A 110,966-nucleotide genomic window follows, 5' to 3' on the forward strand; every position below is an offset into this window, starting at 1 on the left:
CTCGCGCTCCCATGCCTCATCATTTTCTTCTAATGTACCCACTGGGAACCTCCCATTTTACATATATTATCAATTTTTGTATTTATTATGTTTGTTTTGTTTCTTCGTTATTCTACCAGAATTTTTTTTCGGTTTCAATATACAAACCATAGAATATAAGGTATACTAAAAAGCAAGAATAAAAAGGGAGACTACAACCATGATCCACTTTATGAATCTGATCCATCTTGTTTACAATTTTCTCTGGGGCGATCTGATCACCATTCCGCTGCCCGGCGGCAGTTCCCTGGGGCTTTCCCTCCTGGTACTGCTTCTGGTTCCCACGGCGATTTATTTCACTCTGCGCACCCGCTTCCTTCCCTTCCGGCTTTTCCCGGAAATGCTGCGTGTCTCTATTGAAAAGCGTAATCCCGAGCATCGGGACGGTATCTCCGGCCTGCAGGCCCTGATCGTCTCCACAGCCACCCGGGTGGGCATGGGCAATCTTATCGGTGTGGTTGCTGCCATCTCTGCCGGCGGCCCGGGAGCCATCTTCTGGATGTGGGTGATGGCGCTTCTTGGTTCTGCTACTGCCTTTGCGGAGGCGACGCTGGCACAGATTTATAAGCAGCGTGATCCGCTCTACGGCGGCTTCCGGGGCGGTCCGGCTTACTATATCCACGCACTCTTTGTGAAACCGGGCAGCAGGAAAAAGCGTTCCATTATTGCGATACTCTTTGCCCTCTCTGGTCTTCTCTGCTGGTGCGGCATCAGCCAGGTTATCGGTAATTCCGTATCTTCGGCTTTCCGGAACGCCTTTCATATTCCGCCGCTGTACACTACCATCATATTGGTACTGGTGGCAGCCTTCATCGTTCTTCGGAAAAATGCCACGGTGAAGGTGCTTGATGTGGTTGTTCCGGTTATGGCAGGCCTGTATTTCTTCCTGACCCTTTTTATTATTTTCAAACATATCGGACAGGTTCCGGCTGTGTTCGCGCGGATTTTCCAGGAAGCCTTTGGCCTTCGCCAGGCGGCTGCCGGCGGTATGGGTGCGGTCATTATGAACGGAATCAAGCGCGGTCTTTTCTCTAATGAGGCCGGAAGCGGTTCCGCTCCCTGTGCGGCTGCGGCTGCGGACATCAGTCATCCGGCCAAGGAAGGCCTTCTGCAGGCGCTGGGCGTTTTTATCGACACCCTTCTTATTTGTAGCTGCTCAGCTTTGATTATGCTGCTGACTCCCGCATCTCTGACCGATGGGCTCCAGGGCATGGATCTTTTACAGACAGCCATGCGGTACCACATCGGTGAGGCAGGCGTGATCTTTGTTGCCGTAATCCTGTGGCTGTTCAGCTTCTCCACTTTTATCGGCATCCTCTTTTATGCCCGTTCCAATGTGGCCTATCTGTTCGGCGACAACTGGAGCGCCCAGACGCTCTACAAGGTTCTGGCTCTGGTAATGCTTTTTATCGGCGGCCTGGCCGCCTACACCTTCGTCTGGGATTTGGGCGATATCGGCATTGGTCTCATGACCATCTTCAATATGATGGCGCTGATTCCGCTGTCTCCGAAGGTCATTGAAAGCCTGAAGGATTATGAGCAAAATCATCGGCATGATAAGACACTGTAAATAATATGTCTCTGAAATACAAAGGACTGACATATGAATAAGCTTTATGTTTACTCATATGTCAGTCCTTTTTCTGCCTCTTATTTGTGATAGGGTTCATTTTTCAGAATCCGATAGCTTCGGTAGAGCTGTTCAAGCAATACCACCCGCATCAGCTGATGCGGAAATGTCATACGGGAAAAGCTGAGTGCATAGTCCGCCCGCTTCATGACCGCAGGGGCCAGGCCCAGAGATCCGCCGATGACAAAGGCGATGTGGCTGGTGCCACTTACGCCCAGACGATCAATCTTTTGGGACAGCTCCACGGAATCCAGCATCTTTCCCTCGATAGCCAGGGCAATCACGTAGGCATCGTCCTTCAGGGCTTTTAAGATCCTCTCGCCTTCTTTTTCCCGGATGGCCACCTCTTCCGCCTCGCTGGCTCCATCCGGCGTCTTTTCATCGGCCAGTTCCACAATTTCCAGCTTGCAGTAGCGGCTCAGGCGCTTAGAATATTCCCTGATGGCGTCCGTAAAATATTTCTCTTTTATTTTGCCCACTACGACACAGGTTATTTTCATAATTCAATCACATCCATATCCTCCGGAATCAGAAGGTTTCCGGTAAAATAGGTTTCTCCCTCCGCCCGGTACAGCTCCTGGCGACGGGCGATATTCTTATCCTCCGTATGGTACAACACCAGATTTTTCACATGCAGGCGCTCTGCCAGCTCGCAGGCGTCCTTTACCGTAGAATGATGCTTTTCATAGGGCCGGAAGATGTCAGCCTGCCCATCCAGACAGAAGGCCTCATGGAGAAGCCAGTCGCTTCCGGCGGCATACTGCTCCTCTTTCTCATTGTAGGGCTCGTCACCGCAGCAGGTCAGTTTTCGACCGTCCCCCAGATCACACATGTAACCGTACTGCTTTGCCTTGGTGGATCCGATATCAAAGAAAGTGTAGGTGTGTCCCAGAATCTTCTTCTGCTCACCGTCGGACACGGGAACCAGATGTACCCGGTCGCCGATGAGCTTCGTCTCTTTTTGGTTCAGCAGCATCTCCGCCAGGGTCCGAAGCATTTCCGTCAGTTCCTGATGGGCGTAGATATAAGCCTCTCCCTGATACTTTCCGGCGTTCATATTCTGACAGATGACGCGCAGCATCCAGATAATTCCCATCACATGATCGATATGCTTGTGGGTTACAAAAATATGGTGAATGTCGTTGACGTCAATCCCTGCCCGCTTCAGTCTTGCCAGGATTTCACTGCCGCCTCCTCCGTCCACCAGAAAATGGCCTTCTTCACTGGTTAAAACATAACAGGTATTGTAACATTCCGTCACCAGCGCACTGCCGGTTCCGAGAATTGTAAGTTTCATAGGGAATTCCTCTCTTTTCTGTAAAATGTTCTTTCATAAAATCTTTTTTATCTTACCAGAGCTACCCGGGGTTGGCAAGAAGCTTCCCAAAAAAAGTCGTACCACAGAGATTTTCTGTGATACGACTTTGGATTCACATGATGTGCGATTTATTTCTGGCTCAGGTACTCGTGGATGCCCTTTGCAGCCTCTTTTCCTGCGCCCATTGCCAGGATAACGGTAGCAGCGCCTGTTACAGCGTCTCCGCCTGCGAATACGCCGGCCTTGGAGGTAGCTCCTGTATCCTCTGCAGCAACGATACATTTTCTCTTATTGATTTCCAGACCCTTGGTCGTAGAGGAAATCAGCGGGTTCGGGGAGGTTCCCAGAGACATGATAACGGTATCGACGTCGATATCGAATTCAGATCCCTCTACCTCTACCGGGCGTCTTCTTCCGGAAGCATCCGGCTCGCCAAGCTCCATGCGAACGCAGCGGATACCCTTTACCCAGTCATTCTCATCCTCGAGAATCTCTACCGGGTTGGTCAGCAGATCGAAGATGATGCCCTCTTCTTTTGCGTGATGTACTTCTTCCTTACGTGCCGGGAGCTCTTCCTCGGAACGACGGTAGATGATATGTACCTCAGCGCCCAGACGCAGTGCCGTACGGGCAGCGTCCATGGCCACGTTACCGCCGCCGACTACAGCAACCTTCTTGCCATGGAAGATCGGGGTATCATAATTCTCGTCAAAAGCCTTCATCAGGTTATTTCTGGTCAGGAACTCGTTTGCGGAGAATACGCCGCAGGCTGTCTCGCCCGGGATACCCATAAACTTCGGAAGTCCTGCGCCGGATCCGATAAATACAGCGTCAAAGCCTTCATTCTCCATCAGCTCGTCGATGGTTACAGACTTTCCGATGATAACGTCAGTCTCGATCTTAACGCCGAGAGATTTTACATTCTCTACCTCCGGAAGTACGACGCCGTCCTTCGGAAGACGGAACTCCGGAATACCGTATACCAGAACGCCGCCTGCTTTATGCAGCGCCTCAAAAATAGTTACGTCATAACCCAGCTTTGCCAGGTCGCCAGCGCAGGTCAGACCTGCAGGACCGGAACCGATGACCGCAACCTTCTTGCCATTCTTCTCTGCGGGAGCTGCCGGCTTGATGCCCTGCTCTCTCGCCCAGTCGGCTACAAAACGCTCCAGCTTACCGATGGAAACTGCCTCGCCCTTGATACCGCGGATGCAGCGTCCCTCACACTGGCTCTCCTGGGGACATACACGTCCGCAGATAGCCGGAAGTGCGGAAGACTCGCTGATTACGCTGTATGCTTTTGCAAAGTCGCCTTCCTTTACTGCGCCGATGAAATCCGGAATATGAATCTGTACCGGGCAGCCTTCCATACATTTTGCTTTCTTACATCCGAGACATCTCTGTGCCTCTTCTACTGCCTCGTCCTTATTGTAACCAAGGCAGACCTCATCGAAATTCGTAGCACGAACCTTCGGATCCTGCTCTCTTACCGGAACCTTCTTTAATACGTCAGCCATTACTTGTCACCTCCGCAATTTCCACATCCGCCGTGATGTGTCTTTCCTTCCTTGTATGCAAGCATGCGGCGGCCTTCTTCTGTCTTGTACATAGCTGCACGCTTCATCGCCTGATCGAAATCAATCTTGTGGCCGTCGAACTCCGGTCCGTCTACACAGGCGAACTTGACCTCGTCGCCTACTACCACACGACAGGCTCCGCACATACCGGTTCCGTCTACCATGATCGGGTTCATGCTGACGATAGTCGGGATGCCCAGCTTCTTCGTGGTCAGACAGGCGAATTTCATCATGATCATCGGTCCGATGGCTACACAAAGATCGTAGTGATGGCCCTCGCTTACCAGCTTCTCCAGCATAGCGGTACCTACGCCCTTGAAGCCGTAGCTTCCGTCGTCGGTACACAGATACAGGTTGCCGACCTTGCTCATTTCCTCTTCCATGATCAGGATGTCTTTGGAACGGGCGCCGATGATGATATCGCACTCTATGCCATGCTCATGCAGCCATTTTGCCTGCGGGTATACCGGAGCGGTACCTACGCCGCCTGCAATGAAGATAACCTTCTTCTTCTTTACTTCTTCTAAGTCGTCGGTAACCAGCTCGGACGGACGTCCCAGCGGTCCTACGAAGTCAAGGAAATAATCTCCCTCTTTCAGGTCTACCATCTTGCTGGTAGATACGCCGATGGGCTGGAATACGATGGTAACAGTTCCGGCTTCTCTGTCATAATCACAGATGGTCAGCGGAATACGCTCCCCCGTCTCATCCAGTCTTACGATAATGAACTGTCCCGGCTGACAAGAAGCTGCCACTCTCGGAGCGAGGACAACTTTCTTGTAAACATTTGCAGAGAGCTGCTCTGCTTTTACAATCTTGAACATACGTTTCCTCCTGGAGTATAATCTTGCGAATTTTAAAACCCGCTTAAGGGCCGTCGGAATCGCTTCCCACGGCCAAATCTAACTCATCTTTAATATAATAATGCAATTTCCCGAAGATTTCAACTGTTAATTCATTTTCTGCGCATGTAATCCGGAAGTTTTACACTTCATAATCAAAGCATGCCCGATCACAGGTAGCCGGTTTGATAATCTCGGTCGCTACCGCCACGTGAAGCGGATGTACCTGATAGGCCGCCAGGTCCTCCGCGGTCTCCACATCGGATATCAACAGCAGTTCCCGGTTGCTTCCTGGAAGCCTGTTCAGTTTCATTTCCGCGAAGGTCAGGCCTTTAATCTGTCCCACCAGCGCTTTCAGACGCGCGTCCGCCTCTTTTGCCAGGGCCTCTTTCTTCTCCTCCGGAAAATCCTCTTTAAAATTCCACATAACCAGATGCTTTACCATAATGTTTCCTCCTCTTTAATTATCATCGTCCGTATCAGCACCAGCTGCCGGGAAATCCAGCTTATAGGCCAGTACCAACGGTTCGCTTATCATACCTTTTTTATTGATGGCAACGGCGCAGAGTAAAACTTCCCCTTCTTCCATCAGTTCAATGGGGCCTTCATACCGGGTGCTCTCACTGGTTGGGATGCTGCCGTCCAGTGTATAATAAATGCTTCCATATTCTGCTGACAGGTTTAGCCGCAGATAATAATTGTAAATGCCCTCCGGCGTATCACAGGCAGGCTTTTCAATCCGATAAGGCAGGAGCGCGTCCCGGATATCCGGATACGGACATTCCGCTATCACGTCTCCTACCAGCTCCGTCTGCCCGGTCTCATTTAAAAGCTCCATCAAATCCAGATACAGCTCCTGCAATGCCTGACTGTCTCCCCGGGCCAGACTTTCTGTTTCTACAGCCTGTTTCATATAAGTCAGAGCCGGGGCTTTGGCTCCTGTCTTCGCATAGACCTCTGCCAGCAGACGCAAAGCTTCCGTATCACTGCCGTTCTTCTCATTCTGAATCTCCTGCGCCCGACGCAGATACATGATAGCCTTTTCATATTCTCCTTTTTTCTCGTACTGTCTGCCTTTTCGAAGTTGATAGGAATAATTATTATCGCTGGTCATTACAGAATAAGACAGTGTAAAAGCGCATCCGCAAATCAGCAGCACCATCAGAAAGAGCAGACTCTTATAGCGAAAGCGCAACGAAGTCCGCTTTCCTTCACCGGACGTTTTTCTGCCCTTTCCCGCTGTCGTCCCGGATTCTTCCGAAACCGGAAAGCTATCCGGTTTCATTTCTTCCGGTTCTTCCTGCCCAATCAGCACCTCGTCCAGCGGATCATAGTCCGGAACAATCTGAATTTCATGTCCACAATGTTCACAGTATATTTTTCCGGGTTCCAGCTCACTCCCGCAATTTGGACATTTCATAAGCTTCCTCTCTTTTGCAATCAGACGTATTCTTCCAGATAACGTTCAAATTCTTCCAGGGTCATCAAAATTTCCCGGGGCTTGGTTCCGGCTTCTTCGCCCACTACCCCAGCTTCAGACAGCTGATCCATGATACGGGCGGCCCGGTTAAAGCCCACTTTAAACCAGCGCTGCAGCATACCGATGGATGCCTTGTCTTTTTCGATAATGAATTTTCCGGCTTCCGCAAACAGTGCGTCCCTCTCCGGGCCGTCGCCCGACCCGTTGCTATTGCTTTCCTGCTCTGCAGTCTGCGCTGTATTGATGTGCTCTTCGACAGCTGCATTATAACCGTTTCCGCTGTTATTCTCCTTCAGGAACTCTACAACCGCGCTCACCTCTTCGTCAGAGACAAACGCGCCCTGCACACGGACCGGCTTGGGATAACCGTAAGGATAAAACAGCATGTCGCCCTTACCCAGCAGTTTTTCCGCTCCATTCATATCGAGAATGGTTCTCGAATCCACACCGGAAGATACCGCAAACGCGATACGGGACGGCATGTTGGCCTTAATAAGACCTGTGATAACATTCACAGACGGTCTCTGGGTCGCGATAATCAGATGAATCCCCGCCGCGCGGGCCAGCTGTGCCAGACGACAGATGGCGTCCTCCACTTCACCCGGAGCCACCATCATCAGATCTGCCAGCTCGTCCACCACAATGACAATCTGGGGCAGCTTCTGGGGTTTGGTGTCATCTTCAATGTGTTCAATATTCTTAATTTTCTCATTGTAACCGGCCAGGTTCCGGACATTGTAATCCGCAAAGAGCTTGTAGCGATGGGTCATCTCCGCCACCGCCCAGTTCAGGGCTCCGGCCGCTTTTTTCGGATCCGTTACCACCGGAATCAGCAAATGGGGAATGCCGTTATATGTACTCAGCTCTACCACCTTCGGATCGATCATGATAAGCTTCACCTCATCCGGAGACGCCTTATACAAAAGACTCATGATCAGCGTGTTGATACAGACAGATTTACCGGAACCGGTAGCTCCGGCAATCAGAAGATGGGGCATCTTGGCAATATCCGTCACCATGATTTTACCTGCAATATCTTTGCCTACCGCAAAGGCCAGCTTCGACTTATGGCTCTTGAATTCCTGGGAGGAAACCAGCTCCCGGAAAGATACGATGGAATTCTCCGCATTGGGAACCTCAATACCCACGGCTGCTTTTCCCGGAATCGGCGCTTCAATTCGCACATCGGTTACGGCCAGATTCAGCTTGATATCATCGGCCAGGCTTACGATCTTATTGACCTTGACGCCCTGATCCGGCTGAAGCTCATAGCGGGTCACGGCCGGACCCTGGCTTACATCCGTGACCGTTACGCCCACGCCGAAATCCCGGAGAATCTGCTGCAAATGAAGAGCCGTCTCATGCAGAATCCGATCCGTGTCTTTATTCTCTGTATGCTTCACCTGATTCAGCAGACGAAGAGGCGGATAAACGTATTCCTGCGGAAGCGCTGTCGGCGTATCCGCTTTCTCCGGCACCGTCTTCGGCTGTTGTGCCGGTTCCACTGTCGGCACATGGGGCGGTTCCGCCTTTCTGACCGGCTTCTCCGGCCGGGATTCCGATGCCGAAGCTTCCGGCTGAACCTGCTCCCGTACTTCAGGCTCCGGCCAGACAAATGGATCTGCTTCCACTTTCTGCTCCTCCGGCTCTGACGTCGGACGCTCCCGGTGAATCGGAATCCGGAACATCTCATCCAGATCCTTCAGGTCCGGTTCTTCTGTATATTCAAAAGCTTCCGGCTGTTCTGCCTGCTCCGGCAATCCGGCCGCGTCTGTGCCATCCATATCAGGCAGGGTAATCTCCCGCATTTCATCCGTATAAGCTTCTTTATTCACACAGGGCTTTTGCCCGGCTGCTTCATTTTCCGGGGTATTTTTTCCGGCTGTCTCTTTTATCGCGGTTTCCTCCAGCGCTATCCCGGACACCTTGTGCTCCACTCTGGGTCTGCGTGGCTCCCGGAACTTCTTCGGCGGTTTTTCCGCTTCTGCCGGTTCTTCATTCTCCAGTTCTTCCGTCTCCATGGCTGCCCGTTCTTCCATGGCCTTCCTTCTGGCCTCCCGGCGCTCCTCAGCCTGAATCCGGTATCGCTTCGCGTCCTCTTTCGCTGAATCGTATACCTTTTTGCTTCCGCTTTTTACGCCGCCGATAAAAGAACGTTCGGTGATTACCACAGCGCAGATAATAAACAGTACCAATATGATAATCCAGGCACCCACCGCGCCAAAAGCTCCGGTCAGCGCCTTGCAGATCAGGCCGCCAACCGCGCCGCCGCCTGTCTTATGCACTGACGCATAGGTATAGAAAGCCGTTACAGTTCCGGCTCCGTCCTTTTCTCCGAATATCAGTTCGAATGCCGCGCACAAAAGAATGCCTGCTATCACCATGGCTGTCGCTTTCACAACCGCAATGGTATTATCCCGGTTTGAGATCGAAAACGCCGTAACCAGGAACAGAACCACTGGCAAAATATATGCAAATATTCCAAAAATACCGAACATAACACCGCTGACAAAACTGCCCGCAGCTCCGCCGACTCCAAAATTACTGATTAGAAGCAGAACGGAAACCGCAAAAAGAATCAGAACCGTCACCTCATCCCGGATAAACGCGTTTTCTTCTTTCCGCTTCGCTGTTGTCTTTCTGGAGGCCGTTGTCTTTTTTCGTGTGGTTGTCCGGCGTTTGCCGGAGTTCCCTGCTGCCATCGCTTATGTCCTCCCCTTTTACTCGCATAATTATTTTTATTATATCATTTCTGGGCCTCGCTGTCCACGCATCATTTTTCCTCTATAAGCGTCCGCAGCTTTTTAAAAGCTTGAGCGATTCCCCCTATCTCATTGATGAGTCCTTCCTTCACAGCCTGGCCGCCTACCAGGACAGAACCCACATCTTTTGTCAGCTCTCCCGTTTCCAGCATAAGCTTCGAAAGCCGTTCTCTCGAAATAGTACTGTGAGTGGTGATGAAACCGGAAATCCGGGCCTGAATTTTCTGGAAATAATCAAAGGTCTGAGGAACGCCGATAATCAATCCGGTCATCCGCACCGGATGAATCATCATGGTTCCGGTGGGAACAATAAAAGAATAATCCGCTGAAACTGCCAATGGCACACCAATGGAATGGCTGCCCCCCAAAACCAGTGACACCGTAGGCTTGCTTAAAGACGCGATCATTTCCGCTATGGCAAGTCCCGATTCCACATCGCCGCCCACTGTGTTGATGAGAACCAGGAGACCCTCCTCGCTCGGGCTGCCCTCAAGGGCCGCAAGCTGTGGAATCACATGTTCATACTTGGTAGTTTTCGCGTTAGACGCCAGACACTCATGCCCCTCGATTTCGCCGATGATATTCAAAAGGCGGATTCTATGTTCGCCTTCCTCAAGCGTCACCTGACCATAATCCTCGATTTCCTGGTTCTGTTCTTTCTGAACTTCTGTCTTCTGCTGTTTTTCCTTTTCCATAAAAAATACCCTGACCTTTCTCACATACTTTTTCTTTAGTATGCTTTCCGGTCAGGGCATTTATACCTGTTCGAAGGCTTAAGCCATGTAGCGGTTCTTCAGATCATATACCATCTCTGTATAGCGCTCCCGGCATGCTTCATTCTCACCGTTTTCGATCTTGTGGATACAATCCATAAGATAATCATTCCAGATCTCTTCGTATACAGCGTCTGCGTCTTCCTGTCGTCCGATACGGTTCACGATAGTGGGGGCGATATTGTAATATTCCTTTACCATCGCTTCGCCGTCCTTACGCTTCAGAAGATACTCATCGCGATAAGAACGTAAAAGTTCCAGCTCATAGCAGTCGTCAGCTTTGCCCTGGCGCTCACAGGCCGCGGTCGTAATATAACAGAACTTTCGATGGAAACCCTGCTCTATTTTCTCATAATCCGCCTTGCCTACCGATGTCTTAAACGCTTCGTTCCATTTCGCTACCAACACATCCGTCAGCGGCTCTGCGGAATCATTCTTCTGCTTCTGCTCCAGAATCGCCGGAAATACGTAAACAGCCAGGATCATATTGTAATTGATCTGCTGTTCATTTTTCTTTCCTTTCTTGGGAATGCCCTCAAGCTCCGCCCGGGCGCAATCCACCAGATGCTCTGCCAGCTTATTAAGCCAGGCAGCCGGATTTTCCTCCTGCTGGTATACAGCCTCAATGGCGTTTATCGTGTCCAGATGCTTACGCAGGTAGGCCTGAAATGCTTCCGGATACACGCTTTTCTTAAAGAAAGTCATGGGATTGCCCTCTGTCAGAAGCATATCCTCGATGCCCTGCATGGCCTGATTATAACTCTCTCCGTATGCTACCAGATCCATATGTACTCCTCCCGATTACTCGTCCCAGTTATGATATACATTCTGCACGTCGTCATCCTCATCCAGAAGATCCAGTGTTCTCTGCAGATTCTTAACCGCGTCCTCGTCAGTCAGAGTTACGTAAGTCTGCGGAATCATGGTAACCTCTGCCTCTGCCATGGGGATTCCCTTTTCCTCCAGCGCAGCACGTACTTCACTGAAAGAATCCGGATCGGTCAAAATCTCGAAGCTGTCTTCTTCCTCGGAGAAATCCTCTGCCCCTGCGTCCAGCGCCAGCATCATCAGATCGTCCGGATCCATATCGCACTCCTCGCGGTCTACGATGATCTGTCCCTTCTTATCAAACATATAGGATACACAGCCCTGGTTGCCGATGGAGCCGTTGCCCTTGGTAAAGGCGCTTCTTACATTGGCCGCAGTACGGTTCTTGTTGTCGGTCAGCGCATCTACAATGATAGCGATGCCGTTGGGTCCATAGCCTTCATAAGATACATACTCATAATTAACAGCATTGGCGTTTCCTGCCGCTTTCTTGATACCGCGGTCAATGGTATCGTTGGGCATATTGGCCGCCTTTGCCTTGGCAATGACGTCACGCAGCTTGCTGTTGTTGTTCGGGTCAGCGCCGCCCTCCTTTACAGCTACAGCCAACTCACGGCCAATGATGGTAAAAATCTTTCCCTTTGCTGCGTCATTCTTCTCTTTTTTATGCTTAATGTTCGCAAATTTTGAATGTCCTGACATATCTAAACACTCCTATTCTTCCTGTTCTGTACTTTTTGCCGCCGGTTCTGTCAGCTCCCGACAGACGGTTCTCTCTATTTTAGCACTAATTTTTTTGAATGGCAAGTCTTATGTATCCAATTCGAGACTTACCCGCAATGCTTCATCCACCCGATGAAGGGATTTTTCATCCAGATGACAGATTTTATCCCGGAGTCGCTGCTTGTCAATGGTCCGCAGCTGCTCCAGCAGAATCACGGAATCCCGTACAATCTGACACTGTCTGGTGCTCAGTTCCACATGGGTCGGCAGCTTCGCTTTATTCATCTTCGAGGTAATGGCCGCCACGATGACTGTGGGACTGTGCCGGTTGCCGGTATCATTCTGAATCACAAGCACCGGGCGCACACCGCCCTGCTCGGAACCAATCACCGGTCTTAAATCCGCGTAATATACATCGCCCCGTTTGATTATCACATTTTTCACACTCCAATTTAAAAAATACATAAGGTCTTTCCTCTCGAGTATTTCCAAAATTTTCGTGTCTATACGCCGGCTTTTTCAGGCGTAAAAATCGTGAATCTCAGACACCTGCCCGTGCCGCAGATAAATCCGCGGAACGCGCTGGGACAAATCACAGACAAATTCGTAGTTAAACCGCCCGGACAGCTCCGCCAATTCATCCACGGACAGAACCGCTTCTCCGTTTTTGCCAAACATGGTCACTTCCATGCCCGGAACTGCTTCCGGAATCTCCGTCACATCTACCATCATCTGATCCATACAGACTCTGCCGCAGATAGGCGCCCGCTTACCAGCGATCAGTACCACGCCCTTATTGGACAGGCTTCTCGGATACCCGTCCGCATAGCCCACAGGGACGGTAGCAATCCGGCGCGCAGAATCCGCCGTATAAATGCCGCCATAGCTTACTTCCGTTCCGGGCGCGATGGTCTTTACATGTACAATATGACTTTTCATCTCCATCGCCGGTCTCAGGGGAACCAGCTCCTTCTTCACCTCGTCGGAAGGATACAGACCGTATACCGTAATACCCGCCCGTACCATATCCAGATTTGCCTCCGGCAAATCAATGATGCCGGCGCTGTTGGAGCAGTGATGAATCTGAAATTTCACGCCGGCTGCCTCACAGGCTTCCCGGAACGCGCAGTACCGGGCAAGCTGCTTCTCGGTAGCCGCTTTATCCAGCTCGTCAGATTTGGCAAAATGGGTAAACAGCCCCTCCATCCTGATGCCCGGAAGCCTACTGATAGCGCAGACATCCTGCACGCTCTCTTTGGTATCCGCAAATCCAATCCGGCTCATACCGGTATCTACTTTAATATGAACACTCACTTCTTTTTGCTGTCGAACTGCTTCCGCAGACAGTTCCTTCGCCATATCCAGGCGAAATACCGTGGGGCGGATATCCAGGCGCACCAGCTCCTCATAATCCTCCGGAAATACGTACCCCAGAATCAGGATTGGCTTTTGAATGCCATTTCTTCGAAGCTCTGCAGCTTCTTCAATGGTCGCTGCCGCAAAGCCCCACAGATAATCCTTCTTTTCTATCATTCTCGCAATGGGCGCTGCTCCATGTCCATACCCGTTGGCCTTTACTACAGCCGCAATTCTTGTTTTTTCTTTCAGGTTTGCCTTCATAGCCTCAAAATTATCTTCTATGGCATCCAAATCCACATAAGCCGCCACGCGCTTATATCCTTTCACGTCTGACACTCCTCACTATCCTTAATATACTATGCGTTTACATGCAAAAGGGAGCCAAAAGCTCCCTTTTATCATACCTCACTCTGATACTCCGTCAGGAACGGGGATGCTCTTTCTCATACCGTGTAATATTGTAAGAAAGCTGCATCAGGCTCTCTGACAAATGAACATTCTCTACCAGGACATCCGACGGAACATCCAGATCGATATGGGCGAAATTCCAGATAGCCTTGATTCCATACTGAACCAGAAGCTTCGTCATCTCCTCCGCCTTGGACTTGGGCAGCGTCAATGCCGCAATCTGAATATCTTCATCCTTGATGAAGCTCTCCAGATCCTCCAGCATGTGAATCTGGATGCCCCGGACGCTTAAGCCCTTTAAAATAGGATTTACATCAAAAATGCCTTTTATGTAGAAACCGCGTTTTTCAAAATCTACATAATTGGCCAGAGCCTGTCCCAGATTACCACCGCCGATGATGATCATGTTATGTTTCTTGTCAAGGCCCAGAATCTTGCCGATTTCCTCATACAGATACTTGACATTGTATCCGTACCCCTGCTGTCCAAAACCGCCGAAGTTGTTCAGATCCTGCCGGATCTGCGACGCCGTGACACTCATCCGTTTGCTCAGCTCACCGGAGGAAATACGTTCTACTCCATTTTCCATCAGTTCTCCGAGATAGCGATAATAGCGCGGCAGCCGCTTGATAACTGCTTTTGAGATCTCTCTCTCTTCCATAATATTCTGCACATCCCTCAATAAATCTTTCAAAACTGTTTTTATTATAATCGAAAAGCAAATTTTTTGTCAATCTTTTTACTGGATTCTTCTGAAAGAATCGTAGATTTTATCTTGTTCAATCCTGCATTTTTCGCTATAATAGACTTCGTGTGACATTCAACAACGAAAAACAGAGGTGTTTTTATGATATTAGCATGTCAAAATATAAACAAAGCCTTCGGAACCGACGTGATTCTGAAAAACGCGTCCTTCCACATGGAGGATCGGGAAAAGGCCGCCGTGGTCGGTATCAACGGCGCAGGCAAATCCACCCTCTTAAAAATCATCATCGGGGAAATGGAAGCAGACTCCGGCGAGGTGGTTCTGGCAAAAGGCAAAACCATCGGCTATCTGGCACAGCATCAGGATCTGAACAGCGACCACACCATTTACCAGGAGCTGCTGACGGTCAAGCAGGACGTTATCGATCTGGAGACCCGTATCCGGGAGATCGAAGCGCAGATGAAGGAGCTGTCCGGCGCTGCGCTGGATATGGCGCTGGAGCAGTATACCCGCATGAACCATGAATTTGAACTGAAAAACGGCTACGCCTATAAGAGCGAGGTGGTCGGCGTGCTGAAGGGACTGGGGTTTGAAGAGGAAGAGTTTGAGAAGCATGTTAATAAGCTGTCCGGCGGTCAGAAGACCCGCGTATCTTTAGGCAAGCTTCTGCTCTCCCATCCGGATCTCATTATGCTGGACGAGCCCACCAACCACCTGGACATGAATTCCATCGCCTGGCTGGAAACCTTTCTTTTGAACTACGACGGCGCGGTTCTGGTGGTTGCCCATGACCGGTATTTTCTGAACCGGATCGCCACGAAGATTATCGAGATTGACGCCGGCGAGGTGACCACCTTCCAGGGCAATTACTCCGACTATGCCGCGAAGAAATCACAGCTTCGGGAAGCCCGCATGCATGCTTGGCTGAATCAGCAGCGGGAAATCAAACATCAGGAAGAGGTTATCCAGAAACTGAAATCCTTTAACCGGGAAAAATCCATCAAACGGGCTGAAAGCCGCGAAAAAATGCTGGACAAGATGGACGTACTGGAGAAACCCACGGAAGTCCGCTCTGAGATGCATATCACCCTGGAGCCAAAGGTGGTCAGCGGAAATGACGTGCTGACCGTGGAGGGTCTTTCCAAATCCTTCGGCAGCCAGACCCTCTTCACGGATCTGAATTTCGACGTCAAGCGCGGCGAACGGGTAGCTCTTATCGGCAACAACGGAACCGGCAAAACTACGATATTAAAGATTCTGAATGGCTTGCTGGAAGCAGACAGCGGTTCTTTTACCCTGGGCTCCAAGGTTCATATCGGTTATTATGATCAGGAGCATCACGTGCTGCACCCGGAAAAGACGCTGTTCGAAGAGATTTCCGACGCTTACCCGGATTTGGATAATACAACGATTCGAAGCACCCTTGCCGCTTTTCTTTTCACCGGCGACGATGTGTTCAAACGAATCTCGGAGCTCTCCGGCGGCGAACGGGGACGTGTCTCTCTGGCGAAGCTGATGCTCTCCGAGGCCAATTTCCTGATTCTTGACGAGCCCACCAACCATCTGGACATCGTCTCCAAGGAGATTCTGGAGCAGGCCCTGAACCGCTATACCGGCACTGTGCTTTATGTCTCCCACGACCGTTATTTTATCAACACAACCGCCACACGGATTCTCGATCTGACCGGCGGACAGTTAGTCAATTATATCGGCAATTACGATTATTATCTGGAAAAGCATGATATTCTGACGCCGAAGGCGCAGAACCCGGAGCTTCCGGAGGCCAAAGCGGCAGAACCGGAATCTGCGGGAAAACTGGACTGGAAACAGCAGAAAGAGGAACAGGCACGTCAGAGGAAACGGGAAAATGATTTCAAAAAGACGGAAGCGGAAATCTTCGACCTGGAGACCCGGGACGGCGAAATCGATCAGCTTCTGACTCAGGAATCCGTCTACACGAATGTGGCGGAATGCATGAAGCTTCACAAAGAAAAGGAGGCCATTGCGGCCCGTCTTGAAATTCTATACGAACAATGGGAAGCGCTGGCTCAATGATTGGCCAGCGCTTCATTAAATTCATCTAAATTGTCTTCTGTCACATACATGCCGAAGCCCTGAGCTTCCAGGCTCTCATCCGTCACCCCGTTAAAGATGCGGTCGATGATCATATCTCCCACCACTTCTGTATAATGACTGGATTCATAAAAATAGTTCTTATCCATGGTCACGGCATTTTCCCCGCTGAAATTATAAAAGCTCCCCGCTGCTCCGGCCAGCCATCCCAGGTACTGATCGTAACCGAAATGCTTGGACTCCTGATAGGTCCGGTAATAAAGCGGATTGGTAAACACAATCAGGTTAATCCCATACTCTTCGCACAATTCCCGGATCCGCCGGATGTCCAGAAGCGAATCAGCCATATAATCGGTATAATAATCGTCCCAGTAGGGCACATCGTCCTTGAAGGTTCCGCCAAGAGACGGATCCCGGAGCGTACTTCCGCTCCGATAATAGCGTTCCACATAATCCGGATCGGTCACTTCATGATTTCGAATCACATCCAAGGACAGCAGGACGCCCTTAATGCTAAGGTATTTTCCATAAAATCCCAGTTTATCTGTTCTCGGATAGGGGATCCGGTAAAACTGATTCTGATGTAGGGACGGATCCACGAAGGCGGAAATATTATCCACGCCGATCATGACATTTTTCGGAATGATTCCATTGGCAATCATCTCCTGCAGGTTCTCCAGATGCTCCGCCGGCAGTCCTTCTGAATAGGACATATTGTACCATTTTCCATCCGGAATGTTCTCCACGTCCACAAAACCGGTCCGGGAGGAACCGAACAGGAAGGAATCAAACTTGTCCGGATTATGCAGGATGTACTGCATTTTAATGTAATTGCTGTTGGGCTCTACCCCATTATCCCGGATTTTCTGCCAATGAAAAACATTGTAAGGATCCACCGCCATGGGAATGGCCAGCTCCAGAATCAGGATAAAAATCACAAACGGCGCAATTTTACGTAAAAATCGTCTCATAGATGTCCTCATTAAAACTGAAAGTATACAAAACTGTACTCGCCCAGCTGACGACTGTAAAGCACGACAAAAATCAGGGCGAAATAAAATGTATAGCGCACCGGCTTACCAAAACGGCCAAACCACTGACATACATCTTCCCTAAGCGCAATATAATCGTGCGCCATAAGCAGCACCACCCAGAACAGCACCAGCTTCAGTTCGTTGCTCTGAATCAGCCCGGCTTTTTTGAAGGCCACGTAACATTCCTTCACATAACTCAAAGGATGGGTAATGCCGTCAAAGAGATGGGTCAGAATATAAATTGCGTCTGACATGGTATTTGCCCGGAAAAACAGCCAGGCCAGGGTCACAAAGGCAAAAGTCAGAAGTACTCTGAACCTGTTTTTTCCCTCTTTTCCGGGTGGGAAATACTGATTCCAGATCCGTTCGAATATCTGCGCCGCGCCGTGAAGTCCGCCCCAGATCACAAAAGTCCAGCTGGCCCCGTGCCAGAGACCGCTTACCAGAAAGGTCACAAGCAGATTCCGGTACGTCTTCCATTTTCCGGCACGGCTGCCGCCCAGCGGAATATATACATAATCCCGGAACCAGGTGGACAGAGAAATATGCCATCTGGCCCAAAACTCTTTCACAGAAGCCGCGAAATAAGGGCTCTTGAAATTATTGACCAGATCAATGTCAAAAAGGCAGGCCACGCCCCGGGCAATATCCGAATAGCCTGAAAAATCACAGTAAACCTGGAAGGCATAGAAAAATGTGGCCACGCCAAGAGCCAGTCCTGTAAAATTTGTCACCTGATTGTATACAATATCCACGCTGGAAGAAAGCACATCCGCAATGGCAATTTTCTTAAAGTAGCCCCATGCAATCAGCTTGGTACCCCGGATAGCCTTGTCACAATCAAATGAATGCTCTTTCTCTATCTGCGGCATCAGCTGCTCTGCCCGCTCGATGGGGCCGGCCAGCAGAAGCGGGAAGAAGGACACAAAGGCCGCGTATTTTCCAAAATGGCGGCAGGCCTTCGTCTTTCCCTTATAGACGTCGATCACATATCCAAGCGTCTGGAAAGTATAGAACGAGATACCTACCGGAAGCACAAGCTTCAGCGTCACCGGGCTCATGGAAATCGATGCGCGCGCCAGGAGCGCTGTCACAGAACTGCTCAGGAAATTAAAGTATTTGAAAAAGAACAAAAGACCGAGGCAGACCAGCAGGGCCAGACCCATACATAGCTTCTTTTTCTTCTGTTCTTCTGTTTTCTCAATCACGAGTGCCGTTTCGTAAGAGACTGCCGTGGTCAGCAGAATCAGCAAAATGTATTTCGCGTTGGCGCTCATATAAAAGTAGTAACTGGATACCAGCAGGACGCCCCACCTGTGTTTCGGGGGCGTCAGCCAGTAAATCGCAAATACAATGGGTAAAAATACATAAAATGCATTGGAATTAAACAGCATTTAAAAGTTCCTCTAAGGTCTTTCGGATCTCTTTGATAAAATCACCGCTGGAAAGCACTGTCGGATTCGGAAGGGTCGTAATTAGTGCCAAATCCTTGGTCATTTTTCCGTTTTCAATGGTTGCGATGGAAGCCTGCTCCAGTTTATCCGCAAACTCTGTCAGAGCCGGGTTCTGATCCAGCTCTCCGCGCTTTCTTAAGGCGCCGGACCATGCGAAGATGGTCGCCATGGAATTGGTAGAGGTCTCCTCACCCTTCAAATGCTTGTAATAATGGCGCTGTACGGTTCCGTGTGCCGCCTCATATTCGTAATATCCATGCGGAGATACCAGCACAGAGGTCATCATAGCCAATGAACCAAAGGCAGTGGCAATCAAATCGCTCATGACGTCGCCGTCATAGTTCTTGCAGGCCCAGATATAACCACCCGCGGACTTGATCACACGGGCTACCGCGTCATCGATCAGCGTATAAAAATAGGTAATGCCAAGTTTCTCGAACTGCTCTTTATATTCCTTCTCATAAATCTCCTGGAAGGTATCCTTGAAGAAATGATCATATTTCTTGGAAATCGTATCCTTGGTGGCAAACCACAGATCCTGTCTCTGGGAAACCGCGTAGGAAAAGCAGCTTCTGGCGAAGCTTTCGATGGAGCTCTCCAGATTGTGCATGCCCTGTACCACGCCGCCCTCTTTGAATTCATGGATAGTCTCACGCAGCTCGGTTCCATCCTCACCGATAAATATAAGCTCACATTTTCCGGGACCCGGAATCCGCATTTCCGCAGCCTTGTATACATCACCATAAGCATGACGTGCTACGGTAATTGGCTTTTTCCAGTTTTTTACATATGGTTCGATGCCCTTTACGATAATCGGAACCCGGAATACTGTTCCGTCAAGAATCGCCCGGATGGTACCATTGGGACTCTTCCACATCTGTTTTAAATCGTACTCCTCCATGCGGGCCGCATTAGGGGTAATGGTCGCACATTTCACCGCCACACCGTACTTTTTGGTAGCTTCTGCAGCGTCCACAGTCACCTGATCGTCCGTCGCGTTCCGGTGTTCCAGTCCCAGGTCATAATATTCGGTCTTTAAATCAACAAATGGAAGAAGAAGCTCATCCTTAATCATCTTCCAGAGAATCCGTGTCATCTCATCTCCGTCCATCTCTACCAGCGGAGTTGTCATCTTAATTTTTTCCATCGTAGGTCCTCCTAGGGTTTGCGTTTTTCCGCGCTTTGCTCTTTATTATAGACGATTCCCCCTGGGACTGCAAGTTCAAAATCGTCCCAGCGCCGCAAATGCCTGATAGAGATTCAAGGAACCGTAGCCCCAGGAGCGGTTGGGATAAAGGAGGGACGCGCTTCGATCCGCGCCGCGAACCAACAGCTGTTTGATTTCCAGTGTTCCCATCGTCAGCCTGTTTTTCCGCACAACTCCCCATTCCAGTAAAAGTGCTGCCGCCCCGGCTGTCACTGCTGCCGCGGCACTGGTTCCGGTAAGATTCACTGCCCGGTTTTCCGGCCCATAAGCCGCTACCGCTACCCCGGGCGCTGCTAAATCCGGCTTGATTCTCCCGTTTCGTGTAAATCCCCTTCCGGAATCCATATAGATACTGCCATTGGAAGACCGGTAAGCCCCTGTGGTAATCGGCGTCTCCGTATTGCCCGGCTCCGTCAGTGTGATATCCGGATTCGAGTTTAAAAATACAGTTTCATTGCTTACAAAGCCTGTCACCGGCAGCCAGATGTTGTAAACGCCATCTACGATACGTTCCCCGTAGACGCGGATCCGCCAGATTCCCGGAGACGGCTCAGCCATGCGGACAACAATCAGTTGATCGCCGCTAAAGGGATTCAGTGTCTGGAAATTCACATAGATCACGGTATTTTCAAAGAGGAAATCAAACATCCAGTTTTTCTGTCCCGAGGTGACCCGCGGAACCTCTTCCCCCGAAGGCGATATGAGTGATACAGAAAATACATCCGGTGTGTTACTCCACAGTTCCATCATCACGCCCTGTTCCCGCTCTGCCACCCTCACTTCCACATCCTGGTACGGCTCCCCCTCTCCCATCACGCCATAGTAATGGTGCCCCTGATTGGCCTCATTTCCCCCTGCAAGAATGATACAGCGTCCCGCCCGGACGGCAATGGCGTTAAGATATGAGGATAAAGGCGAAGTGCCGGTATGGCCGCCCATATTGCTGCCAAGAGCCAGACAGATGACCAGGGGCAGGCTTTCCCTTTGCGCCAGTTCATGCAGAAAACGAGCCCCCAGCATGATATCATTTTCCTGATAGGCTTCCGCTTCCTCAGGTACCAGAAAATATTCCTTCAGATAGCGCTTGGCCGGTTTCAGTTTTACCATGGCAATGGACGACAACGGCGCGGCTCCGATCCAGCCGGTCTCACGGTTTTCGCTTCCCGCCGCAATGGACGCAAGCTTCGTTCCGTGGCCGGAAATATCCCGGGTAGGCACTGTTTCATAAGGCTGTTCCGCAGACAGCGCCCCATTGATCTCTGACTTTGTATACACACTGCCATAGTGAATACCCTCCGGCGGCGTTCCGTTCTGATCCGTCTGGTCCCAGATGGCCAGAATCCGACTTTTTCCCGCATTATCCAGGAAGCAGCGGTTCCGATAATCAATCCCTGTATCAATAAACCCCAGCAATACGCCCTGTCCCCGAAGGTTCAGGACCGGCTGATTCTGCAGAGCCAGAATTCCGGAGGCCTCCAGATTTTCCGTCTGCAGCGTTGTATACAAAGTAGGAAATAATTCATAACTGTACTCGTACAGTCGTTCCCGATCCGCCGTCCATTTTCTGCGATCCGCGTAAAATACCGTGTAGTAATCATTGATACGCTGCACGCATACATCCGGATAGATTTCCCGGATATCCTCCCCCCGTACATTGGTCTGCCAGATAAAATCCGCGTAATTTTCCGACACTATTTTTTCTCTGCATGCTTCGTCCATACCGCACCGCCCGTAAGTTCTTTTTACAGCCTATGCTCTCTTTATCGGATCATGCTTTTTTCAGAAGCCCCGGCAGCCAGATTTCACCAAAGCCCTGATGGTTCGGGGCAAGTTTCAGATCTCTGCAGCCTGTCTGCAGCCGCTTTTTTATCTGTTCATTGGTAAGTTCCGGTTCGGCGGACAAAAGTAAGACAAGCGCTCCTGCTGTCACAGAGGTTGCCATGGAGGTGCCTGATTTAACGCTGTAAAATGGATTGCCAGGACTCTCAAAATCCGCCCGGCAGGAACGAATTTCCGCTCCGGGAGCAACCACCTCCGGCTTAAGAACGCACGCCGATATGGGACCCCGGCCAGAATAATGCACCCTTCGGATGCCGCGCACCGGAACGGCCAGTTCATCATCAGAGGACCCCACTGTAATTACCTTTTCACTGGTTCCCGGAACCGTAATGCTGGATCTGGCAGGTCCCTGATTTCCGGCTGCCGCGCAGATTACAAAGCCCGCGTCCCAGGCTTCCTCCACAGCGCTTATGAGCTCTGTCCGTATCTCAGCCTTTGGTACTCTCCCGCCCACAGAAATATTGATAACGCGGACGTCGTATTCTTTTCCATGCTCCAAAAGCCAGTGCAGGGCCCGAATTAGTCCCACACTGTCCCCATTTCCCCTGCCGTCCAGAATCTTCAGGGAAACAAAATGGCATCGCGGCGCAAGTCCCTGGTACCTGCCGCCGGATGCCTCTCCGGTTCCTCCGATAATTCCGCTGATATGGGTTCCATGACCGCAGTCGTCCACCGCGCCACCGGAATTTGTAAGGTAATTATAAGCATAAACCACCCGGCCCCTTAGGTCCGGGTGTCTGTCATTGACGCCGGAATCCACAACCGCCACACCGATGCCCTCCCCATAGAGGCCAAGCCGGTATGCCGACTGTGCTTCAAGCAGCCTTCTCACGCGATCCATACAGAAAAGACTCCCTGCTTTTCTGTTATTTTATGCATCCCCCCAGCGTACTGCCATTCGAAACAGCACAAAGCCCGCCGTGAACATTACCGCAAGCATGGCCACACCCGCGCGGGATGTATGGAACAGCTGGGTGGAGATACCCATCAGCATGGTTCCCACAAAGGCCGCGCCTTTGCCGAAGATGTCAAAGAAGCCGAAAAATTCTGTCGCTTTCTCCTTCGGGATAATCCTCGCAAAATAAGACCGGGACAGAGACTGAATCGCACCCTGGAATACTGCCACCCAGACAGCCAGAAGCCAGAACTCCCAGGCCTTGTCAAGCTGCAGCGCAAAGAGTACCACGCCAAAATAGCTGACGATAGAAACCTCGATCAATGTAGTATTGCGCACCTTCCTGGATAACCGTCCAAAAAGAATCGAACAAGGGAACGCCACTACCTGGGTCAGCAAAAGAGCCAGTAACAGGTTCGTATCACTGATGCCCACGTCCTTGCCATAGGAAGTTGCCATGTCAATAATCGTGTATACACCGTCGATATAGCAGAAGAACGCCAGCAGAAAATACCAGATCTTTGGTGTCCTTCGAATTTCCGCAAAGCTCTGACCCAGGCGGCGGAAGCTGTCCTGCACCGGATGCGCTGTCCGCTCCACATAGTGGATCTGCTGATAGCTTCTGAGAAGCGGCAGTGTCACCAGAAACCACCAGGCCGCGTTGACCAGAAAAGCCACCGCCGTAGCCGCGCTTCCCGACAGGCCGAAAGCATCTGCTTTCAATACAAAAATCAGGCTGAACACAAAAGGAATACAGCTTCCGATATAGCCCCAGGCATAACCTCTGGCGGATACCTCATCCATCCGCTCATCTGTAGTCACATCACCCAGCATGGCGTCATAAAAGACCAGACTGGCATTTAAGCCCACCTTGGCAATCACATAGACCGCCAAAAAGGCAAGCCAGGTCTTCGGAACCGCAAGACCTGCACAGCCCAACACGCCCATCATCATAAAAAAGGTGAAAATCGGCTTTTTATAACCTTTGGTATCCGCGAAGCTTCCCAGTACCGGACCCAGAATCGCCACAATGATAGTCACAAGCGATGTGGCATAGCTGAAATACGCGGTGGAATCCGCGGCGGAAATGCCGCTGGACGATGCCACATTTTTATAATAAATCGGTATAATCGTAGACGCCAGCATAACGAAGGCCGAATTGCCCACATCATACAGGATCCAGCGTCTTTCCAGTTTCGTTGTCTTATTCATCTTCTTTCTCCCTCAAAAGCTTTTACTCAAAATCCCGGTTCAGCCGTTCGCTGAGCCCTGAATCATTGCTGATAGCCTGAACGTATTTTACAATCTCCTCTGTGGTCGGCTCTACAGCTCTGTTCAGAAGACGTTCCAGCGTCATACCACTCTCCACGCATTCCAGATTCACCTGGCCGTCCATCACCAGGCCGCCAAGCCCCTTTTTCTGACCAATTAATGCGAAAAAGCCTTTCAGGAGCTTCGCTTTTGCTTTGGATGGGCACTGGAACATCCGAATGGTTTTCTTAAAGCCCAGAATACAGGCGTCCACCTGATCGGCTGTCACATCATCCAGTACCGACGCGATGGCTTCTTCCGTATCCAGATCCCGAATCAGATGCCAGGTGCAGTTATTCGTAAGCGGATTCTTTCCATCCTCGATCATAAGTTCCCGGTCGAAATCAGTCTCAATCTCCAGATGACCAAGACCTCTCTCATCCATATAACGGCTGATATAGGGATGGCATTCGCTGTCCAGCATGTAGTGGCACATGAAACCGCAGAGATAGGACAACAATACGTAATTTGGTCTCTTTTGATACTGTTTTCTCGCTTTTTCAAAAAAAGACCTTGCCGTTTCTTCATGCATCTTCACGCCCAACTGATTGATACGGTTTTTTGAATAAGAATGGTAATAGAATAAGAGATCCGGTCCGTGGAGTCCCAGCAGATAGGCCGCTTTATTCTCCTTTATCATTTCCCGAAGCTCCCCGGGCAGCGCCCGATAGACTTTCTTTCCGAATTTATAATGTGCGTAGGTTGCAGGCATAGATACCCTTCCTTTCTTCTGTGTTGAAATATGCAGACCCTCTGAGATCTTACTTTTGTATTGTCTCACATAATCTTCTTTCTTACAACCTCTATCCCGATAATTTTTCTGTTATCTTTCCTCACACTTTTTCAGTCCTCTCATACTATGGCAATATAAATAATTCATTTTCCTGGAGGATTTATTATGAGTGATTTAACTGCTACCAACTGCGGATGTGGCTGCGACAATGGTAACAACGGCTGCTGCAGTACTCTGATCTGGCTGCTGCTTCTGACTTCCTGCTGTGGCAACGGCAACGGTCTTTTCGGCGGAAACGGCTGTGGCAATGACAACAGCTGTCTGTGGCTGATTCTGATTCTGTGCTGCTGCGGCGGCTGCGGAAACGGAGGATTTTTCGGCAATAGCGGCTGTGGCTGCGGAAATGGATGCGGCTGCTAGCCCACTTTTCCGGCGGGGAGAAATCAATTTTCTCTCCGCCGTTTTATAACTTTCTCTATATAAAAGAGAAAGGGCAGCCTCATTGGCAGCCATATTTTTTCATTCATACTTCTTCTATTTTCCCATATATTTATTACAAAAAACCGGAGGCACTCAGATGAAGCCTGGCGACGAGCGCTATCGGATCCTCTATGAGCTTCAGCATAAATGCAATGAGTTGAATCGAAAAATCGATTCTCTGATTCGCATGATGGAAATACTGACTACTTATATGCAGTATTCCAGCATGATGGCTGAAATGACGGCTGTGCAAACACCCGGCTCTGGTTCTGATCGCTGTGCTGATGACGGGCAGGCTTCTTTTGATGGTACGCCGGAAGGGAGTGAGCGTATGGATCCCAGGGAGTTTCAGAAGATTATGAATATGGCGAAGAGTTCGGATCATCCGATGTCGGAGGGGGAGTTTCAGGAGATTTTTAATACGCTGAAGCAGGGAAAGTCGGAGGAAGAGGTGGCGCGGATGGAGCAGATGGTGAAGCTGGCGCGGAGTTTTATGAAGTAACGGACGAAAAAGGCTGGCGGAAAAATTTTCCGCCGGCCTTTTTCTGACTTTCTATGTCGCACACCACCTATTCCTTGGCATTACGGTTGATGAACTGTGTCTTTACTTTGGAATACATGATCTTCTGGCTGCGGTAGAGGCCGTAGTAGCCGGACTGCATGTAGCTGATGGCAATGGCCACAAAGTAAAACGGGGCTCCTTCGAAGCCGAACATCTCAAGGCTGATCAGCAGCGAGGAGATAGGGCTGTTGGTGACGCCGCAAAATACTGCGGCCATGCCGCAGGCGGCGGCCAGGGATGGGGAGATGTGCAGGATCTGACCCATGAGGCAGCCGAAGGTAGCTCCTACAAAGAAGGTGGGGACGATCTCGCCGCCCTTGAAGCCGCCGGACAGGGTGATGGCGGTGAATACAATCTTCAAAAGGAAGGCGCACCAGACAACCTGTTGGTCGACTACAGCCCGTTCTACTACCTGCATGCCGGTACCCAGGTAATCTGTGGTTCCCAGAAGCATCGTTAAAATGATGATCAGGACGCCTGATACCAGGGGGCGCACAAAGGCATTCTTGATTTTTTCCGCAAATATCTCTTCTGTTTTATGTAAAACGACGCAGAACAGGATGCTGACTGCGGCACAGCAAAATCCCAGGAACAGGATTTTGCCTGCATTCGGGAGATTGAATTCCGGCAAAGTTCCCAGAGAAAAACGCTCTCCGGTCAGCCCGAAGTGGCAGGCTACCCCATAGGCGATGTACGAAGCCACCACACAGGGTACCAGAGCCGCGTAGTGCATGATGCCGACGCTTACGACTTCCATGGAAAAGACAGTCGCTGCCATGGGGGTTCCAAACAGGGCGGAAAAGGCGGCGCTCATACCGGCCATGATCATAACACGGCGATCATTTTCGTCGATACGCAGAATTTTGCCCAGAAAGTTGCCGATGCTTCCGCCCAGCTGCAGGGCCGCGCCCTCACGTCCGGCGGAACCGCCGAAGAGATGGGTCAGGATCGTAGAGATGAAGATCAGCGGCGCTGTCTTTAAGGGTATCTCACGCTCCGCGTGAATGGCATCCAGAACCATATTGGTGCTGCTGCGCTCCTGTTTGCGCTCCCATTGATACATCCAGACAATCAGAACGCCCGCGAAGGGCAGACCGTACAGGATCCAGGGATGAGCCATACGAAAAGACGTAGCCATGGAAACGCCTTTTCCGAAGGCGGTTCCTACAAGACCCAACGCCAGGCCGGTCAGTGCAGCGAATATCAGCCATTTTGCAAGAACGATTAATCGGTTCCAGATGGTAATCCGGAACCGATTTTCAAGCTGCGGGACCACGTCCCGCAGCTCCTCTTTTTTATTAGTTTGTTCATCCATTACGGTTTTACCACAATATTGATGATTCTTCCGGGCACGTAAATTTCTTTTACGATGGTGCCCTTCAGCCAGTCTGCTACTACTTCCTTACCAGCCGCGATAGCGTCTTCCTTAGCTGCGCTGCTGGAAATGGTAACGGTTCCACGGGTCTTACCATTGACCTGTACGGCGATCTCGATCTCGTCGTCCTTCATGGCTTCCTCATCCGCATCCGGCCATCCATGAGCAAATACAGTCTCACTGTGACCCAACTGCTCCCAAAGCTCCTCTGCGATATGCGGAGCGAAAGGCGCAATCAGGGTTACGGCTGTCTCCAGTGTCTCTTTGTCCAGACCATCCTGGCGCTTTGCCAGATCGATGAGCTTGTTATTGTACTCCATGAAACCGGAGATAACGGTGTTCAGGCTGAAGCTGTTCAGACGGGTAGTAATGTCGTAGACCATCTTGTGACGGATCTTGACACTCTCCGGAGTTTCCGCGGTTCCCTTGTCCTTGTTGTCCAGAACCAGGTTCCAGAAACGCTTCAGGAAACGGGATACGCCATCGATTCCCCTGTCGTCCCACTCAGCATCCAGCTCGGGCGGTCCTACGAACATCTCATACATTCTCAGAGCGTCGCAGCCATAATCGCGGATCAGGTCGTCCGGGGAAACCACGTTTCCTTTGGACTTACTCATCTTGATGCCGTTCTTACCGGTGATCATACCCTGATTGAACAGCTTGGTAAACGGCTCGTCAAAGTCGATGACACCGATATCATGCAGGAACTTGGTATAGAAACGGGAGTACAAAAGATGCAGTACCGCATGCTCGACGCCGCCGATGTACATATCTACCGGCAGATACTTATCTGCCTTCTCCTTGCTTACCAGCTCCTCATCGTTGTGATTGTCCACGTAGCGCAGGAAATACCAGGAGGAACCTGCCCACTGGGGCATGGTGTTGGTCTCTCTCTTTGCAGGCGCGCCGCAGCACGGGCAGGTGGTGTTGACCCACTCATCAATGGCAGCGAGAGGTGACTCTCCGGTACCTGTCGGCTGATAACTTTCTACCTCCGGCAGCTCCAGCGGAAGCTGATCTTCCGGAACCGGTACGTTGCCGCACTTCGGACAATGGATGATCGGAATCGGCTCGCCCCAGTAACGCTGACGGGAGAATACCCAGTCACGCAGCTTATAGTTGACGGTCTTCTTGCCCACGCCCATCTTCTCGATGATAAGCGGCGCTTCCTTCTTCAGGACTGCAGACTCCATGCCGTTCCACTCGCCGGAATTGATCATGGTTCCGCTGGCCTCGGTATAAGCCTCAGTCATATTTTCAATTTCCTTGCCATCCTTGGCAATAACCTGGATGATCGGAATGTTGAATTTCTTCGCGAACTCAAAGTCACGGTCGTCATGGGCCGGTACGCACATGATGGCGCCGGTACCATAGTCAGCCAGTACGTAATCGGAAAGCCAGATGGGAACCTTTGCTCCGTTGATGGGATTGATCGCGTAGCTTCCGGTAAATACGCCGGTCTTTTCCTTATCCTGTACACGATCCACGTTGGAACGCATGGAAGACTTGAAAATGTAATCCTCTACTGCCGCTCTGGTCTCATCGGTAGCCAGCTTGGCAGCCAGCGCATGCTCCGGAGCCAGTACCATAAAGGTCGCGCCGTGCAGAGTATCCGGACGTGTGGTATATACGGTGATCTTCTCATCACTGTTCTCTACCTTGAAATCCACCTCAGCACCGTAAGACTTGCCGATCCAGTCGGTCTGCATCTTCTTAACCTTCTCCGGCCAGTCCAGCTTGTCCAGGTCGTTCAGCAGGCGGTCTGCATATGCGGTGATCTTCAGCATCCACTGACGCAGATTCTTCTTGGTAACCGGAGTGCCGCAGCGCTCGCAGCAGCCGTTGACCACTTCCTCATTTGCCAGACCGGTCTTACAGGACGGACACCAGTTGATGGGGAACTCCTTTTCATACGCCAGGCCCTTTTTGAACATCTGTACAAAAATCCACTGTGTCCACTTATAGAACTTCGGATCTGTTGTATTCACTTCCATATCCCAGTCGTAAAGGGCTGCGATATCGTTAATCTGTCTCTTGATATTAGCCACATTCTCTGCGGTAGACTTTGCCGGGTGTACGCCCATCTTGATGGCGTAGTTCTCAGCCGGAAGTCCGAATGCGTCCCATCCCATGGGATGAATGATGTAATGTCCCTGCATCAGCTTGTAGCGGCTCCATACATCACTGATAACATAGCCTCTCCAGTGACCTACATGAAGTCCGTTGCCTGACGGATAGGGGAACATATCCAGACAATAGTATTTCGGTTTTTTCCCGTCGTTGACGTTCACCGGATGCTCTTCCCAGTGCTTGCGCCACTTCTCTTCCACCGCGCGGTGGTTAAATGGTACTGCCATTTCTTTCCACTCCTCTTGTTTATCTTGTAAAAATAAGAATCTTCGCAATTACTTCGGGTTACAATTTACGAATTCTCACTGCATTTTATCATATCACACCAGACTGCTTTGTCAAGCAAAATCGGTCTTTTACACGGCCCACTGGCTGTTATAAAGCTCCGCGTAGAAGCCATTGGCCGCAAGCAAGCTTTCGTGGGTACCCTGCTCGACAATCTGTCCGTCCCGCATAACCAGAATCACATCCGCCTCCCGAATGGTAGACAGACGGTGGGCTACGATAAAGCTGGTACGGCCCTCCATCATTTTCGCGAAGGCATTTTGAATCTTCAGCTCCGTACGGGTATCAATGCTGGATGTGGCCTCGTCCAGAATCAGCATGGGCGGCAGGCACAGCATGACGCGGGAGATACACAGAAGCTGCTTCTGTCCCTGAGAAAGGCTGCCTCCATCCTCGGAAAGCACCGTGTCATAACCCTTCGGCAGACGCCGGATGAAGCTGTGGGCGTGGGACGCTTTCGCCGCCTCGATAATCTCCTCCTCCGTGGCGTCCGGCTTTCCATAGGAAATGTTGTCGCGGACCGTCGCGGACTTCAGCCAGGTCTCCTGCAATACCATACCGTACTGCTGCCGCAGATTTTCCCGGGTCAGATCCTGAATCGGGGTTCCGTCCACAGAGATGCAGCCCTCGTCCACATCGTAGAAACGCATCAGCAAATTAATCAGGGTGCTCTTGCCGCAGCCGGTGGGACCGACGATGGCAATTCTCTGACCGGGCTTCACATGCAGATTCAGGTTTTTAATCAGTTCCCGATCCTTGGTATAGGAAAATGCCACATTTTCCAGATCCACACTGCCTTCCGCCTTCTCGATATGGGGGCCGTCCGCCGGATCGGCGCTCATGGGCTCCCGGTCGATGAAGTCAAAGACACGCTCCGCGCAGGCCAGGGCGTTCTGAAGCTCGGTGACTACACCGGAGATCTCATTAAAAGGCTTGGTATACTGGTTTGCGTAGCTTAAGAAGCAGGACAGCTGACCCACGCTCAGGGCGCCACGGATGGCCGCGAAAGCACCTGCCACACCTACGCCCGCGTACACCATACTGTTGACAAAACGGGTCGCCGGGTTGGTAATTGACGAATAGAAAATCGCCCGCAGACTGTGCTTCTGAAGCTTCTGGTTAATCTCGTCAAACCGGGCGATGGCCTCCTCCTCATGTCCAAAAGCTTTGACCACCTTCTGATTTCCTACCATCTCATCAATCAGTCCGGTAAGCTCTCCTCTGGTCTCAGACTGAAGCTTGAACATGCTGTGGGTCCGTCTGGCGATAAAGCCGGCCACCAGAAGGGACAGCGGCGTAATGCAGACCACTACCAATGTGATGCCTACATTGACCGAAAGCATGAACAGCAGGGTTCCCAGAATGGTCATCACGCCTGTAAATAACTGGGTAAAGCCCATCAGCAGACCATCGGAAAACTGGTCGATATCCGCAATCAGGCGGCTGACGATATCTCCCTGGGGATGGCTGTCAATATAGCTTAAGGGCAGATCCTGCATATGGTCAAAAGCCTCGGTCCGCACATCCATCACGACCTTATACGTGATGTGGTTGTTGCAGAGGTTCATGATCCACTGGAATACGGAGGTGGCTCCGATGATGACGCCAAGCTTTGTCAGAAGCTTTAACAGGGCCGCAAAGTCTACCGCTCCTTTTCCAATCATATAGTCGATGGCGTCACCGGTGAGAATCGGCGCATACAGGGTCAGGGCCACGGTCAGAACCGCCAGCAGAATGGACGCCAGCAGATACCGTCGATACCCTTCGATATAGCAAAGGACTCTTTTTAATGTGGATTTACGCTTCATGTGCTTTTTCCTCCTCTGCCGAAACCTGGGAGTTACAGATCTCCCGATATGCTTCACAATTCTGATACAGTTCTTCGTGCTTTCCGATGCCCGCTACCGCGCCGTCATCCAGCACGATAATCTTGTCCGCCTGCCGGATGGTCGCCGCCCGCTGGGATACCAGGAAGACCGTAGCTTCTTTTTTATGCTCCCGCAGAGCCTTCCGGAGCTTCGCGTCCGTAGCAAAATCCAGAGCAGAAGCGCTGTCGTCCAGAATCAGAATCTCCGGATCACGCACCAGCGCTCTTGCGATGGTCAGACGCTGTCTCTGTCCGCCGGACAGGTTTCGGCCGCTTTGCAGCACTTCCGTATCCAGGCCTTTTTCCTTCTTTTCTACAATCTCACGGCCCTGAGCGGTCTCAAGCGCCGCGTACAGTTCTTCGTCGCTGGCGTCCTTCTTGCCCCACTGCAGATTTTCCCGGATGGTACCGGAGAACAGCACCGCTTTCTGGGGAACCACACCCACTTTGCCACGCAGTCCTTCATAGGTGTAATCCTGTACATTCCGACCGTCCACCAACACCTCGCCCTCGCTCACATCATAAAATCGGGGAATCAGATTCACCAGGGTAGACTTTCCGGAACCGGTGCCGCCGATGACGCCGATGGTTTCGCCCGGATAAGCCCGGAAGCTCACATGGGACAGGGCCGCGTCCGCGCCCTCCTCATAGATAATGCTGACATTTTTAAATTCCACGCAGGGAACTCCCTTCTCCTGCTTCTGTTCTTCGACTGTTCCTTCCGTCATACCCGTTTCCTGATCCAGAATCTTATTGATACGGGACAGACAGGCCAGAGACTTGGTTACATTAATGATCAGATTGGCCAGCTTAATCAGCTCCACCAGAATTTGGGACATATAGTTGACCAGCGCCACCACCTGGCCCTGGCTTAAGATGCCCGCATCCACCTGGCGGCCGCCGGTCCATACCAGCAGAATCACCGCCGCATTGATAATCGCGTAAGTCAGGGGATTTAAGAGTCCGGAAATCCGGCCCACGAAAAGCTGGGTGTTCATAAGGGTAGTGCTGTCCCGATGAAAGGTTTTCATCTCATCCTGCTGCCGGTTGAATGCCCGTACCACACGGACACCGGACAGATTTTCACGTACATGCAGAAGCACCCGGTCCAGATGGCTCTGCACCTTCCGGTACCAGGGAATCGTAATGCCCATAATCGCGAATATCACGATGAACAGTACCGGGACAACCCCTGCAAATACCGCCGCCGCCTTCATATCAATGGTAAAGGCCATGACCATGGCTCCAAACACGATAAATGGGGAACGTAAGAACAGACGCAGCACCAGATTGATACCGGTCTGCACCTGATTGATATCGCTGGTAATCCGCGTAATCAGTGTGGATGTTCCAATGGTGTCCAGTTCTTTATAGGAAAAGCTGTTCAGATGCTCAAACAGGGCCTTTCGCATGGCGGTACTGCTTCCCACCGCCGCTTTCGCCGCAAAATACTGGGCTGTAATGGAACTGGTCAGTCCCACGAAGCCCAGCAGAATCAGGACGCCGCCCATCTTCAGTACATAGCCGCCGTCCCCGTTCGCGATACCCGTATCGATAATATGGGCCACCACCAGCGGCACTAGCAGCTCAAAGCTGGCTTCCAGAAGCTTGAAAAGAGGTCCTAAAATACTCTCCTTTTTATACTCTTTCATATAATACAACAGTCGTTTCATGTCCTGTTTCCTCCGTAACACGTATATTTTTTTATTGTACCCCCGGAAAGAATATTTTACAAGAGCCAAAAAAGAGCACCCGGCGCTAACCGGATGCCCTTGGTTACTGCTCACTTCGTTCGCATTAACCCGCTTCGCTATGCACAGAAATTACGCTATTCGCGTAATTTCGCGCTTGCATAACTCGGGATTTTGGCATATACATGCCAAAACACCTCGCGGGATAGTGGCCGTGAACAGTAATTGTTCTTATACTATCTCCCCTTCTTTCATAATCCCTATGTAAAATTATTCTGCAGTTTCGGAGGCTCTCGCTTCCACTTCCTTCGCCTGCACATCCGCCGGCGCCTGCTCGTAGCGCGCAAACTCATAGGAGAATTCGCCGCTTCCGCCTGTCATGGAACGCAGGTCTGTGGAATAACCGAAAATCTCGGTCATCGGAACGTCCGCTACGACTTCCTGCTTGCCGCCCGCAATGGGGTTCATGCCCAGCACACGGCCGCGTCTCTTATTCAGATCGCCCATGACGTCGCCGGTATACTTATCCGGAACCGTTACGGTCATGGTTACAATCGGCTCCAGCAGAACCGGGCCTGCCTCCATAAAGCCCTTCTTGAATGCCTGGCTTGCCGCGGTCTTGAAGGCCATCTCGGAGGAATCTACCGGATGATAGGAACCATCGTACAGAACGGCCTTAACGCCAACCACCGGATATCCGGCCAGAGGCCCCTTTACCACAGATTCCTGAATACCCTTTTCCACTGCCGGGAAGTAGTTCTTCGGAACCGCGCCGCCGACTACGATCTGCTCAAATACATACGGAGTCTCCAAATCGCCGGAGGGCTCGAAGGTCATCTTAACATGGCCGTACTGTCCGTGTCCGCCGGACTGCTTCTTATACTTGGAGTCCACATCCGCTTTCTTCTTCAGAGTCTCACGGAAAGCTACCTTCGGCTTGGACAGCTCTACCGATACCCTAAATTTCTCTTCCAGCTTGCTGACTACCACGTCCAGATGCTGGTCGCCCATGCCGTACAGCAGGGTCTGGCGGTTCTCGGAATCATTGACGTTCTTTAAGGTCAGATCCTCTTCCATCATCTTCGCCAGCGCCTGGGAAATCTTATCCTCGTCGCCTTTATTCTTTGCCTTATATCTCATATAGGTATAGGGCTTGGAAATCTCGGTTCTGCCGAACACAATCGGGGCTGCCTTGGTGGACAGGGTGTCGCCGGTCTTGGTATTCGCCAGCTTGCCGATGGCTCCGATATCGCCTGCGTGCAGCTCTGTGGTCTCGATGGGCTTGTTGCCCTGCATGATGTACAGCTTGTTCAGCTTTTCTTCCGCATCCTTATCCTGATTATAGAGGGTATCGTCGGACTTAATAACACCGGAGGACACCTTGATCAGAGAATACTTTCCGATAAACGGATCCACGATGGTCTTAAATACATAAGCGGATTTCGCCTTGGAGAAATCGTAATTCGCCTCGAAAATCTCGTTGGTCTTCATATTGATACCGTTACAGGACTTCTTATCCGGGCTCGGGAACAGCTCTACGATATCATTCATCAGGTTGTGGATGTTACGGAGCTCGGTGCTGGATCCCATGGATACTGGAATCACAGTGCCGTCGCATACATTAAACTTCATAGCCGCACGGATCTCGCTGAAGGTGAACTCCTCACCATTGAAGTACCGCTCCATAAATTCATCGGAGGTCTCCGCTACTGCGTCCAGAAGCGCCTCACGGCAGATAGCCAGGTTTTCTTTGGAGTATTCCGGAATCTCACACTCCTCGCGTTTGCCGATATCGGTGAAGCGGCGGCCTGCCATTTTGCAGACGTTGATATAGCCCACAAATTTCTCATTTTCACGGATAGGCTGATAGAACGGCGCAATCTTCTTGCCGTACAAATCAGTCAGATCCTGTACCACCTGACGGAAGGACGCATGATCCACATCCATCTCAGATACAAAAAACATTCTCGGCAGCTTATACTTCTCGCAGAGATCCCATGCCTTCTGGGTTCCGACCTCCACGCCGGCCTTACCGGATACCACAATAATTGCCGCGTCAGCCGCCGACACTGCCTCTTCTGCCTCGCCTACAAAATCGAAATATCCCGGAGCGTCCAGAAGATTAATCTTACAATCCTGCCAAATCAGAGGAACTACCGATGTGGTAATGGAGAACTTTCTCTTAATCTCTTCCTTATCATAATCACTGATGGTATTGCCGTCAGTCACTTTACCGATACGGGTGGTCAGGCCGGATACATATGCCATCGCCTCTACGAGACTGGTCTTACCGCAGCCGCCGTGGCCAAGAAGAACTACGTTACGAATTTTGTCAGTTGTGTAAATATTCATGCCTATTCCTCCGATTACAATAATTTTATAGTTCCGGATATTTCATCTGTCAAAAAGATTATTCTGTAAATGAAAGGCATCGGAACACCATGGATACATTTTACTAAAAGTCTGACAATATTGCAATAGTTTTTATATATTTTTTACAAGTAATTTCTATTTTTGCGAATTTTTATACAGCATATTGTAAATCCGGCATTCATCTGCAAAAATCGATTTTTGTCATCCTGCCGGACATTCCGTTTTCTATCTTCTTATTCTTCTGCTTTCGCAATTCACTTTTATGCGTTAATGTAAACTAGTGTTGACATTTTCCGCAAAAAACTTTAAACTTAATTCTTAGAGATTTTGTATACATAAAAGGAGTTTTCACCATGAAAATGAATACCATCGGCTTTATCGGACTGGGCCTCATCGGCGGCTCCATCGCAAAAGCCATTCGCGCATATCACCCGGATGTCCGGATGATAGCCTATATGAGAAGTCAGGACACACTCCAAAAAGCTGTAGACGAAGGCGTGATCAACGAGGCCTGTTCCGAAGTTGGCGAGCAGTTTGCCGCCTGCGATTTGCTTTTCCTCTGTGCGCCCGTGGAGACTAACGCCCGCTATCTGGAGCAGTTAAAGCCCATGTTACCGAAGACCTGTCTCCTGACTGATGTAGGCAGCACAAAGACGGATATTCACGAGAAGGTTGATGCTCTGGGGCTTACCGGGCAGTTCATCGGCGGCCATCCCATGGCAGGCTCTGAAAAAACCGGGTACGAGAACGCCAAGACCCACCTGATTGAAAATGCCTACTATATTATCACGCCGGGCACAGGCGTGCCTGAAGATACGGTCAATGAATTCGTTGCCCTGGTTTCTTCTTTAAAAGCCCTTCCGCTGGTACTGGATTACCGCCAGCATGATTTTATCACGGCCTGCGTCAGCCATCTGCCCCACCTGATCGCTTCTTCTCTGGTGGAACTGGTGAAGGAGCTGGACGGTCCCGACGAATTGATGAAACGGATTGCGGCGGGCGGTTTCAAGGATATTACAAGAATTGCATCCTCTTCTCCCGATATGTGGGAGCAGATCTGCATGACCAATTCCGAAAATATTTTAAAAGCGCTGGATCATTATCAGGCGCAGCTTAGCCGACTCCGGACGGAAATCACCGGGAAAGAGGCGGATAAGATACATTCCTTCTTTGCCGCGTCCCGGGATTACCGGAATTCTATCCCGGAAGCTTCCGCAGGACCCTTAAAGAAGACCTACGCTTTCTATTGTGATATGGTGGACGAAGCCGGCGGTATCGCTACTCTGGCAACCATCCTGGCCTCCGGCGGCATCAGTATCAAAAACATCGGTATTATCCACAATCGGGAATTCGAAGAAGCCGTGCTCCGCGTAGAACTCTACGAGGAAGACGCTTATAAGAAAGCAGTGGAACTGCTTCGCAAATACCGTTACACCATTTATGAGCGATAAATATACTGTGAGGAGAACATTTATGAAATTTACACGTGCGCAGAAATTACACGGGGAAGTTACCATCCCCGGCGATAAATCCATCTCCCATCGGACCGTTATGTTCGGCTCGCTGGCAGAGGGAACCACCGAGGTGACCGGTTTCTTAAGGGGCGCCGACTGCCTCTCGACCATTGAATGCTTCCGTCGGCTCGGCATTTCCATTGAGGATAAGGGCGAGCGGATTCTGATTCACGGGAAGGGACTACACGGGCTTTCCGCGCCGTCTGCGATTTTGGATGCAGGCAACAGCGGTACAACCACCCGGCTGATTTCCGGTATCTTAAGCGGTCAGAATTTCGAGACTACGCTGACCGGCGACGCCTCCATTCAGAAGCGGCCCATGGGACGTATCATCGAACCCTTAAGTCAGATGGGCGCCGCCATTACCAGCCTTTCCGGAAATGGGTGCGCGCCGCTTCGCATTCAGGGACGGCCCTTACATGGCATTCACTATACTACAAAGGTGGCTTCCGCTCAGGTGAAGTCCTCGATTCTGCTGGCCGGACTTTACGCAGACGCGCCCACCAGCGTGACGGAGCCTGCGCTGTCCCGAAATCATTCGGAGCTGATGCTGCGTTTCTTCGGAGCGAATGTGAAAAGTGAAGGGACTACGGCTGCGATTCAGCCAGAGCCGAAACTCATCGGACAGAAGGTACAGGTTCCCGGGGATATCTCTTCTGCCGCTTACTTTATCGCGGCGGGATGTATCACACCGGATTCGGAGCTGCTGATTAAAAATGTGGGAACCAACCCGACCCGGGACGGTATTTTACGTGTCTGCCGGATGATGAACGCGGATGTAACACTGCTGAATGAAAATACGGACAGTGGCGAGCCCACTGCTGATCTGCTGGTTCGCACTTCTTCTCTCAAGGGTTGTATCATTGAAGGGGAACTGATTCCGACTCTGATTGACGAATTGCCGGTGATTGCGGTCATGGCCTGCTTTGCGGAAGGTACGACGAGCATCCGGGACGCGGCAGAGCTGAAGGTGAAGGAGTCTGACCGAATCGCGGTGATGACGGAGAATCTGACAGCTATGGGCGCGAAGGTAACGGCGACGAATGACGGTATGATAATTGAAGGTGGTTATCCGCTTCACGGGGCTGTAATTGACAGTCATTTGGATCACCGAATTGCCATGTCGTTCGCCGTGGCGGCGCTCAATGCGGATGGGGAGACGGAGATCCTCGGCGCGGACTGTGTGAATATTTCTTATCCGGCTTTCTACAGAGATTTAGAGAAAATACAGAAGTAAGAACGGACGAAAGGAGGGCGGCTCCTGTCCGCGGACCGGAGCCGCCCTCTTTTCTGTTTGCTAATTTCTGCTTTCGAGTTTGGATTTTCCGCGCTTCGCGCGGCAATCCCGCTTGATTACAAATATACGTTTTGGATGTTATTTGATGAACATCGCATCCCCTATGTAGAGGGCGTGCCTCCATTTCACTACTTATGTACCGCTACTTTGTAGCTCCTTCTTCCTATTATAATAGCCTACTTTGCGCCAGTTGGCAAGTCAGTAGTTTACTTTTCTTCCGCAGATGCAAATAACTCACTTGTTCCGTCCAGAACTTGCTTCTCCTCATCCATCTCAAAGAACCACCCAAACAGTTCGAGGGCTTCATACCCTTTCAGCAGTTTATCCGCCTTTTCTTTGGCGTAGCGTCCGCTATAATCATAGGTTTCTCCTACAGTATTCATCGACCCGTGCAGAAACACAAGCATTTGATGTGTGATGCTCAATCCTTTGAACGTCTCATTTGCCTGCTTTCTCTCTTCTTCGCTGTACTTCCACTCATCGCCCTCCAATAAAAAGCCTCTCGCAATCGAACCGTACAGACCATAACCAATCAGCACCAGGGCATCCCAGATTTTTTCTCTCGCTGCGTTCTCATCCTTAAGAGCCGGGATTTTTCCAGAGATAATTCCGGCAATAAATTCCTTCCTCCGGGCGGCACTTCCTTTCAAAATCTCCTTTACCTCTTTCGATTTTCTCTCCTGCTCCTTTTTTGCCAATTCCTCTTTTGTTGGCTTCTTTTTCTCTTTCGGTGGCTTAGTAACAATTCTCAAATCTCGCCACGTCTCATACCAGTACATCTGCTCTTTCTGCTCTGGCAGATTGATTTCATCCGGGACATCGTCTGCTAAGTTGAACTCAATCACTGTTTTCCATTTCCCATTGTACATCTGCTGGGAATACTGCTCCGGTGCTTTCTCTACTCCCATCTTTTTCAGCTTCGCTTTGAGCTTCTTTGCGTTCTCTTTCTTCTTAGCATTCGTGATCTCGTTCTGAACCCGGCTCACAATATCTCTGGAGCTGCTGGCCTTATCCAGAATCTCATTTCGCATTTCTACATCCTTGATTTTCTCCAGTTCGTACAGGTCTTTCAATGTGAGCTGAAAAGCATCGTCCTGCTGCTTCTCTTTCAATTTCTCCTGGTCCAGCTTCGCAATATTCAGCCGGTGCCGGACGGTTGATTTGCTGAATCCCGTCTTTTCTGCAATCTGGTCTTCCGTATCTCCTAAATCAAGCATCATCTGGAATCCCTGGGCCTGTTCCTGGATGGTAAGGTCTTCACGCTGAATATTCTCCAACAGCATGATTCCTACCTGCTCTTTCCGGGAAATCTTGCTTCTAATCTGGCATGGAACTTCTACCAGGCCTGCTAATTTTGCCGCCTCCAGTCTTCTATGTCCTATCAGTACATGGAAATCACTGATTACCGAAACCTTATCAGCATCCGGCTGATCTTCCGGGTCTGCTGTCAATGCACTCGCCGGAATAACCGTCAAATTCTGCATGACTCCATGTTTCTTCATTGATTCTGCCAACTCTGTCACATCTCCGAGGTCTTTTCTCGGATTATCCGGATGCGGATATATATTCTCCACTCTGATTTTTACAACTTCACTGCTCTCCATTACTTTTCCTCCTTTTTCTTTTCAAATTTCAGACCCAACTTTTTCCCATCTTCCAGAATCCGCTGCATCTCCGCCTCATACTCTCCAGCACTCCGCACCGGTGCAAACGTCATTCTAGTGCCGCTCTTTGTTGGTTTTCCCATTTTCTGCAGTACCGCACCTTTTGTCTGGAGTTCATCCAGTCTGATACTGATAACTGCAATCTGATAGAATCTCTCTTTCTCATCGAACAGCTTTTTTGTCATCCCCGGAAACATCGTCTGATATTTCATGATTGTGATCTTGTGTTCCATCATCGCCCCTCCTTCACATTACTCCGCCGGGAACTCGTACACGATATTCTTCTTGTACATTGCCGGTCTTGTTGCCTGAGCCGCAGCGTCGAAGAACTCAATCGTATAACATTCGCTTTCATATACACCGCAGAAGTCTTTCAGCACCTGCAAGCACCGTTCCTTTGTCTGATACTCTGCAATCTCTTCCAGGCAACCGTCAGATATGCAAATTGTGTGTCTGACAGTTTCCTTCTTTCCCTTGCGTTCTACCTGTTCTGAATATTCCAGGGCGTTAAAGGCTCTTCCGAACCACAGCACCTTCTCTTTATTCTGGCTTACAATCAGCATCTTCCTCTTCCTCCTCCGGTGGTTCAATCATCGGCATACACCAATCTCTGGTTGCTTCTTTCATGGACGCTGATGCCTTTTCGATGTTGAGAAGGTCGCTGATTGCACTTGCAATCGAATCCGAGTAAATCCGGCCATTCACAACTCCGGATACCCTGGTTCTTGACTTGCCGATTCTCTCAGCCAAATCGTTGATAGACCAGCCACGTTCAATCAGCCCCTTCTTAACTTCCTTGCCCCAGTCAGTGATATTGCCCTGCATTATGCTTTTCCTCCTTTCTGATGGATTTTTGCATATGTAGTTTACTTTCTCGAAGTAAAATGATACAATTTAACGGTACAAACGTACACTACATACGCAATCACAAACTACTTATGCGATTTAGCACTTCCCATTTGCGAATCATTTGTAGCTTGTGATTGTATTGTAGCTCGAAAACTCGAATTTGTAAAGAGTTTTTCTTCGATTTCTCGAATTATTTTACGGAGGTGCTACATGGAAGCAATCGACAGAATCGAAACAGTTCTCGAACAGAGGGAGCAAACGCCTTATGCACTGTGCAAATTTCTTGGCATTAACCAGTCTTCCTACTCTACCTGGAAGGCTCGGAACACTCTGCCGCCAGCTAAATACATTGCAGACATCGCCCGGTTTCTGCACGTCTCTACCGACTACATTCTGACCGGAAAAGAATCTGCTTGCATTGACGCACAGGCTGAAACCTACACTGATGACGAAAAAGAGCTGCTGAGTATTTACAAGGCTCTGCCAACAGAAAAACGTTATGAATTTAAAGGGGAAATGAAAGGCTACCTCAAAGCTCTTGAGGAAAGCAAGAAATACCTTGACGATGAAAAAAGATTATCCGTTTAGATTGGTATCGTCGTTTCAGATGATACCGGACAGGAGGGCTTATGGATTCAAAGAAATACTTTTTCCTGGCCCGGACCGAAGAACAACTGAATTGCGATGCTGCGGCTCTACTGCTCTATCTCTCTTCCTTCTGTTCTTCTCTGGAGGAAGGGCCTGCATCACTGTCTGCCGGAACCATCAACAAAATAGCGCACCTGCGGAAGAAGCTCTCGCTTTCTGTTCGTGAGTTTCTACCGTTGGTCCATACCTATTCTGACACTCTGACAGACATTGACTGCCGCCGGGCGTTGGTTTTCGCTCTTGGTGGCAACATACATGGCATAGTTTCTCTCTGTGAAGGGAGGGTTCCTGCATGGAGCAATTAACATCCGATAACAAATTTACTTTTCATGGGGAAGACACCGGCTTGTCGGTAGTAGATTTCTGGTCCTGGGCTTACAGTGATCTGCTCAACAATACAGACCGGGGCGTACTTGCAGAATACATAGTACACAGTGCGTTATTACCCCCCCCCCCGATTCGAAAATGCGAACTGATTGGCTCCCCTTTGATTTGACCAGTCCTACCGGACAGCGAATCGAAGTTAAATCCGCCTCTTATCTCCAGTCCTGGGATGAAGCGTACCACGAGCATATACAGTTCAGCATAGCCCCTCACAGAGCCTGGGACCCGAAAGCCGGATATTCTCCGGACATCAAGCGTCATTCTGACCTCTACGTTTTTTGCCTTTACAAAGCACTGACAAAAGACGTTTCGCCGCTTGCCCTGGAATACTGGGAGTTCTACGTGCTACCTACCTACGTGCTCAACGAGCAAAAGCCCAACCAGAAAAATATTTCTCTTAATTCGCTGAAAGCTCTAAAACCTTACATAACGGATTTTGCCGGATTAAGGGATGTAATATTGAATTGCCCGACTAAAAGGGCGTAGAAATGGACATACGCCGTTCTGTAATGGGACGGCGTATTTTTGGAGGAAAAATATGATTTCAAACAGTTCCGCCACTCACGCAAAAGTGGCTATATACATACGAGTCTCTACGCTGCATCAGATTGACAGGGATTCTCTGCCTATGCAGCGTCATGATTTGATTGCCTACGCCAAGCTGATACTGAACACTGACGATGTGACAATTTTCGAGGATGCCGGGTACTCCGGTAAAAATACCATCCGGCCAGAATTTCAGAAAATGATGTCTCAACTCCGGACCGGCACGTACACACATCTTCTGGTCTGGAAGATTGACCGAATCTCCAGAAACCTTCTGGACTTTGCCGAGATGTACCAGGAGCTTAAAGACCTGGGCGTTACCTTCGTCTCGAAAAACGAGCAGTTCGACACCAGTACGGCTATGGGAGAAGCGATGCTCAAAATTATCCTTGTCTTTGCGGAGCTGGAGCGTAACATGACTTCGGAACGTGTCACTGCCACTATGATTTCCAGAGCCAGCAACGGGCAGTGGAACGGCGGACGTATTCCTTACGGCTACGATTATGACCCGGAAGAACAGGGTTTCAGCTTCAACTCCGATGAGTACAACATCGCCCATCTGATTCATGACAAATACGAAGAACTCCGCTCCCTGGTTTATCTGGCCCGGTATCTGAACGAACATGGCTACCGGACTCGTGCCGGTAATGACTGGTCCCCAGTCTCTCTGGATATTATTCTTCGCAGCGTATTCTACTGCGGCGATTACCAGTACAACCGCCTTAAGGAAGGGGACCGGCAGCGTCCTAAGGATAAATCCGAATGGATTACCGTGAAAGACCACCACCCGGCCATCGTAAGCCGAGAACAGAAAGAACGCATCCTTGCACTCCTGGAATCCAACCGCAGGCTCAAATCATTTCGTAAGAGTGGCAAGAGCAAATACACACACATTTTCTCCGGCCTGCTCATCTGTGGAAATTGCGGTCAACCTATGACCAGTTCCATTTCCACCATAAAGAAGACTACTGGCAGACGCTATTCTCTCTACTTCTGCCCTACGCACAGGAAAAGCAAGCTGTGGTGTACCGGAAAATCTACCTCAGACCCAATCGTTGGCGAGTTCGTCTTCAACTACATTCTCAATATGCTCAACGCTCAAAAGGCGTTCTCTCCGGAAACGAGCATACAGGAACTGGAACAGCAGCTACTCTCCGGCGATACTTTCTCCCCGGTGGCCGCCATTGCCCCGGACGGATTACATGATCTGTTTCATACGCTCCGCACCGGAACCATCAAGGGAGAGGTCTTCGGAAAAGACGTCAAAATCAAAACAGGCTCCGAGCCGCCATTGCAGCTATCAAAACTCAAAAAGGAAAAAGTCCGTCTGGAAAGAGCTATTGACCGTCTGAACAAGCTGTTCCTCTATTCCGAAAAAGCTATGCCGGAATCCGAATACCTCACTCAGAAGATTCAGCTTTCGGACTCCCTGGAAGAAGTCGAAGACAAGCTGGCGTTCCTGGCATCGGAAGGCAGCCTGCAACAATCTATCACTGATGATGAATTTATCGCCAAGGCAAGCAACTTCATACTCTCCCAGAAACTCACTGACCGAAACTACATCAGCTTTCAGTCTCTGAGTGCTACCGTCTCTCCGGAGGTCCTTGATTCTTTTCTCAGCAGTATCATAGACAACATCGTTTTCAAAGACGGGGCCGTTAACTCTATCACATTCCGCAATGGATTGTCTCACACGTTCATCTACAGAGAAAAGCCAGAGGTTTAATCGCCCCTGGCTTTCTTCATATCTCCATATTCCGTTGTATCGCTATTTTGTAGTGAATCGCTCTACAAAATCATCATCGCATCCCGGATATTGAAAGATTGTAACCATAATGTTACAAATGTAAACAACATCCGGGATCACATTGGTTACTCATTCTCAGAATATTTGTAAGTACCGTCCTCCTGGAGAACAATCATTCCGGCAGCTTCCTCGATACATCCGTCCGTGTCAATCGTTCCATACGTAGCCAGGTATGAAAGAGAACCCTGGAACTGGATGCCGGTACCGTCTCCGCAGGAGATTGTTACCCAGTTATAACCAGAATCTTTTACAACCTCGTTGCAGAACTCAGCAAATTCTTCATTCGTGGTAGCTTTCAGAAGCTCTTTATCCACGACAACCTCAGCCCATTTTGTATCGTTCTTTTCTTCATGCTTCGTTACCGGTGCGGTCATAAGAACATTGATACTCTCAGCCTGAGCAGTCTCTGCCTTTTCCTGTTCCTCGCTTACAGCCGGTGTTTCCTCCTCTGGTTCAGCTTCTGTTTCCGGAACGCTCTCAGGTTCCTTAACTTCGGTCTCCTCTGCTTCGGTCTGCTCCTCAGTTGCTCCCTCTGTCTCTGTTTCTTTGTTGGCTGCCGCCTCCATGCCGTCTTTCACACCATCACTGAAACCGCATCCGCAAACAGATACTGCCATCATAGCCACCATTAACCATACAACCACTTTTTTCATACTTCATTTCCTCCGTTTCGTGTATTTCGTTGATTATACCATGCAAACCTATTTTTGCATAGCAAGATTTTATGTTGCCGGCATGAGTACGGGCTGTGCTGCTCCCGGATCCGCTTCTTTATGAGCCTGTGAAAGTTCCGGATTATCGAAAACATTTCCAACTAGGTAAGCGTAATCCTCCGTAGTACCCAGCGGCATAGGTTCTTTTACCTGGTAAAGCTCCTCTACATCCATGGAGACTGCAAAGAAGCCGACGCTTTCCATCCATGCCTTATCTGCCGGGCAAAATGCCATATACTTCCCGTAGCAAATCTCGAACAACAGATTGTCCGGATTCCGGTACACATCGCCCTCAAACAGAACATTCCCCGGTACATCGTGCCTGTCACAGCATCTGGTGACAGTTTCCGGCTCTAATTCTTCCCAGATAGGGAAATCTTCCTCGTACCGCTCCAAAGCCTCCTCCCAGCCGTATTCCATGGCGAGATAGGCTTTTTCAGTCAATCCTTTATCTTCCAGACCGCACCCCATCGCCATGCCATTGTACGCCGGTCTCTCCGGCTCCAGATTCGGAGAAACCAGGGCAAAAGCCCTGTTTCCCATGCAAACAACCGTTCCAATGATCCAGGAACCCGTCTTTTTTGATTTTCCTCTGTATAATTCCATACTAACCTCCTGATAGAAAATCTGCCCCACTAGGGGGCAGGATTTTAAGATTTACGGATTGCGAAGCCAGGGGCTACGCCAAACGAGTTGGATGCGTTGTAGCTGTTGGCATAGCCGCTGTTGCCGACATCGCAGAAGTTGGCGGTGCTGCTGGCGCTCGGAGATGCCAACCACCTCCATGTTGTGTCTCCATCTTCATCAACAACAATACGGTTCGTTCTCTCCTTGTAGAACGGAAACTGTTTGTCTACCCCGTTGTATTTTGCATAAATCTCCTCTCCATGAACCTCGTACTCGGACGGTAGAAAAAGAAGATCCTCACACTCCAAAGTAGAACCATTCTGAATCTGAATAGTTTTCTTAGGTGAAAGCATTTCTACCAGTTCATCCGGAAGCAGAGCCAAGATTTCGCTATTCAGGTATCCTCTCATTTTGCAATCTTTCCAGCCTCCTTTGTTCGTCCACTCCTTGTTCATCCGGTGATCTTCCCCGACAGTGTTGCGGAAGCAGAAAATAACTTCACCGTTCTGGTATAAGTCTACGGCTGCCACCGCTATTACGGCTCTACTGCCATCCTTTAAGGTTTCCGTAATCTCCGTTCCTGGTTTCAGCTTCTCAGTCGCTTTCCCGGAATTGATGATTTCCAGAACCTCTTTCCATGTGACATTGCTCGTTTCTGTTCTTTTGATAGTTGCCATTTTGCAATCCTCCTTAAAATAATTTTTCCTGTTGAAAATCTTTTATAGTAAACTGCCTCTCGTAATTCATCCAGACAGTTTCTACCCTGTTTCCTCCGTATTCAGCATTTGACCGGAACTGCTCCTTGTGCCAGCCTTTTAACATGCTGTCGTAAAGTTCCGATTCATAACCGCTTATCATTACCATAGCCTCTGAGTTTTTCAGGACACCCAGTAACTCCTCATGGTCTGCATCCGTCATTTCATGCTTGTACTGTTTTGCTGTCCTGGTTCCCAGGATATACGGAGGGTCTATGTACATGAAAACATCCGGATAATTGAACCTCTTTATTATTTCCAGTGCCGGCCTGTTGTCTATCTGGACACACCGCAAGCGTTCTGCAGTCTCCAGGATAACCTCCGGCAGATTGTACCAGTTCCGGAGAGCGTACATACTCTCCCGACCGTGTACATCGTTTTTCCAGCCCACCCGGTACCCATTTGTCCGGAACCCATGACCTTGCCAGCATGTAGTCAGAAAGTCAGCCGCTCTCTGGAAATCGTCCTGCTCCTCATTCGATGCGAACGCCCTCTCATACTCATGTCTGGAATAAGGCGTTGTCGCAACAATTCTGGCCAGTCTGTCAGAATCATCCCTTATGCAACGGAACAGGTTCGGCACGTTATTGTCAAGGTCATTTATCATTTCAATTCTGCTCGGCTCCTTTGAGAAGAATACGGCTCCGCTCCCAAAGAACGGCTCCAGGTACGTGTGATGCTCCGGAATCCTTGCCACAATCTCTCCGGCAATCCTCCATTTACTTCCCGGATATTTCAGAACCGGTTTCATCAGGACCAGCCACCTTTCTCTCAAAGAAAATCTTTACAACCTCACACACCGCTCTTGCTTTTGCTCCTCCGATACCACGGATATTCTGCATTTCTTCCTCCAGACCGATCAGATCCGGAACCTCTGCTGCTTTTTCAGATGCGGCTCTCTCTCCAGCTCTGTACCCGTTCTCATATACTGCGTTCAGATACTCTTTCATGTCATTGTGATCCATCTTGCGGGTGCGATCGTACTGCTTTCTGTTTAACTCGTATTTTTTCATGTCCTTTTAATCCTCCACCATTTCCACATACAAATTACCGATTGCCTTGTTTTCCTGGACTGCGATAATGCTCCTGATCTTCCCTACCGGTTTTCCATCATAGCTTACTCTGTACCTGGTTCCTGCCTTTGTTGGGTCGGTATTCGGGAGGCGTTCCATCTCCACCTTTTCCAGCTCCCACCCAGGACCTACTACTTTGTCCAGGCATGATGTAATAGCCGCATCCGTTGACCTGGCTACCTGCTGTGCAAATTCTTCGACCGGAGGAAACATTTCCATGCCTCCAAACTGCGTTATAGCCTCATTCTGCCTTTTTATTGATACTCGTGGAAATTCCATGCTTTACCCCTCCTGGCTGATTATTTCGTCCATCTGGGAAACAATCCTGTCTGCCTCGTATGACGGAATAATTCCCATTTTCCCCAGGCTTGCCACGAACCGGACACCCTTTTCGTAATTTTCCGGAGTGTTTGCACCGAAGCACTCCTCTACGGCATCCTCCAGCGGCAGACCATTTTTGCCTCTGTCTTTCGTCAGGTACTTAATCAGCGGCGATATGTCATAACCTACAAACGTGATGTAATTCTGACCTGGTTCATATCTCCAGCCGATCGGCTCCCAGCTCATTGTATTTTCCTTGTATACCGGCTCGAACCTTTTCCCGTTCAGGATCACTTCGCCTTTCCGGATGTATTCCACCTTGATTCCTGCCGCCTCCAGCTCCAGGAGGTGCTTAATAAAACGCCCCCAGAGCTTGTCAATCTTTCCTTGCTTCGAACAAATATAATTCATTTCAGACCTCCTAAATGTACTTTGCGTATTTCTCACTGATAGATGCCACCCATTCCGGATCCAGCTTATCCGGGTATGTACTCCAGGCGTTCTTATAGCTGTTCCACCACCATCCACGAGATTTCAGTGCTACAATCAGCTGCCGTTTCGGTCGCATCAGGAATTTTATATAAACCCTGTCGCCCTCTTTGTATGCCGTAAGGTTTGTATCCTCGAAAAATACCTCTTTCCGGATTTCCTTAATTTCTCCGGCAAGCGACTTCTGGTACAGCTTCGCAATAGTGCTGTTCTTACGCCACTTATATTCTGGGTACAACTCCTCGTAAATCCGGATGAAAGAGGCGTTATCATACATTGCCAATTCTGCCAGGTGGTTTGTAGGATCACACGGATTGTCCGGCTTCCTGCAGAACTCAATCAGCTTCAACAATTTCTCCGCCTTATCGTTTTTCTGCTGTCCTCTTTTTATCTGATCTTCCAAGTCTTTGAACCACTCCGAAAAAGCTGCGGAAAGCTCCAGGATTTTATCTGACTTATCCAGCTTCCTGGAATTGTACTTTGCTGGGCCTGCCACCATTACGCTGACATGCTGTGCCTCATATTTCAGCATTTCACTCCATTTCTCATGCAGTTTATCCAGGATGGATTGCTTTTTCTCCTCTGAGATCGGCCAGGACAGCACTCTCTCCACATACACCTGATATTCATGCTCGGATATATCGCCCCTCTTTCCGCCAAAGCTGTTACTATTCGCCCTGTGAATCAGGTCTTTGTTTAATTCTTTTACTGCTATGCTCATTTCCTACACCCTTTCCACATAATCCACGCTGTTTGCCTTGCATCCGAACTCTGGACACAACGACCGCCACAATTCTTCCAGCTCGCTCATGTTCTTTGCGTCCAGCTCTGTTTCATCGTTACCGTTAAAACCAATGCGATAGGTCTGGGCGCCGGTATCACCCACGACCACGCCTTTTCCTGCTTCTCTGATTGTCACTTCTGTACCTCCTCCAGTAACGGAAAATGATCTTTTAAAAAGAATTTCACCAGCTCCGCATCTGCGAGTGGCAGAATATCCGGACCGTTCTGCAGTCCGAAAATGATGTCTCCAACAATCGGCGTTCCGTGGTTCTGGATGCCATAAAGGAACGAACCGACAGCGTTTACCTCTCTGTTTTTCACAAGTCCGGATTCATCAACAATCATTACAACCGGCTCACGAAACAGGTCATACATGATCTGGGTTTTTACAGTCTCTGTGCAATCAGCCCCGATTGCCTTTCCCCAGGAGCCAAGGCTCCAGTTCGGAAGCTCCTCAACCGATATTTTGTTGTCAGTAGTGATTTTTACTGTTTTTACCATGGTTTTCCTCCTAATCTCCTATGTAGTACCGCTCCTCGTAGCCATCCTCGTACACCTTTACATCATGGTACGGGTCAAGCCTGGTCTTTGTGATTCTTCCATGAACCGGATCCCGGTATTCAACCGGTTCCGATTCATCCTCTAACTCTCCAGTCACGATACCCAGGGCAATATCAATGTCACTCATTCCAGCTTTTTCAGCTTCTTGCACTGTCATAGGTTCACTCCTCCTCATAATCTTCATAGTCAATGTTCGCCGCTTCACAAATGCTCTCATAATCCGAACCATTCTCGTACATGTTCTTAATAACCTGACCGTGAACAGTGCCGTACCACTGATTGATGTGTCTCTCGATTTCCGCATTTAAGCGATGATTTCCTCTATCTGCCATCTACTTTTCCTCCTCCAGAACGATCTTCTCCTGGTACTCATACTGCGCTACCGGTGTGCTATCACAGCGGTATCTGTTCAGCCTCCAGCCGCTATCATACGGGCGGAACTCCATGTAACCGTCAGTGCTGATGCTGATACTGGCAGATTCCCCGAATGGACTTTTTGCCAGTGCCTCCCTGATCTGTTCGATTAGAGGATATACCTCTTTTGCCAGTGCTACGAACTGCTCTTTCTTGTTTTCCATTTCGCTGATTTTTTTCTCTTTGCTCATTTCTCTACCTCCTAAAAATTGTAATCATAGAACTCATGACGGCCTTTGCTCAGTGACAGATTTCCTGGCTGACCGTATCTCTGGTATTTTCTGGACCAACGGAATGTGTACTCCGTACCGTTTTCGTCCGGCTCGTAGGTGTATGTCTGCTCGTCCTGATTTGTACAATGTGCGGCGAATCCTCCAGGAATCCATTCCGGCTTAAAATCCGGATTGAGCGTAGCCTTATCTCTACGGACAGTAACCGTACTCTTTGTAACTTTGGTAACGGTTGCGGCGTATCTGTCACTCCAGAGGTTTACCGTTACTCCATCGCCTACCCGGATGCTCGCCGGTGTCAAATAATACTCTCCGAACTGTGCGACCTTTTCTTTAGCTCCCCGGAAACAGAAGCCTGCAAGTTTTCTATTTCCGTTTTTCAAATATTCAGCTGCTCTCTGGAAATGTCTTACGATTTCGCTGTCCTGGATGATGTATGGTGCGTTGTCCGGGTCTATTGCCCGGATAATCGCAAAAATACTGCTCTCTTTCATTGGTACTCTCCTCTCTATAATTTGTGTACTGCATATATCATTGATTTTGGTGTAGTTTCTTGAAAGCTCTTTACTCTCCGGTGAAACTCTGCATCATCCAGCGGAATCATGTAGAAGTTTACCTCTTTTACTTCATCTTCTTCGTCATATTCCTTTGTGGCATATATCACATGATCTGCCCCGGTTTCTTTCAAAACCTTTCTCGCTTCGCTTCCGAACTCCTTTAACACGCTTTCTAAATCTTTCAAAGGCATCTGCCCCACCTCAGGGTATATTGATTCATTGTGTTTGAACCATCTAATCCATTTGCTCATATTCCATACCTCCTAATATCCCAACTGTCTACGTGCTTCCTGCAAATCCTCAATGGCGTAACTATCTCTCAATTTCATCACGCCTTTTTCCAGGTGTTCTGGCGTTTCCGAAGAATCAAAGACCCTTTCAACAGCTTTCCGGCATTTTTCAAAAGTTTTATCCCCGGATGATAAACGGTCAGTTCTCTCTTTCAGAGCGTTCATTTTCGCCTCCAGCTCACGGCGTTCATTGTCGATCTCCATTGCCATTTCAGCCGTTTCCACCATATCCTGAATAACAGCCATTCCTCCTGCCAGGAAGATTGTTGCAATCTGGTTTTTGCCGTCCGTGTTCCGGATTGCCGGGTGCCATGTATAAACCTTTTCGATAATTTTATATTCTTCAGCTGTCACTGTTGCGCAAGCCATATTTTCAAATTCCTGCTTTGTCATGATCTATACATCCTCCATTTCCTTTTCAATCTCTTTTGCTATATCCTCAAAACCACTGTTTCTCAGTAATTCGATATTTTCTCTTACGGTTCTGAGAATGTCCTCCCTGATTTTCTTTGTTTCTGCAAAATCTGGAATGCTGTACATTGAATCGAGTAGATCAATCATTTCTCCCTCGATTTCTCTTGCCATTCTCATATCCTTTTGATTTAAGAGACCTTTTACAACCTCATTAACCTTTTCCTGGGCCGTTTCCCATTCCTTAGATTCGATGTCCTGTCTATTTCTCTCTGAAAGTGAATTTCTGTAATCACTGAAAGAATATGTCATTTTTGTGTCCTCCGTTTCGTGTTTCATTTTTATGAGTTATCTCTTTTGTTGGCTTAACTTTAGCTCATTATATTGAGTTTGTCAAACCTATTTTTTCATTTTTTGATATTATTTTTGCAATAAAAAAGAACGCCCATTTTTTCAGGACGTTCCATTTCATCAAAATGCTTTATTTCTCAGCCTTTTTGCTGATTTCCAACAGGTACCCCATAGAAACCAGGATTGCCTCCAGGGAATCGTAGTACAGATTTTCTTTTTCCGCTGTTGCAAAGAAATCCGCCTCACAGAAGTTTAGCGTTTCCCCATCTTTCCTGGCAACATGGATCTGGTACCCAAAAGCATCTAAAATACGTGTCATGGTGTTAAACCGTGGGTTTCTGTTATTCAGCTTGTCCCAGAAATTCTGACGGCTCATTCCGGCAACCGCCGCCGCTTCTGATTGTGTCATTCCGTTTTCGTCTATATGTTTTACAATAAAATCTACTGCTTTCACCTTTTTACCTCCTGGTTTTTCTTTATGCTATCGCAGTTATCCGCCCATTGTCAATCCGAACAAATCGAACAAAGACAGCTGACCGGTAGGAAGCGGCTTTTCCTCCGGTTCCTGGTTCAGAATAGCTTCCGCCTTTTCCCGGCACTCCTGGAACGATTCCATATACGTCTCCGGATGCTCATGCCTCCTCATTTCCACCAGAGAATCATTTTTTATAAAACTTTTAAGACCGGCAACATAGTTAATTACGTTCGTGATGCTGATCTGGCTTTTCTGCTTCTCTGTGAGCCTGTTTACAGCCTCTTTCAAATACTGGTAATCTTCATTTGCTTCGTATGCTGCCAGGCTTTCTATGGCGTGTTTCCGGATTTCTTCCGGGAGTGCCATATATTTATTGTCCACCTCTGTAGGGAGCCCCCAGAAATACTCCTCCGGGTATTCTTCAGGAAGCAACTCAGCTTCGCACTGTCTTTTGTAGTAAATGATATGATTACGTACCAGGTTCATATTCGCACCATCTTCCCAAAACGGATCACCGGCGCCATTCTGCAGAATATGGTTCCAGCATTCGTAACTACCCCTCAGTTCTTTCCCCAATTTCTCTGCCGTTGATATACATTCTCTCATTTTCCCTCCATTAAATCCTAATGCATCCAATCGTCCAACACGCTTACGATATCCAAAAGTAAATCATGTGTTTCGACAATCTCACCGTTTGCGTACATATCAGCAGCTTTTCGGATGTCTACAATTATTTTGTTGTCTTTCAGATTGCCGCTGTCATCTAAGTATTTTTTATATCTATCCATTTCTTTTCCCTCCACAAATCATTTTGCTCGCTGTTTTATCTCATATATCCAAAAAATATTATCCATTCTGCATCCTCTATCTACATTTCTTTGCAAGTATCGTTCCCGTAGTTATAATCGCACTCGCCGGAACACTTTTCGCAAAGCATCATTCTCTGGCTGCAATACGGGCAATATGCCACCATACCATCTTCTTTTACATTCCAGAGCATGACTACCTGGCGTTCACAGTGCAAGCACCACTCCACCACATATCCATCCTCCAGGACTGCCTTTTCCCGGCTGACCTTTGCCAGCCTCCTCCGGAGGTCTGCAGTTCTTCTCTTGTAAATCCTTATGAGCCTTTTCTTCTCGTCAAGGCTTCTATTCAGCCTTTTAACAGCCTTTTTCATTCTCAGGTATAAAATATTGCTTGCCACTCTTTTCGCCTCCCTCTACCTCGTGTTCTGTTATGTACAGCTTTACCATATCGCCGTACTTGCCCTCTACTTCGTACTTTGTACCGGTTTCCTCGATGTTTTCCACTTCAAAGGTTGTGCCGCTGTTTTGGAACCCAGCCAACAGCTCCTCCGCTTCCTCTCTCATTCTCTCCCGGAGATATTCAGGATCCGGAGAGACTGCAAAGACATCCACTCCAGCATCATCGCCGGTAATCCAGAATCCATGCAGTACGAAAACCGGTTCAAAACCGGTGTTTTCCGTTTCAATTTTACCGAAAACGTTATCATTTTCGGGTTTTCTGTCATTAAAACCCGGAATTATGATTGAACGTGGCGAAAATTCGTTCCGGATAATCAGACCGGCTTTCTCCATCGCTTTCAGGTGCGTTATCACGGTTGACGTGGATTTCAGCCCTACCATATCCCCGATCTGGCGAACAGTCGGACAGAAACCGTTCTCCTGGTAGAAGCTCTTAATAGCTTCCAAAATTTGTGCGTGTCTTTCTTTCATGTGCTGCTCCTTTCATTGTCCGCTCCTGAGCATACAGAATAACAGCTCTGTCATGGACCTTTTTCTCAATCCTATATTGCACGGCTTTATAACAGCCAGCTTCCACCTGTTTACTTCCCCGTCAATGGGCGTAGGGTTCTCGAACTCGTCTGTAGCCTCTGACATATACGGTATTGCAACCATGATACCGATATGGGCTGAGGATTCCGGGAAAACCTCCTGCAAGTGTTTCCAGAACTTACCGCTCCTCATGTCCGGGAGAATGTCCTTATAACACTGCATCGTTGTAACTATGTAATTCTTTTCCCCCAGGAAATTCAAACCGTTTCCACTGTATACATCCTCTTTGCAACTCTTTACCTCGTAGCATACGAAAATCCCTTTTTCCAATGCTGATATAGCACATTGATTGTCCGGGATAAACTGCATGTAGTCCACTCGTTTCCCTTTACCTTTTGTGGACCATGGATCAATGCTGACTTCACTCGCCCAATACTTCCCAATTCCTCCGAACCTCTCTTTTTTGAGTAGCCTCCCCAGAAACTCCGTTGTCTCTTTTCTGTTCATGATTAACAAGCCTCCTCGTAATATTTGAATACTATACAGTCAAATTGAGGGTCGTACCTGGCAGATTCCGGAACGATGCCCTCTTTTTCCAGAACGATTTCCTCCAGATCGCCCTCGTACAACTCCTCGATGAAACAACCGTACTTTTTCTCCAGTTCCTCTATTTCATCATCCAGGAACAGCGTACCCTCATCCAGATATGGCTCCTCGTTTTTTCTGGGTGCTTCCAAGCTCTCACGAACATGCTCCCAGTATTCATCCTCATTCGGTATCAGCCACACAGCCATCACCTACCATTCTTCCGGAAGAAACACTCTGACCGCTCCGTTTTCTGCCTTTACATACACCTTTATTTCATCCTGGAATATATAAGCTCCGGTTGCTGCCTGTGGGTTCTTGTTGTTATGTTCTACCTCCTCCGGTTCCACCTCTCCCCACTGCTTTGTCATGAACCGAAGAACAGCCATTGAAAGAAACTCCTCGAATCCCTCCCGGATCTGCATCTCCTGTTTGATGCCGTCCGATGTTTCAATATGCCAATTCATAGCCTCCAACCTTTCCGCCTCCGCATCCAGGATTCTTTTTACTTTTTCGCTGTAGTGGTACACATCGTCGTATGGATGGAACAACAGCCCTCCGATAAACTTAGAATCCGGAACGATACTCGCCCAATTACCAATTTTTTCACTGTAGTACGGCTGGCCGTCATTGATGATCTCTATTGTATCGCCGAAAGAAATTACCATTTCCCCATTCACGTACACATCCGCTTGCCCCTGGGTAACGCTGAACCTGCGGCGTTTTACTTCGATTTCCAACTTCATGACCTTTTCCTCCTACTCTACTTTGAACACCACTTCATGACCTGGATTTTCTTTTACCAGCTGTGCTTTCAGATCATCCGCCATCATGTTATTGTCAAGAGCTGCCTGAACAACATTTACCAATTTCTTACCATCCAGGTAAGCCCATACGGTCTTTCTTTTTCTCTGTCTCATACAAAAACCTCCTACTGTTCTACCACCGTGAAACAAGTCTTTATTTCTTCCAGGCAGTGACAGCACTCTCCGCCTGGGTATCTGTAGATTGCCATGTAATCTCCGCCGGAAAGTGGCTGTATTCCAGAAAGAGTGGCTTCATATCCACCGTTTCCGACAATCTTATACGGGTAACCGTCTTTACGCATTTTCTCGATGATTTCATTTCTGTTCATGCTCAAAACCGCCTTTCTTCCTGTGTTCTACTTTGAAATTCTGTTAAAAATATCTATCGTTTTTTCTGCATGAACTCTCTTAATATCACTCATGCGACCTTTACGTTTGCTCCTCAACGCTTTTTCAGCTGTTTCCTTTGAATTAACTCCATAGCCGGCAGCTTTTCTTAACAGCTGTACTTCCTCCATGCTGAGCTTAATAGCCTTTAGTGTACGTGCGTTGATCTCGAAACTGTCTTTATCTCCTGGCCGTAAATCCTGGCAGACCGGTATATATTCATCGTGACCCATATTGTCGCCGATATTCCAGACAAAGAACCCGGTCGGGATCTTGTCCACTATCTCAAATACATCAACCTTACCAAAGCTCTCGCTATAAATTTTTCCATCTTTGATGATTACATTTTTCATATCTTTTCCGCCTTTCTCAATCCAGGAGACTTTCCTGGGATATACTGTATTTCTGCTGGAGCATATCGAACGCTCTCTCAGTTACTGTGTATTCATTCCAGCCAGCCTTGTACTGGTATCTTTCTGTCAGGTTCTTTGCTTCCAGAACTCTGTCAAATGTGATACCACGACCTTTCAGCTCTAAAGGTGTGCTGATGTGGTAATGTCTGCCGTAGTAGCTTCTGGCTGCCTCAATCTGGCACTGAGGTTTCTGTTCGCCCATTTCCGGACAGTAGATATATAATCCAGGAGTATCCGCATTAACCGCCGGTTTCAACTCCGGTTTTGCAAGGTCAAGGCGTTTCTGTCTTACCTGTTCGGTCAACTTTTCGATTTCACCTGGAAGAAAATAACCGGCTTCATCACAAACTGCCATAACCTCGAAATATTGTTCAAGGGAAGCTGTGCTGTCAGAAACTGCAATCAGCTGTTCCAGATTTGTATATGCGTTGCTGCTCTTTGCCGGGAACTGAATAATTTTTGCCATCTTTACGACCTCCTCTATACCAGAATGTATTTTCTCAGGGTGTTATCTTCCGGATCCTCGCTGTCTAACCATTTGTCGAATCCGTCCGGGTTTCTTTTCTCGATTTCATCCATCAGCCAGCCTCTGACTGTCGGGATGTTTTCATCGTTCATATTTGTTGTAAGTTCAAACATTTCAATGAGTTTTTCTGTAGTCATATTAGCAAGCTGTTTCAGCATCTCGATTCCTCCGTTTCGTGTTTCATTTTTATGAGTTATCTCTTTTGTTGGCTTAACTTTAGCTCATTATATTGAGTTTGTCAAACCTATTTTTTCATTTTTTTGAAAAGTTTTTTTGATAACGTTATTCATAACGTTTCCGTCCAGAATGCGAGTATATTTCTTATAAATAATAAATAATTCTATTTTGTTTATTATTTTGTAACGGTGTTTTTAATGTTATTAGTAACGTTACAAATAATGTTTTATATTGGAAAAATGAGAAATTCCCGGCAACATTAAGATAAGAAGCATTAAATAAATCGAGATATGAGTACAGAGAGTTTCACTCATTATTATGAGTAGCAAAAACAGAATTAGTAACGTTATTTTTCACGTTTTTCTTACATTGTGCATATATTACATTTTGAAAACCTGGGATTGTGCATTGTGACAGTTGCTGACCTTTTTCGTGAACCCACGAAAATGACAACCTGCGAGACAGTGCCTAAAATGCCTGAATTTGCCTTTTAAGCCACGGATGATAATTATATCAAAGAAATTGTTTTCGCACCGATTTGAAATTTTACCCAAACGGCAACTTACCGATTTGTGCATTTTTGATATTGCTCTTTTCAGAAACTTTGTTCAACAGAAATGGTATAGAAAAACAGGACTTCCGGGTGTAATGCTATAACAAATGTTATAACAGATGATATAGCTTACAGCCCGGTTCCTGCTCGTGATTCGTGATATGTTTTTCCTTGCTTTGCCAGTAACCACAGGTGGTTTACATGACTTTCATTTACATGTTACATTTTACTGCTCTCTAACAATCATTCCGACATATAGTGTCCTGCTATGTGAATTGCCAGTGCAGAATCTGTGACAGCCAGCAGAACCACAGCAACAGCCACTATGGAGATAACTGCAAGTAGTTTTGCAAAACACATGGCTCACACCTCCTGGAAACAATTATTTTTTCAAATATGCTCCGGAGCTGAAGCCGGTGTACTTTACCCCGTCAAGAACAACCTGGATATACAGCCATTTCACACCTCCAGAAATGCTGTAATAGCCGTAACAGCTGACAGGTGTTCCCTCCGGAATAACAACCATGGCTTTCTTATTCTTTCCGGCTCCGTGTCTCATGTAGAGGTCAGCGGTTGTTTTGTAGGTACCAGCCACGGAAGAATCCGGACCTTTCTGGGCGTAGTCGGAAGCTGTAACGGATTTTGTGGCACTCACTTCCGGAGTAGTTCCGGACGGCTTCGCAGCAGAGCCATTCAGAATCTCATTTACTTTTGCCTGGACTGTGACAGGATCGTAACCGTTTGCTTTCAGCTTCTTGCTGCGTTCCGGATCATTTCCCCAGGTACCAGCAATAACTTCTCTCGCTACTGTCTCAACACTCTTTCCTGGTGTCTGAAACCGTACTGTACCTCCATCAGCATCATACTTAGGACTGATAAAGCCACGGATATATCTGCCGTTGATGGAAAGAGTACGCTTTTTCACGGCGTTGGAGTAATTACCCTCGACAACAACAAAATAGCCGGCTGATTCGTGTACCTCCACGATTACGCCGACATGATCCGGAGTACCTGTGTTGTCCGTGGTGGCGTAATCTGTACCATCGCTCCAGTCATACAGAACAGCCTCACCGATTTTAGGTACCCGGTTATCCTGCTCAATCCAAATACCCATGGCTTTTGCTCTCTCGATCAGGTAATAACAGCTGATCTCGATAGGCATAATGTCTGTATATCCCAGCTTGATAGCCAGGGCAGACCATGTACAAGCACACCAAGGCCATGAATACTGCATCTTGGTTCCTCTCGGAAAACTTCCGGTAAAACTGTTGTAAATGTCGATGATACTCTTATATGAGCCGTCTGCCTCATTCTTTCCCAACCAGCTGTTTGCCAGGTTCACTACTTCACTTCTCGTTTTCAATTCTTTTTCCTCCTCATTTCTGCCGGTACAGCGATTGTAAATTTCCTGGCCATACCCGGCTCTTTTTACTTTTACTGCCTTGGACTGGTCTGCCGGCTTCTCGTACTGCTCCAGAACAATGTCCGATGCTTCCCGGATTGACGTTGCTGTTTTCAAAGCCTGAATAACAGTCTTGTAACCGCTCAGCTCATGCAGTGCGAAAGAAAGCTGCATTTCCGGATCCCCGATGCTCTTTCCTGCCTGTTCTGCAAAATTACGAAGATTCGCCTTTCTGCTCCAGTAAGTCCACTGAGCCAGACCATAGCCGGCTCCATCCCGGTCAAAATTGCCATACGTTCCATTGTCCACAGCCTCTGTGTACGAATCGTCCGTATGACCGAGCTTTTTCTGGAAGCTGTTCTGCAGGTTTCTGGAGTTCAGACCGCTTTCAGCCTGGAAATGTCCCAGGAGAACCGCCGCTCCATGTTCTGACAGTCCGCCAGTCACCAGAAAATCAAACATTTGTTTTTCTGTCATTCTCTGCTCCTTTCCGGATATGAAAAAGCCCAGGCTTTTCGCCCAGGCTCTCTCATTCTGCTTTATTTTGCCGAATTATTATATTTACCATCGTCCAGTAAATCCTTGACTGCTGTAAACCAGCCCTGAATAATCCGGAGAATCACTTCATCGGTTACAAAGGTCTGGAGCCAGCCAGGCAAGAGGCCTCTCGCCTTACTGATAACCCACTCCATTTTCTGTTTACCAGATCCGGATTCTGTGAACGTATGCTCTGCAACAAGGAACAGATGGTAAACATCCGCTCTGATCTCCTCCATGGAGCGGTTGCGTAAGTAAACATACAATCCGGTTCCTACAAGGATAACACCGACTACGATAACAAAGATTAAAATTACATTGGTTGCCATTTCTATGTACCTCCTGTTTGAAATATTGGTGCCTCTGAAAGCGTTATAGGCTCGTGGGGGCTTTTGGTGTGTTTATGTGAGGAAATATTCACTCACAAGGCAAAATGCCAAATTTAAGGCACCTCATGTAGATTTTCGAGTGCCTGTTCCCGGAGGAAATCTTTCTGCTCGTGTTTTACTTTCTGAGCATACTCCAGGGCTGCGTGCATATCACCGTTGCATTTCGCATCCGGAATGCGCTGAACAGCCCTTGCCGTGGCTTCTCCGAGGGCGAGAGATGCATTGATTGTCTCCAGGAGTAACTTCTGGTGCGTGTCCATGTCCTTTTCTTTCTTTGCTCTCTCTTTTTCCCTCTGCTCGTCACGCTTCTCCAGGCGTTTTTCATGGCGGCTGAGCATGTAACTCGTCAATGCTGACGGAATCCCCATGGCTGCCACGAAAGTAATAATGATCTGCGGTATTGAAAGAACCACTACTTCATCCATGACGACCTCCTTTCTCCGGTTATAGTGTGTTCAGCTTCCGGTACATTTCTTTTACCTCGTGGATTTGCTGCTGCAATTCCTCCGGTATGTGAAACTCCGGTTCTGTGCTGTACAGTCTCATAAGCTCCCCTATGATATTTTTCTGCCATTCGATGATGCTACATTGAAGCTCTAAAAGTTCTTTTTCCTCCAAAGCCCTACTCCTCCTTTGTGAAAAGGTGGTATTCAGGGAATCTCTCCCCGAACCATAGCCAGCGGAGAAAATCATCCGCCACAATAGCCAGGAACGAAAGAAAGAACCAGATCACCGTAAACGGCAGGCATATCTGACCGTAAATATTAAAAGGCATATTACTGTAATCCCATACGTCCAAGTTCAGGACCATGTTCAGCAGTATGCCAGAAACAAATTCTACCGCCGTCACAATGGCGGCTGATATACCCATCTGTCGGAGGATGGACCAGTTCCAGGGGAACCAGTTATTGAGACCTCCAATCAGAACGAAGCATATCCCACCTACCAGGAACATGCTCCAGTGGCTTCTCCCTCTGTAAAGAAACTCTATCAAAACGTATATCAATCCTCCGGACGACAGCAAGATCAAGAATTTAACCAGCTTCCTCATGAGCCCATCTTCACAATGAGGTCTTTAAGGACTTCGTTCTGGTAGGCTTCCGGAATTTCAACCCCGTAGTAGATAGAATTTACTTCCTCCAGGGTTTCTGCGTTCTTGATCCACATATTCAGAGCATTGCAATACGTTGTGTGGTACGTTTTATATGCCATGGTGGCTGTGATGATTTTCTGCATTTCCTCAGCAGAGAAGTATCTGCAAGGGTTACCGTCCTCGTGGTACTCGAACCTCTCAGAACCTGTCATGAGCTGGATCTGCTTTCCGAACAAATTCAGCTGATCGTCAGTTGTCAGTCGGAAATGTTCCATGGAACCGGAAACCGTGACATCACATCCGGCAATAATTGTAGCGTTGCAAATACTGCACATTTCGTTTTTCTTGGATGCTTTTGCATCCTCCAGAGCTTTTTCCTGGTCGATCTCCTGGATGATTTCACCCACAAAAACAGAGCCATCATTTGAGAGAACCAGACTTGCATCCACTCGTCTGTACTCTGTTGTGAACCCTGTTAATTCCAGGAACTTCACCCCTCCAGGAGTAAAAGCCTCAATCAAAGAGGTATCAATGCCTTTCGGTATGCCTCCAACAAATTCGATGGAGACCTTATTTCTTCCGATGGGCGTTACCTCTCCAGTATAAAACTGGTCGCTGCCTTTGAATTTTAAGCGATTCATTTTTTACCTCCATTCTCCAGCCGGTACATACAGCTGATTAAAAATATTGTCCATGTTACAGATTGTGCGGTAGGAATCGGCGTACTCTATGTACCCTCTCCAGGAAGCATACTGCGTTCTCAAATCCCCGAAGTTCAGCTCTCCATTATCAAATTTAGGTTTTAGCTTATGCAGCTTTCTACGTTCTCTGGTAACGGAATCTTTGCATGGCTTAACAACCACTCTGCCGGTCTCGGTCAGTTTGTACCTGAATTTTAGGAAAGTAAACCAGGACGACAATTTGATGATCTGCGTTTTCTTTGTATTGACTATGATACCTTTTTCAGCAAATTTCTCTTTCAGGGCTTCTAAGCAGTATTGTAAATACTCCTTGCTTTCATGTATCAGGTAGGAATCATCCATATACCTGCCGTGTTCATGTACGTCAAGCTCCTGCTCTATAAAATGATCTATGCCATTTGGGAAACGCACCGCCAGGATTTGTGATATTTGACTGCCAATTCCTAGCGAAATCTCTTTGCCATCTTTCCTATCAGCACAAAAAGGGCGGATCAACTGTGCCGCAAGGTTGATGATCCGCTCGTCTGTGAAATTTTTCTGCAAATCCTGATAAACAGGCTCGTGCAGTATGTTGTCGAAATACTTAGAAAAATCAATAACCAGTATGTAGCCATCATTTGAGAAACCATTCCGGCGGTAAAACCTGTGCAAGTGTGCATCCAGCCTGTTCAGGGCAAAATGAATACCTTTTCCCTCCATGCTGGCTCCGTTATCGTAGATTAAACCAGTCTGCAGAACCGGAACCAATGCATTGGTGCATAGGGAACGCTGTATTACCCTTTCCCAGATATGAACACTCTTTATCAGACGTAGTTTTCCTCTTTCGCACAACCAGAAAACAATAAACCCTTGCGACACATTCTCTCCGGATTCCAACGCCTTTACGGTGTTGTTGATATTCCTGAGCAGATTCATTTCATACCGCTGTACGGATGCTTTCCAGTCAACTCCGGATTTTGATTTCTTAAAGGCAGTTATGAGGTTGTTCGCATCCTTAACCCGGTCAAAATCGTCATATTCCTTTAACCGTTCCTCACGTCTCCTCTGTCTCGATGCTTTTCTCCTCTGGTATCGAGCTTCTTTTCTTTCTTCACTTGTCATATTGTCTTAAAAATATGCCCTAACCTCCTTGTACAGATTGTGTGCTTACTCTATCTGCGTAATAAGACCAGCCATGAAACATGAGGATAAGCACAGACCTCATGCCATGCAAGCAGCGTCCGACTGCTTATATCAAGCAAGAGCCATTCTCCGGGCATAAGAGAACAGCTGAGCAAATTCACCCTTTCGGGACGGTTATTTTCTCCTTCCGAGATACAGCGGAACGGTTCACAAACCTAATCATAGTCCGCCGTCACAGAATCCAGGGGCTACGCCAAACGAGTTGGATGCGTTGTTGTTGTTGGCATTGCCGTTGTTGTTGACATTGCAGAAGTTGGTGGTGTTGCTGGCGTTCGGAGATGCCAACCACCAGTTCGTACGAGAACCACGTACAGAAAATAACCTCAAAAACAGCCTGTTACGGCTGGTTTTTGCACTTTGATGGTTTTTGTTTTTGGTTTCCCTCCTGTTGTTTGTCCAGGCGTTTAGCAATTTTACCATTCGCCTTTCTCCATCCTTTCAAAAGGGCAACCTCTTTGTCTATCATATCCACATACCGGAGTAGTTTATTTGCATCGGCCGGCAGTACCTCGATGATATACTGTAATTCCTGGAGCATCTTTTCACATGCTCCGATTGCTGCTGTCTGATAGTCTCGCCTCACTTCCAGCTCATGCAGATTTATCGGGTAAATACTGTTTGCATCCGTGATATTATCAATAAGCTGTTTCAGCAAATCCATCATTTCATCCCGGAACCGGAAAACCAGCCAGTATGGATATTCCGATACAACGTCACGAGTGCGGATTTCTTCTTGCATCCGGGTGTACTTGTTGAAAAACAATTCCATTTTCGGGTACTCTTGGACTATCTTTACTCGCAATTCATCATCCGGGAAATTCTTTGATCTGACTGCATCCCTATTTTTTACACCAAAATCCCGTAATAGGTTCTGGGTAATCTCTTTACGTAGCTTTATCGCCGTATGGTAAAATTCCAGCTCTGACGTACCTCTATTATTTTTCAATACGCTCATTTACTTTATTCCTCCTCCATCTTCCAACCGCCCCACAAGGGGGCGAGATTGGAAGATTAAGCGATTATGAAGCCAGGGGCTACGCCAAACGAGCCGGATGCGTAGTTGTAGCTGGCATCGCCGTTGAGGCTGACAACGCAGAAGTAGGTGGTGCTGCTGGCGTCCGGAGATGCCAACCACCAGGTCGTACGAGAACCACGCTCCGCTGCTCCTTTGCCAAGTCCCTTAACAATGTGTCTGTATGAGTGAGCAAAAATAGGAAGCTGGATGCCTCCGCCATCATAGCCATCGGACCAGTTATTTCTTCCGAACGCCTCTGTTTCCTGGAGCAACCAAAGTTTTCTCGAAGCCCACGCCCAGGTTCCTTTGTTGTTTTCCAGTCGGCGTACTTCTTTCATAACAGCTCTCAGATCTGCCGGGAGCGTGTTATAAATGGTCGTGTTTACTGTAGCTGTAAGAGCTGCCGCCGCTGTACCTCCGGTATTCGTATTGCTGGAGTTCATCTGATACGTAGTCTTCAGGCAATCCCTGAACGTAAAATAGAGATGCGGTTCTGTCAGAATAGCCGTATCTCCTACGTTCATGTACGTATTAAATCCAGACAGATCAACTCTCGCTTCCTCTCCGGTAGACAGAACAATGTCTTTGTAATCCCCGATATGCAATCCGGAAAAATCCTCTGTCTTGATCTTTGCCCGGAGTTCCGCCCATGACATTTCAATCTCTTTTCCAGCACTATACGTAGCCGCTCCGAGAAGAAGATCATTCATAGAATCAAAGGCCTCTTTAATAACCGGACCATCAGGGATATTCCCAGGTTCTGTGATGTCGATACTCTGCACCACCGTAGGTATGCCGAGTGTTGCTTTGACCGCCTGGCACAAATCCTCATAAGTGATTTTTTTTGTGCCATTTTCCGTGTTTACAATCAGCAAGCTCCCGGCCGGGACGTCTGTGATTGCAGGTAATTCACCGATTTTTTTCATTGTGTTCCTCCTTAAATGATTTGATACTGCCAAAAGGCAGCTATAACTTCACCATCATCGGTAGCAAGCTCCTCGCCTCCTGCCGTTGCAAGTGCAGTTTCCATTTCGCCGCTTTCTACAATCTGCTCCAAACGCTGGATTCTTTCCTCGTGATCGTCCAGCTGGAGTTGCAGATGCCCGGCAACATCCTCTGAAAGCTGGTCTTTTACGTTGTCGAACCATTCCCGGAATTGTTTTTCAGAGCTTTTTTCAAATGCAGTAAGCTGGTTCACAATATCCAGGAGCTGATTATTGCCGGAAGTTTCGAGTTTTGCCAGGTACGCTTCCATCTGCTTAACAAATTCCTCGTAAGAGGTATTCGACCGGTCAACAAATTCGTCATAAAACCGGTACAGTTGCTTAAAAAATACGGAGGTGTCCAGGTGGTCGATAACCTGGGTAACAACTCCGCATACACTACTGTCATATCTGGTATCTGTAATATTTGCCTGTGTGATAACAGTCTGGTTTGAATTTACCAGAACTGTTGCCAGGCATAACTCGTAATAATCCCCCGATGCCGGCTGTAAAAGCTCCGGCGGTACCGGGTTCGCATCTGGTGTTCCCTCTTTTACGATGATTTCACACAATCTGAGTAGATAGTTTGCTCTCAAAACTACCCTGTCAATGCGTTTATAGCTTGTAGGAGCTTTTGAAAGCGTAATTGTGTATTCTTGTGTGTCTGCCGCAAATCTACCTCGAATTATGCCAAATCCAGGGCGGACTATCAGGTTCATCCCATCCCCGGCTACTACCTGGAAACAGTCTGCCGGATCTGCCAGGACACCATCGCTAATAATTTTTGAAATAAACATCGCCAAAAAATCGGAGGATTCAGCTCTATCAAAGATAGGCATACCCTCCTCGTCATAGCCGTTTATTTCAGAATCAAAATAACCGTATCTCAGTGACACTCTTTACACCTCCCTTTTGATAAGCTGTTGTACTGTTGATACTTCATCAGTTCCAAAGGTCACAGCCAACTCAGTAGCCGCTCCCTCGTAAGTCTCCATTACCTCCGTGATACGTTTATCCGTTGCAATATTGACTTCTGTGTTTATATAGGTGCAGTAGTCTCCCAGGTCAAAATCCTTTTTATAGACAAGGTTCGCCTGGTAATCTACACCACTGTTTATGGTCTCTACCATCCGGTACTCTGCCAGTTTTTCTCTGCCCCTCTGGTCGAGTTGCTGCTTGTAGGTCTCCAGAGGAATCTCGTTACCGTCCTCGTCCTTTTGCTGTAAATCCCTGGCATCAACCCAGATTTCTTTTCTTTCCTCTCCGGGTAGACGAGCATCAACCGTGATGATGATCCGGTCGGAACCCTCGCCAGCTCCGGCAACATAGGCAAAGTTCTTATAGGAACTGCGGTTGCGGTTGTAAACTACATTCCGGATATTGTAGAAAGAATTAGAAAAGATAGCCCAGCTGTTTTCCTCCTGGCTATCTCTCCTGTCAACGCCTTGCCATACCTCAAATGCGAGGTCATTCGTTAGGAAATCGTACCTTATCCGGTGGCTGATTTCCTTTGTGTTGCCAATTTCGTACAGCTTTTCACTTACGTTGTCTCCGGTAGCCTGCATATTGATATTCCCGGATATGCCTGTGAGGCTTCCCAGCTTCAAATGAGCCACTTTTCTGTCTGCATCGGTAGGATTTATAGCCGAAGTATCAGCAAGCCTCCTCATGGCTTCCTCAACGTTTCCGCTTAGGGTTATTGTCCCGGCTATTACTCTGTCTGTCAGGAGCTTTTCTGCAAAATTGCCTTTTGCATAGGCTTCTCTGGCTCCATTTTCATCCTGGGAGTAATTTACTTCATCAATCACGCCCAGCTCCTTTGCATCGTTCCGGTACAGATACTGTCCTGCGTTCAGAAGCGGAAAATACTCTTTTGACGTATAAAGTTCAAAACACCCCAGCTTTTCATACCGTCTCGCCCAGATCAATGTCCGGAAAAGAGGTATGCTACCCAGGGTTTCAAAATCTTTGTCCAAAACAATAAGTTGCATAATCACACCCCCAGATAGAACGGAGTATAGAACAGCTTAACGTCCAGGTTTGTGTAGTTTTCATCAGCATCGTACTCCAGATAGTTATTTCCTACTTCAAGCAGGAACGGCGTTGATAATCTGTCGATTTTCTGGTATACGTTTACGCCATTCAGCTCAATAACCTGGTGTCTGGTGTTCGTATCAACCAGAAGAATGTCTCCCTGGTTCATGGCTACCTTAACTCTCATAAACTTGCCGTTTTCCCCACTCTTTGTCCGTACCAGCGTAATTTTAGGGTTTGTGACCGGGCCTCTTTCGGCAATAAATTGTATCTGCAATCCGGTCGGCACGTGTCCATCATTCGGAAGCAGAACCTCTTTTGAAAGCGTTCTATACCCGGTAATGTTCCCACCGAGGCACAGTCCTTTGTATGGATCCGGAACTACTACTTTCTTCTTCAGGCACCGCCACGGGAAAGCTATCAATTTACTGATGTTCGCCATGTTCTGGCCGAAGTTGTCAATATTTTTCATCATCGGATCCGGGCACATGAGATCTACAACGATAGAGAGCTGGTTAAATACGTTACTTTTTGCAACGAAATCCCAGCCCTCCAGTTCGTACTCGATATTTCTTTTTGTGCCGCTATGGTCTATTGTCATTTTCCCGGTGTATTTTGGATTGAAAAACTTAATAATCCGCTGCCGGTTTGTCTCGTTATTCCGGTCGTCTCTCAGAGTTGCCTCTATGTGGATGGGGCGTTTTTTTATACGCTTTCCATCCACTGAGGAACCGTCAACAAGTGCGTTGTCTGTGGTGCTGATTTCAAGCTCTGATGCTTCCAGACCGGTAATTTTGGTTATACCGAACTCTCTTTTCTCTCCGGATCCGGACTTACCAAAAGTAAGAGCCATTCCGTTACATTCGAGAGTAAAGTCTATATAATTTGCCACTATTTCACACCTCCTAACAATTTCCTTGCTGCTTCTCTCTGAGCCTTTGATACCTCACTCGGCGTTGCCACCGGTGTATGGTAGTTATTTTCCTGCTCGATATGCTCGTCAATATAGGTATCTCCACCTGTCGGCATCTCGGTATCAGCTGTATGCTCTGCCTGAGCTTTGGAGCGAACCGTTATTTTTCCGGTTTCCACATCGACTGCCGCCTGCATGTGTTCCGCCAGCTTCGCCATTTCCTCGTCTGTCTGGTCGTACAGTTCGGGCATTTCTTCCTCAATGCCCTCTCCAACACCAGGAGGAATCCAGCGACCTACCTCTTTTTTCATTACCCTTGACGGGGAATTGATGTCCAGGGCATCCTTTACACCGTCTACGATTCCGGAGAAGAAACTCTTGACATCGCTTACGAATTTATCCTTTGCACTGCAAATTCCGCTCCAGACACCGTTCACGATGTTCACTCCGACTTCTTTCATTTTTTCTGGTAAAGAAGAAACCCCATCAATTACGGCGTTCACGAGGGATTGAGCCGCCTCGACACCTTTATTCTTCAGGTCGATCGCCCACTGCCCGACTTTCGTTACCGTGTTTACCAGCCAAGTCCAGATTTTACCCGGTAATTGCTGGAACCAGCTCGTTACGCTGTTAATTGCATTTGTGGCAGCCGTGGTCATTGTGGAGTATAAGTTCTGCCCCCACTGAATTACGTTATTGACGGTATTTACCAGCCAAGTCCAGATACGTCCCGGAAGTTGTGAAAACCAGTTTATAACCGAATTAACGGCGTTTGTGGCAGCCGTGGTTATCGTGGCGTACATATTCTGACCCCAGGCGATGATATTATTTACCACGCCTACGAGCCAAGTCCAGATTCTTCCTGGAAGCTGGGCGAACCAGTCTACAACGCTTTGTATGATTTTGGGAAGTTCGGTTGTTACCCAGTCTTTTACGTTGATACCCCACTGGATAATCGTGCCTATGGCTGTACCGAGTGCGTACCCGATTTTGTAAGGTAGCTGAGAGAACCAGTCTCCGACCGCCGATATAGCTTCACTTACGAAAGTTGTGATGTTCGTGTAAAGTTCTGAACCCCACTCAGAAATCGCCGTTATGGTATTTGTCAGCCAGGTTGAAATTCGCCCAGGAAGTTCCTGGAACCAGGCTACGACAGAATCCACTACCTCACCGATTTTGTCAGGTATTCCCTTGAAGAAATCGACAATTTGCGTCCAGTGGTCTTTGATTACCACAACCAGGGTGGCTACTGCGGCTACGATTCCGGCTACGACTGCGGCTACCAAAGCAGGTGCGCCGAGAATTACAGCACCTACGGCAGCTATAACAGTTCCGATCACCATCAGAGCTTCTTTTACCCAGCTGAAACCGTCTTTGAGCATACCAAAGAAGTTCGTTACCGCCATGACGGTTCCGCCAATTACAGCTCCTATTCCGGCTATGGTAGGACCTATGCTGGAAATAAGGCCTGCTATCTTTGAAATAGCCGGACCTACAACTGCACCTATCTTTGTAAATATTCCAGATATGGTGCTTACAAGTGTACCGAATGAACCAGTTACCTTTGTTACGATTCCGGCGAGTTTTGGGAACTCCAGGGCAAGAACTTCACTGAATGTTCCGGCTCCTCCGGATAATAACTGGAATCCCTCTACCACTTTCGGTACTATGCCTATGATGCTTCTGGCAGTTTTTCCAAAACCACCAAGTACGCTCAGGAGGCTCTTAACTCCTCCGACTACCTCAGAAGCTACTTTCAGCGCCGCTACGGATGCGGCTATGGTTCCGATTGCTTTGCCAAGTGCCTCCATGGTTTCCGGGTCTGCTCCATCAAGAGCAGAGAAGATATTACTCAGGGCATCTACGACAGTCTGGGCTATCGGTGCCAGTGTGGATGCGAAACCATCAAATAATCCACTTAAAAAAGCTCCCAGACCTGGGAACTCCTGTTCAATTCCTGTTATAAATCCCTGGACGATCTGCTTTCCTACCTCGATGATCTGAGGCAGATTTTCAATGACCGCACTTGCCAGGTATGATACTATTTTTGCCGCCGATTCTCCGATGGACGGAGCATATTCTACGAGGGCGGAACCAAATTGCGACAACGCATCTTTCGCTGATTCTATCAGCTGTGGCATGTTGTCCGCCAATCCAGAAAGGACCTCAGCCAGCAACGCCACTCCGGTACTCCAGAGTAATCCTGTGTTTTCAATCAGGGCTGAGCCGAGGGATGTTACTATATCTACTCCTGCAGAAGCAATTTTCGGTAGATTGTTATTTATGCCAGTCAAGAACGACTGGATCATGTCGGAAGCTACGTCTATCAAATCCGGGGCTGCCGATGCGGCTTTCTCTACGATCTGGGCGAAAATATCCCCGACCGTAGTAACAACTTCATCCAGTCCACCGTTATCAAACGCATCCTGGAGTTGCTGTACCATGTTCTGGGCTTCTTTTACAACCTCTTTCAGCGGAGCTTCCATGTTCTCATACAGAGAAATACCAAGCCCCTCTAATCCTGATTTTAGGATTGTGATCTGACCTTGCAGGTTGTCGTTCATGGTGTCAGCCATTCTCTTTGCTGCACCGTCACATGAATAAATAGCATCGGACAGTTTATCAAAATCATCATCGGAAGCATTTACAATAGCAAGCAGGCCAGACATCGCTTCTTGTCCGCCAAGAGCAGCTGCCATTTCTGCCGCCTCAGCCTCCGACAGACCAGCGAAACCTTTTCTCAGATCTCCCATCACTTCATTAAGCGATTTCATGTTGCCGTTGCTGTCTGTCAGCGATACTTTCAGCTTGTCCATGGCTCCCTGAACCTCTTTGGTCGGTTTTGCCATGCGTGACATGATGGAACGTAAAGAAGTACCTGCCTGGCTTGCCTTAATTCCGGAGTTTGCCATAAGCCCGATTGCAAGGGCCGTATCTTCCGCCGTATATCCTAAAGCACCAGCTACCGGGGCTACGTACTTGAACGTCTCTCCCATCATTCCAACGTTAGTATTAGCGTTGGAAGATGCCTGTGCCAATACATCCGCAAAGTGTGTGGAATCCTCTGCGGACAACCCGAACGCCGTTAAGGCATCGGTAACAATATCTGAGGTGGTCGCCAAGTCCTCGCCGGATGCGGCTGCCAGGTTCATTATACCCTCTAAGCCGTTCAGCATATCATCTGTTTTCCAGCCAGCCATAGCCATGTACTGCAAAGCATCCGCCGATTCGGAAGCACTGAACTTGGTAGTTGCACCCATTTCCTTTGCCTTGTCGGTTAATGCTTTCAGATCATCGCCCGTAGCTCCTGAGATAGCCGCTACTTTTGACATGGAAGCCTCGAAATCAGAGCCAACCTTTACTGAGGCTGCACCGATAGCTCCTATTGCAGTTGCGGTTCCGGCCAGGATGGCACCTGTCGCCTTTAAGCCCTTTTCGGCTATGCTTCCTATTCCGTCTATCCCGGATTGAAAGCCTTTACTGTCAATACTTGTATCAAATTTTAGTGTGCCATCATAAGCCAACGTTCTCACCTCTCTTTCGGGCTTGAAATCATCGGCTCATAATGGCACTACTTGATCTGTTTTCCGTGTTTAATTTTTACTTCAAAAACGGAGTGACAGTTTCTCCCTTTGCAAGAAACCATCACCCCGGTACATTCTGCCTTATCTGAAAAGAAAATAGGCATCTTGTAATTGCAGTCCGGGCACTCTACCCGGTTCATTTTATTTTTTTCTATTTTCTCAATAGTTACCGCCTCCCTACTACAGCACACCTCTAAGGTCTCCACCTTTCAGGAGAGCTTTTTCGATCTCTGCCAGCTTTTCGTCCTCGTTTCCAGGATTCGGCAAAGCGTACAGCCTTTTCATTTTCCGGTAGAACGACTGCTGTTCTTTTGGCATGTCACTCTTTATCTCGATGCTCCGGTATTCCATGATTTTGACAAATTCATTTTGATTTGTCAGGGAGTTAAACATGGCTCTGAATTTCCACCAATGCATGTACTCTATGTCCTGGAGGTCAATGCTGTACTGTGTCATAAAAGCGGCATAGATATAATCATCGTCATACTCGAATGAGTAAACCCTGGTCTTTCCTTTTTTCGCACTCAGCTTCTTACGCTGTGGGTTCTCCTCTTTGCCGCATTTGTAAAACCACAGCATAGCCTTTGTTGCTTCCTGGAGATTCCCAGGAATAACCGGAAAAAATAGATTCAGGGCTTTCGCTGCCTTATCCTTTGGGTCTATGCTTGCATCCTGCATAAGCATTTCAAACAGGATTGCTATGCGGAAGTCGGTACGTATCTCGCACTTCTCTCCGCATACTGCAACGCTCTCCGGTAGGGCATCAACCAGAATGTTCATTAGTGGTGTTTACCTTTGTTACCGTGGTATGCGGCGTTTCTGTTGAAATTCTTGCTGTTCTGCTTCTCAGACTGTCTCCGTTCAGCTCTGTTCGGGCTGTACTTCTCTGTGAGGGCTTTAAGTTCTCCGTTACAACTCATGGCAGCACCAGCCACAGAAGCAAAAGCCTCCATGTGGTCTTTGATATTGTTTTTGCCACCAAACAGCTCCTCAGAAGTTCCGTTACCAAACACTTCATCGAAGAAATCATTCACGATACCACACTGGATTCTCAAAGAATCAGCCGTTGTCTTTCCATCGTATTGTGTAGGTTCCTGGATTCTTTCCTTTACTCTGAGGTTTTCTTTTTCGTACTTCTCCAGAAGATCAGCATCGAAGAAATCATACTCCAGCTCTTTTCCTAATACCACTATTCTCATAAATCGTACCTCCTATGGATTGAATGCTAATAATAAAACAAAAGACCGCTTTTTAGGCGGTCTCGTGTTATACTCCTGTTCCTGCGCTCGCTGTTGCGGCAGTAAAGGTCTTTGTCTTTGTGTTAAAAGTACCGTCAATCGGATCACCTACTGCGTTGAGGTTTCCGGAAACCTGGATGTCTGTATCGCCAGATACCTCGGAAATCTCTGCGGAAACGATAAACTTTCTTGCAGAAAATTCGTTTTCCTTGCCCTTTTTCGGCTCCCAGAGTTCAACTCTGACATACTCAAATTCTGCTTCGGAACCTGTGTAGTGATTTCTACCGACATTGTACAGTGCCAGGATAGGCTCCTGTTCCGGGATCAGATCGGATTCAAACGGGAACACCGTCTCATATCCGGTTACGGACTTGGACGATGCCTTTTCATTTACGTACTTCTTAGATTCTGTCTGGGCTCCAGGCTCCTCATTTAACGATGTGAAACCTACGCCCATGAGACAATAGTTTGGTGTGTCTGCCGTCTGAGTGTTCAGATAGTCGGCAAACTGATGTCTTTTGACAACATTTCTGCTTGTTTCCATGTTCATGCCTCCTTAAAATATAATAATCTTAACTGTATCTGATACCGGGCGTTTGTCATTGATCCATCAAACAAATACCCAGATGATACTACTTCGAGTTGCTGAGCTTCCATTCCGTCCGGAAGTTCCGGGAGAACCCCTGACATGCTCTTGGTTTCCACCCAGTCTGCAAGTCGCTCATAAAATGCGCTGTTCTGGATGTTCTGCAGGCGTTCCTGACTGTAAAATTCCCTGGATCCAAAAGCAAAAAGGTATTGCCGGACGGTACTTCCTCCGAGATACCTCTTTACAACCGGATCGCAAGGCAGAACCTCAATGGTGTATTCCACCGGCTTTTCCCCCAGGAAGTCAACCCTTAAAGCCCCGTCTTTCAGCAATTCGCACCCTATGAAATACTTTTCCAGTGCATCAATAATAGAATCTGCTTTTGCCATATCAAACCTCCGTTACATGAGTTTCTTTGCCCCGGAAAGTATGTCTTTCTTGTAGGCAACTTTCATTCTCTCGAACCATTTGGCTCCTCTGTTTGCATCATACGGTCTGCTCGTTGCCGTATCATAATACTGGGTTCTGGCATACGGGGCGATGTATTGAACATTTCCGCTCCCGATTACCGTCCCCAGCTTTCCGGATTTGTCCAGCATACCGGTCTGAAAAGGAACCATGGCACTACAGTACCTCAGCACCTCGCTGTCAACAAACTTCTGAGCCCTTGTGAAGTTCTGCGATTTCTGAGGTGCAAAGTTTGGATTCCAGCTAAGCTCTGCCTTTACAGCTCCGCTTTTCGTGGTTGTCCGTATAATCTGCCCTCTTGGTGTTGTTACAGTGATTGCCACTACTCACCACCTACTCTCCAGTGCCTCATGCTCGAAGAACCTCTGCTCCTGTTGTCTGTAAAATTCCTAACAAAAATCACTTCCGGATATGACTGTCTCAGCTCCGTTTCTGTTGCTGTCTCCAGGTCAACCAGCCCTTGGACAATGATTGCTCCAGGCTGCAACGTCCAGTAGCCGGAGAAAACCTTATCATCCAGTTCCAAATACGCTTTCTGATCTGCGTATTTCTTCCCGGATGTGTCAGCATCTGCTGGAATCCGGATTGTGTAGGCATCGCTTTTCGACAGCTCCTTGCTTCCGGATGATGTACCTTTCCTGGAATAAAAGCTAACCCCTCTGATTTGTGTGCCATAGAACCTTTCTGTGCGTTCGGTTCTGTCATACCGCTTATTGAAAACGGTAATGTCACTGTTCACAATCATACTTTCTCGATACTCCTTTGTATAATAAGCCGGTATTTTCCAGGTAAATGCTGGCCTCTTGATACATTAAAGCCACTCTGCCAGATGCTCCGGTTGTGTTCCCGGAATCTGCGTAAGTGACAGCATACCCATCCGAATTTTCCGACTTAACTCCTGGCGTTTTTTTCTCCTCCTGGTAATCAATTTCAGCCATCGCACAGATAGCATCCTTTACCATGTCCGGAATTTCAGGGAGCCGCTTAACCCTGTCAAAAGAGATTCTATGTAAAACAGCCTCGGCACGTTTTTCGCACGCATCGAAGCTGTCCTGTGGTATTTTATTACCGCCGTATGTTTCAGAGTAGTAGTTGTAGTCCACGTATGGACTTGTTATAGCCTCTTGGAGCATTATAAATCACTCTCCCTATTATTTGGTTGCCTGTTTACCGGAATCAGCCTGTTTGCCAGCCTCAGAACCTCCGGTTGCCTGTTTGGTTTCCTTGGTCTTTGCAGTAGCCTCTTTCAGCTTAGCCTCCAGGTCGGTAACCTGTTCTTTCAGCTTTGCGTTTTCCGCTTCCATAGCCTCGATCTTCTTGTCGGCGTTCTCTGCGTACTCAGTAGCCTCTTTCAGCTTAGCCTCCAGGTCGGTAACCTGGGCCTTTAATGTTTCAGCCTCTTTTTCCGCATTGTGAGGCTCAGCCACAACCTTGTCATTCATATCGGTAATCTTGTAACCAAGTGCGATATAAGCATCCTTTTTTTCATCAGGGATGCGGATAACTCTGTTTGCTTTTCTTGCTTTTAACATATTTTCCTCCATTCCGTGACAAAGGGAGCCATAACAGGCTCCCGTCACTTTAATCATTATTTACCAGCTCTTACGCATGAGGTGTAATGTTGAATGCGATTGCATCAACCTTGTTGGGAAGCAGGAACACATCCTCGAAAGATTCCTCGAAGTAGTCCCACTTGCCCTCGGAACCAGCAGAAGGCGGATCCAGCTGTGCGAACTCGTAGTTGATAGGAGTAATGACTGCCAGAGGATGAACCAGACACATGTTGATCTGGTCTGCGGCAGTGTCTACCTTCCATCCCTCCGTGAAGTCATACGCCGTTTTCATCATGTCGGACGGTACGCTGTCAGGGATTTCTACCTCGTCAATGGAAGTGATTGCTCTCTTAACTGCCTCGGAACGCTTGCTTACGTCAAGGGTCTTGACAATCTGCTTTGCGTTGGTAATGAGGGTTCTGGTATCAGGTGTTACGTACAGAATACGACCAGCTCTCGGAACTCTCTTGTTGTCCATGTAGGTCATCATGGCATCGAATACCTCCAGAACGTTGTCTGTGGTAAGAACGGTCTTGTCTGCTGTTTTTCCGGCTCCTGTGTAGTCCGCATACAGCTTGGAAATCAGGTAACAGTTCATTTCAGGAAATTTCTGCTCCTCGTTGAATACCCTGGTAATGTTTGCGATGCTCGCTACCTGGTTGGTCTCCTGGATGTCACGAGGATGTACCAGAGTAGACCATGTTCTGTGGTTGGTAACCTGCAGAGGTGTCCAGGAGTTGTTGTAGTTACGTTTCTTCTCGCCGATAGTATCTCTGTTACCATCGGTACGACCGGTCGTTGTGATTGTAGGAACCTCGATCACGTTGGAGTTTACCCAGCGGTAACGACCGTTGTTAGGTGTGTTGAAAAGGGCTCCGAAGTAGAGAACATAAGGGAACTCCTGCTCCAGTGCCTGCTGATACTGTTTTGCGTAGTTTAATGCTGCCATTCTTTAGATCCTCCTTATTTGTTGTTTTCCGGCTGTCTTAAACGGGTAAAGCCCATGTTCAGGAACGGATTCTGATTTCCACCGTTTCCACCAGCGCCACCAGTGCCTCCATTGGTTCCGGCTGCGAAATGAGGCTGAGTACCCTGTCCTCCGGCTCCGCTTCCTCCCTGGTCTCCCTGACCGCCATTGTTGTTGTCCTCGATAACGAACGCACCCTTGTAATCGTCACTCTCCATGAGTGCTTTCATGTAGGCATTAGCATCCGCTCCGAACTGACCGTTTTCCAGTGCGTAGTTCTTTTTCTCAAACTCTGCTCTGATACCGGCCTGTGCCGCTTTGGAAGTGTACTTATAGCCAGATAAGAACATATCCGTCTGATGGGAACGTTCCTGGGCTGTTAGCTTGTCTTTCAAGTCCTGGGTGTCCTTGTTGTACTTGTCCTCCCATTCCTTTGTGACCTTATCCACATCCGCTCCCTTGTCTTTGAGGGACTGGATTGTGGTATTGGCATCCGTGAGCTGCTGTTTCACTCCGGTAAGCTCCGTCTCTTTTGCTCTGAACTTATCCTCGGCAACGTAACCACCATCCGCCAGGTTTACGATTTTCAGGTTTTTATCGCCTTTGATCTTTTCCTCCAGCTGTTCATAGGTCAGTGCCTCCGGCTGTCCGTCTACAGTTCCAAAAAGTTTCTTCAAAAATTCGTACATGGTGTACCTCCTTAATTCGCTGATTTTGTTTATATGCCGGTTCACTCCGGCTCTGCTATCATGGGATATATCCGCCCATGACCGGAAATTTGAACAGTTTATGTGCCGTGTCCAGGGCAAGCCGAGTAGTTTATATGCCATTCCTCCAGGGCGAATAAAAACGGGAAGTCTCCAGAAAAGGAAACCACCCGGTTTTAACTGTGAAATATTTTGTTGTAGGTTGCTTTGTGGATGCGTGATAAGCCCGTGGAGGCTTTATTTCCGCTTCCGTGATAATTTGTTACTTAAACCAGGCAAAATGCCTGAATGAGCCTGTCATTTAACCCATGACTGGGAGATAGCAGGATCACCTCCTCCCTACTTCTCTGTGTAATCCTCGATAACCTCGATGCCGTACTCGATAGCACACTGGTTTTCAATTCTACAGCCTCTTGCATCTTCCCATCCTTTGGCGAAGTATGCAATATCAGCTGTAGACAGCAACTCCAGGGATTTTCCCAGGAACCAGAGCGGTCTCGCATCCGCCGGAGCGTTCTGGAAGAATGAATCAATCACTTCTACCGGTTCTCCAAGGTTTCTCTCTGCACTTTCAATAGCCTTTTTTCTCTCGGCAAGGATTTCTTCATCCGTTTTGCCTCTCATGGGCTGTGAAATAAACAGTTTCTTCATTTTGGTTTTACCTCCTATCTTGATTTTTTATTAGCCCAGACAGCTTTCTGGCTGACTGATCTACCAAAATTAACAATTCTGCCGGAATCATCCTTTACGGCATACACCTGGGTTCTGGCAGAATCGACCGGTCTCCCGGTCTGTTTGCAGAAATCTTTCATTTCCGCTTCTATCTTTTTCAGTTTTACACTCTCTGCAGCAAATTCCTCTTTCATGGAGTTTTCGAGAGTAGCGTTTGGAGCCGCCTTTATAGCAGCATCATATCCAGCCAGGATCGTCTTTGATTCCCGGATTGACCTTTCGTAAGCTCTCTGTTTCTGGGTACATTCGTACTCGTCCAGGATCTGCTTTTCTCCTGATGGTGTTTTGTAGGTGTGCTTTCTGTTCGAGTACCCGGACAATGTAGCTTCACTGTATGCCGGCTTTGAAAGTCCAGGAAAGAACATGTGAAAGCTGTGTCTGCAATTCCATCCGCACAAGCCTCCTCCGGTTCCGTACCCGGTAGCCTCCTCAAATTGCCGGTACCTATGGTCTTTCCCAGATATACAGAAAACCTGTCCTTGCCAGCTCTCATGGTTCAGATAACCGGCTCCGGTATTCCTGGCTCCTACGTGGGCGGATGTCTCGTAATAATCACAGCCCATATCATCGGCGTACATTTCTGTAAGTTGTCCGGCTGTCTGGTTTACTCCGGTTAATAAGGACCGGCGAATAGCGACATCCAGTTTTGAGCTGTGACCGTTGGAATAATAAACCTTGCTTCCCTCGATTGCTGCCGCTCTGACTGCCTGTTTTATGGCTTCCTGATATGGAAAAGCCCCGGAAGTTACCTGCATGTATGCCATGTTGGTAGATTCCAGGTACAAGCTCTGTGATGCAACAGCTGTTGTTCCGGTTAGGTTGTTCAGGTTCCCTTGTGTTTTCTCGATTGCCGCCGCTAAAGTCTGCATCATGGCTGGGGAAGTATTCAGCGTGACCGGAGTTTGTCCAGCCTCGGTAACGAATCTGCTCTCATATTCCAGGGAAGCTACCCCGGCATCATTGAAAAGCTCTTTCACGTAGGCATCTGAAAAACCTGTTATACTTGCAACCTCATGTGTGATCTCGTCCATGAGTTTCCCGGCTTCCTGGACCTGTTTAATCTGCCATTTTGCAGAATCGGTCACGGTTCCGGTTTTTGCAATTCTCCGGGCGATGTCCTCAACAATCTTAATATTGAGTTCATCATAGATACCAAGAACGCTGTCAGCACACGCCTCCAGATATTCAGGTGTCAGCATGGCAGCACCTCCTATTCTTCAGGAGGATAATTCCCAGCTGGTGCTTCTGGTATCATTTCTTTTGCTTCCTCCTCGGAGCATCCGAAGTACCACGCATAAAACTTTTCCAGCTTGTACTTGCCAGCCAGTACCATAGCCCACCGTCTCTGATATTCTTTGTCTGTGTCCTCCAGAACCCCGTCTCCCCATGTGGTAGCCTTTTCTGTGCCTCCGGCTGGAGCCAGGTTGTAGAGTGTGCATAAAACATCCATGGCGTAAATGAGAGCATCAAAGCCGTTATCCCAGGCACTCTGTATTCTGGAGACTACAGTATATGATCGCTGTTTCGATGTCCTTATCTCCTCAGCCGTCTTTTCAATGTCCTGCGGATCAGAAATTGTACCGTATGACAGTCCGACCAAAAATTCGATACGCTGGAAGTATTTGTTCAAGCCCTTAAACAACGGGTCTGACCTTATCTCCGGAGCGTACTCTTTCAGGAAAGATTCCTTGCTTTCAAAGTCAAAAGCACGGTACAGCCTCTCTCTACCAGTCGGTAGGATTGGCTTACCGCTCTTATCGCTGTCGAACATATCAGCTGATGCGTGGATTGCTGCCTCTGTAGCATCGTATTCCCAGAGAATCCGGGAAAACTGTCTGTCTGCCTGTTCGATTACCTCTGTGGCTCTGGAATAAACCGAAGTTCCTAACGGAGAGTTTGGATCCAGGTTATTTGCTCTTGGCATCTTGATATAAACGAACAACGGCTTTTCAACGTTGTTGATTACCACCGGTTCCTCAGATAGAGAAGCCCATTCCTCAACTTCACTCAGGGGAACAGGCGTTTGATACGGGTGCTGTACGCTGATGAAATCATCATCCGGAGCCTGACCCGTCAATCTCTCGGAACGGAAAGCCTTGTTTACGATGGTGTAGTCTGTCCCGTTCAGATTGTGGCTCTCTAACCGTGTGTATACGTAGTCGCCTTGTCTCTTGCTGTCCACGAATACAGCTCCGGTAATCTCTTTGTTGCTGTTGTAGGCAGTAGGAAAAACCCTATCCGCCTGCGTGAAATCAATATCAATAGTTCCTCCTGTGGAAATGAACGGCTTTAAGCAGATGCCGCCTTTCGCACAGAAAAGCTCCATGTGATCGCTGAGGTTTACCAGGTTATTCTTCAGCTGTTTATTCAGGTAATCAGCCCTTGCACTTCCCGTCAGCTTTATACTGAACTCAGTGAGTACAAGTCGTGCCATTTCCTCTGAAATTGCTGCCGGAAGATTAAGCGGTATAACACCAGCATCTCCACCTCTCCAGGGTGGATTGTTTTCGTACATCATGGACCACAGCTCTATGCCTCTATCCATGACTGCCGATGTAGCGATTGAAATATTCAACCGCTTCTCGATGTTTGATTTAGGTATCATTTTACTTAACGCCTTTCTGAAAAAATCTATTACTGCCAATGCTGCACACCTCCTATCCGGCTTTTGCTTTTATGAATTTCTTCCAGTCATGCTCATACGAATACTCGAAAGCATCCAGGCTGTCGATGTCGCTTGTGCCATCGTCCAGACGTTCCAGCTCGGTATTTTTAGGATTCCATACTGCCATGCTGAGAGCTTCCTGGAGTGATTCGCAATCCTCGGTATAATAAAACCGATCCTGAGCCGTTAGCGTTGTCAGTGTGAAAATACGGTTTGTGATCTGCTCTTTCCGGGAGTTATCAACCTTAATATCTCCCATCTGGTTTTTAATCAGGGCAGAACGTAGTCCCTGTTTCAAAACCTGTTCTGCAGAATCGCAATATACATGTGTGACCCTACCATAAGTGGCTTTTATCTTCTTGACAAATTCAACGAACATTCTGGCCAGATCGTCAGGGTCTGTTCCGTCTGCATCGTGCCACTCAGAAGCCAGGGCTATCAATTTCTCATATCCTCTGGTTGCGGTAGAAGCAACAAAAGCGTGACCGGATCCGTTTCCTCCGAAGTCAACGCCTATGTTAATATCCAATAACTGATTTTCCTTTTCCAGCTTTTTTACAGCCTCAACGGACATCAGGTATTTATTATCGCTTGCCGCTATGGAAGTAGCCAATTTGACGTAAATAAGACCCTCAGCAATGCTTCTTTTACCCTCTATATCCCGGATATACCAGATACTGCTCGGGTCGTACTGGCTGACAATCTCTCTTAGACGCTCTTTTGTGATGTTCACGTTCTCGAAGATATTAAAATGCTGGTAGTTATAACCTCCCAGCAACTCTCCCTTTTTAGCTTTCGCCTCGTAGACATCCAGGTAATTTGCGTAAATCGGAGCTTTTGGATGCTCTGGGTTCAAATCCCAGAAGATTTTACGGCGTTTTGCTGCCAACTGACGGTTGAAAGCCTCTTTTATGGTGTTGTCATGATGCAGATTGATCTCCGTGGCTATCCACATACCGTAGGAGTTACCACGAATTTTCTTGTAACTGTCGGAAGATTTCCCTCCGGCAAAAATGACTATCTTTTCTTTGTAACCCGTACTCGGGCCTTTAATTCTCAGACAGTCGTTGTCTTTATATTTGCTCCATCGGCACTGACCTCGGAAGATATACTCCAGACCGAAGCCGTTCGCATCACCGATATTCAGCTTTGCGTTTGCCATGGTGGAACCGGTGGCAAGGTGGATTTTATCGGGGCAGGTTTTAAGCTCATGTGCGAAAGCGTATACGTTATCAATGGTCTTTCCGGAACGAACAGCTCCCTCCAGGATGTTGTAAGTATTAAACTGACAGGCATAGATATAATCCATGTGTTTCTGACCGAACTTAAACGGTATCGTCTTTTTCTTCTTTACCGTCATATATCAGATCATCCACATCGCTTGTATCTTCTATTTCCTGGTTCATACCATTTGCCTTGTCCTTTTCATACTTGAACTGCCGTTCTTTCAGGTTCGTTTCCGGATTGTAACCAGCTGTATCTCTTAGAAACTCAGCCGCCCGGACATCCCCTGTCTGCATAGCCTTTTGAAAAACTCGTACCATGAGGGCCATCTGGTTTGTCATGTCCTCCTCCTCGAAGCCAAGCGTTTCCAGATTCTTGATTGTGTTTTCGCCAGTAACCGGCATATTCAAAAGCAACTTTGCAGCGTTTTTCATGTCTCTTTTTCGCCGCCTTGCCACTCCGGATGCCTTGCCGCCTTTCCGACCTGCCTCACTCGGTTCCCTCTCGCTTCCGAACTTCTTTAAGTTCTGTTCATTTGCCATCTCACCACCTACCAATTTACTACGAAAAAAGCATCCTCCCGTGTGTGAGAAGATGCTTTCATGCTCGCTTTATTTTGTTATGCGGTCAGGAACCAAATATCCGACATAAAACGGCTACCCCTCCGTCTATGCACTCCTGTGTGTTTTTGCCTATGCTCCGGTAGAAATCAGGATGAACCATGCACTCATACGCACGTACCATCGTGTCGCTCTGCTCTCTGGTTATTCCTAACCGGAAACCTTTTGCAATTCTCAGGGCATCTTTATAACGCCCCTGTCTTACCAGGCTACGTACCTGATCTGTTTTCTTTATCATGCTGGCTCCTCCTCTCTGCCTTTACTCAGGCGTAACTAAAATTTCCTTTGATTCCCTCCAGGTCGAAGAAAGACAACTGTTTGTACTGTAAGTCTGCCTCCTCCTCTCGCATGAAGTCCTCTTTTGTTTTTCCTGCCCTCTTGCCCTCCAGGGTGTGGCAGTCGTAAACATATTTCGGTATCTTACCGCCGTCCAGCTCCTGAAACTCCTCCAGGTTGATTTGCTTATCAATACCATGGTTCAGATCGTAAAGCTCTTTCTCGGTAAAATACTTTTTCAAATCTCCGGCTGACCGGTTCTTATCATCCATAGCCTCACATGCAAAGAAATCGGAATCTCTGCTCTTTGCGTGGTACAGCAAAATGGTAATTGCCTTTGCTATGAAAATCTTTGTCCGGTCATTTCCTTTCTTTCCTTTGTTCACTTCCTGGCTCGCCCAGTACAGAGCTAAGATTTCCTGGGTACATTCCCCGTAACAATCCTCTGCTGAGATTACCAGGGTTCTTTTCCAGAGATAATGCTCATAGCGGTCGAACAACTCATTTGCTGCGTAACCTGCCGCCTTTACATCGCATCTCCGGATTGCTTTCTGATAGAGACTGGACATCGTGAATAATGAATGTCCGTTCTTTGTGATTAACTGATTGTATGCCATATCTCATTCCTCCTACAAAATGATTGTCAAGCCTTGGTTTTCCCTTAACTTGAGCTTAACTTTAGCAGTTTTTCACATGATTTCAAGGCGAAAACAACCGATTTTTCGTCAAATCTGCCTTTTCAGCATCTTGTACATTTTCTGTACTTTCCGGTAACTTATCTTTTGACATTTATGCGGCTCTGGTTTGTTTTGAAATTGTGATCGTAATACTTACCCCACTTATTTTTCATATACTCAACCGTCTGGTTTAACGCCCTGGAGTTCTTATTCTCATTATTGCCGCCGGCGTTCTTGTCGTACTCATTCTGCATACCGAAGTAATCCGGAATGATGATGATCCGATTCTGCAACAGTTCCTGGAGAACAAAATCCGTGTCCTCTTTTATGTAGGTCATATTATCGAACCGGCTTTTCAGACACTCCTTATTGAACCAGCAGATTCCTCCGGTAATTCCTTTGAACAGGAACTCTGCATTGAACTTCCGGACATCCCCGGTCATGGTGCAGGAAGCAAACCCAAGCCTTAAATCGCTCAGAATCTGTGCTACCCTCTCAAACTCCATGTCGATAACGTCCTTGTCGGCGATTTCAACTTTGTTGTTCTTGCCCTTGTAGATCATCCGGGAAATATCATCATCGCACTGGATTACGATGTCCTCCGGCGTATTGTCAATAATCCACTGCCTTACTTTTGCCAGGCTGTTGATTTCTTCATCCGGAGCTGTAAGAATTTTCGTTATACCGGCTTCCCGGTATGCCGCTTCCTCTGATTCCCTGACTACATAGGTGCAATCATTCAGAACGTTCCAGGTCATGATCCGGTCGCTGCGTTTGTACGATGGAACATATATCCCAACGGTTTTACATGCTTGATAATCCTGATTCATGGTACCACACCGCCCTTGCTTTGATTTTCTTCTTATCGTTGATCTTAACCTTTGCACCGTCAATTCCCAGCCTACGGGTCAGCTCGTTATAATCCATTTCATTCTTGCAGACGATCATCACGTAATCATACTTCTCGTAATTCAGAAGCTCCATTTCCTTAATCTTCCGCTCCCCTGGGCTGCCCTCCTGCAAGTCCAGACCTAAATCCATGTTCAAATCAGCTGTCCAGTCTGCCAGCAAGTCCATATCCCACTCCCCGGCGTGGGTGTTGTCCTTAATGTTAATCGCCCTCAGCTCCGCCTCTGTATATCCTACCAGGCGTTTACATGTGACTTCCTGATCCGGGTTAATCTCATTTAGGATAGCGTGTCTCATGTTTCCGGCGATTACGTTGTCCTGTTCATCAATCAGAAAAAGACCAAAATCCCCGAACTGCTCCAGTGAGCGTTTCAGCTCCTCACGTTTCTTCTTTCCGATTTTTCTCGGATTACCGAAACCGGTTTTGATGTCTCCTACCCTCATTGTGACAACTTCAATTCTTTTTTCCGGCAAGTTTTCCGGTAAATTAGGGTTTTCAAATTCGCTCATTTAATTTCTCACCTCTTTCTGGATAAAACAAAAAGGACCATGCCGACCAGGCACAGCCCTTTTGTGGGAACTTTATTTTGTAGGAGTAGCTGTACTACATGCTTTCAGCTGTTCTCTATATCCAGGGTGGGGAAGCTGAAGCCGCCCCACCGGAGGGAATAAATGAGAAAACGTAATCTGTTTACCGGATCAGATTACGAACAGCTAGCAAGTAGAAACTTGCTTTTTACAAGATAACATTTGCTTAAAACAGTTTCAACGTAAATAAAACGTAAATGGTATACCTTTCTCGCTTTGTTATAGCCTCATGTAGCCTTTTCTCCACTACTCCCTGAGTATTCTTACCAGAATACCATCTAACCCAAAAATAAGGGCTGTCAAGTCCTCCCTGGCTGCTTTCGCATCATTCTGAATCGTGCGTACCTCCTCACACTCCATTTCAGCAATTTCCTTTGTGGTCTTTTTCTCCTCTGCCAGATACATGTTATAAACTACTCTGTACTGGCGTTGCTTTGTCTTGGAGGCGGAGCTTTCACAATTCTCACGGTAAACCTCCAGCATATTGTCCACATGAGTCATTAACATATTGACAGTAATAACGCCCCTTTTCAGATTGTGCAGTGTTTTATCATTATCAAAGATACCGAACTTTGTCAGAACCTCGATGTCTGCCATACCGTCATTGACCTTTTCCGCCTGTTCCAGTGTGTATACAGAATTTTTAGCATACGCTTTGAGCCATGTGTATTTCTCCAGGAGAACCTTGGTCTTGTAGAGCATCCGGTCTACTTTCCTCCTGGTAGACTGGCTCTGCTCTTTCTTGTATGCCTCCGCCCCGGCCTCGGATGCCTTTTTTATCATATCCTCCAGCTGAGCTTCTGTAATGCTGTATGTTTTACCGTTTTTCGCCATCTTGCTATACCTCCCATTTCACTCTTGACAATTTCCGCTTAGAGACTTACAATAGTCTCAACCGTTTCGTGGAGTTCAACAAGTGTCCTGGTGGCATGAGTTGGGCTCTCGTTTTTTATTCAGTTTTATTTCAGAAATCCAGGAGGAAACGGGAACGGAAATGGAATCCCGGCTCCTACTTCAAACGCTCCACAGTGAACATGTGCGATAGAGATATTCTTTTCTCTGGCAGCTCTTTCCAGGTTGTCCGGAATTTCCAGATCACCATCCACCATGATTACCGGCTCTTTTCCCTCTACAATTTTCTTTTCCAAGGTTTCCAGGTCACTTACAAAATCATCACCGAAAATCTTTCTCAGGATGTCCTTGCCATCTTCCGGCTTTTCCGTGTCTTTGCATTTTCCTGATGCGGTTTTTCCCCACGGTTCCCGTTTATTTCCGGTTTCCTTTTCCGGCTTCGGATTGCAAGGAGTTTTCTCTCCTCCGCACTCGCATACGTGCTGGCTTTCTTTCATCGCCTTAACTTCGATGTCGTCCATAATTTTAAGATGCTGCTCTACCGCATCCATTCTGATCGTTCCAAGTTCTCTACGCTGTGATTCTCTCAGCAGGTTTTCTTTCATCATGTACCACATTTTCTTATAATCCATGCTCATTTACTCCTTTTCAATTCTTTTCCCAGGCAGAGAAGTAATAGAATTACCCCCCCCTGGACTTCCAAGCCCCAGGCATCCCAGCCGCTTCTCTGTTCTCTTGCGAATAGTTCAATCATGGGACCATAGCTTACAGTCTCTATCATTTGCCGCATACGTTCCGGTTTCTGGCTGTGTTCTCTGCGAGCTTCCAGGAATCCGGTCACTCCTTGCTGGCGTTTCCCGTCTACAATCTTATACGGCAGTCTCTTTTTTGTGGTTCCGAACAGACAGTGTTCCGTCATTCCACGGTAATACTGCCCCAGACCAGCCCTGTCTTTCTGCCAGGTAATTGTCGTTACATACTGGAAGCCCCAAGCCTCCATGACTGCAAAGGCATCTTTCAGGTGGTTATTCGTAGCCCACAGGTAAAGGTGGCACCCGTCCGGGGCTATTAACTCCGGAACAGGCAGAGCGATGATCTCCGGTATTTTCATCAGCTGATAATGCCGGTCTGCTCCTCTCTTTATCTTTCCACCGCCTGTTTCCCACCACGGAGGGTCTGCGTATATGGTCTGGTATTTTCTGTCTGTGTTGAAAATATCTACAACCATTACTTTCTACCCCTCCGAAAATTATTTGCACTTTTGCATGTGGCAAAATGCGATATGTAACCGAATCCGTCCGCCGACTGTGCATCTATTCCGGTTACCCCGGTCACAACCTTTCCGGTCTGAGTAACAATTTTCTCTTTTCCGGTCGGGTCGATCTTGTAATTATGCAACGTAGGATCGCACGGCATATTCTTTCCTGCCTGAGTTTTTACCCAGATCACCATCGCACCACATCCGGCACATTTCCCGTAACTTCCGTTTGCCATATTACAGCCCTCCTCTCTGCTTATTCCTCCGGTTCTTCCGGATCCTCGTAGTCATATCCGGCGTTATCAGCTTCATTATCGCCATCAGGGAGCGTTCCCTGGTCTACGTCCGGTGTTTCTCCGTCCGTATCTGCATCCCCGGCGAAATCGCCCGTCTCGGCTTCTCCAGTGCCTACTTCTCTGTAGTCTCCGTCAATCGCATCACTGTCCTGGTCTGTCACATCCCCAGGAAGTGCACCCTCGTCCGCTACCGGACCTGCAATCTGCTTTACATCCAGGTAATCACGCTCCGGCGATGTCTCGATACCCTCCTGATCGGAGCCGCCGTTCATTTCTTCCTGGAAATCTTTATCAAAAATACTTCTCTGCTCTGTATTGGCTACATACTGGAGTACATATTTCTGCTGCTTATCATCCCAGACAAGCTCCATCTGAGGATTTTTATTGCCTTTCTGCTCGTCCTTTACCGTGATGGACGAAGATACCTTGTATGCAAACTGCGGAAGTCTTACGCACCGGCTTTCTCCCTTAATATCCGGATCATGGTTTGGAATGTACTCTGTCTGCATTGAAACGTCCATTTTTAGAGTGATAGAACCCTCGTTTGATTCTGTATCAATCATGCTGCGGAACAGTCTCTGCAATACCGTGTTAAATTTCTGCCTGGCATCCTCAAAGGTTTCATCCTCCAGGTACAGGTCTCTGATATTTTCCATGCTCATTTTACTTGTCCTCCTTTTTCTTGTAGTCCTGATTCAAATATGCTCTGACAACCTCTCTGCACCGTGGGTTTTCCTTGTCCCTTGTGTCCTCTCCGAAACAGTCTGCACACTGCTCCAGGGCGATACACTCCACACAGTTCAGCTCGTCCGTCAGCTCATCCACCGCTTCGTCCAGTGTGGTTCCTGCCGGAAGCACCTCCTCTGAAATCAGCATTTCCAGGTTTGACGGTGCTTCCTTTCTGCTACTCATTGTCACTCTCCATGAGGTAGGTGGCTTCCAGATCTGCTTCATGGATTGCCAGGCAGAGCGGATATTTCTTAATAGCTTCACCCAAAGTGCCGTAAAGCTCTTTCGGTTCCGAGAATCCCATGTGCCAGCGGATAGCGTATCTCTCAACCGGTTTCAGTTTGATATACTCCTCGATCATCATTACTGATTTTTCGCCGTGTCCGTATGGAACCTTATCATTGACGGTGTAAAACGGAACCTGGATCCACTTCCCGTTTTCGTCCTTTTTATTACGCATCTCCGTTGAGTAATAATAGGTCTTGCACAAATCGTGAAGCAGTGCTACCAGGATCAGACTTTCATCCTCTGTATTCTGCATGGTATCAGCCCACAATACCTGTGCTTCTGATTTTTTTCTCTGCAAGCAGTCATAAACCTGGAGTGTGTGGTACAAAAGTCCGCCCTCACAGGAACTGTGAAATCTGGTGGATGCCGGAGCCTTGTAAAAATCACTCTTGCGGATAAAATCCAGCAATCTGTCAATACCGTCTCTATGTACGGAGACAAGCAGCTCCTCAAAACGTTTGATATTCTCTGCCATCTGCTCTTTTGTAAATGCCATTACCTTGCCCTCCTCATTTTCTTATCAATCATTCTCTCGTATCTGGCTACGCCCTCCGGGTCAACCTCTTTTGCAACCTGGTAAAGCTCAAATAGCTTATTCTTCAGGATTTGCATTTCCAGGATATTCTTATAATCGTTCACATCCAAACGGAAGCGGATAGCCGACATTTGTTCCTGGATTCCACGGATTCTGATCTGCTGTGGTACTTCCTCCGGAAGATTCTTATATCTGTCTACCTCCTGTTTGGAAATCATGCGGCTTTCTTCCAGGAACCTTGTCATATTCTGGAGCAACCCGAATACCGCCCGGTGTTTCGGATGCTTCGGTAACCACATGCCACGAGGCACCAGCAACGCCATTTCCTGGTATGTCATGGGTGCGTTCTTGTTTGTATAACTGGCAACCGGCGGATTCTGCATCTTCTCCACCAGCTCAGCCTCTCTCTGTCTCTGCTCCTTGCTGTTTCCGGAATCCGGAGCTTTGCTGTTTCTTCCGAAAAACTCTTTTAATTTATCCATGAGCTTCACTTTTTACCTCCACCATCTTTATAATCACTTCCACCCTCGGATTTTCCGAGTAGAATTTTCTGCACTGGCAGTCAACAATCTGGGTATCATCCCGGTACGCTATCGTGTTCAGACTGTCGGCGATAACCTTAACCACGTTGTCCATATCTGGCTTCTTTGTGGGCCGTAGCAAGCCTTTTACCATCTGCTCCTTAATCTTCTTTGACTTGCTTTTCGGAATGCCGTAATAAGCCAAAATCCGCATATCCAGCATCGCATCATCCGGGAAACGGAAGTCCTGGCACTGCTCATGGTAGATACATTTCACCAGGTTCTCATAGATAACCGTCTTTTTCGGTGTAACATTGTTTACCATGGTGTTACGGACTTTCCCGGTTTTTTTGTCTTTGAAGCCGTTCGGGTTGTACATAACCTTTGTCTGTGGTCTGCCTTTCCCGGTAGGTTCTCCAGGGACAACAAATTTTACCTCGTCCACTTAATTACCTCCCTCTGCTTTCCGTTCTCCGCATCTGTCTGTTTTTTGACGGTACCAGACGAGAGCTTTGATTGAACTGCTTACCGTACCGGTTCATTCCAACGGCTTCTCCTGCCGCCTTGGTCTTTGAATATCTCGACTTACTCATGTGCTTCCCTCCTATCTGCTTGTATCAGCTGTTTCATCACACTCGGAAACTACCAGGTAATAATCCAGGGTCTTTCCCGTCTCTGTGCGTTTTCTTTTGGTCTGCCTCACAGCGTACCCGTTCTTAATCAGGATCTGGGCTACGTTCAGCCTGTCCTCCTGGTTGTAAATTCTTAACTCCGTTTCGCTTTTCGCCATTTTATCCCTCCATAAATTCTGCCATTCTGTCAAACCTCTGTGCTGCCGACTGCATGCGGAACGAATCTCCGGATATTTCCACCGGGTAGCACGTTTCCAGAATCCTGTCATAAATACGCTTGTAACGAATGTCTGTAGCATCCATCATTTCATCCAGAGACAGATTTGTTGTCAGAACCATCGGTTTTGATACCCTGGAACGGCTGTCGATGATGTTATAAACCTTTTCCAGAGCGTAGTCCGTGTTTCTCTCAGTACCCAGATCATCCAGGATCAGGAGCTTTGCACTGTTCAGCATCGCAATATACTCGGCTTCATCCTGCTTCTGGATATTCTGCAGTATCTTTACGAACGATGTCATTATGACGGAAGTGCTGCTGTCCAGAAGCTCATTTGCGATGCAGGCTGATGTAAAACTCTTTCCGGTACCTACCGGGCCATGGAAGATAAGCCCCTGGTTCTCGGAAAACATACGGTCGAACCGTTTTGAGTAATTCACTGCCAGCCGGTATGCTTTCTGGTTGTGGCTGTTTACCTGGTATTTTGAAAACCTTGCATCCCGGTATTTACTGTCCATCAGGGAAGCATCCCTCATTCTCTGGAGCCGCATCATTTCCTGTTGGTACTTTTCCTGCTCTTTTCTCCTGTTCTCAGCCTCAACCCGGCATTTACATAGGCATGATACAATTTTTTCTCCACCGTCACCGAATATTCCAGCCGGTATATTTAACCTTTTCTGCTTCGGTGTATGGCACTTTCCGCAATACACAAGCCCGTCCTGCCCTATGTAGTCTCCATCTTCCAGCTCCGGACTTCCATCTGGTATTAACCCGTTCATGCAGTCCGATACGGTTTTACTGATTTCTTCCATCTCGTTACCTCCTATCTCCTGAACGGGTTGCCTCCGGTTTCAGGTCTTTTCGTTTCAACCGGCTGTTCGTTCATTTTCGGGAGGAAATCGGCAAAAGGAACCGAATCTCCCAGGAACGTCTTTCCGTGTTTGATATACTGTTGCTCTGTTTTCTGCCGTCTGCACTGTTCCGCATAATTCATGGCTGCTGTCAGAAGCTCCTCCGGAGAATATCCGTCCTTGATACGGGCTTTATACTTCTTATAGCACTGCCCCTTATCTGCCTTTCTCGGATATGCCGCCCAGAATGTCTCAAAATCCTTGTCATACTTCGGTGTTTTCTTTTCTGCTTCCGGAGGAGTTTCTTGTTCTGGCGTATCGTTAGTTGTAACATCATCGGTAACGTTATTTTCTGCGTTTTCCTCTGCTTCCTGTCTCTTTCTCGCTTTGAACTTTGCCTGACGTTCTGCGTTGCTCTTTTTATCTTTGATGTACTTGTTGTAATAAGACCGCCATTCACTCCAGTCGTGGAAGTACAGCTCCCCGTCCACTTCATCAATCCAGTGATTCTGAATGAGGGTTTCAACAACCGTTTCAGCATCCAAACCCGGAGCCAGTCCAGGTTTTAACACATCCGCTATGTCGCTCCGATCAGCACTTACTATTAACCCGTCCATGCCGGCGTTGTCGATACCCCAGAGCCAAAGGAACACCAAAATCCCCATTGCTTCATTCTGCGAACATCCGATTGACTTGTAGAGGCTTCTCAGCTTTCCGCCTATCAATTTCTGGTCTACGCTAATCCATGCCACCTTGTTTCCACCACCATTCTTTCTGTAATCCGGCTAAATGCCTGCCGTTAAATCCAGGATGCCGATAGGGTGCCGCAACTTCTTTGTTCTGAGGCAGTAGTCGCAAACTCCGCATCTCTCCGGTTCTACCTTTCCACTTTTTACCTGCTTAATCCGGTCAATGTGATACTGTACCGTGTGCATAGCTTCCCGGAGGAAGTTTTCCTGCACATGGATAACCTCGATGTCCGTTGTCGGTTCCTTGGAGGCTGCCGCTATGTAGAACGGAAGCCTCTTTCCGGTATTCTGTCGAACTGTCTCCTGGTAAATTGCTCCCTGAGTGTCATACCCCCAGAAGCGGATAAAATCCAGATAGCCCAGATCCCGTACCCATTTCATTTTTTTAATACTCTCAACGATTTTTAAATCAGTGATTACAATATCTTTCAAGTAGGAATCTATCTTGATTTTCCACGGTATACCAAAAATCTCAGCCGTCATAATGACCTGTTTTTCGCCGGACATACACTGCATGAAATACTCGTCGCTCTCGATTCTCTGGATGATAGCATTTGCTTTCTTGTAATCCGCTTTCAGCTCGCCTTTCTGAGTAAAGATTTCCGGATTTTCACTCTTGAATCTATCCAGGCTTTCCGGACCCTCAAAATAGCTGTCCACATAGCTCCCGACCAGCAGAGCGGTTGTCTTTTCCTCCTGGTATTCTCCACGGAGTTTCGCCATGGCTCTTGCCTCACATCCGACCTGTCCGTATGTACCTGAGAAGTCCTTAAACTGGGAAACCGACATATATTCAAAATTAGCTTCCGGAGAATAATAATTTTCAGGTGTCAGAATCACGGCTTACACCTCCTCAAAAGAAGCACCGGTAAATCTGATATAGTCTTTAATCTTTGCGACCTGCTGTGGTGTTCCGGTAATTCTCAGTGTTGCAATCTGGCCTCCAGGGTACGCACGTTCCGGAACTTGTGCCTGTCTCATTTCTGCCGGTGCTGGAGAAGTTGGGATTCCCTGGGTAGAAACTGCCGTTTTTTCAACGCTTTCCGGCTGTACCATTTCCTGGGTATTTTCCGGAGTTGGTGCGGTCTGCTCCCTTGCCGCCTGTTCTGCAGCTGCTCTTTCTCTCGCTTCTCTTTCTTCCTGTTCACGTTTCTGCTGTTCGAGGATTCTCTGCTCCTGGGCGTTCAGCTCATTCATTTTGCGGATTGCATCCTGGAGAGTGAGAGACTTATAAAATACCTGGAGCATATCATTCTCGTATTTGCTCGCAAAGCTCTTGATCGTCTCAATATCTCCAACAATCAACTGAATACCGTTGTCGATGCCCTCTTTCCAGCTCTTTTTAGTAGCTGTCGCATTTTCCCATCTGCTGTCATAGATATGCTCGTGGGCTTTTTCCCAGATACATTCCGGGAGGGCACCTACTTTCTGTTTCCAGTAGGCATCAATCTCGGCTCTTGCCTTTTCCTTGCGGCGTTTCTCGTAATCCTGGACCTGTGTGTTGATAGCTGCGATAGGCTTATCAATCAGGGCAACCAGCTCTTTTGCCTGTTTCTCGATAACCCCATAGGGCTCCAGGCACTTCTCTTTCACTTCCTTACGTCTGTCCTCAATGGTTTTCGCCAATGCTCTCAGGGTGGCAACATCGGTTTTTGCCGACTTAATGGAATCATCGTCATATACCATACTGGTATACTCAGCAAGTGCCGCCTCCAGATTTGTCTTGATCTCCTCAAAATTCCATGTAACCTTTCCGGGTTCCTGTTTTACATTTACGCTAATCTCATTCATGCTCATTTCCTCCTATCTGAATGGCAACTCGTCCTCAATATCATCCGGTATCATAAAATCTTCCCCTACGGGCGGCTGTCCGTACTGCTGTTCCTCAAACTTCCGGAAATCTTCCAGATTGCTCTCCGGGATATTTCCGGCAGGTACCGGCTCTTTTTCCTGTGCATCTCTAACCTGGGCGAACACATCAACCGGTGTTCCATTATCCGGAAGTGCTGCCGGCGTGTTTCCTGGAAGTGCCGTATTTCTGAACTCTGCATCGCCGCCGTCCTCGTATGCTCGCATCTGCTCGATATTGTCAAAATCGAGGTCGATCAGCTTGCACAACCGTCTCAGCACTGTTTTCTTGTACATTTCTCCGGTGGAGCTTACCCACGCCTGGCTGTTTGCCGCCTTTGAGTACGTATTTCTAACATTCTCGATTTCTTCCTTGCCCATGGTGTCATACAGCATAGAACCGTCCTTGAATACCACAATCGCAAAAGCTCCGACCAGTGGCTTATTGGAGAACGGAAGTGGTTTGTAAACAACATTCTGTACTCCAGAATCTACCGATTCCTCGAAGAAGTCCCCCTCACGTACCACCTTTGCAAAAATGTCCTTGATCTCATTCTTGCTGTACCGCTTGCAGAGTTTGATTTCGCCTTTGTAATCTGTCTGGAACTTCATTTCTCCGCCATACGGAATTGCGTAACATTCCCCGTTGAAGAAATCCAGCCCCAGGAACGCTCCCTTTGCCAAGCAGATAGGGATTGACGTATAATCAATTTCCTGCAACTGCTTTTTCTTTTTGTTGTCCCGGAGCATATCCCGGATTACCGTAATACTGTTCAGGATAAATCTGTCCTGGTTAAAACCCTTGGGAAGTGCCCCTCTGTTTTCAGTGAGCTGCTTTAGCAATCCTTTCTGGATGCCGTCCAGCCAGTCTTTCGTTGTTGCTTGTGCCATGCTCTTTTTCCTCCTGTCTGAATATTTTTTTCTATCTCCATCGCCGCAAGGGTAACGGAGTTGATAGCTTTTCTTATAATCCATTCACGGATTACGTCCGGTAATAAATAAGGCATATAACTTTCGTCTTTTCCGGAAGATTTTGCTTTTCTTCTGGCATAGTTCACAGCCTCTGTGTATTCTTCATCATCCAGCCTGAATCCATCCGCCTCCAGCTCTGTCCGGATTTCCTGGTATTCTACAGCCACCGCTTTACCTCCTCCTTAATCTCCCGGCACAATGCCCTGAGAAGAAACATGAACGGCAAAACCGTCCACTCACTTCCTACCGCTATGTAGCCTCTCTCGTGATAAGCGTATCTGACTGCCAGTGCTGTCAAGATTATTCCGGCTGCCAGTATGAGCCAGTTTTTAATGATCCACTTCATGTCCTGCCTCCTATCTGTAAAACCTGTGGTTCCCCACCTGGTAAAGAAATTCCAGATTTCTACTATGCCAGCTTGCCCGGTCACAACTCTCGAAATACAAAGCACCTTTGCTTTCATCCCATCCGCTTTTCACAAGTTCCATAGCCTTATAGCAATCCTCATTCGGGGATGTTGTGTAATAACGTCCACCGTCCATCGTGACGGAGAACTGGTTTTTCTGGAAAACAACCTCTCCGATGCTGTCCGGGAATCCGTCACTCCATACCCTATTGAGTACCACCAACATTACAAGGGCTTTCCCCTCTGTGCTTTCTCCCTCAGCTTCCGCCATGGCGACTTTTAGGAGAATTTCTTCCTCGTCTGCATCCCAGTCCCGGCTATAAACAAGTCTGTCTGTTTCATCCGCTGTGATTGTTTCCGGTTCGACCGGCTCCTGGGTATCGGTTGCCATTGTGTTTTCCGAAGCAACAACTATCCTTTGAACGTGTGCCGTTTCATTCTCGGCAGTTATTCCTTTTACAGTAATTGCCAGGAATATCATGGAAGCCTCAACCGTCAGGATTTTTAGCGTTCCTTTACGAAGCATTTTCAACACCTACTTTCAGCGGAGTAACGAAAATTCCCAGATCAAGCTCCGGCTGGTTCTTAACCGCTTCTAACAGGTCGGCATCTGTTTCAATGCCAAATTCTTTTTTCATAACCTCTCTCAGTCTGTCAATAAGCTCCATAACCGTTCCCCCTTTCTGTGAATTTTTCTGCAAGCATCCTCAGCTCAGATATTGTCTTTGCCAGGTTGTCCAACGATTCAAGTATTGCATCCAGGCCTTTTCTTTCCTCGGCATCAATCTTTCCATCCGCCGCTATGGAAATAAGCCTCTTTTTCATTGCGTGGATTTCTTCATCATCCAGCCCGTTCAGAAGCCGCACCGTGATTCCTTGCAGACTGTCTATGTTTGTTGATACCGGCAAGCCTTTTCCTATAGGACATTCTTTCTTGCAATACATGTTCTTCAGTTCCGGAGCGTGGTAAAGGTCAGCCATCATAACCACCGTATCAACCGGTACGCTCTTGGTTATCCCCAACTCATGGTTTGCCAATGTGGACGGGGAAATTCCTAAAAGCTCCGCAGCACTTTCCCTACTATTCAGTTTTTCGTTGTACGATGCCGCCTTTTTCCTACAGGCGAAGTAAACATTTTCATTACAGTTTGTACAGTTACTCTCCATGTTCCCTAAACCTCCGTTACCGTATAATATCCTTAGACTTGTTATTCGCTATCCGCATCCGGTATTTGCAGATAGTCACTAATCTTTTTTACGGCAACTGGGCTGTATACCCTGCCATTAAGGACCGAAGAAACGTATGGTCTGGTCAATCCGAGGCTGCTTGCCAGTTCGTTGACCTCTAAATCCATGTCGATCATCTTCTTTTTTGCTTCCTTACACCAGGGAGACAACTTTTTTGCCATCCAGATACCCTCCTTTTCTTTACATTTGTGCGGTTTTCGATTAAAATGAAAGAGATTATGTTTTTGCGTTTGTTTTTCGTTCTCAAATTCATTTTACATTTGTTACTTTAGCTCATTTTAATGAGTTTGTCAATGCGATATTTTCATTTTTATGAGTTCTGTTTTGGGAGGATGCTATGTTTTACGATAATTTCAATGAGGTGTGCCGGCAAAAAGGCACCACAATAACAGGAGTGCTTAAAGCCCTGGGAAAGAGTACGGGTAGTACCGGCACCTGGCGAGAAGGCAAATTCCCTAAACTTGATACAGTCATGGAAATGGCAGAATTTTTGGGAGTTTCTCTGGATGAACTGGTTTACGGAAAAACTCAGTTTAATGCGTTGTCAGATTCAGAACGTGAATGGCTGGACATCATCGCTCACATTCCGGAGGAAAAACAGAAAATGTGCAAAGATTTCCTCCGCACCCACATGGTAGTCCCAGAGAAATACGCCGACCGTAAAAGGGGATAATAACCAACGAATATTTTGAATGGTTCAGGAATAACAAGAAAATACAGAAATGACGGAGGTGTGTTTATGGAGAACAATAAGCCCGTAATAGAGCTGCTGTTGAAAAGAGACGAGGATCCGGAAACCTTTGTCTTTGAATTGCAACGTCTCCTGATGTGCTACCAGGTAGCCAGCCGGGAAGATAGAAATGTGGTATGGGCGGCTCTAAACAAATATGCTGCTCAGGTAGATAAGATTAGCCCCGAATAGGGGCTTTTTCTGTTGGAGGGAATATATGAGTAGGACAACGAACAAAAGACCTGGAAGTGCCAAATCCGGACGTTCCAGGAAGCAAAAAGTGGCAATCTACATCAGGGTATCAACGCTGTACCAGGTGGACCGTGATTCTCTGCCGATGCAGAGGAAAGACCTGATCGCTTACGCCAGCCTGATTCTCGGTATAGAGGAATACGAGATATTCGAGGATGCCGGCTACTCTGGAAAGAACACTGACCGTCCGGCTTTTCAGGAAATGATGCAGAGGATCCGCAAGGGAGAATTTACCCATGTACTCGTCTGGAAGATAGACCGTATTTCCAGAAATCTTCTGGACTTTGCGGAAATGTACGAGGAATTGCAGGATCTCCGGGTTACTTTTGTCAGTAAGAACGAACAGTTTGACACTTCGACCGCTATCGGAGAAGCCATGCTGAAAATTATCCTGGTATTTGCAGAACTTGAACGTAACATGACCTCTGAGCGTGTCACAGCAACTATGATTTCCAGGGCGAACAGCGGTCTGTGGAACGGTGGCCGCATCCCTTTTGGATATGATTATGATCCGGATAAAACAGCGTTTTCCATCCGGGAGGACGAGGAAAAGGTCTGCCAAATGATAAAGAATGACTACATGGAGCATAAGTCGCTCGTACACACTTCCCGGATGCTCAATGCTTCCGGTTACAAAACAAGATCCGGTGTCGAGTGGTCTCCTACCGCTGTCTGGATCATTGTCTCCAGTCCGTTCTATGCCGGTATATATCGCTACAACCGATATAAAGGAACTGAGCGGCGTGTCGAAAATCCGGAGGACGAATGGATTATGATCCAGAACCACCACCCGGCAATCTTCTCTCTGGAGGAACATGAGAAAATGCTGGCCATACTGGACGAGAACTCACGCAACCGTAGGTCTGTAGGTCAGAGACACCAGACCGAACGTGTGCATATTTTCGGAGGCATTGCTTACTGTGGAAAATGTGGAAGCAAGATGGTTTCTACTCCTGGCAGACTTCATGTGAACGGTTATCGTCCAACAAATTACAGCTGTCCGAAGCACCGAAAGACCAAAGAATGTGATAACCCAACTGTGTCAGATACTCAGGTAGGGGAATTTGTCATAAACTATATTCTTAACATGCTGGGGGCAAAGAAAAAGTTCTCCACGATTGAGAATCCGGAGGACCTGGAACGCTGTCTCCTATACGGGAACACCTTTTCAGAGGTTGAACATATAGACAGCAACGGTCTGAATGAGTATTTTAATCTTCTCTCCAGGTATAGCTCCGATGATTCCTATACCTTTTCCGTCAAGAAGTCACGGAAGAAAAAAGCAGAGGTTGACCCGGAGGTGGAGGCTCTGAGAAAAGAGAAAGAAAAACAGGAACGTGCCATGAAAAGGCTCCAGGACCTCTATCTGTACTCCGATACCTCTATGTCGGAAAAAGATTTCATCATCCGGAAAACAGAAATTTCAAAACGCCTGGAGGAGATCAACGCCATGCTGGGTATGGTTGCCAAAAACAGCGAACCCTCTCTATCGGACGAGGAATTTGTCCGCCAGGCAAGCCACCTGTTAATCTCCAGGGAGCTGCAAAACAGGCAATACATATATTTCAAGAACCTGGCTCAGAACGTTTCCCCGGAAATTCTGAAAGCATACATGGAAACCGTCCTTGATTCCGTGCTGCTCGTGGACGGGCGTGTGTCCTCCATCGTGTTCCGGAACGGTCTGACCCACAAATTCAAATACAAATCGTGACCGGCGTAAATTCCGGCAGTAAAAAACCGGCAGGAACATTTCGCTCTTGCCGGTTTCTTTATCGCTATACGGTTATGCCATTATCCCACAGTTCCTCACTTGCCAGATCCAGCGTATCATCCCAGACTACGCCGTAGCCACAACAGCTTACTTCCGCTCTGCAGAACAGCTCTGGATTGTCTCTCATTTTCTCAAACTCCGGGATTTCATCAAACAGAGGTTTTACATCGTACCGCTTTACCACTCCACCCGTGAACTCTGCCTCCAGTATGAAATCTTCCAGCGGTGTTACTCTTTTCAGTACGCCATCCACAATACCACCTCCATCTATGCTGTGGCTACCAGCCCCTCTATTCGAGGGGAGGCAGCTTTTTGTTTAGTTGTTTGGTTTCCCACATTTCCAACAGTTCGTCTCGGTGTATCTCCCACCATTCCATAGCCATCTTATGGGCTCTTTTGGGGAGATTACCTGCAAGTACCCGTCCTGTCCTGATGTCGATTGATTCCATCTTTCCGCCGTATTCTGCGTGGAAGTGTGGCGGCTGATGGTCTTTATTGAACATCCTGATTGTGATACCGTAGAACGTTGATATTTCAGGCATTTCCGTAGCTCCTTTCCTTTTGATAACTTAACTTTAGCGTACAGAAAACCTTGTGTCAAACCTTATTTTGCTGATTTTTTATAAAGTTTACGTTTGTAACATTCCGGTGTCATTGTATAAACATGGCATCGCCGAAGCTGAAAAAACGATACCGCTCTCTCACTGCTTCCTCATATGCTTTCATAATCGTTTCTTTGTCTGCAAATGCAGACACCAGCATCAGCAAGGTGGATTCAGGCAGATGGAAGTTGGTGATCAGGGCGTCCATGATCTTGAAATGGTAGCCGGGGTAGATGAAGATTTCGGTCCAGCCGCTTCCTGCTTTCAGGATACCGTTTTCGTCCGTGGCGGATTCCAGGGTTCTGCAGCTGGTGGTGCCGACGCAAATGACGCGGCCACCGGCGGCTTTGGTATCGTTGATAAGCTTGGCCTGGTCTTCTTCTACCATATAGAATTCAGAGTGCATATGATGCTGGGTTACATCGTCCACCTTGACCGGACGGAAGGTACCAAGACCGACATGTAAGGTCACATGGGCCAGTTTTACGCCTTTGGCCCGGATCTGCTCCAGCAGCTCCGGTGTGAAATGGAGTCCTGCAGTGGGCGCCGCTGCAGATCCTTCATGCTTGGCGTAGACGGTCTGATAACGGTTCTTATCCTTTAACTGATGGGTGATATAAGGCGGCAGCGGCATCTGTCCAAGCTGATCCAAAATTTCCTCGAAGATGCCGTCGAACTCAAAACGGATCAGGCGGTTGCCTTCGTCTACCACGTCGATAACCTCCGCCTTCAGCAGGCCGTCGCCGAAATCAATACGCGTGCCGGGTCTGGCTTTCTTTCCGGGCTTTACCAGAGTCTCCCATACATTGTCGGCCTTACGCTTCAGGAGCAGTACTTCGATATGCGCGCCGGTGTCTTCTTTGACTCCCAGGAGACGGGCCGGTATAACTTTTGTGTTGTTAACCACCAGGCAGTCACCCGGGTTCAGGTAGTCGATGATGTCCCGGAAGATCTTGTGTTCGACACTGCCTGTCTTTTTATCCAGTACCATAAGCCGGGAGCTGCTGCGGTCCTCCAGCGGATCCTGGGCTATCAGCTCCTGGGGTAAATCGTAATAAAAATCGCTTGTTTTCATGCTGTAATTCCTGTCCTTTGAATAGATTTATATCATTTTTAGAACTTTCTCTTCTTAAACCAATACAAAATCGCGCCCACCACCACAATGCTCAGCACGATCACATACAGATATCCGAACCTCCACCCAAGCTCCGGCATATACTTGAAGTTCATGCCGTACCAGCCCACGATCAGAGTCAGCGGCTGGAAGATGATGGTCACCATGGTAAAAAGCTTCATGGTGTTGTTCAGGTTGTAGTTCAGGGTGGCATCCATGGCCTCCCGCAGATGAATCAGATTGTCACAGAGCAGCTGGGTGTTATTGCTGAGACGCTCGGATTTGTCTGTAAAAATCTTGAAATAACGCAGATCTTCTTCCTCGAACAAATCATTTTCATTCTCCTGCAGGGACTCTCCGATGTCGATGAGCTGCTCATAATAGTTCTTCAGAGTCGATAGGCGGTTTCGCAGATCGAAAATCTCCGTATTCAGCTCCGGATCCACCTTGCCGTTGACCACTTCACGCTCCATGGCAATGATTTGTCGTTCAGTCATGACCAGGCCGCGGTTGCCGCTGGACAGCAGGCGCTCCAGCACACCGTAGATCACCTTCTCCATGGTGGCATTCTGCCGGAAACGACCAATGGCGTCCAGGAACATCTGCCGGATACTGTCCTCTTTGTCAATGATCTTCACCACCACGAACAGATTTTTCTTGATGAAAAAACCGATACGGTTACGCCTGGTGCTTAAATTCAGGATATCCACGATATTGATCATACCGAAGCTGAACTCGTCGTATACATCCATACTGGTTCGGAAATGGGTGAAATCTGTCATACAGTCCTTGACCGCCACCTCTGAAAGTCCCAGCTCCTGATAGCAGCTTTTCAATTCATCCAGCGTCAGATAACCCACGCAGATATCATGGAAATCCAGCTGCTCCAGACTGATCTCCCGGATTTCTTTATTGTGAATCGAATAAAACATGTTGTCCCTCCCCGTATGTCCGTACACATTTTTCTATTCTACTGCTTTTTTCAGTCCGCGTAAAGCAGTTTCTGTTTCCCTTCCGCTCTTTTGCCATATATCAGTCAGGAACGGCTCCCCCGACGGGCTGCATCCAGGACCTTCATAACCCGCAGGCTGTGTTCCAGTCGTCTGTCCAGCTCCGCCTGGTTTTTATTTACATAGTATTCGGTAAATGCCGTCAGCTCCTCCGCGAAAATGCTGTCCCGGCGGGCCAGCTCGTAATGTATCGGCTCCTGCTTATTTTCCTGATAACTGAACTCTTCAAACCGACCGGAATTGGAATGGCTGAACATGCAGCCCTTATCACCCTCGATATTCACTGACAAAGGCGCGCCGCAGTCCTTGGCTGCCACACAGACACACTGGAACGTCGGATATTCCATAACCAGAATGCCTGACATGTCCACGCCCTTCTCCATATTCGGATAGTAATGAACTGCCTTAGGCTCGCCAAACAAGCCCACCACAAAATGAATATTGTATACATTCAGGTCCATCAGCGCGCCGCCTGCCTTGGCCGCATCGAATACCGGCGCGATGTTCCCCTGCTTGAATGCCTCATAGCGACTGGAATACTGGGAGAAATTCAGCTGCACAATCTTCACATCGCCCAGACCCGGAAGCAGCTCCCGAACCTTTTCATAGTTGGCATTGTACTGATTGGTAATAGCCTCAAAGAGAACCAGCCCCTTTGCCCGGGCCAGCTCTGCCAGTTTCTTCGCCTCTTCATAGGTCACCGTAAATGGTTTTTCCAGAATCACATGCTTCCCTGCCTCCAGGGCCTGCTTTGTGAAGCTGTAATGCAGGTGATTGGGCACCGGAAGATACAATACATCAATCGACTGATCCGCTAACAGCTTCTCATAACTGTCATAGGCCACCGGAACCTGATACTTCTCACAGATCTCCTTACGTTTTTCTTCTTTCCGTGCAAATAAAGCCCGCACTTCCATCTTCGGAATCAATTTTGCCGCCTCCAGAAACCAGGGCACCGTCATGCCTGCTCCTACAATACCAATCTGCATAAGTACTCCCTCCCGCATTTGTCTTATTTTTCGTCAATCATACGAGTATGTTGACTCTCTTTCGCTCATTATACCACGCCGCATTTATCCTGTCAGCCTAAAACAGGACACCGACCCCATTTTCCGGGGAATCGATGCCCTGTAAGTTTTTTACAGTATCAACTTACTGACGAAGCTCTGCCTTCAGACCCTCCAGGCCTTTCAGGATCCGCTTCATGGCTGCGGAAATATCACTCTCCTCCAGAGTCTTGTCCTTGCCGCGGAATACAATGGAGTAAGCCACAGACTTGTAGCCTTCCTTAATCTGGCTTCCCTCATAGATATCAAACAGCTTGAAGCTCTCTAAGTGGCTGCCGCCCTTCTGTTCAATGACCTCCTCAATCTGGCCTGCCAGCACATCCTTCGGGATGACCATGGAAATGTCACGGGTCACTGCCGGGAACTTGGCAATTCCCTCGTACTTGCGGTCAAAGGTGGCCATCTCAGTTACCACCGGCATATCCAGAACTGCCACATAAGCGCGCTCACCAATGCCGTAATTGTCAGCCACTACCGGATGGACCTCTCCCAGATAACCTACCAGCTTCTCATCATAGTAGATGTTTGCCTGGCGGCCCGGATGCAGATAATTCTTGCCTGCCTTCGGATCATAATGTACGCGATCACGCATACCTAATTTTTCAAAGAACTCCTCAATTACACCCTTCATATTGTAGAAGTCGCCGTCACCGTACATACCCAGAGTGAACTGCATCCGCTCATCCGGAAGCTCGCTAAGCGGAAGCTCCTTTGCAATGTAGATGTTGCCCAGCTCGTAGAGGCGCACGTTCTTGTTTCTGCGGTTGTAGTTGGTCGCCAGGGATGTCAGCATGCCGTTCATGGATGTGGTACGCATGATGCTGAAGTCCTCGCCCAGCGGGTTGGAGATCTTAATCGCCTGACGCATGGGATCATCTGCTTCAAGCAGCAGTTTGTCAAATACCTTCGGGCTCTCGAAGGAGTAGGTCATGCCCTGGGAGAAGCCGCAGAACTCCGCGATATCTCTGGCCACAGCCTCCACCCGAAGCTTGAACGGAAGCTTACCGGTGGTCGCCTCTCCTCTCGGAAGAGTGGTCGGGATATTGTCATAACCGAAGAAGCGTGCAACCTCCTCTGCCACGTCAGCCAGACGGTGAATATCCTGACGGAAGGTGGGCGCTACGATCTCGTTGGTCTTCTCATCGTAATCCAGCTCGACCAGCTTCAGGTAATCCAGCATCTGCTCCTTGGTCAGATCGGTTCCCAGCAAGGCGTTGATCTTGTCTGCGTCGAACTCCACTCTGGAAGGCTCACTCTTACCATTGTATACGTCTACCATGCCGTCTACCACTTCACCGGCGCCAAGCTCCTCGATAAGCTGGCAGGCACGGTCGATGGCAGCCTGTGCATTATTCGGATCCAGTCCCTTTTCGAACTTACCGGAAGCATCTGTACGAAGACCGATACGCTTTGCGGAAAGACGGATATTTACGCCATCGAAGCAGGCTGCCTCAAAGAGCATGGTCTTTACATTATCGGTAATCATGGAATTCTCGCCGCCCATGATACCTGCGATTCCCACAGCCTTCTCGCCGTCGCAGATCATCAGGACATTTTCATCCATGGTACGCTCCTGGCCGTCCAAAGTCACAAACTTCTCGCCTTCCTCTGCCCGGCGTACCAGGATCTGATGACCCGCGATGGTATCCAGATCGTAGGCATGCATGGGCTGGCCATACTCTTCCATTACATAATTGGTTATATCCACGATATTATTGATGGGACGGATGCCATTGACTGCCAGTCTGCGCTGCATCCACTGCGGTGAGGGAGCCAGCTTGATATTCTTGACCACTCTCGCACAATAACGGGGGCAGAGATCCGCATCCTTTACATCTACCTTGATATAATCATTGACATCTCCGCCGGAGCCCTTTACGGTTACCACAGGCGGTACAAACTTCTTCCGGAAGGTCGCTGCAGCCTCTCGGGCAATACCGATGACACTGTAGCAGTCCACACGGTTGGAGGTAATCTCGTACTCAAACACTACGTCGTCCAGACCCAGGGCGTGGATAGCGCTCTCGCCTACCACTGCGTCATCCGGGAAAATATAGATTCCGTATTCCGGCGCTTCCGGGTACATCTCCCGGCTCTGACCCAGCTCCTCGATGGAGCACATCATACCGTTGGACTCCACGCCACGAAGCTTTCCCTTCTTAATCTTGATTCCGCCCGGAGTCATCTTGCCATCATGTCCGCCGGCCACGCGGCCACCGTCCAGAACCACCGGAACCTTCTGTCCTTCCTTTACATTGGGGGCGCCTGTAACGATCTGAATCGGCTCTGCCTCTCCGATATTAACCTGGCATACTACCAGCTTATCCGCGTCCGGGTGCTGCTCAATCTTTACGATCTGACCAATGATGATATTTTCCAGATCTGCGTCCAGTCTGGTGAAGCCCTCCACCTTAGTTCCGGAAAGTGTCATCGCATCGGTGTATTCCTGGGCCGTCACATCCAGATCGGGCACATATGCTTTAATCCATGATAAAGATGTATCCATTTTGTTTTCCTCTCTTTCTATCACGTACGTTCCCCGTGCTGCGCTCGAGAAAATGAAACAGCACGGCTCACTGCTATCAAAACTGCTTCAAGAATCTGATATCATTCTCATACAGCAGTCTCATATCATCAATCTCATACTTCAGCAGCGCAATTCTCTCCAGACCTACACCAAAGGCAAATCCGGTGTACTCGTTGGGATCGATCCCGCACATCTCCAGTACATGAGGATGCACCATACCGCAGCCCAGGATCTCGATCCAGCCGCTGCCCTTGCAGAACCGGCAGCCCTTACCACCGCATTTGAAGCAGCTTACATCTACCTCGGCGCTGGGCTCCGTAAACGGGAAATGATGGGGACGGAACTTGGTTTTCGTCTCTGCTCCAAACAGCTCCTTGGCAAACTCCTCCAGTGTACCCTTCAGATCCGCAAAGGTAACATTCTTGTCCACAACCAGACCTTCAATCTGATGGAAGGACGGGGAATGGGTTGCGTCCACCTCGTCAGAACGGAATACACGTCCCGGCGCAATCATACGGATAGGAAGCTTGCCCTGCTCCATTACACGCGCCTGGCACGGAGAAGTCTGGGTCCGCAGCACGATATTTTTATTAATATAAAAAGTATCCTGCTCATCCTTGGCCGGATGTCCTTCCGGAATATTCAGCTTCTCAAAGTTGTAAAGGTCGTACTCGATCTCCGGTCCCTCGACTACCTCGTAGCCCATGCCGATGAAGATACGCTCTACCTCTTCCAGCGCGATGGTGTTCGGATGACGATGACCTACATTATTCTTCTTGGCCGGAAGGGTTACGTCGATAACCTCTGCCTTCAGCTTCTCCTCGCGGACCATGGCCTCCATCTTTGCCTTGGCCTCTTCCAGAACCTTCTCGATTTCCTCGCGTGTCTCATTCACCAGCTGGCCTACCTTCGGTCTGTCCTCCGGAGCCACATCCTTCATACTCTTCAATACGCTGGTCAGTTCACCCTTTTTACCGAGAATGGCCACGCGGGCTTCATTCAATGTGTTCAGATTCTTTGCTTCCCGAATCTGTGCAATGGCATTTTCCCGGATTTTCTGCAGTTTTTCCTTCATTGTTCTCACCTTTCCTGAATTATTGGTTTTTGAGGGACGTGTACTCCAGGGCAGTTTCAGAAAGCTATCGCTTTCTGAAACTCGCGGCTTTCGCCGCATAGGCAATTTCAAAAGCAGACATTTGTGTGCAAGCACCCAACTGCCTGCTTTTGAAACTGCCTGCCCTTCTCAATGCAAACGCGCAAAAAAGCTCCATCCCTACACATAGTAGGGACGGAGCATATATATTCCGCGGTACCACCCTGATTCCTGTCTCCATGCTTCTCGGACAGGCTCTCATCTTCTGCGTAACGTGCAGGCTGCGTCACCGCCTACCAAATCTCTTCAGCGATGCTGCTCCGGTGGGAATTTCACACTCTCTCCTGAACTTAAGCCCGCTCCCAGCCGCTGACGGTCTCTCTCTGAAAGAAGAAGAAAGGTTACTGTGCACCTTCGTTGCATTTGTCATATCAAGGATTATTCTAAACCTTTACGGGCGAAGATGTCAAGTACTTATTTGATAACATAGGTACTCAGCTTTCCGCTTCCCTTTTGCTCAAGTTTATCAATCTCACAAAGCTCCTTGAGCAATCGGAACGCCTTTGTTGTTCCTGCGCCAATCAAATCTTCGACTTCTTTTCTTGTAACACTGCCGTTTTCCTGTGCATATTGAAGAATAAGCGACTTCTGTTCATTCAGTGAAATATCTCTGTCCGCTTTATCAGATACCCGGACATCCATTTCCGGCTGCTCATTTCTATTCGGAAGTGTCACCCGAAAAACACCCTTTGCTGTTTCAAACTCTGGCTGAAATGGACAAGCTTTATACGCGCGCTCAATTTTTCCAATTCCTGTACCATAACTCTCAATCAATCTCATGCGGTAGAAAACAGCCGCAAGGTTCGGATTTCTCGATTGTGAGACACCAAGAAAAATGGATTTCAGCTCCAAACCGGATACAAGTCCTCCAAGAGAAACAAGTTCGATTCTGTCTTCATAGACATTGACCAGATTACTTCCACTAAAAGAGTAATCTCGATGAACGATGCTGTTCAGTAAAGCCTCTCTTACTGCTTCCTCCGGGTAATCTCTTCTATCAGTTCGATCCAGTCCTGAAAATGTTGCTTTCGTTTTATTAATTAAATCAATAAACTGGTATACATCCTCAAGCTGCTTTAAAATAGAGCCCTTAAATTCCTTTCTGTCTCGGAATAATTCCTTATCTGTTCCTTGAAAGAAAGCAACCTTCGTTGTTGTTTCACACTGGTCTGATAGCAGCAATGCAAGATTTGTATACAAACCATCTTCACCAATCAGCTTAAGAGTTCGCATTTGCGATGGTCCGATTTCGATAGACCTTCTCTGCATTTCTGTTTGGAGAGTATGGAACGTCAATTCCTGATTCATACTTCTGCACAGTTCAAAAGATCTACCACTGTTTTGAAGAATCATCTCCCGAATTCCCTCTTCCGTCATTGGCTGTGTAGAGCTTTCTTTTCTTACATACACTCCACCAGGCTTCAGACCTTTTTCACGGAGATAGTACGGTCGATTTGTTCCTGTTGTTACATCAATTTCGATGACTTGCTTTCCTTCTATTTCAATCGTATTGACTCTGACAAACGGCATGATGTCCGGTGCCAACGAATCCTTCAAGGAATTCACGATTTGGAGCATCACACTGTCCGGATCACTCATACCCAGAACTGCTCCATCTTTTCGTACACCGACATAAACGGTACCGCCCTCTGCATTTGCAAATCCCATCACCTCTTTTCGGATGTCAGGGACATATTCTTGCTTAAATTCGATATTCTGGTTTTCGAATGCTAACATCTTCTGCTCCTTTCTTTCTCGCTTCTTTCTTGTTTCTTTCTCATTGTAAGAGAGAAAGAAAAGTCAAGGGGTGTAGAAACCAATCTCTTGTTGAAAAAATTGACATAACGCTGTTCTCCTTCTATATATTCCAGCTCATTACCACACCCACAAATAGAGCCATTTGATAAAACAAATGCCGGAAGCGCATAAATACAGGCTTTCGGCATTTTAATCCGTTATTCAAACTCGACTACTTCAAAAATATTCTTAAATATATATATTTAAATTATGTGTCTTTTATCTCTAATACATTGACTCGCTGATTCTCTGTTGCCAATATGTTGCCGCTCCATTATAAACGCATAGATACCATTCTCTGATTGCTATTTCCCCTTTAATCTCCGTTCAATATCCGATGGTGCATAAAGAACATTCGTTATAATAACACTATCTCATTTTTAATGGTTCTCCCTAAATTTAGCAAAAGCGCTGGCAGCATCCTGTACTCTTCCTGCTTTTATATCATCATACCCTTTCTGTAACTTGACATGAAATTCTTCATCCGTCATCTGATCCACATTAAGAGAATCCGGAGCTTTTGGTAAAGTTACTGTAAATGGAATTCCTCCTGTCAGAGAAATTTGATTCAAATACATATCTATCGCCGTTGACATCGGAACACCCAACCTTGATAATACAGCTTCTGCACGTTCTTTTACCGTTGGATTTACTCTTAAGTTCAATGTAGCTGTTTTTTCCATACCCTAGCACCTCCTATATTTATGATTGCAACGCAAATGTCATTACATTGCAAGTCTTGATTTCAACCGTATTGACTCAACTCATCCTGAGAAAACCTTGAATCGTCACAAATATGTTCCGAAAGATTTGTAATTGAAGAAACTTCATCAATTCCTCTACCTCGTTTCCAGGTTCCGCACAGTCCTCTAAATCAGCATATTAGAATATAACTATATATTGGAAATCCAAATCTTTTCATTAATGAAAAACCCACCTCTGCGCCTTCGTTCCATTAGAACCATATAGCTGTACATTCGCTTCATTAACCGCCTGGCCGCTGCTCAGATCTATACACTTCTGTGAATCCAGGGCAGAAATCAACACAATACTGCCATCGGATTGCTGAACGCCGATCCACTTCTGGGCTTTGGAGCTATTGGAATCATATTGCTGAATATTCGTTCCGTTGGCTGTGGCGGCGCCGTTCACATCCAAGACCTTTCCGCTGCCCACATTAGTGAGCGTCAGATAACCCTTGGAATCATGAGTCACCCTCCACTTCTGTGCATTTGTCCCATTACTGATATAAATCTGTATATTAGCACAGTTGCTTTTAGAACCGCCGGAGACATCCAATGCATAATTCTGGTTTACCGCAGAACAAATCGTATAGATATCATCTTTCACATCATTCCGATGAGCCGTCGCCAGTTCATCCGGCTCCAAATTCTGCACCAGAATCCAGCGCTGCGCTTTGGAATTATTCGCTGTGTAAAGCTGTATATTGGAGCTATTTTTCGCAGTTCCATTGCTCACATCCATACATTTTGTTTTGTCCAGGGCGGAAATCAATTCGATGCTGCCATCTGCCTGCTTCACACCGATCCATTTCTGGGCTTTGGATCCATTGGAATCATACTGCTGAATATTCGTGCCGTTGGCATTACTTGCGTTATTGACATCCAGCACCCGACCGCTGCCTACATTAGTAATAATCAAGTATCCATCTGCGTCATGAGAAATCTTCCATTTTTGAGCATTCGTTCCGTTACCCTCGTAGAGCTGCACATTGGCACGGTTGTCCCGCGAACCGCCGGCCACATCCAGTACGTATGCTTGATTTACTGCGGATTTAATGACATAGGTTCCCCCCTTCACGTCATCTCGGTGCGCCTCAGCCAGCTCTTCCATCAGTGTTTTCTGTGAGAGAATCCAATGTTGAGCTTTCGACCCATTGGATTCATACAATTGAATATTGGTGCCATTGGTTGCTGTTCCCCATTTCAGATCCACACATTTCGATTTATCCAGCGCGGATATAAATAACACGCTTCCGTCTGATTGCCGGACACCAATCCATTTCTGTGCCTTGGAACTATTAGATTCATATTGTTGAATATTAGTGCCATTCTGAATTGCCGCATTGCTTACATCCAGCGCTTTAAGGCTGCCTGCGTTGGTTAATATAAGATATCCTTTTGCGTCATGACCAATGATCCATTTCTGCGCATTGGAATCATTTCTCGTATAAAGCTGTACGTTGGCGCAGTTTTCCCCGGAGCCGCCGGATACATCCAGTACATAATTATCATCTACCGCAGATCGGATAAAATAAGCACCATCCGGAACATCATCCTTATGCTCTGCAGCCAATGCGTCCAGCCGTTCTTCCGGCGTCGGCTCCGGATCCGGCTCAGGTTCAGGTTCAGGAATCACTTCCTGCGTATCTGCCGTCAGCGCCTTAATACAGAAATTTCCATTCGTCGACCAGCGGTAATAGTTTTCCCCATCCTGAGAACCGTAGCTGCCCTCTGCCGCCGTGGCCGGGCAGGACCAGACGTTTGTATCACCATCTGCATAACTGATAGACTGCTCGTAATCCAGTCCATTTCGATCCAGTGAAACCACTACAGAGAAATAGCTGCCCGGTTTCAGCTTAACCGAATTTTCCAGCTCAATAGTATAAATACCCGCATACCCTGCCTGTCCGCTGACACTCGCCTCTTCCTGCTTCTGTCCACTCAGCGGATTTTGAGGATTGGCCAAATCTGTATACACGTCAACCGTATAGTT

The 110,966-nt window shown here is 48.0% G+C and carries 138 protein-coding genes and 1 other annotated feature (2 of these 139 cut by a window edge); of the genes, 13 read left to right on the top strand and 125 right to left on the bottom strand.

The window, feature by feature from the left end; genetic code table 11:
- Window positions 1–42, bottom strand: the 5' end (the start) of a protein-coding gene (locus ACESZP_RS00615) for a D-alanyl-D-alanine carboxypeptidase family protein (RefSeq protein WP_499707696.1). 1,080 nt of this gene lie to the left of the window's left edge; 42 of the gene's 1,122 nt are visible here — the first part of the coding sequence; its start codon is at window positions 40–42; its stop codon lies off the left edge, out of view.
- Window positions 43–211: 169 nt separating this feature from the next.
- On the opposite strand from ACESZP_RS00615, the gene ACESZP_RS00620 reads away from it, so the two are divergent.
- Window positions 212–1,609: an alanine/glycine:cation symporter family protein gene (locus tag ACESZP_RS00620; RefSeq protein WP_499707697.1), complete on the top strand. Its 1,398-nt coding sequence runs from the start codon at window positions 212–214 to the stop codon at window positions 1,607–1,609.
- Window positions 1,610–1,689: 80 nt separating this feature from the next.
- Here ACESZP_RS00620 and rlmH read toward each other — a convergent pair whose 3' ends face one another.
- The 13 genes from rlmH to ACESZP_RS00685 all read right to left on the bottom strand — a co-directional run bounded on the left by rlmH (window position 1,690) and on the right by ACESZP_RS00685 (window position 14,400).
- Entirely contained in the window at window positions 1,690–2,169 is a 480-nt protein-coding gene (rlmH, locus tag ACESZP_RS00625) for a 23S rRNA (pseudouridine(1915)-N(3))-methyltransferase RlmH (RefSeq protein WP_440322391.1), read from the bottom strand.
- Window positions 2,166–2,966: an MBL fold metallo-hydrolase gene (locus ACESZP_RS00630; RefSeq protein WP_499707698.1), complete on the bottom strand. Its 801-nt coding sequence runs from the start codon at window positions 2,964–2,966 to the stop codon at window positions 2,166–2,168. The genes rlmH and ACESZP_RS00630 overlap by 4 nt, the downstream gene beginning before the upstream one ends.
- 149 nt (window positions 2,967–3,115) lie before the next feature.
- A complete protein-coding gene (gene gltA / locus ACESZP_RS00635) occupies window positions 3,116–4,504 on the bottom strand; it encodes an NADPH-dependent glutamate synthase (RefSeq protein ID WP_499707699.1) in 1,389 nt (462 codons plus the stop codon).
- The gene (locus tag ACESZP_RS00640; RefSeq protein WP_178039135.1) at window positions 4,504–5,388 is read right to left on the bottom strand and encodes a sulfide/dihydroorotate dehydrogenase-like FAD/NAD-binding protein; all 885 of its coding nucleotides are present in this window, start codon (window positions 5,386–5,388) and stop codon (window positions 4,504–4,506) included. The genes gltA and ACESZP_RS00640 overlap by 1 nt, the downstream gene beginning before the upstream one ends.
- 160 nt (window positions 5,389–5,548) lie before the next feature.
- Entirely contained in the window at window positions 5,549–5,851 is a 303-nt protein-coding gene (locus ACESZP_RS00645) for a Dabb family protein (RefSeq protein WP_499707700.1), read from the bottom strand.
- 15 nt (window positions 5,852–5,866) lie between these two features.
- Window positions 5,867–6,826 carry an FN3 associated domain-containing protein gene (locus ACESZP_RS00650; protein WP_499707701.1) on the bottom strand — a complete coding sequence of 320 codons (960 nt, stop codon included), beginning with the start codon at window positions 6,824–6,826 and terminating at the stop codon, window positions 5,867–5,869.
- Between the two features lie 20 nt (window positions 6,827–6,846).
- Complete coding sequence (locus tag ACESZP_RS00655) at window positions 6,847–9,588, bottom strand: FtsK/SpoIIIE family DNA translocase (protein WP_499707702.1); 2,742 nt, start codon at window positions 9,586–9,588, stop codon at window positions 6,847–6,849.
- 71 nt (window positions 9,589–9,659) lie between these two features.
- Window positions 9,660–10,343 carry a ClpP family protease gene (locus tag ACESZP_RS00660; protein ID WP_499707703.1) on the bottom strand — a complete coding sequence of 228 codons (684 nt, stop codon included), beginning with the start codon at window positions 10,341–10,343 and terminating at the stop codon, window positions 9,660–9,662.
- A gap of 78 nt (window positions 10,344–10,421) precedes the next feature.
- The gene (locus ACESZP_RS00665; protein ID WP_499707704.1) at window positions 10,422–11,207 is read right to left on the bottom strand and encodes a CFI-box-CTERM domain-containing protein; all 786 of its coding nucleotides are present in this window, start codon (window positions 11,205–11,207) and stop codon (window positions 10,422–10,424) included.
- A gap of 15 nt (window positions 11,208–11,222) precedes the next feature.
- Entirely contained in the window at window positions 11,223–11,951 is a 729-nt protein-coding gene (locus ACESZP_RS00670) for a YebC/PmpR family DNA-binding transcriptional regulator (RefSeq protein WP_178039129.1), read from the bottom strand.
- 108 nt (window positions 11,952–12,059) lie between these two features.
- Window positions 12,060–12,407, bottom strand: a complete 348-nt coding sequence (locus ACESZP_RS00675) for a type II toxin-antitoxin system PemK/MazF family toxin (RefSeq protein ID WP_178039128.1) — start codon at window positions 12,405–12,407, stop codon at window positions 12,060–12,062.
- Window positions 12,408–12,491: 84 nt separating this feature from the next.
- Window positions 12,492–13,658, bottom strand: coding sequence for an alanine racemase (gene alr / locus ACESZP_RS00680; RefSeq protein ID WP_499707705.1), 1,167 nt, complete (start codon window positions 13,656–13,658; stop codon window positions 12,492–12,494).
- Window positions 13,659–13,752: 94 nt separating this feature from the next.
- Window positions 13,753–14,400, bottom strand: coding sequence for a redox-sensing transcriptional repressor Rex (locus ACESZP_RS00685; RefSeq protein WP_178039126.1), 648 nt, complete (start codon window positions 14,398–14,400; stop codon window positions 13,753–13,755).
- Window positions 14,401–14,586: 186 nt separating this feature from the next.
- Between ACESZP_RS00685 and abc-f the strand changes: the two genes are divergently transcribed.
- Window positions 14,587–16,500: a ribosomal protection-like ABC-F family protein gene (gene abc-f, locus ACESZP_RS00690; protein ID WP_499707706.1), complete on the top strand. Its 1,914-nt coding sequence runs from the start codon at window positions 14,587–14,589 to the stop codon at window positions 16,498–16,500.
- On the opposite strand, the gene ACESZP_RS00695 is transcribed toward abc-f, so the two are convergent.
- From ACESZP_RS00695 to ACESZP_RS00725, 7 genes are all read right to left on the bottom strand, one after another.
- Window positions 16,494–17,489 carry a hypothetical protein gene (locus ACESZP_RS00695; RefSeq protein ID WP_499707707.1) on the bottom strand — a complete coding sequence of 332 codons (996 nt, stop codon included), beginning with the start codon at window positions 17,487–17,489 and terminating at the stop codon, window positions 16,494–16,496. The two genes, abc-f and ACESZP_RS00695, sit on opposite strands and share 7 nt — an antisense overlap.
- An 11-nt stretch (window positions 17,490–17,500) precedes the next feature.
- Complete coding sequence (locus tag ACESZP_RS00700) at window positions 17,501–18,946, bottom strand: MBOAT family O-acyltransferase (protein WP_499707708.1); 1,446 nt, start codon at window positions 18,944–18,946, stop codon at window positions 17,501–17,503.
- Window positions 18,936–20,153, bottom strand: a complete 1,218-nt coding sequence (locus ACESZP_RS00705; protein WP_499707709.1) for an NADP-dependent isocitrate dehydrogenase — start codon at window positions 20,151–20,153, stop codon at window positions 18,936–18,938. The genes ACESZP_RS00700 and ACESZP_RS00705 overlap by 11 nt, the downstream gene beginning before the upstream one ends.
- Window positions 20,154–20,228: 75 nt before the next feature.
- Window positions 20,229–21,932 (bottom strand): S8 family peptidase, encoded by a 1,704-nt coding sequence (locus ACESZP_RS00710; protein ID WP_499707710.1) that lies wholly within the window; start codon window positions 21,930–21,932, stop codon window positions 20,229–20,231.
- A 49-nt stretch (window positions 21,933–21,981) separates the two neighbouring features.
- Window positions 21,982–22,893, bottom strand: a complete 912-nt coding sequence (locus tag ACESZP_RS00715; RefSeq protein WP_499707711.1) for a S8 family peptidase — start codon at window positions 22,891–22,893, stop codon at window positions 21,982–21,984.
- Between the two features lie 30 nt (window positions 22,894–22,923).
- Window positions 22,924–24,159, bottom strand: a complete 1,236-nt coding sequence (locus ACESZP_RS00720; protein ID WP_499707712.1) for an MFS transporter — start codon at window positions 24,157–24,159, stop codon at window positions 22,924–22,926.
- A 22-nt stretch (window positions 24,160–24,181) separates the two neighbouring features.
- On the bottom strand, window positions 24,182–24,970 hold the full coding sequence (locus ACESZP_RS00725; protein ID WP_499707713.1) for a zinc dependent phospholipase C family protein: 789 nt from the start codon (window positions 24,968–24,970) through the stop codon (window positions 24,182–24,184).
- A gap of 186 nt (window positions 24,971–25,156) precedes the next feature.
- Here ACESZP_RS00725 and ACESZP_RS00730 point away from each other — a divergent pair, with 186 nt between their 5' ends.
- The gene (locus ACESZP_RS00730) at window positions 25,157–25,411 is read left to right on the top strand and encodes a chorion class high-cysteine HCB protein 13 (RefSeq protein WP_178039117.1); all 255 of its coding nucleotides are present in this window, start codon (window positions 25,157–25,159) and stop codon (window positions 25,409–25,411) included.
- A gap of 157 nt (window positions 25,412–25,568) precedes the next feature.
- Window positions 25,569–25,973, top strand: a complete 405-nt coding sequence (locus tag ACESZP_RS00735) for a hypothetical protein (protein WP_499707714.1) — start codon at window positions 25,569–25,571, stop codon at window positions 25,971–25,973.
- A 67-nt stretch (window positions 25,974–26,040) separates the two neighbouring features.
- Here ACESZP_RS00735 and ACESZP_RS00740 read toward each other — a convergent pair whose 3' ends face one another.
- The 5 genes from ACESZP_RS00740 to ACESZP_RS00760 form a co-directional block, all read right to left on the bottom strand.
- Window positions 26,041–27,348, bottom strand: a complete 1,308-nt coding sequence (locus ACESZP_RS00740; protein ID WP_499707715.1) for a chloride channel protein — start codon at window positions 27,346–27,348, stop codon at window positions 26,041–26,043.
- Entirely contained in the window at window positions 27,348–29,765 is a 2,418-nt protein-coding gene (gene leuS, locus ACESZP_RS00745) for a leucine--tRNA ligase (RefSeq protein ID WP_349165101.1), read from the bottom strand. The genes ACESZP_RS00740 and leuS overlap by 1 nt, the downstream gene beginning before the upstream one ends.
- A 129-nt stretch (window positions 29,766–29,894) precedes the next feature.
- Window positions 29,895–31,631 carry an ABC transporter ATP-binding protein gene (locus ACESZP_RS00750; RefSeq protein ID WP_499707716.1) on the bottom strand — a complete coding sequence of 579 codons (1,737 nt, stop codon included), beginning with the start codon at window positions 31,629–31,631 and terminating at the stop codon, window positions 29,895–29,897.
- Window positions 31,621–33,363 carry an ABC transporter ATP-binding protein gene (locus ACESZP_RS00755; protein ID WP_499707717.1) on the bottom strand — a complete coding sequence of 581 codons (1,743 nt, stop codon included), beginning with the start codon at window positions 33,361–33,363 and terminating at the stop codon, window positions 31,621–31,623. Before ACESZP_RS00755 ends, ACESZP_RS00750 begins: the two co-directional genes overlap by 11 nt.
- Before the next feature lie 288 nt (window positions 33,364–33,651).
- Window positions 33,652–35,733: an elongation factor G gene (locus ACESZP_RS00760; RefSeq protein WP_499707718.1), complete on the bottom strand. Its 2,082-nt coding sequence runs from the start codon at window positions 35,731–35,733 to the stop codon at window positions 33,652–33,654.
- Window positions 35,734–36,107: 374 nt separating this feature from the next.
- Here ACESZP_RS00760 and ACESZP_RS00765 point away from each other — a divergent pair, with 374 nt between their 5' ends.
- A complete protein-coding gene (locus ACESZP_RS00765; RefSeq protein WP_499707719.1) occupies window positions 36,108–37,205 on the top strand; it encodes a prephenate dehydrogenase in 1,098 nt (365 codons plus the stop codon).
- A gap of 22 nt (window positions 37,206–37,227) precedes the next feature.
- Window positions 37,228–38,505, top strand: a complete 1,278-nt coding sequence (gene aroA / locus ACESZP_RS00770) for a 3-phosphoshikimate 1-carboxyvinyltransferase (protein WP_499707720.1) — start codon at window positions 37,228–37,230, stop codon at window positions 38,503–38,505.
- 266 nt (window positions 38,506–38,771) lie between these two features.
- Here the strand turns inward: aroA and ACESZP_RS00775 are convergent, their stop codons facing one another.
- Genes ACESZP_RS00775 through ACESZP_RS00790 form a run of 4 tightly spaced genes read right to left on the bottom strand, consistent with a single transcriptional unit; the run spans window position 38,772 to window position 41,054 of the window.
- Window positions 38,772–40,169, bottom strand: coding sequence for a ParB/RepB/Spo0J family partition protein (locus tag ACESZP_RS00775; protein ID WP_499707721.1), 1,398 nt, complete (start codon window positions 40,167–40,169; stop codon window positions 38,772–38,774).
- On the bottom strand, window positions 40,169–40,465 hold the full coding sequence (locus tag ACESZP_RS00780; protein WP_158563052.1) for a hypothetical protein: 297 nt from the start codon (window positions 40,463–40,465) through the stop codon (window positions 40,169–40,171). The genes ACESZP_RS00775 and ACESZP_RS00780 overlap by 1 nt, the downstream gene beginning before the upstream one ends.
- A gap of 15 nt (window positions 40,466–40,480) precedes the next feature.
- Window positions 40,481–40,792, bottom strand: a complete 312-nt coding sequence (locus tag ACESZP_RS00785; RefSeq protein ID WP_499707722.1) for a long-chain fatty acid--CoA ligase — start codon at window positions 40,790–40,792, stop codon at window positions 40,481–40,483.
- Entirely contained in the window at window positions 40,770–41,054 is a 285-nt protein-coding gene (locus tag ACESZP_RS00790; protein ID WP_499707723.1) for a helix-turn-helix domain-containing protein, read from the bottom strand. Before ACESZP_RS00790 ends, ACESZP_RS00785 begins: the two co-directional genes overlap by 23 nt.
- Before the next feature lie 234 nt (window positions 41,055–41,288).
- Here ACESZP_RS00790 and ACESZP_RS00795 point away from each other — a divergent pair, with 234 nt between their 5' ends.
- The 4 genes from ACESZP_RS00795 to ACESZP_RS00810 all read left to right on the top strand — a co-directional run bounded on the left by ACESZP_RS00795 (window position 41,289) and on the right by ACESZP_RS00810 (window position 44,382).
- Entirely contained in the window at window positions 41,289–41,666 is a 378-nt protein-coding gene (locus ACESZP_RS00795; RefSeq protein ID WP_101872433.1) for a helix-turn-helix domain-containing protein, read from the top strand.
- Between the two features lie 41 nt (window positions 41,667–41,707).
- Window positions 41,708–42,031 (top strand): hypothetical protein, encoded by a 324-nt coding sequence (locus tag ACESZP_RS00800; RefSeq protein WP_101872432.1) that lies wholly within the window; start codon window positions 41,708–41,710, stop codon window positions 42,029–42,031.
- Between the two features lie 187 nt (window positions 42,032–42,218).
- A complete protein-coding gene (locus tag ACESZP_RS00805; protein ID WP_379690960.1) occupies window positions 42,219–42,596 on the top strand; it encodes a hypothetical protein in 378 nt (125 codons plus the stop codon).
- A gap of 52 nt (window positions 42,597–42,648) precedes the next feature.
- On the top strand, window positions 42,649–44,382 hold the full coding sequence (locus ACESZP_RS00810) for a recombinase family protein (RefSeq protein ID WP_499707724.1): 1,734 nt from the start codon (window positions 42,649–42,651) through the stop codon (window positions 44,380–44,382).
- A gap of 146 nt (window positions 44,383–44,528) precedes the next feature.
- On the opposite strand, the gene ACESZP_RS00815 is transcribed toward ACESZP_RS00810, so the two are convergent.
- The 85 genes from ACESZP_RS00815 to ACESZP_RS01235 all read right to left on the bottom strand — a co-directional run bounded on the left by ACESZP_RS00815 (window position 44,529) and on the right by ACESZP_RS01235 (window position 96,368).
- Window positions 44,529–45,116 carry a hypothetical protein gene (locus ACESZP_RS00815; RefSeq protein ID WP_499707725.1) on the bottom strand — a complete coding sequence of 196 codons (588 nt, stop codon included), beginning with the start codon at window positions 45,114–45,116 and terminating at the stop codon, window positions 44,529–44,531.
- A 69-nt stretch (window positions 45,117–45,185) separates the two neighbouring features.
- Window positions 45,186–45,782, bottom strand: coding sequence for a hypothetical protein (locus tag ACESZP_RS00820; protein WP_499707726.1), 597 nt, complete (start codon window positions 45,780–45,782; stop codon window positions 45,186–45,188).
- 44 nt (window positions 45,783–45,826) lie between these two features.
- Window positions 45,827–46,480, bottom strand: coding sequence for a DUF6273 domain-containing protein (locus tag ACESZP_RS00825; RefSeq protein ID WP_499707727.1), 654 nt, complete (start codon window positions 46,478–46,480; stop codon window positions 45,827–45,829).
- Between the two features lie 13 nt (window positions 46,481–46,493).
- A complete protein-coding gene (locus ACESZP_RS00830) occupies window positions 46,494–47,309 on the bottom strand; it encodes a DNA adenine methylase (protein ID WP_499707728.1) in 816 nt (271 codons plus the stop codon).
- Window positions 47,278–47,571, bottom strand: coding sequence for a hypothetical protein (locus ACESZP_RS00835; RefSeq protein WP_499707729.1), 294 nt, complete (start codon window positions 47,569–47,571; stop codon window positions 47,278–47,280). Before ACESZP_RS00835 ends, ACESZP_RS00830 begins: the two co-directional genes overlap by 32 nt.
- Before the next feature lie 6 nt (window positions 47,572–47,577).
- Window positions 47,578–47,910, bottom strand: a complete 333-nt coding sequence (locus ACESZP_RS00840; RefSeq protein ID WP_147600813.1) for a hypothetical protein — start codon at window positions 47,908–47,910, stop codon at window positions 47,578–47,580.
- A 3-nt stretch (window positions 47,911–47,913) separates the two neighbouring features.
- Window positions 47,914–48,363 carry a hypothetical protein gene (locus ACESZP_RS00845; protein ID WP_499707730.1) on the bottom strand — a complete coding sequence of 150 codons (450 nt, stop codon included), beginning with the start codon at window positions 48,361–48,363 and terminating at the stop codon, window positions 47,914–47,916.
- Window positions 48,364–48,373: 10 nt separating this feature from the next.
- Complete coding sequence (locus tag ACESZP_RS00850; RefSeq protein WP_147600815.1) at window positions 48,374–49,162, bottom strand: hypothetical protein; 789 nt, start codon at window positions 49,160–49,162, stop codon at window positions 48,374–48,376.
- A 3-nt stretch (window positions 49,163–49,165) separates the two neighbouring features.
- Window positions 49,166–49,360, bottom strand: coding sequence for a hypothetical protein (locus ACESZP_RS00855; RefSeq protein WP_147600816.1), 195 nt, complete (start codon window positions 49,358–49,360; stop codon window positions 49,166–49,168).
- Window positions 49,357–49,725 carry a DUF3846 domain-containing protein gene (locus tag ACESZP_RS00860; protein ID WP_227338508.1) on the bottom strand — a complete coding sequence of 123 codons (369 nt, stop codon included), beginning with the start codon at window positions 49,723–49,725 and terminating at the stop codon, window positions 49,357–49,359. Before ACESZP_RS00860 ends, ACESZP_RS00855 begins: the two co-directional genes overlap by 4 nt.
- A 10-nt stretch (window positions 49,726–49,735) precedes the next feature.
- Entirely contained in the window at window positions 49,736–49,942 is a 207-nt protein-coding gene (locus ACESZP_RS00865) for a hypothetical protein (protein WP_147600818.1), read from the bottom strand.
- 4 nt (window positions 49,943–49,946) lie between these two features.
- Window positions 49,947–50,117, bottom strand: a complete 171-nt coding sequence (locus ACESZP_RS00870; protein ID WP_215677223.1) for a hypothetical protein — start codon at window positions 50,115–50,117, stop codon at window positions 49,947–49,949.
- Entirely contained in the window at window positions 50,118–50,390 is a 273-nt protein-coding gene (locus ACESZP_RS00875) for a hypothetical protein (RefSeq protein WP_147600819.1), read from the bottom strand.
- An 11-nt stretch (window positions 50,391–50,401) separates the two neighbouring features.
- Window positions 50,402–50,923: a hypothetical protein gene (locus tag ACESZP_RS00880; RefSeq protein WP_499707731.1), complete on the bottom strand. Its 522-nt coding sequence runs from the start codon at window positions 50,921–50,923 to the stop codon at window positions 50,402–50,404.
- A gap of 14 nt (window positions 50,924–50,937) precedes the next feature.
- The gene (locus ACESZP_RS00885; RefSeq protein ID WP_418424449.1) at window positions 50,938–51,237 is read right to left on the bottom strand and encodes a hypothetical protein; all 300 of its coding nucleotides are present in this window, start codon (window positions 51,235–51,237) and stop codon (window positions 50,938–50,940) included.
- Window positions 51,238–51,249: 12 nt separating this feature from the next.
- On the bottom strand, window positions 51,250–51,669 hold the full coding sequence (locus ACESZP_RS00890) for a hypothetical protein (RefSeq protein WP_418424452.1): 420 nt from the start codon (window positions 51,667–51,669) through the stop codon (window positions 51,250–51,252).
- Window positions 51,670–51,672: 3 nt separating this feature from the next.
- On the bottom strand, window positions 51,673–51,999 hold the full coding sequence (locus tag ACESZP_RS00895) for a hypothetical protein (RefSeq protein WP_499707732.1): 327 nt from the start codon (window positions 51,997–51,999) through the stop codon (window positions 51,673–51,675).
- A gap of 169 nt (window positions 52,000–52,168) precedes the next feature.
- On the bottom strand, window positions 52,169–52,492 hold the full coding sequence (locus tag ACESZP_RS00900; RefSeq protein ID WP_499707733.1) for a hypothetical protein: 324 nt from the start codon (window positions 52,490–52,492) through the stop codon (window positions 52,169–52,171).
- A gap of 36 nt (window positions 52,493–52,528) precedes the next feature.
- Entirely contained in the window at window positions 52,529–53,119 is a 591-nt protein-coding gene (locus tag ACESZP_RS00905; protein ID WP_499707734.1) for a hypothetical protein, read from the bottom strand.
- Between the two features lie 17 nt (window positions 53,120–53,136).
- The gene (locus tag ACESZP_RS00910; RefSeq protein WP_499707735.1) at window positions 53,137–53,301 is read right to left on the bottom strand and encodes a hypothetical protein; all 165 of its coding nucleotides are present in this window, start codon (window positions 53,299–53,301) and stop codon (window positions 53,137–53,139) included.
- A gap of 80 nt (window positions 53,302–53,381) precedes the next feature.
- Entirely contained in the window at window positions 53,382–53,693 is a 312-nt protein-coding gene (locus ACESZP_RS00915; protein ID WP_499707736.1) for a hypothetical protein, read from the bottom strand.
- Window positions 53,677–54,252 carry a LexA family protein gene (locus ACESZP_RS00920; RefSeq protein WP_499707737.1) on the bottom strand — a complete coding sequence of 192 codons (576 nt, stop codon included), beginning with the start codon at window positions 54,250–54,252 and terminating at the stop codon, window positions 53,677–53,679. The genes ACESZP_RS00915 and ACESZP_RS00920 overlap by 17 nt, the downstream gene beginning before the upstream one ends.
- 12 nt (window positions 54,253–54,264) lie before the next feature.
- On the bottom strand, window positions 54,265–54,819 hold the full coding sequence (locus ACESZP_RS00925; protein ID WP_215677214.1) for a hypothetical protein: 555 nt from the start codon (window positions 54,817–54,819) through the stop codon (window positions 54,265–54,267).
- Window positions 54,820–54,821: 2 nt separating this feature from the next.
- Window positions 54,822–55,106 (bottom strand): hypothetical protein, encoded by a 285-nt coding sequence (locus tag ACESZP_RS00930; RefSeq protein WP_499707738.1) that lies wholly within the window; start codon window positions 55,104–55,106, stop codon window positions 54,822–54,824.
- A 3-nt stretch (window positions 55,107–55,109) separates the two neighbouring features.
- A complete protein-coding gene (locus ACESZP_RS00935; RefSeq protein ID WP_499707739.1) occupies window positions 55,110–55,643 on the bottom strand; it encodes a hypothetical protein in 534 nt (177 codons plus the stop codon).
- A 12-nt stretch (window positions 55,644–55,655) separates the two neighbouring features.
- Window positions 55,656–55,817, bottom strand: a complete 162-nt coding sequence (locus ACESZP_RS00940; RefSeq protein ID WP_215677212.1) for a hypothetical protein — start codon at window positions 55,815–55,817, stop codon at window positions 55,656–55,658.
- An 11-nt stretch (window positions 55,818–55,828) separates the two neighbouring features.
- On the bottom strand, window positions 55,829–56,032 hold the full coding sequence (locus tag ACESZP_RS00945; RefSeq protein ID WP_499707740.1) for a hypothetical protein: 204 nt from the start codon (window positions 56,030–56,032) through the stop codon (window positions 55,829–55,831).
- Between the two features lie 27 nt (window positions 56,033–56,059).
- Window positions 56,060–56,443 (bottom strand): hypothetical protein, encoded by a 384-nt coding sequence (locus ACESZP_RS00950; protein WP_147600831.1) that lies wholly within the window; start codon window positions 56,441–56,443, stop codon window positions 56,060–56,062.
- A gap of 16 nt (window positions 56,444–56,459) precedes the next feature.
- On the bottom strand, window positions 56,460–56,969 hold the full coding sequence (locus ACESZP_RS00955) for a hypothetical protein (protein WP_499707741.1): 510 nt from the start codon (window positions 56,967–56,969) through the stop codon (window positions 56,460–56,462).
- Between the two features lie 14 nt (window positions 56,970–56,983).
- A complete protein-coding gene (locus tag ACESZP_RS00960) occupies window positions 56,984–57,187 on the bottom strand; it encodes a hypothetical protein (RefSeq protein WP_147600833.1) in 204 nt (67 codons plus the stop codon).
- A gap of 954 nt (window positions 57,188–58,141) precedes the next feature.
- Window positions 58,142–59,638 carry a phage tail tip lysozyme gene (locus ACESZP_RS00965; protein WP_499707742.1) on the bottom strand — a complete coding sequence of 499 codons (1,497 nt, stop codon included), beginning with the start codon at window positions 59,636–59,638 and terminating at the stop codon, window positions 58,142–58,144.
- A gap of 62 nt (window positions 59,639–59,700) precedes the next feature.
- Window positions 59,701–60,027 carry a hypothetical protein gene (locus tag ACESZP_RS00970; RefSeq protein WP_215678387.1) on the bottom strand — a complete coding sequence of 109 codons (327 nt, stop codon included), beginning with the start codon at window positions 60,025–60,027 and terminating at the stop codon, window positions 59,701–59,703.
- Between the two features lie 113 nt (window positions 60,028–60,140).
- Window positions 60,141–60,512, bottom strand: a complete 372-nt coding sequence (locus ACESZP_RS00975; protein WP_499707743.1) for a serine/threonine protein kinase — start codon at window positions 60,510–60,512, stop codon at window positions 60,141–60,143.
- A gap of 19 nt (window positions 60,513–60,531) precedes the next feature.
- Entirely contained in the window at window positions 60,532–60,705 is a 174-nt protein-coding gene (locus ACESZP_RS00980; protein ID WP_215678390.1) for a hypothetical protein, read from the bottom strand.
- A 4-nt stretch (window positions 60,706–60,709) separates the two neighbouring features.
- Complete coding sequence (locus tag ACESZP_RS00985; RefSeq protein ID WP_215678393.1) at window positions 60,710–61,138, bottom strand: putative ABC transporter permease; 429 nt, start codon at window positions 61,136–61,138, stop codon at window positions 60,710–60,712.
- On the bottom strand, window positions 61,135–61,821 hold the full coding sequence (locus ACESZP_RS00990) for a DUF4376 domain-containing protein (protein ID WP_499707744.1): 687 nt from the start codon (window positions 61,819–61,821) through the stop codon (window positions 61,135–61,137). Before ACESZP_RS00990 ends, ACESZP_RS00985 begins: the two co-directional genes overlap by 4 nt.
- A gap of 3 nt (window positions 61,822–61,824) precedes the next feature.
- Window positions 61,825–62,982, bottom strand: coding sequence for an RNA-directed DNA polymerase (locus ACESZP_RS00995; RefSeq protein WP_147600837.1), 1,158 nt, complete (start codon window positions 62,980–62,982; stop codon window positions 61,825–61,827).
- Window positions 62,983–63,222: 240 nt separating this feature from the next.
- Window positions 63,223–63,483 carry a DUF6273 domain-containing protein gene (locus ACESZP_RS01000; protein ID WP_227338530.1) on the bottom strand — a complete coding sequence of 87 codons (261 nt, stop codon included), beginning with the start codon at window positions 63,481–63,483 and terminating at the stop codon, window positions 63,223–63,225.
- The gene (locus ACESZP_RS01005) at window positions 63,401–64,018 is read right to left on the bottom strand and encodes a hypothetical protein (protein WP_147600838.1); all 618 of its coding nucleotides are present in this window, start codon (window positions 64,016–64,018) and stop codon (window positions 63,401–63,403) included. The genes ACESZP_RS01000 and ACESZP_RS01005 overlap by 83 nt, the downstream gene beginning before the upstream one ends.
- 56 nt (window positions 64,019–64,074) lie before the next feature.
- Window positions 64,075–65,004, bottom strand: a complete 930-nt coding sequence (locus ACESZP_RS01010; protein WP_499707745.1) for a DUF6273 domain-containing protein — start codon at window positions 65,002–65,004, stop codon at window positions 64,075–64,077.
- Between the two features lie 11 nt (window positions 65,005–65,015).
- Window positions 65,016–65,957 (bottom strand): hypothetical protein, encoded by a 942-nt coding sequence (locus ACESZP_RS01015; RefSeq protein ID WP_499707746.1) that lies wholly within the window; start codon window positions 65,955–65,957, stop codon window positions 65,016–65,018.
- 3 nt (window positions 65,958–65,960) lie between these two features.
- Entirely contained in the window at window positions 65,961–67,052 is a 1,092-nt protein-coding gene (locus ACESZP_RS01020; protein ID WP_227338533.1) for a siphovirus ReqiPepy6 Gp37-like family protein, read from the bottom strand.
- A gap of 2 nt (window positions 67,053–67,054) precedes the next feature.
- Window positions 67,055–67,987, bottom strand: a complete 933-nt coding sequence (locus ACESZP_RS01025) for a phage distal tail protein (RefSeq protein ID WP_227338534.1) — start codon at window positions 67,985–67,987, stop codon at window positions 67,055–67,057.
- On the bottom strand, window positions 67,987–71,532 hold the full coding sequence (locus tag ACESZP_RS01030) for a phage tail tape measure protein (protein ID WP_499707747.1): 3,546 nt from the start codon (window positions 71,530–71,532) through the stop codon (window positions 67,987–67,989). The genes ACESZP_RS01025 and ACESZP_RS01030 overlap by 1 nt, the downstream gene beginning before the upstream one ends.
- A gap of 240 nt (window positions 71,533–71,772) precedes the next feature.
- Window positions 71,773–72,372 carry a bacteriophage Gp15 family protein gene (locus ACESZP_RS01035; protein ID WP_499707748.1) on the bottom strand — a complete coding sequence of 200 codons (600 nt, stop codon included), beginning with the start codon at window positions 72,370–72,372 and terminating at the stop codon, window positions 71,773–71,775.
- Window positions 72,372–72,791, bottom strand: a complete 420-nt coding sequence (locus tag ACESZP_RS01040) for a DUF6673 family protein (RefSeq protein WP_499707749.1) — start codon at window positions 72,789–72,791, stop codon at window positions 72,372–72,374. The genes ACESZP_RS01035 and ACESZP_RS01040 overlap by 1 nt, the downstream gene beginning before the upstream one ends.
- A 67-nt stretch (window positions 72,792–72,858) precedes the next feature.
- A complete protein-coding gene (locus ACESZP_RS01045) occupies window positions 72,859–73,374 on the bottom strand; it encodes a hypothetical protein (RefSeq protein ID WP_499707750.1) in 516 nt (171 codons plus the stop codon).
- 2 nt (window positions 73,375–73,376) lie between these two features.
- A complete protein-coding gene (locus ACESZP_RS01050; RefSeq protein WP_499707751.1) occupies window positions 73,377–73,808 on the bottom strand; it encodes a hypothetical protein in 432 nt (143 codons plus the stop codon).
- A 12-nt stretch (window positions 73,809–73,820) separates the two neighbouring features.
- Window positions 73,821–74,210, bottom strand: a complete 390-nt coding sequence (locus ACESZP_RS01055) for a hypothetical protein (protein WP_499707752.1) — start codon at window positions 74,208–74,210, stop codon at window positions 73,821–73,823.
- Window positions 74,210–74,632, bottom strand: a complete 423-nt coding sequence (locus ACESZP_RS01060) for a DUF6751 family protein (protein WP_499707753.1) — start codon at window positions 74,630–74,632, stop codon at window positions 74,210–74,212. The genes ACESZP_RS01055 and ACESZP_RS01060 overlap by 1 nt, the downstream gene beginning before the upstream one ends.
- The gene (locus ACESZP_RS01065) at window positions 74,616–75,020 is read right to left on the bottom strand and encodes a hypothetical protein (protein ID WP_499707754.1); all 405 of its coding nucleotides are present in this window, start codon (window positions 75,018–75,020) and stop codon (window positions 74,616–74,618) included. Before ACESZP_RS01065 ends, ACESZP_RS01060 begins: the two co-directional genes overlap by 17 nt.
- An 18-nt stretch (window positions 75,021–75,038) precedes the next feature.
- On the bottom strand, window positions 75,039–75,419 hold the full coding sequence (locus ACESZP_RS01070) for a hypothetical protein (protein WP_499707755.1): 381 nt from the start codon (window positions 75,417–75,419) through the stop codon (window positions 75,039–75,041).
- Between the two features lie 70 nt (window positions 75,420–75,489).
- Complete coding sequence (locus tag ACESZP_RS01075) at window positions 75,490–76,389, bottom strand: hypothetical protein (protein ID WP_499707756.1); 900 nt, start codon at window positions 76,387–76,389, stop codon at window positions 75,490–75,492.
- 14 nt (window positions 76,390–76,403) lie between these two features.
- Window positions 76,404–77,096, bottom strand: a complete 693-nt coding sequence (locus tag ACESZP_RS01080; RefSeq protein ID WP_499707757.1) for a phage scaffolding protein — start codon at window positions 77,094–77,096, stop codon at window positions 76,404–76,406.
- Between the two features lie 357 nt (window positions 77,097–77,453).
- A complete protein-coding gene (locus ACESZP_RS01085) occupies window positions 77,454–77,765 on the bottom strand; it encodes a DUF4406 domain-containing protein (RefSeq protein ID WP_147600855.1) in 312 nt (103 codons plus the stop codon).
- 14 nt (window positions 77,766–77,779) lie between these two features.
- Window positions 77,780–79,045 (bottom strand): phage minor capsid protein, encoded by a 1,266-nt coding sequence (locus tag ACESZP_RS01090; protein WP_499707758.1) that lies wholly within the window; start codon window positions 79,043–79,045, stop codon window positions 77,780–77,782.
- 11 nt (window positions 79,046–79,056) lie between these two features.
- Window positions 79,057–80,490: a phage portal protein gene (locus tag ACESZP_RS01095; RefSeq protein ID WP_499707759.1), complete on the bottom strand. Its 1,434-nt coding sequence runs from the start codon at window positions 80,488–80,490 to the stop codon at window positions 79,057–79,059.
- A gap of 13 nt (window positions 80,491–80,503) precedes the next feature.
- Complete coding sequence (locus tag ACESZP_RS01100) at window positions 80,504–81,820, bottom strand: terminase large subunit domain-containing protein (RefSeq protein ID WP_499707760.1); 1,317 nt, start codon at window positions 81,818–81,820, stop codon at window positions 80,504–80,506.
- A gap of 16 nt (window positions 81,821–81,836) precedes the next feature.
- Window positions 81,837–82,277 carry a hypothetical protein gene (locus ACESZP_RS01105; protein ID WP_499707761.1) on the bottom strand — a complete coding sequence of 147 codons (441 nt, stop codon included), beginning with the start codon at window positions 82,275–82,277 and terminating at the stop codon, window positions 81,837–81,839.
- A gap of 85 nt (window positions 82,278–82,362) precedes the next feature.
- Window positions 82,363–82,593, bottom strand: coding sequence for a hypothetical protein (locus ACESZP_RS01110; protein ID WP_499707762.1), 231 nt, complete (start codon window positions 82,591–82,593; stop codon window positions 82,363–82,365).
- 25 nt (window positions 82,594–82,618) lie between these two features.
- On the bottom strand, window positions 82,619–83,248 hold the full coding sequence (locus tag ACESZP_RS01115) for a hypothetical protein (protein ID WP_499707763.1): 630 nt from the start codon (window positions 83,246–83,248) through the stop codon (window positions 82,619–82,621).
- 158 nt (window positions 83,249–83,406) lie between these two features.
- Complete coding sequence (locus tag ACESZP_RS01120) at window positions 83,407–84,138, bottom strand: GREB1-related protein (protein WP_499707764.1); 732 nt, start codon at window positions 84,136–84,138, stop codon at window positions 83,407–83,409.
- Window positions 84,113–84,727: a ParB N-terminal domain-containing protein gene (locus tag ACESZP_RS01125; protein WP_147600863.1), complete on the bottom strand. Its 615-nt coding sequence runs from the start codon at window positions 84,725–84,727 to the stop codon at window positions 84,113–84,115. Before ACESZP_RS01125 ends, ACESZP_RS01120 begins: the two co-directional genes overlap by 26 nt.
- A 324-nt stretch (window positions 84,728–85,051) precedes the next feature.
- On the bottom strand, window positions 85,052–85,639 hold the full coding sequence (locus ACESZP_RS01130) for a hypothetical protein (protein ID WP_499707765.1): 588 nt from the start codon (window positions 85,637–85,639) through the stop codon (window positions 85,052–85,054).
- Window positions 85,640–85,764: 125 nt separating this feature from the next.
- Complete coding sequence (locus ACESZP_RS01135) at window positions 85,765–86,289, bottom strand: hypothetical protein (RefSeq protein WP_499707766.1); 525 nt, start codon at window positions 86,287–86,289, stop codon at window positions 85,765–85,767.
- 2 nt (window positions 86,290–86,291) lie between these two features.
- A complete protein-coding gene (locus ACESZP_RS01140; RefSeq protein ID WP_499707767.1) occupies window positions 86,292–86,885 on the bottom strand; it encodes an MT-A70 family methyltransferase in 594 nt (197 codons plus the stop codon).
- The gene (locus tag ACESZP_RS01145) at window positions 86,885–87,151 is read right to left on the bottom strand and encodes a hypothetical protein (protein WP_499707768.1); all 267 of its coding nucleotides are present in this window, start codon (window positions 87,149–87,151) and stop codon (window positions 86,885–86,887) included. The genes ACESZP_RS01140 and ACESZP_RS01145 overlap by 1 nt, the downstream gene beginning before the upstream one ends.
- A 20-nt stretch (window positions 87,152–87,171) precedes the next feature.
- Window positions 87,172–87,873, bottom strand: coding sequence for a hypothetical protein (locus ACESZP_RS01150; protein WP_499707769.1), 702 nt, complete (start codon window positions 87,871–87,873; stop codon window positions 87,172–87,174).
- 1 nt (window position 87,874) lies between these two features.
- Window positions 87,875–88,123 (bottom strand): hypothetical protein, encoded by a 249-nt coding sequence (locus tag ACESZP_RS01155; protein WP_147600866.1) that lies wholly within the window; start codon window positions 88,121–88,123, stop codon window positions 87,875–87,877.
- Complete coding sequence (locus ACESZP_RS01160) at window positions 88,116–88,724, bottom strand: hydrolase (protein ID WP_499707770.1); 609 nt, start codon at window positions 88,722–88,724, stop codon at window positions 88,116–88,118. The genes ACESZP_RS01155 and ACESZP_RS01160 overlap by 8 nt, the downstream gene beginning before the upstream one ends.
- A complete protein-coding gene (locus ACESZP_RS01165; protein WP_499707771.1) occupies window positions 88,724–89,245 on the bottom strand; it encodes a hypothetical protein in 522 nt (173 codons plus the stop codon). Before ACESZP_RS01165 ends, ACESZP_RS01160 begins: the two co-directional genes overlap by 1 nt.
- Window positions 89,238–89,729 carry a RusA family crossover junction endodeoxyribonuclease gene (locus ACESZP_RS01170; protein WP_499707772.1) on the bottom strand — a complete coding sequence of 164 codons (492 nt, stop codon included), beginning with the start codon at window positions 89,727–89,729 and terminating at the stop codon, window positions 89,238–89,240. The genes ACESZP_RS01165 and ACESZP_RS01170 overlap by 8 nt, the downstream gene beginning before the upstream one ends.
- A gap of 4 nt (window positions 89,730–89,733) precedes the next feature.
- Window positions 89,734–89,877 (bottom strand): hypothetical protein, encoded by a 144-nt coding sequence (locus ACESZP_RS01175; protein WP_215678404.1) that lies wholly within the window; start codon window positions 89,875–89,877, stop codon window positions 89,734–89,736.
- Between the two features lie 11 nt (window positions 89,878–89,888).
- Window positions 89,889–90,074, bottom strand: coding sequence for a hypothetical protein (locus tag ACESZP_RS01180; RefSeq protein WP_147600869.1), 186 nt, complete (start codon window positions 90,072–90,074; stop codon window positions 89,889–89,891).
- A gap of 1 nt (window position 90,075) precedes the next feature.
- Window positions 90,076–90,945 carry an ATP-binding protein gene (locus ACESZP_RS01185; protein ID WP_499707773.1) on the bottom strand — a complete coding sequence of 290 codons (870 nt, stop codon included), beginning with the start codon at window positions 90,943–90,945 and terminating at the stop codon, window positions 90,076–90,078.
- A gap of 11 nt (window positions 90,946–90,956) precedes the next feature.
- Window positions 90,957–91,736 carry an LvrA C-terminal domain-related protein gene (locus ACESZP_RS01190; RefSeq protein WP_499707774.1) on the bottom strand — a complete coding sequence of 260 codons (780 nt, stop codon included), beginning with the start codon at window positions 91,734–91,736 and terminating at the stop codon, window positions 90,957–90,959.
- A gap of 33 nt (window positions 91,737–91,769) precedes the next feature.
- Window positions 91,770–92,573, bottom strand: a complete 804-nt coding sequence (locus ACESZP_RS01195; protein ID WP_499707775.1) for a PD-(D/E)XK nuclease-like domain-containing protein — start codon at window positions 92,571–92,573, stop codon at window positions 91,770–91,772.
- Between the two features lie 3 nt (window positions 92,574–92,576).
- Entirely contained in the window at window positions 92,577–93,524 is a 948-nt protein-coding gene (locus ACESZP_RS01200) for a DUF1351 domain-containing protein (RefSeq protein WP_499707776.1), read from the bottom strand.
- 12 nt (window positions 93,525–93,536) lie between these two features.
- Complete coding sequence (locus ACESZP_RS01205) at window positions 93,537–94,472, bottom strand: recombinase RecT (RefSeq protein ID WP_499707777.1); 936 nt, start codon at window positions 94,470–94,472, stop codon at window positions 93,537–93,539.
- Window positions 94,418–94,720: a hypothetical protein gene (locus ACESZP_RS01210; RefSeq protein WP_499707778.1), complete on the bottom strand. Its 303-nt coding sequence runs from the start codon at window positions 94,718–94,720 to the stop codon at window positions 94,418–94,420. The genes ACESZP_RS01205 and ACESZP_RS01210 overlap by 55 nt, the downstream gene beginning before the upstream one ends.
- Window positions 94,711–94,899: a hypothetical protein gene (locus tag ACESZP_RS01215; protein WP_147600874.1), complete on the bottom strand. Its 189-nt coding sequence runs from the start codon at window positions 94,897–94,899 to the stop codon at window positions 94,711–94,713. Before ACESZP_RS01215 ends, ACESZP_RS01210 begins: the two co-directional genes overlap by 10 nt.
- A gap of 10 nt (window positions 94,900–94,909) precedes the next feature.
- Window positions 94,910–95,485 carry a cell wall hydrolase gene (locus tag ACESZP_RS01220; protein WP_499707779.1) on the bottom strand — a complete coding sequence of 192 codons (576 nt, stop codon included), beginning with the start codon at window positions 95,483–95,485 and terminating at the stop codon, window positions 94,910–94,912.
- Window positions 95,475–95,627 carry a hypothetical protein gene (locus tag ACESZP_RS01225; RefSeq protein ID WP_215678426.1) on the bottom strand — a complete coding sequence of 51 codons (153 nt, stop codon included), beginning with the start codon at window positions 95,625–95,627 and terminating at the stop codon, window positions 95,475–95,477. The genes ACESZP_RS01220 and ACESZP_RS01225 overlap by 11 nt, the downstream gene beginning before the upstream one ends.
- Window positions 95,614–96,126 carry a helix-turn-helix domain-containing protein gene (locus tag ACESZP_RS01230; protein ID WP_499707780.1) on the bottom strand — a complete coding sequence of 171 codons (513 nt, stop codon included), beginning with the start codon at window positions 96,124–96,126 and terminating at the stop codon, window positions 95,614–95,616. The genes ACESZP_RS01225 and ACESZP_RS01230 overlap by 14 nt, the downstream gene beginning before the upstream one ends.
- A gap of 41 nt (window positions 96,127–96,167) precedes the next feature.
- Complete coding sequence (locus ACESZP_RS01235; RefSeq protein WP_147600877.1) at window positions 96,168–96,368, bottom strand: helix-turn-helix domain-containing protein; 201 nt, start codon at window positions 96,366–96,368, stop codon at window positions 96,168–96,170.
- 176 nt (window positions 96,369–96,544) lie between these two features.
- Here ACESZP_RS01235 and ACESZP_RS01240 point away from each other — a divergent pair, with 176 nt between their 5' ends.
- The 3 genes from ACESZP_RS01240 (at window position 96,545) to ACESZP_RS01250 (ending at window position 98,900) form a co-directional block, all read left to right on the top strand.
- A complete protein-coding gene (locus ACESZP_RS01240; protein ID WP_147600878.1) occupies window positions 96,545–96,880 on the top strand; it encodes a helix-turn-helix domain-containing protein in 336 nt (111 codons plus the stop codon).
- 66 nt (window positions 96,881–96,946) lie between these two features.
- Complete coding sequence (locus ACESZP_RS01245; protein ID WP_227338567.1) at window positions 96,947–97,129, top strand: hypothetical protein; 183 nt, start codon at window positions 96,947–96,949, stop codon at window positions 97,127–97,129.
- A gap of 88 nt (window positions 97,130–97,217) precedes the next feature.
- Window positions 97,218–98,900, top strand: a complete 1,683-nt coding sequence (locus ACESZP_RS01250; protein WP_499707781.1) for a recombinase family protein — start codon at window positions 97,218–97,220, stop codon at window positions 98,898–98,900.
- A gap of 64 nt (window positions 98,901–98,964) precedes the next feature.
- Here the strand turns inward: ACESZP_RS01250 and ACESZP_RS01255 are convergent, their stop codons facing one another.
- From ACESZP_RS01255 to ACESZP_RS01300, 10 genes are all read right to left on the bottom strand, one after another.
- Window positions 98,965–99,213 carry a DUF2442 domain-containing protein gene (locus ACESZP_RS01255; protein ID WP_215678430.1) on the bottom strand — a complete coding sequence of 83 codons (249 nt, stop codon included), beginning with the start codon at window positions 99,211–99,213 and terminating at the stop codon, window positions 98,965–98,967.
- Between the two features lie 37 nt (window positions 99,214–99,250).
- Window positions 99,251–99,502 (bottom strand): DUF4160 domain-containing protein, encoded by a 252-nt coding sequence (locus tag ACESZP_RS01260; RefSeq protein ID WP_215678432.1) that lies wholly within the window; start codon window positions 99,500–99,502, stop codon window positions 99,251–99,253.
- Window positions 99,503–99,611: 109 nt separating this feature from the next.
- Window positions 99,612–100,637 (bottom strand): tRNA preQ1(34) S-adenosylmethionine ribosyltransferase-isomerase QueA, encoded by a 1,026-nt coding sequence (gene queA, locus ACESZP_RS01265; RefSeq protein WP_499707782.1) that lies wholly within the window; start codon window positions 100,635–100,637, stop codon window positions 99,612–99,614.
- 38 nt (window positions 100,638–100,675) lie between these two features.
- A complete protein-coding gene (locus ACESZP_RS01270) occupies window positions 100,676–101,608 on the bottom strand; it encodes a magnesium transporter CorA family protein (RefSeq protein WP_499707783.1) in 933 nt (310 codons plus the stop codon).
- A gap of 104 nt (window positions 101,609–101,712) precedes the next feature.
- The gene (locus ACESZP_RS01275) at window positions 101,713–102,675 is read right to left on the bottom strand and encodes a Gfo/Idh/MocA family protein (RefSeq protein WP_499707785.1); all 963 of its coding nucleotides are present in this window, start codon (window positions 102,673–102,675) and stop codon (window positions 101,713–101,715) included.
- Window positions 102,676–102,838: 163 nt separating this feature from the next.
- A complete protein-coding gene (gene pheT / locus ACESZP_RS01280) occupies window positions 102,839–105,259 on the bottom strand; it encodes a phenylalanine--tRNA ligase subunit beta (RefSeq protein ID WP_499707786.1) in 2,421 nt (806 codons plus the stop codon).
- 76 nt (window positions 105,260–105,335) lie between these two features.
- Window positions 105,336–106,355, bottom strand: coding sequence for a phenylalanine--tRNA ligase subunit alpha (gene pheS / locus ACESZP_RS01285; protein ID WP_499707787.1), 1,020 nt, complete (start codon window positions 106,353–106,355; stop codon window positions 105,336–105,338).
- 206 nt (window positions 106,356–106,561) lie between these two features.
- Window positions 106,562–106,800 (bottom strand) — a binding site (T-box leader).
- A 47-nt stretch (window positions 106,801–106,847) separates the two neighbouring features.
- Entirely contained in the window at window positions 106,848–108,170 is a 1,323-nt protein-coding gene (locus tag ACESZP_RS01290) for an RNA-binding domain-containing protein (protein ID WP_499707788.1), read from the bottom strand.
- 440 nt (window positions 108,171–108,610) lie between these two features.
- Window positions 108,611–108,913, bottom strand: a complete 303-nt coding sequence (locus ACESZP_RS01295; RefSeq protein ID WP_499707789.1) for a type II toxin-antitoxin system RelB/DinJ family antitoxin — start codon at window positions 108,911–108,913, stop codon at window positions 108,611–108,613.
- A 238-nt stretch (window positions 108,914–109,151) separates the two neighbouring features.
- Window positions 109,152–110,966, bottom strand: partial view of an RICIN domain-containing protein gene (locus ACESZP_RS01300; RefSeq protein ID WP_499707790.1) — the 3' portion only. Its footprint extends 1,338 nt past the window's final position; only the last 1,815 of its 3,153 coding nucleotides appear in the window; the start codon falls outside the window, past its right edge; its stop codon occupies window positions 109,152–109,154.

It is taken from the genome of Candidatus Dorea massiliensis AP6, from assembly GCF_964245105.1.
Taxonomy (GTDB): Bacteria; Bacillota; Clostridia; order Lachnospirales; family Lachnospiraceae; genus Laedolimicola; species Laedolimicola intestinihominis.

Bases quoted from the DNA above. Each gene is read 5' to 3' on its own strand.
- ACESZP_RS00620 (WP_499707697.1), top strand. From the start codon at position 212: ATGAATCTGATCCATCTTGTTTACAATTTTCTCTGGGGCGATCTGATC.
- rlmH (WP_440322391.1), bottom strand. From the start codon at position 2,169: ATGAAAATAACCTGTGTCGTAGTGGGCAAAATAAAAGAGAAATATTTT.
- ACESZP_RS00630 (WP_499707698.1), bottom strand. From the start codon at position 2,966: ATGAAACTTACAATTCTCGGAACCGGCAGTGCGCTGGTGACGGAATGT.
- gltA (WP_499707699.1), bottom strand. From the start codon at position 4,504: ATGGCTGACGTATTAAAGAAGGTTCCGGTAAGAGAGCAGGATCCGAAG.
- ACESZP_RS00640 (WP_178039135.1), bottom strand. From the start codon at position 5,388: ATGTTCAAGATTGTAAAAGCAGAGCAGCTCTCTGCAAATGTTTACAAG.
- ACESZP_RS00645 (WP_499707700.1), bottom strand. From the start codon at position 5,851: ATGGTAAAGCATCTGGTTATGTGGAATTTTAAAGAGGATTTTCCGGAG.
- ACESZP_RS00650 (WP_499707701.1), bottom strand. From the start codon at position 6,826: ATGAAATGTCCAAATTGCGGGAGTGAGCTGGAACCCGGAAAAATATAC.
- ACESZP_RS00655 (WP_499707702.1), bottom strand. From the start codon at position 9,588: ATGGCAGCAGGGAACTCCGGCAAACGCCGGACAACCACACGAAAAAAG.
- ACESZP_RS00660 (WP_499707703.1), bottom strand. From the start codon at position 10,343: ATGGAAAAGGAAAAACAGCAGAAGACAGAAGTTCAGAAAGAACAGAAC.
- ACESZP_RS00665 (WP_499707704.1), bottom strand. From the start codon at position 11,207: ATGGATCTGGTAGCATACGGAGAGAGTTATAATCAGGCCATGCAGGGC.
- ACESZP_RS00670 (WP_178039129.1), bottom strand. From the start codon at position 11,951: ATGTCAGGACATTCAAAATTTGCGAACATTAAGCATAAAAAAGAGAAG.
- ACESZP_RS00685 (WP_178039126.1), bottom strand. From the start codon at position 14,400: ATGGAAGAGAGAGAGATCTCAAAAGCAGTTATCAAGCGGCTGCCGCGC.
- abc-f (WP_499707706.1), top strand. From the start codon at position 14,587: ATGATATTAGCATGTCAAAATATAAACAAAGCCTTCGGAACCGACGTG.
- ACESZP_RS00695 (WP_499707707.1), bottom strand. From the start codon at position 17,489: ATGAGACGATTTTTACGTAAAATTGCGCCGTTTGTGATTTTTATCCTG.
- ACESZP_RS00700 (WP_499707708.1), bottom strand. From the start codon at position 18,946: ATGCTGTTTAATTCCAATGCATTTTATGTATTTTTACCCATTGTATTT.
- ACESZP_RS00705 (WP_499707709.1), bottom strand. From the start codon at position 20,153: ATGGAAAAAATTAAGATGACAACTCCGCTGGTAGAGATGGACGGAGAT.
- ACESZP_RS00710 (WP_499707710.1), bottom strand. From the start codon at position 21,932: ATGGACGAAGCATGCAGAGAAAAAATAGTGTCGGAAAATTACGCGGAT.
- ACESZP_RS00715 (WP_499707711.1), bottom strand. From the start codon at position 22,893: ATGGATCGCGTGAGAAGGCTGCTTGAAGCACAGTCGGCATACCGGCTT.
- ACESZP_RS00720 (WP_499707712.1), bottom strand. From the start codon at position 24,159: ATGAATAAGACAACGAAACTGGAAAGACGCTGGATCCTGTATGATGTG.
- ACESZP_RS00725 (WP_499707713.1), bottom strand. From the start codon at position 24,970: ATGCCTGCAACCTACGCACATTATAAATTCGGAAAGAAAGTCTATCGG.
- ACESZP_RS00730 (WP_178039117.1), top strand. From the start codon at position 25,157: ATGAGTGATTTAACTGCTACCAACTGCGGATGTGGCTGCGACAATGGT.
- ACESZP_RS00735 (WP_499707714.1), top strand. From the start codon at position 25,569: ATGAAGCCTGGCGACGAGCGCTATCGGATCCTCTATGAGCTTCAGCAT.
- ACESZP_RS00740 (WP_499707715.1), bottom strand. From the start codon at position 27,348: ATGGATGAACAAACTAATAAAAAAGAGGAGCTGCGGGACGTGGTCCCG.
- leuS (WP_349165101.1), bottom strand. From the start codon at position 29,765: ATGGCAGTACCATTTAACCACCGCGCGGTGGAAGAGAAGTGGCGCAAG.
- ACESZP_RS00750 (WP_499707716.1), bottom strand. From the start codon at position 31,631: ATGAAGCGTAAATCCACATTAAAAAGAGTCCTTTGCTATATCGAAGGG.
- ACESZP_RS00755 (WP_499707717.1), bottom strand. From the start codon at position 33,363: ATGAAACGACTGTTGTATTATATGAAAGAGTATAAAAAGGAGAGTATT.
- ACESZP_RS00760 (WP_499707718.1), bottom strand. From the start codon at position 35,733: ATGAATATTTACACAACTGACAAAATTCGTAACGTAGTTCTTCTTGGC.
- ACESZP_RS00765 (WP_499707719.1), top strand. From the start codon at position 36,108: ATGAAAATGAATACCATCGGCTTTATCGGACTGGGCCTCATCGGCGGC.
- aroA (WP_499707720.1), top strand. From the start codon at position 37,228: ATGAAATTTACACGTGCGCAGAAATTACACGGGGAAGTTACCATCCCC.
- ACESZP_RS00775 (WP_499707721.1), bottom strand. From the start codon at position 40,169: ATGGAGAGCAGTGAAGTTGTAAAAATCAGAGTGGAGAATATATATCCG.
- ACESZP_RS00780 (WP_158563052.1), bottom strand. From the start codon at position 40,465: ATGATGGAACACAAGATCACAATCATGAAATATCAGACGATGTTTCCG.
- ACESZP_RS00785 (WP_499707722.1), bottom strand. From the start codon at position 40,792: ATGCTGATTGTAAGCCAGAATAAAGAGAAGGTGCTGTGGTTCGGAAGA.
- ACESZP_RS00790 (WP_499707723.1), bottom strand. From the start codon at position 41,054: ATGCAGGGCAATATCACTGACTGGGGCAAGGAAGTTAAGAAGGGGCTG.
- ACESZP_RS00795 (WP_101872433.1), top strand. From the start codon at position 41,289: ATGGAAGCAATCGACAGAATCGAAACAGTTCTCGAACAGAGGGAGCAA.
- ACESZP_RS00800 (WP_101872432.1), top strand. From the start codon at position 41,708: ATGGATTCAAAGAAATACTTTTTCCTGGCCCGGACCGAAGAACAACTG.
- ACESZP_RS00810 (WP_499707724.1), top strand. From the start codon at position 42,649: ATGATTTCAAACAGTTCCGCCACTCACGCAAAAGTGGCTATATACATA.
- ACESZP_RS00815 (WP_499707725.1), bottom strand. From the start codon at position 45,116: ATGAAAAAAGTGGTTGTATGGTTAATGGTGGCTATGATGGCAGTATCT.
- ACESZP_RS00820 (WP_499707726.1), bottom strand. From the start codon at position 45,782: ATGGAATTATACAGAGGAAAATCAAAAAAGACGGGTTCCTGGATCATT.
- ACESZP_RS00825 (WP_499707727.1), bottom strand. From the start codon at position 46,480: ATGGCAACTATCAAAAGAACAGAAACGAGCAATGTCACATGGAAAGAG.
- ACESZP_RS00830 (WP_499707728.1), bottom strand. From the start codon at position 47,309: ATGAAACCGGTTCTGAAATATCCGGGAAGTAAATGGAGGATTGCCGGA.
- ACESZP_RS00835 (WP_499707729.1), bottom strand. From the start codon at position 47,571: ATGAAAAAATACGAGTTAAACAGAAAGCAGTACGATCGCACCCGCAAG.
- ACESZP_RS00840 (WP_147600813.1), bottom strand. From the start codon at position 47,910: ATGGAATTTCCACGAGTATCAATAAAAAGGCAGAATGAGGCTATAACG.
- ACESZP_RS00845 (WP_499707730.1), bottom strand. From the start codon at position 48,363: ATGAATTATATTTGTTCGAAGCAAGGAAAGATTGACAAGCTCTGGGGG.
- ACESZP_RS00850 (WP_147600815.1), bottom strand. From the start codon at position 49,162: ATGAGCATAGCAGTAAAAGAATTAAACAAAGACCTGATTCACAGGGCG.
- ACESZP_RS00860 (WP_227338508.1), bottom strand. From the start codon at position 49,725: ATGGTAAAAACAGTAAAAATCACTACTGACAACAAAATATCGGTTGAG.
- ACESZP_RS00865 (WP_147600818.1), bottom strand. From the start codon at position 49,942: ATGACAGTGCAAGAAGCTGAAAAAGCTGGAATGAGTGACATTGATATT.
- ACESZP_RS00870 (WP_215677223.1), bottom strand. From the start codon at position 50,117: ATGGCAGATAGAGGAAATCATCGCTTAAATGCGGAAATCGAGAGACAC.
- ACESZP_RS00875 (WP_147600819.1), bottom strand. From the start codon at position 50,390: ATGAGCAAAGAGAAAAAAATCAGCGAAATGGAAAACAAGAAAGAGCAG.
- ACESZP_RS00880 (WP_499707731.1), bottom strand. From the start codon at position 50,923: ATGAAAGAGAGCAGTATTTTTGCGATTATCCGGGCAATAGACCCGGAC.
- ACESZP_RS00885 (WP_418424449.1), bottom strand. From the start codon at position 51,237: ATGAGCAAATGGATTAGATGGTTCAAACACAATGAATCAATATACCCT.
- ACESZP_RS00890 (WP_418424452.1), bottom strand. From the start codon at position 51,669: ATGACAAAGCAGGAATTTGAAAATATGGCTTGCGCAACAGTGACAGCT.
- ACESZP_RS00895 (WP_499707732.1), bottom strand. From the start codon at position 51,999: ATGACATATTCTTTCAGTGATTACAGAAATTCACTTTCAGAGAGAAAT.
- ACESZP_RS00905 (WP_499707734.1), bottom strand. From the start codon at position 53,119: ATGAGAGAATGTATATCAACGGCAGAGAAATTGGGGAAAGAACTGAGG.
- ACESZP_RS00910 (WP_499707735.1), bottom strand. From the start codon at position 53,301: ATGGATAGATATAAAAAATACTTAGATGACAGCGGCAATCTGAAAGAC.
- ACESZP_RS00915 (WP_499707736.1), bottom strand. From the start codon at position 53,693: ATGAAAAAGGCTGTTAAAAGGCTGAATAGAAGCCTTGACGAGAAGAAA.
- ACESZP_RS00920 (WP_499707737.1), bottom strand. From the start codon at position 54,252: ATGAAAGAAAGACACGCACAAATTTTGGAAGCTATTAAGAGCTTCTAC.
- ACESZP_RS00925 (WP_215677214.1), bottom strand. From the start codon at position 54,819: ATGAACAGAAAAGAGACAACGGAGTTTCTGGGGAGGCTACTCAAAAAA.
- ACESZP_RS00930 (WP_499707738.1), bottom strand. From the start codon at position 55,106: ATGGCTGTGTGGCTGATACCGAATGAGGATGAATACTGGGAGCATGTT.
- ACESZP_RS00935 (WP_499707739.1), bottom strand. From the start codon at position 55,643: ATGAAGTTGGAAATCGAAGTAAAACGCCGCAGGTTCAGCGTTACCCAG.
- ACESZP_RS00940 (WP_215677212.1), bottom strand. From the start codon at position 55,817: ATGAGACAGAGAAAAAGAAAGACCGTATGGGCTTACCTGGATGGTAAG.
- ACESZP_RS00945 (WP_499707740.1), bottom strand. From the start codon at position 56,032: ATGAACAGAAATGAAATCATCGAGAAAATGCGTAAAGACGGTTACCCG.
- ACESZP_RS00950 (WP_147600831.1), bottom strand. From the start codon at position 56,443: ATGAAAAATGTAATCATCAAAGATGGAAAAATTTATAGCGAGAGCTTT.
- ACESZP_RS00955 (WP_499707741.1), bottom strand. From the start codon at position 56,969: ATGGCAAAAATTATTCAGTTCCCGGCAAAGAGCAGCAACGCATATACA.
- ACESZP_RS00960 (WP_147600833.1), bottom strand. From the start codon at position 57,187: ATGCTGAAACAGCTTGCTAATATGACTACAGAAAAACTCATTGAAATG.
- ACESZP_RS00965 (WP_499707742.1), bottom strand. From the start codon at position 59,638: ATGACAGAAAAACAAATGTTTGATTTTCTGGTGACTGGCGGACTGTCA.
- ACESZP_RS00970 (WP_215678387.1), bottom strand. From the start codon at position 60,027: ATGGCAACCAATGTAATTTTAATCTTTGTTATCGTAGTCGGTGTTATC.
- ACESZP_RS00975 (WP_499707743.1), bottom strand. From the start codon at position 60,512: ATGGATGAAGTAGTGGTTCTTTCAATACCGCAGATCATTATTACTTTC.
- ACESZP_RS00985 (WP_215678393.1), bottom strand. From the start codon at position 61,138: ATGAGGAAGCTGGTTAAATTCTTGATCTTGCTGTCGTCCGGAGGATTG.
- ACESZP_RS00990 (WP_499707744.1), bottom strand. From the start codon at position 61,821: ATGAATCGCTTAAAATTCAAAGGCAGCGACCAGTTTTATACTGGAGAG.
- ACESZP_RS00995 (WP_147600837.1), bottom strand. From the start codon at position 62,982: ATGACAAGTGAAGAAAGAAAAGAAGCTCGATACCAGAGGAGAAAAGCA.
- ACESZP_RS01000 (WP_227338530.1), bottom strand. From the start codon at position 63,483: ATGGTAAAATTGCTAAACGCCTGGACAAACAACAGGAGGGAAACCAAA.
- ACESZP_RS01005 (WP_147600838.1), bottom strand. From the start codon at position 64,018: ATGAGCGTATTGAAAAATAATAGAGGTACGTCAGAGCTGGAATTTTAC.
- ACESZP_RS01010 (WP_499707745.1), bottom strand. From the start codon at position 65,004: ATGAAAAAAATCGGTGAATTACCTGCAATCACAGACGTCCCGGCCGGG.
- ACESZP_RS01020 (WP_227338533.1), bottom strand. From the start codon at position 67,052: ATGCAACTTATTGTTTTGGACAAAGATTTTGAAACCCTGGGTAGCATA.
- ACESZP_RS01035 (WP_499707748.1), bottom strand. From the start codon at position 72,372: ATGAACATTCTGGTTGATGCCCTACCGGAGAGCGTTGCAGTATGCGGA.
- ACESZP_RS01040 (WP_499707749.1), bottom strand. From the start codon at position 72,791: ATGAGAATAGTGGTATTAGGAAAAGAGCTGGAGTATGATTTCTTCGAT.
- ACESZP_RS01045 (WP_499707750.1), bottom strand. From the start codon at position 73,374: ATGGAAACAAGCAGAAATGTTGTCAAAAGACATCAGTTTGCCGACTAT.
- ACESZP_RS01050 (WP_499707751.1), bottom strand. From the start codon at position 73,808: ATGGCAAAAGCAGATTCTATTATTGATGCACTGGAAAAGTATTTCATA.
- ACESZP_RS01060 (WP_499707753.1), bottom strand. From the start codon at position 74,632: ATGATTGTGAACAGTGACATTACCGTTTTCAATAAGCGGTATGACAGA.
- ACESZP_RS01065 (WP_499707754.1), bottom strand. From the start codon at position 75,020: ATGCTCCAAGAGGCTATAACAAGTCCATACGTGGACTACAACTACTAC.
- ACESZP_RS01070 (WP_499707755.1), bottom strand. From the start codon at position 75,419: ATGTTAAAAGCAAGAAAAGCAAACAGAGTTATCCGCATCCCTGATGAA.
- ACESZP_RS01075 (WP_499707756.1), bottom strand. From the start codon at position 76,389: ATGGCAGCATTAAACTACGCAAAACAGTATCAGCAGGCACTGGAGCAG.
- ACESZP_RS01080 (WP_499707757.1), bottom strand. From the start codon at position 77,096: ATGTACGAATTTTTGAAGAAACTTTTTGGAACTGTAGACGGACAGCCG.
- ACESZP_RS01085 (WP_147600855.1), bottom strand. From the start codon at position 77,765: ATGAAGAAACTGTTTATTTCACAGCCCATGAGAGGCAAAACGGATGAA.
- ACESZP_RS01090 (WP_499707758.1), bottom strand. From the start codon at position 79,045: ATGCTGACACCTGAATATCTGGAGGCGTGTGCTGACAGCGTTCTTGGT.
- ACESZP_RS01100 (WP_499707760.1), bottom strand. From the start codon at position 81,820: ATGGATTATATCTATGCCTGTCAGTTTAATACTTACAACATCCTGGAG.
- ACESZP_RS01105 (WP_499707761.1), bottom strand. From the start codon at position 82,277: ATGGCAAATGAACAGAACTTAAAGAAGTTCGGAAGCGAGAGGGAACCG.
- ACESZP_RS01110 (WP_499707762.1), bottom strand. From the start codon at position 82,593: ATGATAAAGAAAACAGATCAGGTACGTAGCCTGGTAAGACAGGGGCGT.
- ACESZP_RS01115 (WP_499707763.1), bottom strand. From the start codon at position 83,248: ATGGCATACAATCAGTTAATCACAAAGAACGGACATTCATTATTCACG.
- ACESZP_RS01120 (WP_499707764.1), bottom strand. From the start codon at position 84,138: ATGAATCAGGATTATCAAGCATGTAAAACCGTTGGGATATATGTTCCA.
- ACESZP_RS01125 (WP_147600863.1), bottom strand. From the start codon at position 84,727: ATGAGCGAATTTGAAAACCCTAATTTACCGGAAAACTTGCCGGAAAAA.
- ACESZP_RS01130 (WP_499707765.1), bottom strand. From the start codon at position 85,639: ATGGCGAAAAACGGTAAAACATACAGCATTACAGAAGCTCAGCTGGAG.
- ACESZP_RS01135 (WP_499707766.1), bottom strand. From the start codon at position 86,289: ATGGATTATAAGAAAATGTGGTACATGATGAAAGAAAACCTGCTGAGA.
- ACESZP_RS01140 (WP_499707767.1), bottom strand. From the start codon at position 86,885: ATGGTTGTAGATATTTTCAACACAGACAGAAAATACCAGACCATATAC.
- ACESZP_RS01145 (WP_499707768.1), bottom strand. From the start codon at position 87,151: ATGGCAAACGGAAGTTACGGGAAATGTGCCGGATGTGGTGCGATGGTG.
- ACESZP_RS01150 (WP_499707769.1), bottom strand. From the start codon at position 87,873: ATGAGCATGGAAAATATCAGAGACCTGTACCTGGAGGATGAAACCTTT.
- ACESZP_RS01155 (WP_147600866.1), bottom strand. From the start codon at position 88,123: ATGAGTAGCAGAAAGGAAGCACCGTCAAACCTGGAAATGCTGATTTCA.
- ACESZP_RS01160 (WP_499707770.1), bottom strand. From the start codon at position 88,724: ATGGCATTTACAAAAGAGCAGATGGCAGAGAATATCAAACGTTTTGAG.
- ACESZP_RS01165 (WP_499707771.1), bottom strand. From the start codon at position 89,245: ATGGATAAATTAAAAGAGTTTTTCGGAAGAAACAGCAAAGCTCCGGAT.
- ACESZP_RS01175 (WP_215678404.1), bottom strand. From the start codon at position 89,877: ATGAGTAAGTCGAGATATTCAAAGACCAAGGCGGCAGGAGAAGCCGTT.
- ACESZP_RS01180 (WP_147600869.1), bottom strand. From the start codon at position 90,074: ATGGCGAAAAGCGAAACGGAGTTAAGAATTTACAACCAGGAGGACAGG.
- ACESZP_RS01185 (WP_499707773.1), bottom strand. From the start codon at position 90,945: ATGGAAGAAATCAGTAAAACCGTATCGGACTGCATGAACGGGTTAATA.
- ACESZP_RS01200 (WP_499707776.1), bottom strand. From the start codon at position 93,524: ATGAATGAGATTAGCGTAAATGTAAAACAGGAACCCGGAAAGGTTACA.
- ACESZP_RS01205 (WP_499707777.1), bottom strand. From the start codon at position 94,472: ATGGCACAAGCAACAACGAAAGACTGGCTGGACGGCATCCAGAAAGGA.
- ACESZP_RS01215 (WP_147600874.1), bottom strand. From the start codon at position 94,899: ATGAAGTGGATCATTAAAAACTGGCTCATACTGGCAGCCGGAATAATC.
- ACESZP_RS01220 (WP_499707779.1), bottom strand. From the start codon at position 95,485: ATGCTTCGTAAAGGAACGCTAAAAATCCTGACGGTTGAGGCTTCCATG.
- ACESZP_RS01225 (WP_215678426.1), bottom strand. From the start codon at position 95,627: ATGGAGCTTATTGACAGACTGAGAGAGGTTATGAAAAAAGAATTTGGC.
- ACESZP_RS01230 (WP_499707780.1), bottom strand. From the start codon at position 96,126: ATGGAGAGTAACTGTACAAACTGTAATGAAAATGTTTACTTCGCCTGT.
- ACESZP_RS01235 (WP_147600877.1), bottom strand. From the start codon at position 96,368: ATGGCAAAAAAGTTGTCTCCCTGGTGTAAGGAAGCAAAAAAGAAGATG.
- ACESZP_RS01240 (WP_147600878.1), top strand. From the start codon at position 96,545: ATGTTTTACGATAATTTCAATGAGGTGTGCCGGCAAAAAGGCACCACA.
- ACESZP_RS01245 (WP_227338567.1), top strand. From the start codon at position 96,947: ATGGAGAACAATAAGCCCGTAATAGAGCTGCTGTTGAAAAGAGACGAG.
- ACESZP_RS01260 (WP_215678432.1), bottom strand. From the start codon at position 99,502: ATGCCTGAAATATCAACGTTCTACGGTATCACAATCAGGATGTTCAAT.
- queA (WP_499707782.1), bottom strand. From the start codon at position 100,637: ATGAAAACAAGCGATTTTTATTACGATTTACCCCAGGAGCTGATAGCC.
- ACESZP_RS01270 (WP_499707783.1), bottom strand. From the start codon at position 101,608: ATGTTTTATTCGATTCACAATAAAGAAATCCGGGAGATCAGTCTGGAG.
- ACESZP_RS01275 (WP_499707785.1), bottom strand. From the start codon at position 102,675: ATGCAGATTGGTATTGTAGGAGCAGGCATGACGGTGCCCTGGTTTCTG.
- pheT (WP_499707786.1), bottom strand. From the start codon at position 105,259: ATGGATACATCTTTATCATGGATTAAAGCATATGTGCCCGATCTGGAT.
- pheS (WP_499707787.1), bottom strand. From the start codon at position 106,355: ATGAAGGAAAAACTGCAGAAAATCCGGGAAAATGCCATTGCACAGATT.
- ACESZP_RS01290 (WP_499707788.1), bottom strand. From the start codon at position 108,170: ATGTTAGCATTCGAAAACCAGAATATCGAATTTAAGCAAGAATATGTC.
- ACESZP_RS01295 (WP_499707789.1), bottom strand. From the start codon at position 108,913: ATGGAAAAAACAGCTACATTGAACTTAAGAGTAAATCCAACGGTAAAA.